95 protein-coding genes and 1 tRNA gene (1 of these 96 only partly in view) are annotated in these 88,826 nt (G+C 69.7%); 64 read left to right on the top strand and 32 right to left on the bottom strand.

The window, feature by feature from the left end; all coding sequences use genetic code 11:
• Positions 1-820 precede the first annotated feature (820 nt).
• The gene (locus MTBUT4_RS10075) at positions 821-1,057 is read left to right on the top strand and encodes a helix-turn-helix domain-containing protein (RefSeq protein ID WP_173979557.1); all 237 of its coding nucleotides are present in this window, start codon (positions 821-823) and stop codon (positions 1,055-1,057) included.
• Positions 1,058-1,172: 115 nt separating this feature from the next.
• Here MTBUT4_RS10075 and MTBUT4_RS10070 read toward each other — a convergent pair.
• A tRNA-Gly gene (locus tag MTBUT4_RS10070) sits at positions 1,173-1,247 on the bottom strand.
• Positions 1,248-1,421: 174 nt separating this feature from the next.
• Between MTBUT4_RS10070 and trxA the strand changes: the two genes are divergently transcribed.
• The 5 genes from trxA to nth are packed head-to-tail and all read left to right on the top strand — an operon-like array spanning position 1,422 to position 4,316.
• Positions 1,422-2,348 carry a thioredoxin gene (gene trxA / locus MTBUT4_RS10065; RefSeq protein ID WP_173979556.1) on the top strand — a complete coding sequence of 309 codons (927 nt, stop codon included), beginning with the start codon at positions 1,422-1,424 and terminating at the stop codon, positions 2,346-2,348.
• A gap of 4 nt (positions 2,349-2,352) precedes the next feature.
• A complete protein-coding gene (locus MTBUT4_RS10060) occupies positions 2,353-3,003 on the top strand; it encodes an LON peptidase substrate-binding domain-containing protein (RefSeq protein WP_173979555.1) in 651 nt (216 codons plus the stop codon).
• Positions 3,004-3,019: 16 nt separating this feature from the next.
• The gene (locus MTBUT4_RS10055) at positions 3,020-3,223 is read left to right on the top strand and encodes a Trm112 family protein (protein WP_173979554.1); all 204 of its coding nucleotides are present in this window, start codon (positions 3,020-3,022) and stop codon (positions 3,221-3,223) included.
• The gene (locus MTBUT4_RS10050; RefSeq protein ID WP_173979553.1) at positions 3,220-3,687 is read left to right on the top strand and encodes a gamma-butyrobetaine hydroxylase-like domain-containing protein; all 468 of its coding nucleotides are present in this window, start codon (positions 3,220-3,222) and stop codon (positions 3,685-3,687) included. The genes MTBUT4_RS10055 and MTBUT4_RS10050 overlap by 4 nt, the downstream gene beginning before the upstream one ends.
• The gene (gene nth / locus MTBUT4_RS10045) at positions 3,684-4,316 is read left to right on the top strand and encodes an endonuclease III (RefSeq protein ID WP_173979552.1); all 633 of its coding nucleotides are present in this window, start codon (positions 3,684-3,686) and stop codon (positions 4,314-4,316) included. Before MTBUT4_RS10050 ends, nth begins: the two co-directional genes overlap by 4 nt.
• A 304-nt stretch (positions 4,317-4,620) precedes the next feature.
• Here the strand turns inward: nth and MTBUT4_RS10040 are convergent, their stop codons facing one another.
• Together MTBUT4_RS10040 and MTBUT4_RS10035 are read right to left on the bottom strand one after the other, a co-directional pair.
• The gene (locus MTBUT4_RS10040) at positions 4,621-5,049 is read right to left on the bottom strand and encodes a hypothetical protein (RefSeq protein WP_173979551.1); all 429 of its coding nucleotides are present in this window, start codon (positions 5,047-5,049) and stop codon (positions 4,621-4,623) included.
• A 31-nt stretch (positions 5,050-5,080) separates the two neighbouring features.
• Positions 5,081-5,761 carry an EI24 domain-containing protein gene (locus tag MTBUT4_RS10035; RefSeq protein ID WP_173979550.1) on the bottom strand — a complete coding sequence of 227 codons (681 nt, stop codon included), beginning with the start codon at positions 5,759-5,761 and terminating at the stop codon, positions 5,081-5,083.
• A 174-nt stretch (positions 5,762-5,935) separates the two neighbouring features.
• Here MTBUT4_RS10035 and MTBUT4_RS10030 point away from each other — a divergent pair, with 174 nt between their 5' ends.
• The gene (locus tag MTBUT4_RS10030; protein WP_173979549.1) at positions 5,936-6,952 is read left to right on the top strand and encodes an adenosine kinase; all 1,017 of its coding nucleotides are present in this window, start codon (positions 5,936-5,938) and stop codon (positions 6,950-6,952) included.
• Positions 6,953-6,962: 10 nt separating this feature from the next.
• A complete protein-coding gene (gene typA / locus MTBUT4_RS10025; protein WP_173979548.1) occupies positions 6,963-8,780 on the top strand; it encodes a translational GTPase TypA in 1,818 nt (605 codons plus the stop codon).
• Positions 8,781-8,861: 81 nt separating this feature from the next.
• On the opposite strand, the gene MTBUT4_RS10020 is transcribed toward typA, so the two are convergent.
• Genes MTBUT4_RS10020 through MTBUT4_RS10010 form a run of 3 tightly spaced genes read right to left on the bottom strand, consistent with a single transcriptional unit; the run spans position 8,862 to position 11,560 of the window.
• The gene (locus MTBUT4_RS10020; protein WP_254434807.1) at positions 8,862-10,067 is read right to left on the bottom strand and encodes a glycosyltransferase family 9 protein; all 1,206 of its coding nucleotides are present in this window, start codon (positions 10,065-10,067) and stop codon (positions 8,862-8,864) included.
• The gene (locus MTBUT4_RS10015) at positions 10,064-11,164 is read right to left on the bottom strand and encodes a glycosyltransferase family 9 protein (protein ID WP_173979547.1); all 1,101 of its coding nucleotides are present in this window, start codon (positions 11,162-11,164) and stop codon (positions 10,064-10,066) included. The genes MTBUT4_RS10020 and MTBUT4_RS10015 overlap by 4 nt, the downstream gene beginning before the upstream one ends.
• Before the next feature lie 9 nt (positions 11,165-11,173).
• On the bottom strand, positions 11,174-11,560 hold the full coding sequence (locus MTBUT4_RS10010; RefSeq protein ID WP_173979546.1) for a DUF6165 family protein: 387 nt from the start codon (positions 11,558-11,560) through the stop codon (positions 11,174-11,176).
• Positions 11,561-11,696: 136 nt separating this feature from the next.
• On the opposite strand from MTBUT4_RS10010, the gene MTBUT4_RS10005 reads away from it, so the two are divergent.
• The 5 genes from MTBUT4_RS10005 (at position 11,697) to MTBUT4_RS09985 (ending at position 15,101) form a co-directional block, all read left to right on the top strand.
• Complete coding sequence (locus tag MTBUT4_RS10005; RefSeq protein ID WP_173979545.1) at positions 11,697-12,161, top strand: CreA family protein; 465 nt, start codon at positions 11,697-11,699, stop codon at positions 12,159-12,161.
• The gene (locus tag MTBUT4_RS10000; RefSeq protein ID WP_173979544.1) at positions 12,158-13,819 is read left to right on the top strand and encodes a hypothetical protein; all 1,662 of its coding nucleotides are present in this window, start codon (positions 12,158-12,160) and stop codon (positions 13,817-13,819) included. The genes MTBUT4_RS10005 and MTBUT4_RS10000 overlap by 4 nt, the downstream gene beginning before the upstream one ends.
• A gap of 142 nt (positions 13,820-13,961) precedes the next feature.
• Positions 13,962-14,168 carry a hypothetical protein gene (locus MTBUT4_RS09995; RefSeq protein WP_173979543.1) on the top strand — a complete coding sequence of 69 codons (207 nt, stop codon included), beginning with the start codon at positions 13,962-13,964 and terminating at the stop codon, positions 14,166-14,168.
• A 13-nt stretch (positions 14,169-14,181) separates the two neighbouring features.
• Positions 14,182-14,379: a hypothetical protein gene (locus MTBUT4_RS09990; protein ID WP_173979542.1), complete on the top strand. Its 198-nt coding sequence runs from the start codon at positions 14,182-14,184 to the stop codon at positions 14,377-14,379.
• A gap of 59 nt (positions 14,380-14,438) precedes the next feature.
• Entirely contained in the window at positions 14,439-15,101 is a 663-nt protein-coding gene (locus MTBUT4_RS09985; protein ID WP_173979541.1) for a hypothetical protein, read from the top strand.
• 150 nt (positions 15,102-15,251) lie between these two features.
• Here MTBUT4_RS09985 and MTBUT4_RS09980 read toward each other — a convergent pair whose 3' ends face one another.
• From MTBUT4_RS09980 to MTBUT4_RS09940, 9 genes are all read right to left on the bottom strand, one after another.
• Positions 15,252-15,731 (bottom strand): YchJ family protein, encoded by a 480-nt coding sequence (locus MTBUT4_RS09980; RefSeq protein ID WP_173979540.1) that lies wholly within the window; start codon positions 15,729-15,731, stop codon positions 15,252-15,254.
• Between the two features lie 14 nt (positions 15,732-15,745).
• A complete protein-coding gene (locus MTBUT4_RS09975; RefSeq protein WP_173979539.1) occupies positions 15,746-16,096 on the bottom strand; it encodes a hypothetical protein in 351 nt (116 codons plus the stop codon).
• Positions 16,097-16,175: 79 nt separating this feature from the next.
• Entirely contained in the window at positions 16,176-17,081 is a 906-nt protein-coding gene (locus tag MTBUT4_RS09970) for a ParB/RepB/Spo0J family partition protein (RefSeq protein WP_254434806.1), read from the bottom strand.
• A 5-nt stretch (positions 17,082-17,086) separates the two neighbouring features.
• Complete coding sequence (locus tag MTBUT4_RS09965) at positions 17,087-17,929, bottom strand: ParA family protein (RefSeq protein WP_254434805.1); 843 nt, start codon at positions 17,927-17,929, stop codon at positions 17,087-17,089.
• Complete coding sequence (gene rsmG / locus MTBUT4_RS09960) at positions 17,916-18,527, bottom strand: 16S rRNA (guanine(527)-N(7))-methyltransferase RsmG (RefSeq protein WP_173979536.1); 612 nt, start codon at positions 18,525-18,527, stop codon at positions 17,916-17,918. Before rsmG ends, MTBUT4_RS09965 begins: the two co-directional genes overlap by 14 nt.
• A 55-nt stretch (positions 18,528-18,582) precedes the next feature.
• The gene (gene mnmG, locus MTBUT4_RS09955) at positions 18,583-20,451 is read right to left on the bottom strand and encodes a tRNA uridine-5-carboxymethylaminomethyl(34) synthesis enzyme MnmG (protein WP_254434804.1); all 1,869 of its coding nucleotides are present in this window, start codon (positions 20,449-20,451) and stop codon (positions 18,583-18,585) included.
• Between the two features lie 6 nt (positions 20,452-20,457).
• Positions 20,458-21,771: a tRNA uridine-5-carboxymethylaminomethyl(34) synthesis GTPase MnmE gene (gene mnmE / locus MTBUT4_RS09950; RefSeq protein WP_173979535.1), complete on the bottom strand. Its 1,314-nt coding sequence runs from the start codon at positions 21,769-21,771 to the stop codon at positions 20,458-20,460.
• Position 21,772: 1 nt separating this feature from the next.
• Positions 21,773-22,138, bottom strand: a complete 366-nt coding sequence (locus MTBUT4_RS09945; protein WP_173979534.1) for a ferredoxin — start codon at positions 22,136-22,138, stop codon at positions 21,773-21,775.
• Complete coding sequence (locus tag MTBUT4_RS09940; protein ID WP_173979533.1) at positions 22,135-22,392, bottom strand: DUF6489 family protein; 258 nt, start codon at positions 22,390-22,392, stop codon at positions 22,135-22,137. The genes MTBUT4_RS09945 and MTBUT4_RS09940 overlap by 4 nt, the downstream gene beginning before the upstream one ends.
• Positions 22,393-22,481: 89 nt before the next feature.
• On the opposite strand from MTBUT4_RS09940, the gene MTBUT4_RS09935 reads away from it, so the two are divergent.
• From MTBUT4_RS09935 to MTBUT4_RS09920, 4 genes are read left to right on the top strand one after another with little or no spacing between them, the layout of a single operon-like run.
• Positions 22,482-24,437: a thioredoxin domain-containing protein gene (locus tag MTBUT4_RS09935; protein WP_173979532.1), complete on the top strand. Its 1,956-nt coding sequence runs from the start codon at positions 22,482-22,484 to the stop codon at positions 24,435-24,437.
• A 9-nt stretch (positions 24,438-24,446) separates the two neighbouring features.
• The gene (locus tag MTBUT4_RS09930; RefSeq protein WP_173979531.1) at positions 24,447-24,902 is read left to right on the top strand and encodes a methylated-DNA--[protein]-cysteine S-methyltransferase; all 456 of its coding nucleotides are present in this window, start codon (positions 24,447-24,449) and stop codon (positions 24,900-24,902) included.
• A 12-nt stretch (positions 24,903-24,914) separates the two neighbouring features.
• Positions 24,915-25,889: a quinone oxidoreductase gene (locus MTBUT4_RS09925; protein ID WP_173979530.1), complete on the top strand. Its 975-nt coding sequence runs from the start codon at positions 24,915-24,917 to the stop codon at positions 25,887-25,889.
• Positions 25,890-25,942: 53 nt separating this feature from the next.
• Positions 25,943-26,509 carry a hypothetical protein gene (locus tag MTBUT4_RS09920; RefSeq protein WP_173979529.1) on the top strand — a complete coding sequence of 189 codons (567 nt, stop codon included), beginning with the start codon at positions 25,943-25,945 and terminating at the stop codon, positions 26,507-26,509.
• Between the two features lie 118 nt (positions 26,510-26,627).
• On the opposite strand, the gene rho is transcribed toward MTBUT4_RS09920, so the two are convergent.
• The 4 genes from rho to hemE all read right to left on the bottom strand — a co-directional run bounded on the left by rho (position 26,628) and on the right by hemE (position 30,652).
• Positions 26,628-27,884, bottom strand: coding sequence for a transcription termination factor Rho (gene rho / locus MTBUT4_RS09915; protein WP_173979528.1), 1,257 nt, complete (start codon positions 27,882-27,884; stop codon positions 26,628-26,630).
• A 174-nt stretch (positions 27,885-28,058) separates the two neighbouring features.
• Complete coding sequence (gene hemJ / locus MTBUT4_RS09910; protein WP_173979527.1) at positions 28,059-28,493, bottom strand: protoporphyrinogen oxidase HemJ; 435 nt, start codon at positions 28,491-28,493, stop codon at positions 28,059-28,061.
• Positions 28,490-29,497, bottom strand: a complete 1,008-nt coding sequence (hemH, locus tag MTBUT4_RS09905; protein ID WP_173979526.1) for a ferrochelatase — start codon at positions 29,495-29,497, stop codon at positions 28,490-28,492. Before hemH ends, hemJ begins: the two co-directional genes overlap by 4 nt.
• Positions 29,498-29,611: 114 nt before the next feature.
• Positions 29,612-30,652: a uroporphyrinogen decarboxylase gene (gene hemE / locus MTBUT4_RS09900; protein WP_173979525.1), complete on the bottom strand. Its 1,041-nt coding sequence runs from the start codon at positions 30,650-30,652 to the stop codon at positions 29,612-29,614.
• Positions 30,653-31,176: 524 nt separating this feature from the next.
• Here hemE and MTBUT4_RS09895 point away from each other — a divergent pair.
• Genes MTBUT4_RS09895 through dnaQ form a run of 5 tightly spaced genes read left to right on the top strand, consistent with a single transcriptional unit; the run spans position 31,177 to position 34,723 of the window.
• Entirely contained in the window at positions 31,177-32,004 is an 828-nt protein-coding gene (locus MTBUT4_RS09895) for a pyruvate, water dikinase regulatory protein (protein WP_173979524.1), read from the top strand.
• Positions 32,001-32,591: a nucleoside triphosphate pyrophosphatase gene (locus tag MTBUT4_RS09890; RefSeq protein ID WP_173979523.1), complete on the top strand. Its 591-nt coding sequence runs from the start codon at positions 32,001-32,003 to the stop codon at positions 32,589-32,591. Before MTBUT4_RS09895 ends, MTBUT4_RS09890 begins: the two co-directional genes overlap by 4 nt.
• Positions 32,588-33,427: a shikimate dehydrogenase gene (locus MTBUT4_RS09885; RefSeq protein WP_173979522.1), complete on the top strand. Its 840-nt coding sequence runs from the start codon at positions 32,588-32,590 to the stop codon at positions 33,425-33,427. The genes MTBUT4_RS09890 and MTBUT4_RS09885 overlap by 4 nt, the downstream gene beginning before the upstream one ends.
• Complete coding sequence (coaE, locus tag MTBUT4_RS09880) at positions 33,424-34,023, top strand: dephospho-CoA kinase (RefSeq protein WP_173979521.1); 600 nt, start codon at positions 33,424-33,426, stop codon at positions 34,021-34,023. The genes MTBUT4_RS09885 and coaE overlap by 4 nt, the downstream gene beginning before the upstream one ends.
• A 4-nt stretch (positions 34,024-34,027) precedes the next feature.
• Complete coding sequence (dnaQ, locus tag MTBUT4_RS09875; protein ID WP_173979520.1) at positions 34,028-34,723, top strand: DNA polymerase III subunit epsilon; 696 nt, start codon at positions 34,028-34,030, stop codon at positions 34,721-34,723.
• 177 nt (positions 34,724-34,900) lie between these two features.
• Here the strand turns inward: dnaQ and secB are convergent, their stop codons facing one another.
• Positions 34,901-35,380: a protein-export chaperone SecB gene (secB, locus tag MTBUT4_RS09870; protein WP_173979519.1), complete on the bottom strand. Its 480-nt coding sequence runs from the start codon at positions 35,378-35,380 to the stop codon at positions 34,901-34,903.
• 85 nt (positions 35,381-35,465) lie between these two features.
• A complete protein-coding gene (locus MTBUT4_RS09865; protein ID WP_173979518.1) occupies positions 35,466-35,912 on the bottom strand; it encodes an FxsA family protein in 447 nt (148 codons plus the stop codon).
• Between the two features lie 103 nt (positions 35,913-36,015).
• On the opposite strand from MTBUT4_RS09865, the gene MTBUT4_RS09860 reads away from it, so the two are divergent.
• The 8 genes from MTBUT4_RS09860 to MTBUT4_RS09825 all read left to right on the top strand — a co-directional run bounded on the left by MTBUT4_RS09860 (position 36,016) and on the right by MTBUT4_RS09825 (position 42,228).
• Positions 36,016-36,699 carry a Tim44/TimA family putative adaptor protein gene (locus tag MTBUT4_RS09860; RefSeq protein ID WP_173979517.1) on the top strand — a complete coding sequence of 228 codons (684 nt, stop codon included), beginning with the start codon at positions 36,016-36,018 and terminating at the stop codon, positions 36,697-36,699.
• A 7-nt stretch (positions 36,700-36,706) separates the two neighbouring features.
• Positions 36,707-37,876, top strand: coding sequence for a murein transglycosylase A (locus tag MTBUT4_RS09855; RefSeq protein WP_173979516.1), 1,170 nt, complete (start codon positions 36,707-36,709; stop codon positions 37,874-37,876).
• A 68-nt stretch (positions 37,877-37,944) separates the two neighbouring features.
• Entirely contained in the window at positions 37,945-38,706 is a 762-nt protein-coding gene (locus tag MTBUT4_RS09850; protein WP_173979515.1) for a (Fe-S)-binding protein, read from the top strand.
• A gap of 5 nt (positions 38,707-38,711) precedes the next feature.
• Entirely contained in the window at positions 38,712-40,130 is a 1,419-nt protein-coding gene (locus MTBUT4_RS09845; protein ID WP_173979514.1) for a LutB/LldF family L-lactate oxidation iron-sulfur protein, read from the top strand.
• Complete coding sequence (locus MTBUT4_RS09840) at positions 40,127-40,663, top strand: hypothetical protein (protein WP_173979513.1); 537 nt, start codon at positions 40,127-40,129, stop codon at positions 40,661-40,663. The genes MTBUT4_RS09845 and MTBUT4_RS09840 overlap by 4 nt, the downstream gene beginning before the upstream one ends.
• Entirely contained in the window at positions 40,660-41,322 is a 663-nt protein-coding gene (locus MTBUT4_RS09835) for an LUD domain-containing protein (protein WP_173979512.1), read from the top strand. The genes MTBUT4_RS09840 and MTBUT4_RS09835 overlap by 4 nt, the downstream gene beginning before the upstream one ends.
• Positions 41,312-41,878 carry a Smr/MutS family protein gene (locus MTBUT4_RS09830; protein WP_173979511.1) on the top strand — a complete coding sequence of 189 codons (567 nt, stop codon included), beginning with the start codon at positions 41,312-41,314 and terminating at the stop codon, positions 41,876-41,878. The genes MTBUT4_RS09835 and MTBUT4_RS09830 overlap by 11 nt, the downstream gene beginning before the upstream one ends.
• Positions 41,875-42,228 carry a helix-turn-helix domain-containing protein gene (locus MTBUT4_RS09825; RefSeq protein WP_173979510.1) on the top strand — a complete coding sequence of 118 codons (354 nt, stop codon included), beginning with the start codon at positions 41,875-41,877 and terminating at the stop codon, positions 42,226-42,228. Before MTBUT4_RS09830 ends, MTBUT4_RS09825 begins: the two co-directional genes overlap by 4 nt.
• 101 nt (positions 42,229-42,329) lie before the next feature.
• On the opposite strand, the gene cysQ is transcribed toward MTBUT4_RS09825, so the two are convergent.
• From cysQ to MTBUT4_RS09800, 5 genes are all read right to left on the bottom strand, one after another.
• Positions 42,330-43,103, bottom strand: a complete 774-nt coding sequence (gene cysQ / locus MTBUT4_RS09820) for a 3'(2'),5'-bisphosphate nucleotidase CysQ (protein WP_173979509.1) — start codon at positions 43,101-43,103, stop codon at positions 42,330-42,332.
• An 11-nt stretch (positions 43,104-43,114) separates the two neighbouring features.
• Positions 43,115-43,693: a Crp/Fnr family transcriptional regulator gene (locus MTBUT4_RS09815; protein ID WP_173979508.1), complete on the bottom strand. Its 579-nt coding sequence runs from the start codon at positions 43,691-43,693 to the stop codon at positions 43,115-43,117.
• Positions 43,694-43,784: 91 nt separating this feature from the next.
• Positions 43,785-45,113, bottom strand: coding sequence for an ATP-dependent protease ATPase subunit HslU (hslU, locus tag MTBUT4_RS09810; RefSeq protein WP_173979507.1), 1,329 nt, complete (start codon positions 45,111-45,113; stop codon positions 43,785-43,787).
• A gap of 3 nt (positions 45,114-45,116) precedes the next feature.
• On the bottom strand, positions 45,117-45,656 hold the full coding sequence (gene hslV, locus MTBUT4_RS09805; RefSeq protein WP_173979506.1) for an ATP-dependent protease subunit HslV: 540 nt from the start codon (positions 45,654-45,656) through the stop codon (positions 45,117-45,119).
• Positions 45,653-46,807: an SGNH/GDSL hydrolase family protein gene (locus MTBUT4_RS09800; protein ID WP_173979505.1), complete on the bottom strand. Its 1,155-nt coding sequence runs from the start codon at positions 46,805-46,807 to the stop codon at positions 45,653-45,655. The genes hslV and MTBUT4_RS09800 overlap by 4 nt, the downstream gene beginning before the upstream one ends.
• A 117-nt stretch (positions 46,808-46,924) precedes the next feature.
• On the opposite strand from MTBUT4_RS09800, the gene hisB reads away from it, so the two are divergent.
• The 7 genes from hisB to MTBUT4_RS09765 are packed head-to-tail and all read left to right on the top strand — an operon-like array spanning position 46,925 to position 50,906.
• Positions 46,925-47,512 carry an imidazoleglycerol-phosphate dehydratase HisB gene (hisB, locus tag MTBUT4_RS09795; protein ID WP_173979504.1) on the top strand — a complete coding sequence of 196 codons (588 nt, stop codon included), beginning with the start codon at positions 46,925-46,927 and terminating at the stop codon, positions 47,510-47,512.
• A 4-nt stretch (positions 47,513-47,516) separates the two neighbouring features.
• Entirely contained in the window at positions 47,517-48,161 is a 645-nt protein-coding gene (gene hisH / locus MTBUT4_RS09790; RefSeq protein ID WP_173979503.1) for an imidazole glycerol phosphate synthase subunit HisH, read from the top strand.
• On the top strand, positions 48,158-48,712 hold the full coding sequence (locus MTBUT4_RS09785; RefSeq protein ID WP_173979502.1) for a hypothetical protein: 555 nt from the start codon (positions 48,158-48,160) through the stop codon (positions 48,710-48,712). Before hisH ends, MTBUT4_RS09785 begins: the two co-directional genes overlap by 4 nt.
• Positions 48,709-49,434 (top strand): 1-(5-phosphoribosyl)-5-[(5-phosphoribosylamino)methylideneamino]imidazole-4-carboxamide isomerase, encoded by a 726-nt coding sequence (gene hisA / locus MTBUT4_RS09780; protein ID WP_173979501.1) that lies wholly within the window; start codon positions 48,709-48,711, stop codon positions 49,432-49,434. Before MTBUT4_RS09785 ends, hisA begins: the two co-directional genes overlap by 4 nt.
• A 4-nt stretch (positions 49,435-49,438) precedes the next feature.
• Positions 49,439-50,206, top strand: a complete 768-nt coding sequence (hisF, locus tag MTBUT4_RS09775; protein WP_173979500.1) for an imidazole glycerol phosphate synthase subunit HisF — start codon at positions 49,439-49,441, stop codon at positions 50,204-50,206.
• Positions 50,207-50,213: 7 nt separating this feature from the next.
• Positions 50,214-50,531, top strand: coding sequence for a phosphoribosyl-ATP diphosphatase (locus tag MTBUT4_RS09770; RefSeq protein ID WP_173979499.1), 318 nt, complete (start codon positions 50,214-50,216; stop codon positions 50,529-50,531).
• A gap of 12 nt (positions 50,532-50,543) precedes the next feature.
• Positions 50,544-50,906, top strand: a complete 363-nt coding sequence (locus tag MTBUT4_RS09765) for a histidine triad nucleotide-binding protein (protein ID WP_173979498.1) — start codon at positions 50,544-50,546, stop codon at positions 50,904-50,906.
• A 178-nt stretch (positions 50,907-51,084) separates the two neighbouring features.
• Here MTBUT4_RS09765 and MTBUT4_RS09760 read toward each other — a convergent pair whose 3' ends face one another.
• Positions 51,085-51,456 (bottom strand): thermonuclease family protein, encoded by a 372-nt coding sequence (locus MTBUT4_RS09760; RefSeq protein WP_254434803.1) that lies wholly within the window; start codon positions 51,454-51,456, stop codon positions 51,085-51,087.
• A gap of 167 nt (positions 51,457-51,623) precedes the next feature.
• Complete coding sequence (locus tag MTBUT4_RS09755) at positions 51,624-52,181, bottom strand: response regulator transcription factor (protein ID WP_173979496.1); 558 nt, start codon at positions 52,179-52,181, stop codon at positions 51,624-51,626.
• 144 nt (positions 52,182-52,325) lie between these two features.
• Here MTBUT4_RS09755 and ribA point away from each other — a divergent pair, with 144 nt between their 5' ends.
• The gene (gene ribA, locus MTBUT4_RS09750) at positions 52,326-53,456 is read left to right on the top strand and encodes a GTP cyclohydrolase II (protein ID WP_173979495.1); all 1,131 of its coding nucleotides are present in this window, start codon (positions 52,326-52,328) and stop codon (positions 53,454-53,456) included.
• A 121-nt stretch (positions 53,457-53,577) separates the two neighbouring features.
• Entirely contained in the window at positions 53,578-54,525 is a 948-nt protein-coding gene (locus MTBUT4_RS09745; protein WP_173979494.1) for a hypothetical protein, read from the top strand.
• 8 nt (positions 54,526-54,533) lie between these two features.
• Here the strand turns inward: MTBUT4_RS09745 and MTBUT4_RS09740 are convergent, their stop codons facing one another.
• On the bottom strand, positions 54,534-55,208 hold the full coding sequence (locus MTBUT4_RS09740; RefSeq protein ID WP_173979493.1) for a YggS family pyridoxal phosphate-dependent enzyme: 675 nt from the start codon (positions 55,206-55,208) through the stop codon (positions 54,534-54,536).
• A gap of 29 nt (positions 55,209-55,237) precedes the next feature.
• Between MTBUT4_RS09740 and MTBUT4_RS09735 the strand changes: the two genes are divergently transcribed.
• Positions 55,238-55,864: a thiamine phosphate synthase gene (locus tag MTBUT4_RS09735; RefSeq protein ID WP_173979492.1), complete on the top strand. Its 627-nt coding sequence runs from the start codon at positions 55,238-55,240 to the stop codon at positions 55,862-55,864.
• A gap of 19 nt (positions 55,865-55,883) precedes the next feature.
• On the opposite strand, the gene MTBUT4_RS09730 is transcribed toward MTBUT4_RS09735, so the two are convergent.
• The gene (locus tag MTBUT4_RS09730) at positions 55,884-57,017 is read right to left on the bottom strand and encodes a porin (protein ID WP_173979491.1); all 1,134 of its coding nucleotides are present in this window, start codon (positions 57,015-57,017) and stop codon (positions 55,884-55,886) included.
• Positions 57,018-57,311: 294 nt separating this feature from the next.
• Positions 57,312-58,460, bottom strand: a complete 1,149-nt coding sequence (locus tag MTBUT4_RS09725; protein WP_173979490.1) for a porin — start codon at positions 58,458-58,460, stop codon at positions 57,312-57,314.
• Between the two features lie 188 nt (positions 58,461-58,648).
• Here MTBUT4_RS09725 and MTBUT4_RS09720 point away from each other — a divergent pair, with 188 nt between their 5' ends.
• From MTBUT4_RS09720 to MTBUT4_RS09630, 19 genes are all read left to right on the top strand, one after another.
• On the top strand, positions 58,649-59,335 hold the full coding sequence (locus tag MTBUT4_RS09720) for a glycosyltransferase (RefSeq protein ID WP_173979489.1): 687 nt from the start codon (positions 58,649-58,651) through the stop codon (positions 59,333-59,335).
• Between the two features lie 8 nt (positions 59,336-59,343).
• Positions 59,344-61,296 (top strand): hypothetical protein, encoded by a 1,953-nt coding sequence (locus tag MTBUT4_RS09715; protein ID WP_173979488.1) that lies wholly within the window; start codon positions 59,344-59,346, stop codon positions 61,294-61,296.
• Positions 61,297-61,378: 82 nt separating this feature from the next.
• Positions 61,379-61,906, top strand: a complete 528-nt coding sequence (locus MTBUT4_RS09710) for a DUF3576 domain-containing protein (RefSeq protein ID WP_173979487.1) — start codon at positions 61,379-61,381, stop codon at positions 61,904-61,906.
• Positions 61,907-61,980: 74 nt separating this feature from the next.
• Positions 61,981-64,557 (top strand): leucine--tRNA ligase, encoded by a 2,577-nt coding sequence (gene leuS, locus MTBUT4_RS09705; protein ID WP_173979486.1) that lies wholly within the window; start codon positions 61,981-61,983, stop codon positions 64,555-64,557.
• On the top strand, positions 64,544-65,095 hold the full coding sequence (locus tag MTBUT4_RS09700; RefSeq protein ID WP_173979485.1) for a hypothetical protein: 552 nt from the start codon (positions 64,544-64,546) through the stop codon (positions 65,093-65,095). Before leuS ends, MTBUT4_RS09700 begins: the two co-directional genes overlap by 14 nt.
• A complete protein-coding gene (gene holA / locus MTBUT4_RS09695; RefSeq protein WP_173979484.1) occupies positions 65,092-66,117 on the top strand; it encodes a DNA polymerase III subunit delta in 1,026 nt (341 codons plus the stop codon). The genes MTBUT4_RS09700 and holA overlap by 4 nt, the downstream gene beginning before the upstream one ends.
• Before the next feature lie 30 nt (positions 66,118-66,147).
• Positions 66,148-70,947: an NAD-glutamate dehydrogenase gene (locus tag MTBUT4_RS09690; RefSeq protein ID WP_173979483.1), complete on the top strand. Its 4,800-nt coding sequence runs from the start codon at positions 66,148-66,150 to the stop codon at positions 70,945-70,947.
• 62 nt (positions 70,948-71,009) lie between these two features.
• Positions 71,010-71,597: a D-sedoheptulose 7-phosphate isomerase gene (locus MTBUT4_RS09685; RefSeq protein WP_173979482.1), complete on the top strand. Its 588-nt coding sequence runs from the start codon at positions 71,010-71,012 to the stop codon at positions 71,595-71,597.
• A 36-nt stretch (positions 71,598-71,633) separates the two neighbouring features.
• Positions 71,634-72,074 carry an SxtJ family membrane protein gene (locus MTBUT4_RS09680; RefSeq protein WP_217424144.1) on the top strand — a complete coding sequence of 147 codons (441 nt, stop codon included), beginning with the start codon at positions 71,634-71,636 and terminating at the stop codon, positions 72,072-72,074.
• A gap of 11 nt (positions 72,075-72,085) precedes the next feature.
• Complete coding sequence (locus MTBUT4_RS09675; protein ID WP_173979481.1) at positions 72,086-72,235, top strand: DUF5989 family protein; 150 nt, start codon at positions 72,086-72,088, stop codon at positions 72,233-72,235.
• A 14-nt stretch (positions 72,236-72,249) separates the two neighbouring features.
• A complete protein-coding gene (locus MTBUT4_RS09670; protein ID WP_173979480.1) occupies positions 72,250-74,091 on the top strand; it encodes a carbamoyltransferase in 1,842 nt (613 codons plus the stop codon).
• Positions 74,092-74,136: 45 nt separating this feature from the next.
• On the top strand, positions 74,137-74,952 hold the full coding sequence (locus tag MTBUT4_RS09665) for a sugar phosphate isomerase/epimerase (RefSeq protein WP_173979479.1): 816 nt from the start codon (positions 74,137-74,139) through the stop codon (positions 74,950-74,952).
• Between the two features lie 108 nt (positions 74,953-75,060).
• Positions 75,061-76,062 (top strand): NAD(P)-dependent oxidoreductase, encoded by a 1,002-nt coding sequence (locus MTBUT4_RS09660; RefSeq protein WP_173979478.1) that lies wholly within the window; start codon positions 75,061-75,063, stop codon positions 76,060-76,062.
• A gap of 29 nt (positions 76,063-76,091) precedes the next feature.
• Complete coding sequence (locus MTBUT4_RS09655; RefSeq protein WP_371737753.1) at positions 76,092-76,844, top strand: glycosyltransferase family 2 protein; 753 nt, start codon at positions 76,092-76,094, stop codon at positions 76,842-76,844.
• On the top strand, positions 76,841-77,506 hold the full coding sequence (locus MTBUT4_RS09650; RefSeq protein ID WP_173979476.1) for a bifunctional 2-polyprenyl-6-hydroxyphenol methylase/3-demethylubiquinol 3-O-methyltransferase UbiG: 666 nt from the start codon (positions 76,841-76,843) through the stop codon (positions 77,504-77,506). The genes MTBUT4_RS09655 and MTBUT4_RS09650 overlap by 4 nt, the downstream gene beginning before the upstream one ends.
• Positions 77,503-79,323 (top strand): hypothetical protein, encoded by a 1,821-nt coding sequence (locus MTBUT4_RS09645; protein WP_173979475.1) that lies wholly within the window; start codon positions 77,503-77,505, stop codon positions 79,321-79,323. Before MTBUT4_RS09650 ends, MTBUT4_RS09645 begins: the two co-directional genes overlap by 4 nt.
• Entirely contained in the window at positions 79,320-79,979 is a 660-nt protein-coding gene (locus MTBUT4_RS09640; protein ID WP_173979474.1) for a bifunctional 2-polyprenyl-6-hydroxyphenol methylase/3-demethylubiquinol 3-O-methyltransferase UbiG, read from the top strand. The genes MTBUT4_RS09645 and MTBUT4_RS09640 overlap by 4 nt, the downstream gene beginning before the upstream one ends.
• A complete protein-coding gene (locus MTBUT4_RS09635) occupies positions 79,976-80,749 on the top strand; it encodes an SDR family NAD(P)-dependent oxidoreductase (RefSeq protein WP_173979473.1) in 774 nt (257 codons plus the stop codon). The genes MTBUT4_RS09640 and MTBUT4_RS09635 overlap by 4 nt, the downstream gene beginning before the upstream one ends.
• A 2-nt stretch (positions 80,750-80,751) precedes the next feature.
• Positions 80,752-82,074 (top strand): hypothetical protein, encoded by a 1,323-nt coding sequence (locus MTBUT4_RS09630; protein WP_173979472.1) that lies wholly within the window; start codon positions 80,752-80,754, stop codon positions 82,072-82,074.
• Here the strand turns inward: MTBUT4_RS09630 and MTBUT4_RS09625 are convergent.
• On the bottom strand, positions 82,058-83,008 hold the full coding sequence (locus MTBUT4_RS09625) for a class I SAM-dependent methyltransferase (protein ID WP_173979471.1): 951 nt from the start codon (positions 83,006-83,008) through the stop codon (positions 82,058-82,060). The two genes, MTBUT4_RS09630 and MTBUT4_RS09625, sit on opposite strands and share 17 nt — an antisense overlap.
• Before the next feature lie 91 nt (positions 83,009-83,099).
• Between MTBUT4_RS09625 and MTBUT4_RS09620 the strand changes: the two genes are divergently transcribed.
• The 5 genes in view from MTBUT4_RS09620 to MTBUT4_RS09600 are tightly spaced (at most 39 nt apart) and all read left to right on the top strand, a layout consistent with a single transcriptional unit that may run on beyond the window.
• Positions 83,100-84,716, top strand: coding sequence for a hypothetical protein (locus MTBUT4_RS09620; protein ID WP_173979470.1), 1,617 nt, complete (start codon positions 83,100-83,102; stop codon positions 84,714-84,716).
• Positions 84,717-84,726: 10 nt separating this feature from the next.
• The gene (locus MTBUT4_RS09615) at positions 84,727-85,842 is read left to right on the top strand and encodes a Gfo/Idh/MocA family protein (protein WP_254434802.1); all 1,116 of its coding nucleotides are present in this window, start codon (positions 84,727-84,729) and stop codon (positions 85,840-85,842) included.
• Positions 85,842-86,918 (top strand): Gfo/Idh/MocA family protein, encoded by a 1,077-nt coding sequence (locus tag MTBUT4_RS09610; protein ID WP_254434801.1) that lies wholly within the window; start codon positions 85,842-85,844, stop codon positions 86,916-86,918. Before MTBUT4_RS09615 ends, MTBUT4_RS09610 begins: the two co-directional genes overlap by 1 nt.
• 39 nt (positions 86,919-86,957) lie before the next feature.
• A complete protein-coding gene (locus tag MTBUT4_RS09605; RefSeq protein WP_173979468.1) occupies positions 86,958-88,085 on the top strand; it encodes a hypothetical protein in 1,128 nt (375 codons plus the stop codon).
• Positions 88,086-88,826, top strand: the 5' portion of a protein-coding gene (locus tag MTBUT4_RS09600; RefSeq protein WP_173979467.1) for a hypothetical protein. 615 nt of this gene lie beyond the right edge of the window; the window shows 741 of its 1,356 coding nt (coding positions 1-741); the start codon lies at positions 88,086-88,088; its stop codon lies beyond the right edge, outside the window.

Here is an 88,826-nt window from a genome sequence, read left to right as displayed (position 1 = left end):
AAGGACGGCCGTATCAGGTGCCTCTCGCCCAGCCAGGGCCGTAAGGCATTCCTGGAGCGGTTTCGCGAATTAAGCGGGCAGGGGTGAGCGGTTCGCTCACATGCGTATAACTGCGGAGATGTGGGCTAAATTGTCGGGATCATTTCTGGCCAAAAATAGGCCATTGGAGAGAGCCAATAGGTAGTTACATCCTGCTCGGAAGGAAGCCGATCCTTTGAAAGATCATGCTTCCATCTTCCTTCCATTCCTTCTCTTGCAGCGATGGCTGCAATTATAGCGTCTCGTTCGTGTTCTGGTCCGATATAGCTAAGGATTGGACGCTCTGGGCATAACTGTAGCCAGTTTATACCTGGAACATATAGAAGAGCCTTGGGGTGGACCTCAGTAATAGGTGTGCCCGGGAACTTCTTGCGGATGAGGTCTGCGAACAGTGCTCCTTGCACAAGAGCGGCTCCGCGGAGCGAGTTTGCTGTTGCAACCTGTCCGCCCGATAGCCCGTATGTTTTTCTGATTCTGCGATCGGCCATTCGGTCACTCGACCGGCCAGCGGACCACCACATGGGGGCATCAATACCGACTCCCCGTGGCGGCAACGAGATCAGTTCGACGGCTTCTTCGGCGCAGGAAACGCAATAGGAGCGGACGTTGTCATCCGCATCAATGGTGGCGACGCCGAAGGCGTCTTTCCCTCCAGGGTCTGCGCCAACCCACATAGGCTTAATCCGGGAAATTCCAGGGCCAGTGAGGGCTGTGTATCCCAAAATGGGATTATCCGATAGCGGGATTATTGACCAAGGGGCAAACCCGGCGGTCAGATTTTATGCCCAAGCCCATCTACAGCGAACGACACCAAAGGCTTCTGGCCTTGCTGGTTGCCGCTCGCAAATCCAGTGGGCTTACGCAGGCGCAAGTAGCCGCGAAGCTGGGACGACCCCAATCTTATGTGGCGAAGTATGAACGCGGCGAGCGGCGCTTGGATGTGCTTGAGTACCTGGACGTCGCTGAAGCTGTTGGGTTTGACCCATGCGATCTGCTGAGGTCTGTCGGCACCATGTAACCACGAGGTAACCGCGCCCGTCTGACTGGTCCCTAGGGCCGCGACCAGCAGTCCTGTCTTAAGCCCCAGAAACGCGAAAAGCCGCGGAAGACCGCGGCCTTTACGTCTGGCGACTTGGAGCGGGCGAAGGGATTCGAACCCTCGACCCCAACCTTGGCAAGGTTGTGCTCTACCCCTGAGCTACGCCCGCTCGGCGTCTGAACCGGATGCCTTGGCGCCCGGAGGCCCGGATAATACGAAAAGCGGCGCCCCGATCAAGCCCTTTTTTGTCCCTTCCCGCAATCGTCCGCTTTGCCCTTGCCAGGGTGGCGGGGACGGTCCATCTATTGCGGGTCGAACTCCACCTCGCCCGGACCTGATACCCATGGATCTCATCTTCGGTGCCGGCGGAAAGCCCGCCGCCCCCGGCGGCGCGGCCGCCGGCGAGCTGATCAAGGACGCCACCACCGCCACCTTCATGGCCGACGTCATCGAGGCGTCGCGCCATGTACCGGTCATCGTCGACTTCTGGGCCACCTGGTGCGGCCCGTGCAAGCAGCTGGGACCGACCCTGGAGAAGGTGGTCAAGGAATTCCGCGGCGCCGTGCGCATGGTCAAGGTCGACGTCGACCGCAACCAGGACCTCGCCGCCCAGCTGCGGGTGCAGTCGGTGCCCATGGTCTACGCCTTCAAGGATGGCCGCCCGGTGGACGCCTTCGTCGGCGCCCAGCCGGAAGGCCAGATCCGCAGCTTCATCGAGCGCCTGACCAAGGGCGGCGCCCAGTCCTCGCTGGCCGATCTGGTGGCCGAGGCCAAGGAGATCCTGGCCGGCGGCGACCCCGAGACCGCCGCCCAGCTGTTCCAGCAGGTGCTGGCCGAGGACCCCGCCAACGCCCCCGCCATCGCCGGCCTGCTGCGCTGCCTGATGGCGGTGGGCGACACCGCCTCGGTCAAGCAGATGCTGGCGCAGCTGCCCGAGGACGTCACCCGCCACGCCGACATCGCCGCCGTGCGCACCGCCCTGGAACTGGCCGAGACCGCCCCCGGCGCCGGCGCCACCGCCGAGCTGCGGCGCCGCCTGGCCCAGGACGCGGGCGACCATCAGGCCCGCTTCGACCTGGCCATGGCCTATTACGCCGCCGGCGAGACCGAGGCGGCGGTGGACGAGCTGCTGGAGCTGTTCCGCCGCGACCGCACCTGGAACGACGATGGCGCGCGCAAGCAGCTGGTCAAGCTGTTCGAGGCCCTGGGGCCGACCCATCCGGTCACGGTGGCGGGACGCCGGCGCCTGTCCAGCCTGCTGTTCTCGTAGCGCCATGGCCGGCCTGGCGGACTTCAGGGAACTTCCCGGCGTGCTGCCGGTCTTCGCCGTCGCCGGCGCCCTGCTGCTGCCCGGCGGCCGCCTGCCGCTGACCGTGTTCGAGCCGCGCTACCTGGCGCTGACCGACGACTGTCTGGGGACGGGGCGCCTGTTCGCCCTGGTCCAGCCCGGACCCGAGGACGGCAGCGTGCCGGTGCCGGGCCTGCAGCCGGTGGGCTGCTTGGCCCGCATCGTCGCCTTCGGCGAGACCGGCGACGGCCGCTACCTGATCACCGGGCTGGGCATCAACCGCTTCCGCCTGGTCGGCGAGGAGCCCGGCCGCTCGGGCTATCGCCGGGTGGTGGCCGATTATGCCCCCTTCGCCGGCGACCGCGAGGGCGAGGGCCGGATCGACATCGACCGCCGCCGGCTGATCGCCGCCGTCTCGGCCTATCTGTCGCACCAGGGCCTGACCGCCGACATGGCCAGGCTGGACGACAGCAACGACACCGAACTGGTCACCGCGCTGGCCATGGCCGCGCCGCTGTCGCCGGAAGAGAAGCAGGCGCTGCTGGAAGCCCCCTCCACCACCGAGCGCGCCCAGCTGATGACCGCCATGTTCGAAATGGCCCTGCTGACCGAAAGCGGCGATTTCGTCCGCCATTGACCCATCGGAGACGACCATGACCGACCGCCTGCCCGGCATCGACCCCAAGCTGATGGAGATTCTGGTCTGCCCGGTCTCCAAGGGGCCGCTGCGCTATGACCCCGACCGCCAGGAACTGGTCAGCGAGAGCGCCGGCCTGGCCTATCCCATCCGCGACGGCATCCCGATCATGCTGCCGGACGAAGCCCGGTCCCTCGACACCCAGGGAGCATCCAAATGAACAGCACCTACGGCAGCCAGCACACGCCCGAAGAGATCAAGGTCAAGAAGGCGGAAAAGCGCCTGGAAATTCGTTTCGGGGACGGAAAGGCCTTCAGCCTGCCGGCCGAGCTGCTGCGGGTGGAAAGCCCCTCGGCCGAGGTCCAGGGCCACACCCCGGACGAGAAGAAGCTGGTTTCCGGCCGCAGCCATGTGGGCATCATCGCGGTGGAGCCGGTGGGCAATTACGCGGTCAAGATCGTCTTCGACGATCTGCACGATTCCGGCATCTACACCTGGGACTACCTGTACTGGCTGGGCGCCAACCAGGACCAGATCTGGCGGGAATACGAGGCGGCCCTGGCCGCCGCCGGCCTGAGCCGGCACCCGAACGCCACCGGGGCCAACGCCACCGGCGGGGGCGAGGCCGCGCCCAAGCATGCCGGCTGCGGCTGCGGCTCGGGCGGCAAGGGCGGCTGCGGATGAATCCTGAGGCGGCGGAGGCGTTCTACGCCCGCCTGCGGGCGGCCATGCCCGAGCCGAAGAGCGAACTCCACTACGTCAATCCCTATACCCTGCTGGTGGCGGTGGTGCTGTCGGCCCAGGCCACCGATGTCGGGGTCAACAAGGCGACCCGCCCGCTGTTCGAGCGCGTCGCCTCCCCGGCCGCCATGGTCGCCCTGGGCGAGGCGGCCCTGGCCGACGCCATCAGGACCATCGGCTTGTACCGCACCAAGGCGCGCAACGTCATCGCCCTGTCGCGCATCCTGCTGGCCGAGCACGGCGGCCAGGTGCCGCGCGACCGCGCCGCCCTCGAGGCGCTGCCGGGAGTGGGGCGCAAGACCGCCAACGTGGTCCTCAACGTCGCCTTCGGCGACCCCACCATCGCCGTCGATACCCATTGCTTCCGCGTCGCCAACCGCACCGGCCTGGCCCCCGGCCGGACGCCGCTGGAGGTGGAGCAGGGCCTGCTGCGGAACACCCCGGCCGCCTACCTGCACGACGCCCACCACTATTTGATCCTGCATGGCCGCTACGTCTGCAAGGCGAAGAAGCCGGACTGCCCGGTTTGCGTGGTGCGGGATTTGTGCGAGTGCGACGAGAAACCGTCCTGAATGCCGTCCTGGCCGGGCTCGACCCATGCCTGTCCGGGAAAACCGTCGGCAGCCGTCCATGGCAACACGGATGACGCGGATTCCGGCTTCGCCGGACGCGGATGAACACGGATTCCAGACCCTTGGCGCGCGAAGCGCGTCACCACCTCCATCCGTGCTATCCGTGTTCCCGCGCCAGCGGGCATCCGTGTCCATCCGTGTTGCCATGGATGACGGCCGACGGTTCAACCGGACACAAGTGGGCTGGACCCGGCCATCCACGCCGCCGAGGGGACGGATAAGGAGAGTGTTGGTCCGTGACGCTTCAGCTGGCCGGCACCGGCGGGCGGGTGCGGCCGAGCAATTCGTCGACGCAATCGCGGTCGCTCACCGGCTGGGCCGAGCGCACCGCGTAATGGGCCACGATCTGGCCGCCGCCGTCGTCATACAGGAACAGGTCGAGGGTGCAGCTGCGCCCGCGATACTGCCAGATCTCGGCCGGGGTGTCGCGCCGGGTGAACACCGGCGCGCCCAGCATGGAGCGCAGCTGGGTCGGGCTCAGGCCCTTGAGCGCGGTCGGCTCGAGGGGGACGCGACGGGCTTCGGCGATGGCGGGACGGGACGGCGCCGGGGCGGGCTCTCCCGCCCCGGCCGGCGTCACCGACGCGGCCGGTCCCTGGCCGGTCTGGGGATTGCCGGCACAGGCGGCAAGCAGCAGGGCGGAACCGAGAACGGCACTGGCGTGGGGGCGCATGGGGAGAACCGGGAGGCGAAGACAGCGCGGATTATAGGGTTTCCGCTTGAATTCGCAACGACTGGAACACGTGCACCATGAAGGCGGTGGCAAGCACCGGTGTCGCCAGGTTGAGCAGCGGCACGCCGAACAGGATTGCGATGACGATGCCGGCCAGCCACAGCCGCCCGAGATGGTGGCGGAACACCCGCCGGGCCTCGGCCGGGGGCAGGCGGCGCAGCGCCACCAGGTCGAAATATTCGCGCCCGAGCAGGTAGCCGTTGATCACCGCCGCCAGCAGCACCGTCAGCCCGGTCAGCAGCAGCACCAGATAGACGGGAAGCGCCGCCAGGTTGACGGCGATGGTGAGCGCCAGGAACCGCAGCGTGGTCGCCAGCACTTCCCCCAGCCCCTGCGGCCGCGGCCAGTTGAGGCCGGGATAGTGGCGGTCCTCCACCGCATCGGCGACCCGCTCCAGCATGGTGCCCATCACGGTGGTGGACAGGGCGGGGAAGAACAGCACCGGCAGCACCAGCGCCGCCAGGCCGATGGCGAGGTCGCTGCCCAGGTCCAGCCAGCCGGACTGGAACAGCGAGACGTTGGCCAGGGTGGTCCACACCGCCGCCACCAGCACCACATAGGCGGCGATGGCGACCAGGATGCCCAGCGCCAGCACGCGGCGCAGGCGGGGATCGGGCAGTTGGGCGAAGGCCTTGAACAGGGCGGCGATCATGCCCCATTCAACCACGCCCGGGGCGTGTCGGCAAAGGGGCGGGCGGAGGTGACGCGGTGGTTTTTGATTGTCCCGTCCGCTTGCGCCGCTATACTGCGCCGCCGGCCGGGCGACCCGTTTCGGCCTAACGACCCGTTTCGGCCGGCCCGCGCAAGCAGCGAGAGATCAGGTTCCATGGTGGATACCCGCTACCACGTCGCCGCCATCGGCAACGCGATCGTCGATGTGCTGGTTCACGCCGACGACGGCATGCTCGAACGCCTGGGCGTCGCCAAGGGGATGATGACCCTCATCGGCGCCGAGGATGCCGAGCGCATCTATGCCGGCCTGCCGCCGGGCATCGAATGCTCGGGCGGCTCGGCCGCCAACACGGTGGTCGGTGTCGCCTCGCTGGGCGGCCGCGCCGCCTATGTCGGCAAGGTCAAGGACGACCAGCTGGGCGCCGTGTTCGGGCACGACCTCCGCAGCGCCGGCGTCGCCTTCGCCACCAGGGCTGCGGCCGACGGCCCCTCCACCGCCCGCTGCTTCGTGCTGGTCACTCCCGACGCCCAGCGCACCATGCTGACCTATCTGGGGGCCTGCATCGAGCTTACCCCCGATGATGTCGAGGAGGCGGTGATCGCCGCCGCCGCCGTCACCTATATGGAAGGCTATCTCTACGACCCGCCGCTGGCCAAGCGGGCCTTCCTCAAGGCGGCCGAGATCGCCCACAAGGCCGGCCGCATGGTTTCGCTGTCGCTGTCCGACCCGTTCTGCGTCGATCGCCATCGCGACGCCTTCCTCGACCTGGTGGCCAACCACGTCGATATCCTGTTCGCCAACGAGGCCGAGCTGACCGCCCTGTTCCGCGCCGCCGACTTCGACGAGGCCCTGCGCGCCGTCCGCGGCCATTGCCGGGTCGCCGCAATCACCCGCGGCGCCCAGGGTTCGGTGGTGGTGGCCGGCGACGACGTCATCGTGGTCGGCGCCGATCCGGTGCCGGCGGTGGTCGACACCACCGGTGCCGGCGACCTCTATGCCGCCGGCTTCCTCTACGGTTTCACCCACGGGCGCGATCTGGCCACCTCGGCCATGCTGGGCGGCATCGCCGCCGGCGAGGTCATCGGCCATTTCGGCGCCCGCCCCGACCGCAACCTCGCCGAGCTGGCCCTGGCCCGCCTCGGTCCCTCCCCCTTCGCTCCGGTAGCGTAACGATATTCCCATGGAACTCCGCAACATCGCCATCATCGCCCACGTCGACCACGGCAAGACCACCCTGGTAGACGCCATGCTCAAGCAGTCCGGCACCTTCCGCGAGAACCAGCAGGTCGCGGAACGGGTCATGGATTCCAACGACCTGGAAAAGGAGCGCGGCATCACCATTCTCGCCAAGTGCACCTCGGTGGAATGGAAGGGCCTGCGCATCAACATCGTCGATACCCCCGGCCACGCCGATTTCGGCGGCGAGGTCGAGCGCATCCTGTCCATGGTGGACGGCGTGGTGGTGCTGGTGGACGCCGCCGAAGGGCCGATGCCGCAGACCAAGTTCGTCACCGGCAAGGCCCTCGGCCTGGGTCTTAGGCCCATCGTGGTGATCAACAAGGTCGACCGCGGCGACGCCCGGCCGCATCAGGTCCACGACGAGTGCTTCGACCTGTTCGCCGCGCTGGACGCCGATGACGACCAGCTCGACTTCCCCACCCTGTTCGCGGTCGGTCGCGACGGCTGGGCCGACGAATCGCTGGACGGTCCGCGCCAGGACCTCTCGGCCCTGTTCGACCTGATCGTCCGTCACGTGCCGCCGCCGGTGCGCGATCTCGACAAGCCCTTCTCCATGCTGGCCACCACCCTCGAGGCCGATCCCTATCTGGGCCGCATCCTGACGGGGCGCATCCATACCGGCACCATCAAGACCAACATGGCGGTCAAGGGCCTGGACCGCGAGGGCAACCTTCTCGAGCAGTTCCGCGCCGCCAAGATCCTGGCCTTCCGCGGCATCGAGCGGGTACCGGTGGACTCGGCCGAGGCCGGCGACATCGTCTGCATCTCGGGCATGACCAAGCCGACGGTGGCCGACACCATCTGCGCCCCGGAAGTCACCGTGCCGCTGAAGGCGCAGCCCATCGACCCGCCGACCCTGGCCATGATCTTCTCGGTCAACGATTCGCCGCTGGCCGGCACCGAGGGCGACAAGGTGACCAGCCGCGTCATCGGCGCCCGCCTGGCCCGCGAGGCCGAGTCCAACGTCGCCATCCGCATCCGCGAGATGGACAGCAAGGACGCCTTCGAGGTCGCCGGGCGCGGCGAGCTGCAGCTGGGCGTGCTGATCGAGACCATGCGCCGCGAGGGCTTCGAGCTCAGCGTGTCGCGCCCGCGGGTGCTGTTCCAGACCGACGAGGCCGGCCAGAGGCTGGAGCCCATCGAGGAGGTCTTCATCGACGTCGATGACGAGTTCACCGGCGCCGTGGTCGAGAAGATGACCCTGCGCAAGGCCGAGCTGACCGGCATGCGGCCCTCGGGCGGCGGCAAGACCCGTATCACCTTCTACGCCCCCAGCCGCGGCCTGATCGGCTATCACGGCGAGTTCCTCACCGACACCCGCGGCACCGGCCTGATGAACCGCGTCTTCCACGGCTACGCCCCCTACAAGGGTGCCATCGAGGGCCGCCGCAACGGCGTGCTGATCTCCAATGCCGGCGGCGAGGCGGTCACCTACGCCCTGTGGAACCTGGAAGACCGCGGCCCGATGTTCATCACCGGCGGCGTCAAGGTCTACGAGGGCATGATCATCGGCGAGCATTCCCGCGGCAACGACCTCGAGGTCAACTGCCTCAAGGCCAAGCAGCTGACCAACATCCGCGCCGCCGGCAAGGACGAGGCGGTGCGCCTGACCCCGCCGCGCAAGATGAGCCTGGAGCAGGCCATCGCCTACATCCAGGACGACGAGCTGGTGGAAGTGACGCCCAAGTCCATCCGCCTGCGCAAGCGCCTGCGCGACCCCAACGACCGCAAGAAGGCGCAGCGGGCGGCGGAGGAATAGGAACAAGGTTTTCACCACAAAGACACGAAGGGCACGAAGGTTTATTTCTCCTTGGTGTTCTTTGTGTCTTTGTGGTGAAACCTATCCCTTCAGCACACCGTCGATGGCCTCCCACGCCTGCTCCACGCTCACCCCGGCGACGCAGGGGAAGGCGTCCTGGCGACTGGCCCGCTTGGGGCACACCCACAGGCAGTGGTAGCAGTCCATGGCGTGGTTGAGGAACACCGCGCCGGCCGGGCGGATTTGTTCCGGATACGGCACGAAACAGCCGAAATGCCCGCCGCCGGCGATCAGCACGGTGGCGGTGCCGAGTCCCAGCGCCAGATGGCCGGGGCCGGTGTCGTTGGTCAGCACGGCGGCCGCGCCCTTCAGGACGTCCACCAATTGGCCCAGCTTCAACGCCCCGATGGTGTCGATGGCGCCGGGGTGGTTCAGCGCCGCGATGGCCGGCCTGGCGAAGGCCTCCTGGGCGGCGCCGACGAACACCACCCGGTATCCAGCCTCCAGACAGAGGCGCGCCACCGCCAGGAAATTGTCGAAAGGCCAGCGCCGGCCCGGCTCGTTGGAGCCGAAATTCATCACCACATAGGGCGCGCCTTCGGCCAGCGGCAGAGGACGTTGCGGCCACGGAATGGCCGGCACCTCGGGCGGATGCGGCCGGCCGGTGAGGGCCGACAGGAAGGCGAAATGGCGCAGGCCCTCGTGGGTGGGATAGGGACCGGTGTCGATCACCCGCGTCGCCCCCGCCAAATACCAGGCATATTCGGCGCGGGTGCGCTCGGTGACGAAGGGGGCGCAGACGATGCGCTCGGGCGCCCCGGACAGCCGCACCAGGGAATCGGCGGTCAGCACCTTGCGCATGAACATGTCGCAGACCGCCACCGCGAAGCCCTGGCGCGCCACCCAGGCCGAGATCCTCAGGCGGTAGAACCATTTCTTCTCGAAGGCGTGCTCGTCGATGGCCACCACCCGGAATCCGGGGAACACTTCGGCGGCCAGGCCCTTCCATGAAGTACAGCCGAGCACGGTGATGTCGGATTTCGCCACCCCGAAGGCTTCGGGATAGTGCTCCAGCGCCCGCCGCACCATCACCATGTCGCCGATGCCGTCCATGCGCACCACCAGCACGCCGGAGCGCGGCCGGCGGGCCGGGATCAGCGCGCACAGGGCGTCGATGGGGCGGAACAGCCACCACCGCCGGCGCATGCCGGCAGGAAACAAAATCCGGCGCATGCCGGCAGGAAACAAAATCCGCCGCATGCCGGCGTGAAAGAGCCGGCGGATCACGCGATCATCCCCCGCATCGCGGCCACCGCCTCGTCGGCATCCAGGGCAGCGACGCATGGATACATGCCGTCCACCGGCGCAAAGCGGCAGGCCCCCAGGCAGCCCTGGCACTCCATGGGGCGGTGGAGGACCCGCAGGTTGGCCGGCGTCACCTCGGGGGCGTAGGGCACGATCTCGCCCACATAGGCGGCCGAGGCCAGGCACAAGGTGGGGGTGCCGAGGGCGGCGGCCAGGTGCATGCAGGCGGTATCGACGCTGACCACCAGCCGGCAGGCGCGGATGATCGCGGCCAGTTCGGCGAAGGGGGCGCCCTCGAAGGCCACGCCGGGCAGCTCCAGTAGCGCCCGGTACTCGGGATTGCGTTCGAGATCCGAGGGATGGCCGGCCATGCGCACCTGCCAGCCGGCCGGAGCGGCCTCGATCAGGCGGCGCCACAGGGCCACAGGGCTGTGCTTCAGCGCCACCGCCGAGAACGGCTGCAGCAGCAGGGTGGGCGCCGGCAAGGCCGCCGGGGCCGGCGGATCGGGCAGCGCCACCACCGGCGGCGGCTCGTCGCGGGCTGTCAATGCGTTGGCGAAACGAGTCCAGCGGACCACCTTGTCGGTGAGTGGCGGGCCGCTGTCCACCAGGCGGGAATAGAGCCGGCGATTGGCCGCCAGCCGCGCCCCGTGCTTGCCCGAGGGCCGCGGTTCCATGGCCGCCGTCGCGGGCGCCCGGCAGGCGGCCACCAGTGGCTCGTCCAGGTCGGGATGGCGCAGGTAGTCGGTATGGACCACCAGGCGGAAATTGGCCCGGTACAGTTCGGCGAACACCCGGCGGCGATAGCCGATCTGGCGCAGATGGCCGAAATCCAGCTTCAGCACCCGCACGCCCGGGGGAAAGGTGAAGGCCATGCGGGCGGCGTCGTTGCGCAGCAGCACCGTCACCGTCTCGCCCGGTTCGGCGAGGGCGAGGAAGCGCGGCAGCACCACCGCGAACAGCACGGTGTCGCCCAGCCCGCCGGCGCTGACCAGCAGCACGCCCGAGGGCCGCCCGGGGCGGCCGGTCAAGCCGATCAGCGGGTCGAGGACGGGATCGAGCAGGCGATGCAGGCGCACGGGCGGCCCTCAATACGGGGCATACGACTTCTCTTCGACCAGGGCCGAGCCCAGCAGGTCGTTGATGCGGCGCTTCACGGCGGCGCGCTCGTCATTGGTGAAATAGACGGCGCGGGCCAGTTCGACGAACGTCGTCCCGAAATCCTTGGCCCGCTCGCAATCGCGGATGTCGTCCTCGATCACCCACAGCTTCTCGTTGATGGCCTTCAGCTCGGCGGCCAGGGCGGCGAGACCGGCGTGACCGGGGAATTCCCGCTCGCGCACCGCCGCCAGCTCGGCCAGTTCCTTGTTGACGTTGGCCAGCTTGGCGGCGTCGGTCAGCCGCTCGGCCTTGATCTCCAGGATGGTGATCTTGTCGATCACCTCGCCCCACGACACCGGAACCATCACCGACATGGCGCTCGCAACCCCGATTTCTTCACGTTGCGCCGGGTTCTAGCAGATTTCCGCCGGCTTGGGAAACGGAAGGCCCGTTTGCGCCCGGTGCGGCGGGTGCCTATATTGACGGCACAGCAGATGGGGGGCCGTTCCGATGATCAAGAGTTTGGCCGCTTTGGCCGTTCTCGCCGCCGCCGCACCGGCGGCCGCCGAGGAGATCGGCAGCGTCTCCACCGTGTTCAAGATGCTGGGTCCCAACGACAAGGTCGTGGTCGAGGCCTTCGACGACCCCAAGATCGACGGCGTCACCTGCTATCTGTCGCGGGCGAAGAAGGGCGGCATCTCGGGCGCGGTGGGGGTGGCCGAGGATACCTCGGACGCCGCCATCGCCTGCCGCCAGGTCGGGCCGATCGCCATCCGCAAGGCGTTCAAGGCCGGCGAGACGGTGTTCCAGAAGGACACCTCGCTGCTGTTCAAGACCATGCAGGTGGTGCGCTTCCACGACACCAGGCGCAACGTGCTGGTCTATCTGGTCTATTCCGATCGCATCATCGAGGGCTCGCCCAAGAATTCCATCTCGGTGGTGCCCATCCCGCCCGGCCAGGGCCAGGCGCCGTGACCGACCGGCGCGACCAGGTCCTGCTGTATCGTGATCTGACGTCGCGTCTCGACGGCATCGAGGGCAGCGAGGCCCTGATCGCCTTCATGGCCGGGGTGCTGCAATCGTTGCTGCGCCGCCGCGGCGACGACGAGTTCCGCCGCGCCGTCCAGGATTCCTTCACCACCGGGCTGGCCGGGCTGTCGCCGGACGAGCAGCGCCATCTCGCCCGCGAGGTGATCGCCCTGGTCATCGCCAAGCGCCCCGAGATCGCGCTGGCCTGGCAGCAGCTCCATCCCGAGGACGCCCCCCACCGCCGCCGCGCCGTCGATCAGGCATCGGCGGACGATCTGCCCGATCTCGATCTGGCTCCGTTCGACCTGCCCGCCGACGACCTCGCCCGCGACGCCGACGCGGCCGCGCCCGGTCCTGCCGCCTATGCCCATGCCCGCGCCGAGGCGGCGGTGGCGGCCCATGTGGGCGGCGTGCTGGAACGCCGCCTGGCCATCTTCACCGCGCCCGAGCCGCGCTTTCCCTCGGTCGCCTATGTCCACGAACAGCCGTTCTTCCTGTTCTCGCCGGCCTTTCCCCGGGTGGTGCGCCGCTTCTTCGCCGAGGTGGCGGTGCCGCTGTGCCGCGACGGGCTGGAACGCCACCTCTACCGCCATCTGGACGAGGCCACCCTGGCCGGACCGGCCCGCCTCGACCTGTTCCTGTCGGAAAAGCGGCCCGAGCTGTGGCGCATCCTGACCGAGCGCCTGGGCAAGCTGGGCGGTCATCATAACGCTGCCGCAACCAAGCTGGTGAGGGCAGGCGCGCCAGGTGGCGGTCCGGAATTCCAGAGCGTCGACGTGCCGGTCAGCCGGCCCCGGGTGATCCGGGTGCTGGGGGTGGCCTTCCGCCTGGGCAGCCGCACCCGCATGGAACGGATGCAGGTGCGCCTGCGCCCGTCCACCGAGCTGGAGGCCGAGGAGCGCCTGGCCCTCGACCTGGTCGGCCGCCTGCGCGACATGGCCGGGCAGGAGGGCCTCGACCTGCCCGCCGCCTGCGATCTGCATTTCCTGCGCCAGCTGCTGGAGTTCGACGCCAAGCATTTCGCCCAGGCGACGCGGGAATTCGCCGCGCTGGTCGAGCACAAGGCGACCAGCCGCGACTATCTGCGCGACCGGCTGAAGGCCATCGACCAGACCTACGCCAACACCCTGGCCGACGCGCTGCTGATCCTGCTGTTCAACAGCGGCGGCCACCTGCGCTTCGCCGACCTGCACGAAATCTGGATGGGCGCCGCCCAGGACGACGGCGCCCGCGCCGCGCTGCGTCCCTTCCTCAAGGGCGAATTGGGGCGCCGGCCGCGCGACCTCGCCTTCCAGCTGCGCGAGGTGCTGCGCCGGCGCTATGACGAGGACACGTTGGGCGCCGCCCTGGACGCCCTGTTCGAAGTCTGGTCGGTGCTCGGGCGCACCCGTTTCAGCAACGAAATGAACGCCGCCCTGACCGTGTTCTCGGCCTTTCCCATCGTCTTCGCCGGCGATCCCGAGGAAGGCCTGTTCACCGCCATCGGCCGCGGCCTGCGCGATGCCCTGATGGCGGAAAAGCCGGATTTCGCCGCCGCCCGTGCGGCGGCCATGGCTCTCTACCGCCCGCTGGCGGAGCGCCTGCGCGCCCAGTCCCGCGCCTGAGGCCGGAAAAATTCCTGCAATTTTACGCGTTTCCACATGAGTTGTGCGCAGCGGTGGGACTCATCCTTTCGCATAAGTCGTCCCCATTCCTTGGCGGTATGATTTTCCCCAGGTCATCACCAGCCCCAGGGGAGTTATCCCCATGTTTCTGGTCAAGCTCGAACCCAACCGCGATCGGCTGTATCAGCCCCTGACGGTGAACGCATCGGAATACCTGTACGGCTTCGCCTCCGCCATCGCCCGGGCGATCCCGGATGCCGAGGTGCATGCCACCCTGGGCAGCCAGCGCGGCGACGAGGTGGTGTTCCACGGCTCCGCCCTGGACGACGAGTCCATCGACCTGTTCTGAGCGAGGTCTCCCCATGTACGACGTCGATCTCGATGCCGACCGCCGCTATCCCCCGCTGGACGCCATGTCGCCCGGGGAATTGTTCGATTTCGCCGCCCGGCTGGCCCGCTCCATGCGCCACATCCGGGTCCGTACACGGGTGGGAGAGCCCGGCGAGACCGTCGAACTCGACGGCCGCCTGCTGAACCGCAAGGGGGTGGAAGTCTATTAGCAACCGCTTGCCGGCGTGCTTATATAAGGGCTTCCTGCGACCAGGGGACTTTGCACGCCATGGACCGTTTCGCCGTCAACGAAGCCCGCATGCTGTATTTCCACCGCGTGCTGGTGGATCAGGCGCGCCGCACCCCGAACCTGGTGGCGCGCGCGGTGGAGGCGCTGCCGGGGCTGCGCCAGCGCTCCCCCGCGCAGGAAGCGCTATGGGACCGCTGGGAGGTGCTGCTGGCCGCCGGCCTGGATGTGGTGGCGAAGGCGGTGCTGGCCGACAGCGTCGAGGCCGGCAGCCTGCGCGCCACCTCGCCGCTGGCTGAAATCCTGGAGCCCGAGGAACGCAACGCGCTGTGGCAGCGGGTCGGGCTGCAGCAATTCGCCGCCTATTACCTGGCCGCCATCGAGGATCTGGGCCTCAGCCTGGAAGAGGAATCGGCCATCGTCGGCATCGGCATCGAGGAACTGTCGGGCTGGAGCGACGCGCCGCCGCTGGCCATGACCCAGGGCACGCTGGATGCGCTGAAGATGGTGATCGCCATCCAGCGGGCGCTGGCCACCATCCTGCCCGAGCCCGACGAGCGGCGCGCCTGGCTGCGCGGCCACGTGGACGCCTTCGCCGCCAGCCCGGTCGCCGTGCTGACCAACGGCGGCGGCGCCATCGTCCAGGCCTGGCTGACCGCCCAGGTGCAGCCCCTGCTGGGCGCCGAGGACCGGCCGAGTCACTAGATGCGGCGACAACGAGTCAATGGAACATAGTTGAACACAGGCGCCTGACGGCGCACACGGATGAATATGGACTAGTTTTCAATATCTGTGTTTATCGGTGTTCATCTTTTATATCTGTGTTCCCATTGAAGACTGCCAGCCGCCAAGCACTCAAGCCCCGCAGCACTTCTTGTATTTCTTGCCGGAACCGCAGGGGCACGGGTCGTTGCGGCCGACCTTTTCCACTACCCGCTGCTCCGGGCGCGGGTTGATGGTGCCATCGACGTAGACCCAGTGGCCGTCCAGGCGGCGGAAGCTGGACAATTCGTGGTGGGCGTAGGGCTTGCCCTTCAGGGTGTAGCGGGCGACGAATTCGACGGTTCCCTGCTCGTCCCCCTCGCCGCCGGTGGCGCGGCGGATTTCCAGGCCCTGCCAGCGCGCTTCCTTGACCCAGGTCTCGGTCTCGCCGCGGTCGTAATCCTCGCGCGCCTCGGGCGCCAGCGAGCGCTCCAGGTAGTCCAGGTTGGCGAAGGTGAAGGCGGTGTAGCGCGAGCGCATCAAGGCTTCGGCGGTGGGCGCCGGGGCGCCGGCGATGATGGGGCCGCAGCACTGGTCGAGCGCGTGGCCCGAGCCGCAGGGGCAGGAGGTCATGGCGATGGATCCGGTCAGAATTCGATGAGGTTGGAGAACATGAAGATGCCGAGCACGGCGGCGGCGTAGAAGGCGCCGCCCACCCCCAGCAGGAACAGGATGTTGCCGGCGGTGCGGAAGGGAAACATCCGTTTCTCGCGGTTCAGGCGGTCGCCCGAGCGCTTCTCGGCCCCGCCCACCAGCACCACGAAATAGCGTTCGGAAAACAGCGGGAACGACAGGCGGATGTTGATGGGATGGCGGCGCCACGAGGCCGGCTTGATGGCCTGCCACAGGGCCGCGCGCTGGGCCTCGCTGAAGGACCCGGCGACGTCCGGCGGCAGCCGGTCGAGCAGCATTTCCAGTGCGCCGTCGTTGATCGACATTCCCTCTCGCCCCCCTTCCCGCCGGTGAGCCGAAAAACCGCGCCATTCTAACGGCATGCGGCCGCGCGAGTCGAGACGCCTACTTGCGTTCGCCGGTCAGCCGCGACAACAGGTCGTCCAGCTGCTCCAGGCTGGAATAATGCAGCACCAGTTCGCCGCCGCGACCCTGCGGCCGGATGTCGACCTTGAGCCCCAGCATTTCGGCCATGTCACGTTCCAGCTGGGCGGTGTCGGCATCGCGCGCCGCCGCCTTGGCCGGACGCCCGCCGGCCTTGGGCTTGCCGCCCGCCGCCGCCAGCTTTTCGGTCTGGCGCACGTTGAGCTGCTTTTCCGCCACCTGGCGGGCCAGCCCCACCGGATCGGCGGCGGTCAGCAGGGCGCGGGCGTGGCCGGCCGACAGGGTGCCCTGGTCCAGCATGCCCTTGACCGGATCGGGCAGGGCCAGCAGGCGCATCATGTTGGCGACGTGGCTGCGCGACTTGCCCACGGCGCGCGCCAGCTCCTCCTGGGTGTGGCTGAATTCCTCGACCAGGCGGCGATAGCCCTCGGCCTCCTCCAGCGCGGTCAGGTCCTGGCGCTGCAGGTTCTCGACCAGGGCGACCTCCAGGGCCTCCTTGTCGGTCAGCTCGCGGACGATGACCGGCACTTCGTGCAGCTGGGCGCGCTGGGCGGCGCGCCAGCGCCGTTCGCCGGCGATGATCTCGTAGCCGCCGTCATGGGGGCGGACCAGGATGGGCTGCAGCACGCCCTTGGTGCGCACCGATTCCGCCAGATCGGCGATGGCCTCCTCGGAGAACTGGCGGCGCGGCTGGAACTTGCCCGGCTTCAGCTGGCCGATGGGCAGGGTGCGCAGGCCGGCCGGCTTCGGCCCGGCGGCGGCGGCGCGGGATTCGGTGTCCATCACCACGGCGGCGGCGGCCACGCCGGAATCGCCCAGCAGGGCGGACAGGCCGCGGCCCAGATTGCGTCGCTTTTCCTCGGCCACCGGTCTCAGGCCCCCGCCCGCATGTCGCGCTCGCGCTTCAGCACTTCCGAGGCGAGGTGGATATAGGCCTCGGCGCCCGAGCATTTATGGTCGTAGATCAGCACCGGCTTGCCGTGGGACGGCGCCTCGGAGACGCGGACGTTGCGCGGGATCACCGTCTTGTAGACCTTGTCGCCGAAGAACTCGCGCACGTCGGCGGCAACCTGGTCCGAGAGGTTGTTGCGCTTGTCGAACATGGTCAGCACGATGCCCTGCAGATCGAGGCCGGGATTGAAGCCCTTGCGCACCGCCTCGATGGTCTTGATCAGGTGGCTGATGCCCTCCAGGGCCAGGAACTCGCATTGCAGCGGCACCATCACCGAATCGGCGGCGACCAGGGCGTTGAGGGTGAGCAGGGTCAGCGACGGCGGGCAGTCGATCAGCACGTAGTCGAAGGCGCCCACCGCCCCGGCCAGGGCTTCCTTCAGCCGGGTCTCGCGCCGCGCCATGTCCACCAGCTCGATATCGGCGCCGTAGAGGTTGGAATCGGCCGGCACCAGCGCCAGACCGGGAATGCCGGTTTCCTGCACCGCCTCGCCCAGCGACACCTCGCCGAGCAGCACATGGTACGAGGTGACCGCCCGCTGCGCCGCCTCCAGCCCCAGGCTGGTGCTGGCATTGCCCTGGGGATCGAGATCGAGGATCAGCACCGACTTCTTGGTGGCGGCCATGGCGGTGGCCAGGTTGATGGTGGTGGTGGTCTTGCCCACCCCGCCCTTCTGGTTGGCCACGGCGATGACGCGTGTTGATGTCGCGGCGGCGCCGCGATGGGCGTTCGCGGGGGCTGTGCTGGCGCTACGCTCGACCACGTCGGACCTCTCGGCAGTGAAGAATGGTTGCGGCCGCATCCGTCCGGGAGGGAATGCGGCCCAGCGCGATATTCCATTCTTTGCCGGCCTCGGTCAATTCGTCTTCCACCGCGCGGCCCTTCAGGAACAGGGCGTGTCCGCCCGGCAACAGGTGGCGTTCGGCCCACCCGAACAGCCTATGGAGCGGCGCCAGGGCGCGGGCGGTGACCACGTCGGCGCCCAAGGGCTCCACCGCCTCGATGCGGGAATTGTGGACCGTCACCGTCACCGCCATCACCCGCGCCGCCTCGCGCAGGAAGGCGCATTTGCGGGAATCGCTCTCGATCAGGTGGACGTCGGGCACCCCCATGGCGGCCAGGACCAGGCCGGGGAAGCCGGCGCCGGAGCCCATGTCCACAAGTCTGTGGACGGTTTGTGGAAGCAGGGGGATAAGCTGGGCCGAGTCGAAAAAATGGCGGTGCCACAGATCGGGCAGCGTGTCGGGCCCGACCAGGTTGATGCGGGCCTGCCAGCGCCGCAGCAGCTCGGCATAGGCGGACAGGCGGGCCATGGTCGCGGCATCGGCGCCGGTCTCGGCCTGGAAGTCGTCCGGACTCATCCCCCTCCCCTGTTTCACGTGAAACAATATCTTGTGGTCCGAACGCGCCGACCCACTAGGCGGCGCTTTCCCGTTTCACATACCCCAGCAGCGCCGTCAGCGCCGCCGGGGTGATCCCCGGAATGCGCCCGGCCGAAGCCAGGCTGTCGGGCCGCACCGCCTTCAGCTTCTGGCGCACCTCGGCCGACAGCGAGCCGATGCGGTCATAATCCAGGTCGGCCGGCAGGGCCAGCCCCTCCTCGCGGCGATAGGCGCGGATGTCGGCCTCCTGGCGTTCCAGATAGCCGCGGTACCTGCCCTCGATCTCCAGCTGCTCGGCTACCGCCGCCGGCAGCCCGGCCAGCTCGGGCCAGACTGTGGCCAGGCGGGCGAGGTCGATGCCGGGATAGGCCAGCAGCTCGAACCCCGAGCGCACCACCCCGTCCAGGTTCACCTCCAGCCCCTGTTTCCGAAGCTGGGTCGGCGAGGCGCGGCAGCCCTCCAGCTGCGCCCTGCCCTGCGCCAGCGCCTCGGCCTTGGCGGCGAAGGCCCGTGCCCGCTCGGCCCCGACGCAGCCCGAAGCCAGCCCCTTGGGGGTCAGGCGCAGATCGGCGTTGTCGGCGCGCAGGACCAGTCGGTATTCGGCGCGCGAGGTGAACATGCGATAGGGTTCCGAGGTGCCCAGGGTGACCAGGTCATCGACCATGACGCCGAGATAGCCGTCGGCGCGGTCCACCGTCACCGGCTCGGACCCGGCGACCCGGCGGGCGGCGTTGAGCCCGGCCAGCAGCCCCTGGGCGCCGGCCTCCTCGTAGCCGGTGGTGCCATTGATCTGGCCGGCCAGGAACAGCCCCTCCAGGTGCCGGCTGGCCAGCCCCCGGGTGAGGTCGCGGGGATCGGCGAAATCGTATTCGATGGCGTAGCCGGGGCGCAGGATGGTCACCCGCTCCAGCCCCGGGATGGTGCGGATCATCGCCTCCTGCACCTCGGCCGGCAGGCTGGTGGAGATGCCGTTGGGATAGACGGTGGGATCGTCCAGCCCCTCGGGCTCGAGGAAGATCTGGTGGCGCTCCTTGTCGGCGAAGCGCACCACCTTGTCCTCGATGGAGGGGCAATAGCGCGGCCCGACGCTCTGGATCTGGCCGGAATACATGGGGGCGCGGTGCAGGTTGGCGCGGATCACCGCATGGGTGGCGGCATTGGTGTGGGTGATGCCGCAGGCCACCTGCGGCACGGTGATGCGGTCGGTGAGGGTCGAGAACGGCACCGGCGGATCATCGCCCGGCTGCATCTCCAGCGAGGCCCAGTCGATGGTGCGGCCGTCCAGGCGCGCCGGGGTGCCGGTCTTGAGCCGCTCCAGGCGCAGCCCCGCCCGCGCCAGCGCCGCCGACAGGCCATAGGCCGGGGCGTCGCCCATGCGGCCGGCCGGCCAGCTCTTCTCGCCGCAATGAATCAGCCCGCGCAGGAAGGTGCCGGTGGTGACCACCGCGGCGCCGCATCCGATGCGCCGGCCGTCGGCCAGAACCAGCCCGACCAGGCGACCACCCTCGACCACCAGGTCCTCGACCGAACCGGCCAGCAGGGACAGGTTGGCGGTGGCGTCCAGCAGCGCCCGCATGGCGGCGCGATAGAGCTTGCGGTCGGCCTGGGCCCGCGGCCCCTGCACCGCCGGCCCCTTGCTGCGGTTGAGGATGCGGAACTGGATGCCGGCCTTGTCGATGGCCCGGCCCATCAGCCCGTCCAGGGCATCGATCTCGCGCACCAGCTGGCCCTTGGCCAATCCGCCGATGGCCGGGTTGCAGCTCATCTCGCCGATGGTCTCGAGCCGCTGGGTGACCAGCAGGGTGGCCGCCCCGGTCCGCGCCGCCGCCGCCGCCGCTTCCGCCCCGGCATGGCCGGCGCCGATCACCACCACGTCGGCCGAGAGATCCCAATCCCGTTTCACGTGAAACTATTTCCCAATGCAAAAGGATCCGAACACCACGTCCAGCACCTCGTCAACCTCGACCCGGCCGGTAAGGCGGCCGATGGCATGGGCGGCGCGGCGCAATTCTTCGGCCGCCAGTTCGATGCCGCTCGCGGGGTCGAAGCGCCCCAGCGCCGCCGCCGCCTCGGCCGCCGCCGCCCGGTGCCGCGCCCGGGTCAGGGCCGGCGCCGCGTTCACTTCGAAGCGGGACGCCACCGCGGCGGTCAGCGCCGTCAGCAGACCGTCCAGCCCCTCGCCGGTGCGGGCCGAGACCATCAGGGCCGGCGGGTCGGCCGGACTGGGCGCCAGGTCGCTCTTGTTGACCACCACCAGGGTGTCGCCGTCAAGGATCGCCCGCGTGGCGGCGTCCATCTCCGGCAGCCGGGTGCCGTCGAACACCGCCAGCTTGAGGTCGGCGGCCTCGGCCCGAGCCAGGGCGCGCCGTATCCCTTCGGCCTCCACCGCCTCGGCGGCCTCGCGCAGGCCGGCGGTGTCGGCCAGCACCACCGGCCAGCCGCCCAGGTCGAGATGGACCTCGATGACGTCGCGGGTGGTGCCGGCGGTCTCGGAGACGATGGCCACGTCGCGGCCGGCGATGGCGTTGAGCAGGCTGGACTTGCCGGCGTTGGGCGCCCCCAGGATGGCGACGTCGATGCCGTCGCGCAGCCGTTCGGCGCGGTGATCGGCCGACAGGTGGGCCGTCAGCTCGGCGGCCAGGGCGGCGGCCAGGGTGGCGGCCTCGTCGATCACGCCGTCGGGAATACCCTCGTCGGAGAAGTCGATGGCCGCCTCGGTCAGGGCGATGGCGCGGATCAGGCGCTCGCGCCATCCGTCCGCCAGCCGCATCAGGCCGCCGTCCAGCTGGCGCAGGGCCTGGCGCCGCTGCGCCGCGGTCTCGGCCTCGACCAGGTCGGCGATGGCCTCGGCGCGGGTGAGGTCGAGCTTGCCGGCGAGGAAGGCCCGGCGCGAGAACTCCCCCGCCTCGGCCGGGCGCAGGCCGAGATCGAGCAGCGCCTCGGCCAGTGCTGCCGCCACCGCGCGGCCGCCGTGCACATGCAGCTCGGCGACGTCCTCGCCGGTGAAGCTGGCCGGGCCGGGAAACCACAGGGCGATGCCGTCGTCGATGGCCTCGCCGCCATGGCCGAGGCGCACGAGCCGCGCCTTACGTGGCTCGGGCAGCGGCTTGCCGCTCAGGGTGGCGAGCGCCGGTCCCGCCGCCGGCCCGGACAGGCGGAACACGGCGATGCCGGCCCGCCCCCTGGCGCTGGCCAATGCGAAGACGGTGTCCCGGCTGTCCACGTCAGGACGCGTCGGCGGGCTGGGCGTCGGCTGGTTGGGCGTCGGGCTGCAGCAGCAGGCGGGCGACGCGGCCGCCCTTGATCAGGTGGACATCCAGGATCTCGTCCAGGTCGGCGTGGGTGCGGTAGGCGTACCAGACCCCCTCGGGGTAGATCACCATCACCGGCCCCAGCTCGCAGCGGTCGAGGCAGCCGGCGGAATTGACCCGCACGTCCTTCAGCCCCAGTTCCTTGGCCCGCGCCTTGAGGTAGTCGCGCAACCCCTCGGCTCCCCGGGCGCCGCACGAGCCCCTGGGATGGCCCTCGGGGCGGCGATTGGTGCAGGCGAACAGGTGGATGCGGTAATAGGGCTTGGGGTCGGCGATCATCCCGGATCCTTCCTGTCGCGTCGGCCGCCGCCGGCGAACTGGGACCAGAACATCTTCTGCAGCTGTTCCATCCCCTGCACCCCGGCCGGCAGCCAGGTCTTGATCATGGCCTCGGGCTCCATGGCATGCAGGGTGGCGGTCATGCGTTCCTCGACCTGCTTCAGCAGGGCGTCCTGCATGGGCTTGACGTCGGGCAGGCCCAGGAAGGCGCGGGCTTCCTCGGGGGTGCAATCCACGTCCACGGTGATCTTCATCGCGTTACCTCGCCTTGCGAAACCCGACCGGCGACCCAAACTAAGCCTTCGACCCCGCCTGCGCAACGCCGACTCATAAGGTACATCCCATGACCAACCGCCTCGCCGGGGAGACCAGCCCCTATCTTCTGCAACATGCCGCCAACCCGGTGGCGTGGCGGCCCTGGGGTCCCGAGGCCCTGGCCGAGGCCAAGGCGGAGAGCCGGCCGATCCTGCTGTCCATCGGCTACGCCGCGTGCCACTGGTGCCACGTGATGGCCCATGAATGCTTCGAGGACGAGGCCATCGCCGCCGAGATGAACCGGCTGTTCGTCAACATCAAGATCGACCGCGAGGAACGGCCCGACCTCGACGCCATCTACCAGCAGGCGCTGGCCATGATGGGTCAGCACGGCGGCTGGCCGCTGACCATGTTCTGCACCCCCGACGGCGAGCCGTTCTGGGGCGGCACCTATTTCCCGCCGGTGCCGCGCTACGGCCGGCCGTCCTTCCCCGAGGTGATGCGGGCGGTGGACGATTCGTGGCGCCGGGCGCCGGACCGGGTGAAGGACAATGTGGAGGCGCTGAAGGCCGGGCTGGAGCGCGAGGGCCGCTCGCCCGGCGCCGGCCACCTCGACATGGCCCTGCTCGACGAGGGGGCACGGCGGCTGCTGGGGGCGGTCGACACCCACCATGGCGGCCTGCAGGGGGCACCCAAATTCCCCCAGCCGGGCATCTTCGACTTCCTGTGGCGGGCCTACCTGCGCACCGGCGACAAGGCGCTGCGCGACGCGGTGACGCTGACCCTCGAGCACCTCTGCCACGGCGGCATCTACGACCACCTGGGCGGCGGCTTCATGCGCTATTCCACCGACGAGGTCTGGCTGGCGCCGCATTTCGAGAAGATGCTCTATGACAACGCCCAGCTGATCGAGCTGCTCACCCTGGCCTGGCAGGAGACCAGCACTCCGCTTTATGCCGAGCGGGTCGCCGAGACCGTGGGCTGGGTCCTGCGCGAGATGATCGCCGAGCACGGCGCCTTCGCCGCCACCCTGGACGCCGATTCCGAGGGACACGAGGGCCGCTTCTACACCTGGACCGCCGAGCAGGTGGAAAGCCTGCTGGACCCCGAGGCGGCGCGCTGGTTCGCCATGGCCTACGACGTCCGGCCCGGCGGCAACTGGGAGGGGGTCAGCATCCTCCACCGCAACCACCAGCCACAACCGCAAGGGATTGAGGATGTGCTCGCCACCGCCCGCCAGATATTGTGGCGGGAACGGGAGACGCGGCCGCGCCCCGGTCGCGACGACAAGGTGCTGGCCGACTGGAACGGCATGATGATCGCCGCCCTGGCCCAGGCCGCCTTCGTCTTCGACCGCCCCGACTGGCTGGACGCCGCCCGCACCGCCTTCGACGCGGTGGCGTTGCGCATGGCCCTGCCCGGCGGCCGCCTCGCCCATTCCATGCGGCTGGGGCGGGTGTCGGCGACCGGGCTGCTGGACGACCTCGCCCACATGGCCCGCGCCGCCCTCGCCCTTCATCAGGCGACCGGTGACGGCGCCTATCTGGAGAAGGCCGGGATCTGGGTGGCGGCGGCCGATCACCATCATTGGGACGCGGCCGAGGGCGGCTATTTCATGGGCGCCGACGATGCCTCGGACCTGGTGGCGCGGACCAAGGCGTTCCATGACCACGCGGTGCCCTCGGGCAACGGAATCATGGCGCAGGTGCTGGCCCGGCTGGGCCAGGTCACCGGCGAGGATGCCCATCTGCGCCGGGCCGAGGCGGTGGTGGCCTCCTTCTCGGCGGCGGTGCGCGACCATTTCGCCAACATGACCGCGATGCTGGCCGCCTTCGAGCAGCTGGCGGCGCCGGTGGAGATCGCCGTGGGCGGCGACGGCGCGGCCAAGGCGGCGCTGCTGCGGGCGGTGGCGGCGGTGGCGTTGCCGACGGCGGTGCTCCAGCATGCGGTCGGACCGGCCCAGGCGGTGGTGTGCCGCCAGTCCGCCTGCCTGCCGCCCATCGCCGATGCCGAGACGTTGCGGGCGACCTTGACGGCGGGTTAAGCTTCCGCCATGAGCCTGATCGCCTATAACAGCCCGGTGGGGCCGCTGACCCTGTTCGAGGAGAACGGCGCCATCGTCGCCGTCGAATGGGGCTGGCCGCCGGAAAGCCCGGAGCCGCCGGCGCCGGTGCTGGAGGAGGCCTGCCGCCAGCTCGAAGCCTATTTCAACGGCAGCCGCAGGGATTTCGACCTGCCGCTGGCGCCCCTGGGCACCGCCTTCCAGCGCAAGGTATGGGCGGCCCTGGCCGCCATCCCCTACGGCGCGGTGCGCAGCTACGGCGCGCTGGCGCAGGAGCTGGGAACCGCCCCGCGCGCCCTCGGCGGCGCCTGCGGCCGCAACCCCATACCGATCATCGTCCCCTGCCACCGGGTGCTGGGCGCCGATGGCCGCCTGGGCGGCTATTCCGGCATGGACGGCATCGACACCAAGCGCTTCCTGCTCAGGCTGGAGGGGGTATTGGATTAAGGGAGTCCCGAAATGACCAAGGCGATCCGCATCCACCGCACCGGCGGACCCGAAGCGATGGTCTGGGAAGGGGTGGAGGTCCCCGCTCCCGGCCCCGGCGAGGTGCTGATCCGCCACACCGCGGTGGGTGTCAACTTCATCGACATCTACCACCGCACCGGCCTCTATCCGACGCCGCTGCCCACCGTGCTGGGCCTGGAAGGGGCCGGAACGGTGGAGGCGGTGGGGCCGGAGGTGAGCGAATTCCGGCCGGGCGACCGCGTCGCCTATGCCAACCCGCCCATGGGCGCCTATGCCGAGCGCCGGGTGATGCCGGCCCACCGGCTGGTGGCCATTCCATCCGACATCGCCGACGACACCGCCGCCGCCATGATGCTGAAGGGCATGACCGCCCAATACCTGCTGCGTCGCACCTATGCGGTCAAGCCGGGCGATGCCGTGCTGATCCATGCCGCCGCCGGTGGGGTCGGGCTGATCCTGTGCCAGTGGGCCAAACATCTGGGCGCCACGGTGATCGGCACCGTCGGCTCCGATGCCAAGGCCGAGCTGGCCCGCGCCCATGGCTGCGACCATGCCATCGTCTACAGCCGCGAGGATTTCACCGCCCGCACCCGCGAGCTTACCGGCGGCGCCGGCGTGGCGGTGGTCTACGATTCGGTGGGGGCCGAGACCTTCATGGGGTCGCTGGACTGCCTGCGGCCGCTGGGCATGATGGTCAGCTTCGGCAACAGCTCGGGCAAGGTGCCGCCCTTCGACATCGGCATGCTGTCGGCCAAGGGCTCGCTGATGCTGGCGCGGCCGACCCTGATGACCTACACCGCCCGGCGCGAGGACCTGGTGGCCAGCGCCGCCGAGCTGTTCGAGGTGGTGGAACGGGGCATCGTCCGCATCGAGGTCGCCGACCGCTACCCCCTGGCCCAGGCCGCCCGCGCCCATGCCGACCTGGAATCACGCAAGACCACCGGGTCTCTGGTCCTGATGCCCTGACAATCGTATAATCCGTCCGGTCGGGAGCGATCACGCCCGCCGGAGGGAGAGTTATGACCAAGGCTCAACGTTCGACGCTGGTGTCCCTGGTGACCGCCGCATGCCTGGCCTGGATGGCCGGCATCGGCTGGCTGATGTGGACCACCCTGCCCGAAAGCGCCGTCGCCCATCACAGCAGCTCGTCGGTCAAGGACCGCATGGAAGCCGAGTGCCAGGGCACCTTCAAGCAGCGCTACCAATGCAAGGAGGAGATCATCGTCGAAAGCGGGCGCGACACCTTCTGGAACCTGTCGTCGCGCTTCCTGCTGGTGATCGTGCCGCCGATCATCGCCACGGTGTGGCTGTCCAGCTTTCTCGGCCGCCATCCGGTGCCGCTCAACCCGGGGCACCACCAGGAGGCGGGCGGCGACTGGAAACAGCGCGCCTTCAAGCACACCCAGACGCAAAGCCCGGAAGAGGCCGCCCGCGACCTGCACCTCGACAAGACGGAGCTGCCCGGCGCCCGGCGCGGCCCGGGCAAGGCCGCCCATCACACGCTGGACGACATCGCCCCGGTCGATGACTGGAAAAGCAAGGCCAAGGCCCACACCACCCGGCCGCGGATGCCGGAGGACCGGTAGGGCGGCGCTCCCCCTCCCCTTCCATGGGGAGGGGCCGGGGGTGGGGTCGGTGGCCGCAAGACCGGACGGCAGCAGCCCCCCACCCCAACCCTCCCCACCAGGGGGAGGGAGTATCGGCCTAGGAATTCATGGCGTCGAAGAAGTCGGAGTTGGTCTTCGACTGCTTCAGCTTGTCCACCAGGAATTCCATGGCGTCCATGACGCCCATGGGCATCAGGATGCGGCGCAGCACCCACATCTTGGACAGCACGCCCTTGTCGACCAGCAGCTCTTCCTTGCGGGTGCCCGACTTGGTGATGTCGATGGCCGGGAAGGTGCGCTTGTCCGACAGCTTGCGGTCCAGGATGATCTCGGAATTGCCGGTGCCCTTGAACTCCTCGAAGATCACCTCGTCCATGCGGCTGCCGGTGTCGATCAGCGCGGTGGCGACGATGGACAGCGAGCCGCCCTCCTCGATGTTGCGGGCGGCGCCGAAGAAGCGCTTGGGCCGCTGCAGGGCGTTGGCATCGACGCCGCCGGTCAGCACCTTGCCCGAGCTGGGCACCACGGTGTTGTAGGCGCGCGCCAGGCGGGTGATGGAATCCAGCAGGATGACCACGTCGCGCTTGTGCTCGACCAGGCGCTTGGCCTTCTCCAGCACCATCTCGGTGACCTGGACGTGGCGGCTGGCCGGCTCGTCGAAGGTGGAGCTGATGACCTCGCCCTTGACCGAGCGGGCCATGTCGGTGACCTCCTCGGGGCGCTCGTCGATGAGCAGGACGATCAGGTAGACCTCGGGGTGGTTGAGGCTGATGGCGTGGGCGATGTTCTGCAGCATCACCGTCTTGCCGGTGCGGGGCGGCGCCACGATCAGGGCGCGCTGGCCCTTGCCCACCGGAGCCACCAGGTCGATCACCCGGGTGGTGAGATCCTTGCGGGTGGGATCCTCGATCTCCAGCTTCAGCTTCTCGTCGGGATAGAGCGGGGTCAGGTTGTCGAAGTTGATGCGGTGACGCACGTTCTCCGGCGGCTCGAAATTGATGGCGTTGACCTTGAGCAGGGCGAAGTAGCGCTCGCCGTCCTTGGGCGCCCGGATCTGGCCCTCCACCGTGTCGCCGGTGCGCAGGCTGAAGCGGCGGACCTGGCTGGGGCTGACGTAGATGTCGTCGGGGCCGGGCAGGTAGTTGGCCTCGGGGCTGCGCAGGAAGCCGAAGCCGTCCTGCAGGATCTCGAGCACGCCGTCGCCGTAGATGGGGGTGTCGTTGTCCGCCAGCTGCTTCAGGATGGCGAACATCATGTCCTGCTTCCTGAGGGTGCTGGCGTTCTCGATCTGCAGCTCCTCGGCAAAGGCGAGCAGTTCGGCCGGCGACTTCTTCTTGAGTTCCTGAAGGTGCATGGGGGCGGGTCCGGTTGGATGACGCGCCGCCCATCGCAGAAATGGGGATTCCGAGGTCATTCTCGGAACGGATGGCGCTTTCGGGGGAATGGGGCTTGGTCCGGCCCCTCGGAGTCAGGCCCAGGATTAGCCAAACCGCCCCGGCCTGTCAAACGTGAATTAGGCCGCGCGCCTTTAGAACGGCTTCAGAACCACCAGGACGACGATGACGATCATCAGCAAGGTCGGAACCTCGTTGGCGATGCGGAAGAAGCGCTGCGGCCGGGTATTGCGGTCGGCGGCGAAGTCGGCGCGCCAGCGACCCATCATGTAGTGGGAGACCGTCATCAGGATGACCAGGGATAGTTTCACGTGAAACCATCCATCGGCGAACAGGCCGCCCACCACCGCCAGGGTCAGGCCCGCCCCCCAGGCCACCGCCGCCGCCGGCAGCATGATCGCCTTCATCAGGCGCCGCTCCATCACCTTGAACAATTCCGAGGTCTCGGAGCCGGCCTTGGCCTCGGCGTGGTAGACGAACAGCCGGGGCAGGTACAGCAATCCGGCCATCCACGAGATGATGGCGATGACGTGCAGGGCCTTCAGCCACAGATAGCCCTCGCCGCTCATCCCTGCCCTCCGCCGAGGCAGATCCGGCCCGCCGCCTTGCAGGCCAAACCCCGGCTGGCGCCGGGATCGCGGGCCAGCCGCTCCAGGCTGTCGATGAAGGCGGCATGGCAGCCCAGCGCCGGCACCCGCACATAGGCCGGCACCCCGGCCTCCTCGGCGCGGTGGCGGTATTCGATGTCCAGCTCCACCAGGGTCTCGGAATGCTCCGAGACGAAGGCGACCGGCACCACCACCAGCGGCACCCGCTCCTCGCCGGCGCGGTCCAGCTCGTCCTCGGTGGCCGGGCCGATCCATTTCAGCGGTCCGACCCGGCTCTGGTAGCACACCCGCCAGTCCAGATCGGCGATGCCGGTGGCCGCCGCCACCGCCCGCGCGGTGCGCTCCACGTGCAAGGGATAGGGATCGCCGCGATCGACCACCCGCTGCGGCAGGCCGTGGGCCGAGAACAGCACCCTGGGCCGGCCCGATGCCGCCGCTTCCGCCCATCCCGTGCGCACCAGATCGGCCATGGCGGCGACCAGGCCCGGTTCCTCGGGATAGCAGCACACCGTTTCGGTCGGCCGCTCGAATCCGGCCGCCTTGGCCGCCCGCATCCATTCCCGCACCGACGAGGCGGTGGTGGTGGTGGAATATTGCGGATAGAGCGGCAGCAGCACCACCCGTTCGGCGCCCCAGGCCTTGGCCGCCGCCACCGCCTCGGTGGTGAAGGGATGCCAGTAGCGCATGGCCACCAGCACCTTGAAATCGTCGCCCAGCCGCTCCTGCAACGCCGCCGCCTGGGCCTCGGTCTGCTCCAGCAGCGGCGACTTGCCGCCGAGATGGGCATAGATGCCGCGGGCCACGGGTGCCCGCTTGGCCGAGACGTATCTGGCGATCAGCCAGCGTATAGGCGCCGGCGCGCCGATGATGGCGGGATCGTTGAACAGGTTGAACAGGAACGGCTCGACCGCCTCAGGCGAATCGGGACCACCCAGGTTGAACAGAACAATAGCCGTTTTAGTCATTTGTTTGCCCTCAGGCGCCGGGCGCGCGCTCCCGCGCGCTTGGCTTCCGCTCGCATAAGCTCGCGAGGCCTCAATGGCCTAGTCGCTCGCTTCGCTCGCTCCGAATCCATATGGCTACCCTCGCCAGGTCTTCACCCGTTCGGCCAGACGCGCCACGTTTTCCGGCGGTGTCGGCGGCACGATGCCGTGGCCCAGGTTGAACACGAACGGCCCCTTGCCGAGCGCCTTGAGGATGCGGTCGATGCCGGCATCCAGCGCCTCGCCGCCGGCCACCAGCAGGATGGGATCGAGATTGCCCTGCACCGTGCAGCGGGTCTGCAGCTTGTCCGCCGCCCAATCCAGCGGCACCGCGGTGTCGAGGCCGACCGCGTCGATCCCGGTCTCGGCCACATAGGCCTCGTAGAGGATGCCGGCGCCGCGCGGGAAGCCGATCACCGGCACCCCCGGGCGCTCGGCGTGGATGCGTTCAGCCAGGGCGCGGGCCGGGCCGATCACCCAGCGGCGGAATTCGGTCTCCGGCAGGGCCCCGGCCCAGGTGTCGAAGATCTGGATGGCCTCGGCGCCGTTGTCGATCTGACGGATCAGGTATTGCCCGGTGGCCTCGACCAGCAGCTCCATCAGCCGGGCGAAGGTCTCCGGCTCGCTCCACATCAGGCGCTTGGCGTGGGAGAAGTCCTTGGAGCCGCCGCCCTCGATCATGTAGGTGGCCACCGTCCACGGCGCCCCCGAGAAGCCGATCAGCGCGGTGGAGGCGGGGATGGCCTTGGACAGGCCGGCGACGGTGGCATAGACCGGCGCCAGGTGTTGGTGCAGGCCCGAGATGTCGAGACCCTCCAGATCCCTTGCCGAGCGAATGGGCGGCAGGACCGGACCTTCGCCCTCCTTGAAGGCGACCCGTTGCCCCAGCGCGTCGGGGATCACCAGGATGTCCGAGAACAGGATGGCGGCGTCGAAGCCGTAGCGCCTGAGCGGCTGCAGGGTGACCTCGACCGCCAGCTCGGGATTGTAGCACAGGTCGAGGAAGCTGCCGGCCTGGGTGCGGGTGGCGCGGTATTCCGGCAGGTAGCGCCCGGCCTGGCGCATCAGCCAGAACGGCGGCGGGGTCAGGGTCTCGCCGGCCAGGGCGCGCAGGAAGGGCTTTCGGGATGCGGTCACGGGACGGGGGATTCCGGTGGCTGTTCGGCCCTAGAGCCGGATGTTTTCAGGTTGGTTCGCGAGGCGATCCAACCTGAAAGCTGAATCCGCCTCTAGATCATAAAATTAGAGTGCGATTCAGACAACCGCTCGGCGCACACGGTGCGGCGAGCGGGTGTCATCGCGCTCTAGGTCATACAAGGTTTAGGTCGAAGAGAAAAGGTGGCTGAGTGTTGTTGGGCCTGTGGAAGACGGGGATGCGACTCGCTCCCCCTTCTGTCCACAGATTTCCCCCGATTCGCCCCGCGCGGTGCCGGCGCCGGTGGAAAAGACGGCCGGCGCTTTGGGCACGGCCGGACCCGAAAGTGGTGGATAGCGGGGAAAGCGGATGCCGGCCGCGCCGATTCACGCTATTCTCGGCACCGGCCGGCGTGCCGCCCACAGGCGGGCGCCAAGGCGGACGGAACCGGGAGGACGGGGACCGAATCCGCGCCCCGCCGCCCGACCCCCCGGTTATCCCCGCAATTGGCAGTGATCCACAGCCCATGACCACCTTCCACCTGCACCTGGTTTCCGACGCCACCGGTGAGACCGTCACCGCGGTGGCCCGCGCCTGCATGGTCCAGTTCGAGGAAATCCAGGCGGTCCAGCACAATTGGTGGCTGGTGCGCAGCCAGGGCCAGGTGGAGCGGGTGGTGGCCGGCATCGAGGAGAATCCCGGCATCGTCCTGTTCACCCTGGTCGATCCCGGGGTGCGGGTGCTGCTCGAGGAAGCCTGCCGGCGGCTGAAGATTCCCTGCATCCCGGTGCTCGATCCGGTGCTGGCGGTGCTGGCCGGCCATCTCGGGGCGACCATGCAGGCGCTGCCCGGCCGCCAGTACCAGCTGGACGCCGAGTATTTCGCCCGCATCGACGCCATGCAGTTCACCCTCGCCCATGACGACGGCCAGCTGCTCGACGACCTCGACGAGGCCGACATCGTGGTGGTGGGGGTGTCGCGCACCTCGAAGACGCCGACCTGCATGTACCTGGCCAATCGCGGCTTCAAATGCGCCAACTACCCGCTGGTCCCCGGCGTGCCGCTGCCGCCCGAGCTGGAGGCGGCGCGCCGGCCGCTGGTGGTCGGCCTGACCAAGGACCCCAAGAGCCTGTCCGACATCCGCCGCGCCCGGCTGCGCTTCCTCAACCACGACGAGGACGCCGATTACGCCCAGTTCGAGAAGGTGCGCGAGGAGGTGGCGTCGGCGCGCAAGCTGTTCTCGCGCCATGGCTGGGCGGTGGTCGACGTCACCCGGCGCTCCATCGAGGAGGCCTCGGCCACCATCATCCAGCTGCACGCCCAGCATCACGCCAAGCGGGAGGGCGGCGGATGATGGTGCTCGCCTCGGCCTCGGCGGCGCGGCGGCAGATGCTGGAACGCGCCGGGGTGGCGTTCACGGTCGATACCGCCGCCATCGACGAGGCGGCGATGAAGGAGTCGCTGAAGGCCGAGGGCGCCGATTGCGCCCGCGTCGCCGGGGCGCTGGCCGAGCTGAAGGCGCAGCGGGTGTCGGCCCGCCATCCCGGCGCCCTGGTGGTCGGCGCCGACCAGATGCTGGATTGCCACGGCCAGTGGTTCGACAAGCCGGCCGATCGCGCCGCCGCCCGCGCCCAGCTGGTGAGCTTGCGCGGCCGCTCCCACACCCTGGTCAGCGCCGTGGTGGCGGTGCGCGACGGCATGGCGGTGTGGCACGCCGTGGATCGCGCCGCCATGACCATGCGGGCCTTCACCGATTCGTTCCTCGATTCCTATCTCGACCAGGCCGGGCCCGAGGTGCTGGGCTGCGTCGGGGTCTATCAGGTGGAAGGGCTGGGGGCGCAGCTGTTCAGCCGTATCGAGGGCGACCATTCCACCATCATGGGCATGCCGCTGCTGCCGCTGCTGGGGTACTTGCGCGATTGCGGGGAGCTGCCGGCATGATCGTCACCGGCAAGGCCCGGCTGGCCGGGGTGATGGGCTGGCCGGTGGGCCATTCGCGCTCGCCCCGGCTGCACGGCTTCTGGCTGGAGCGCCTGGGGCTGGACGGCGCCTATGTGCCGCTGGCGGTGGCGCCAGACGATTTCGCCCTGGCGGTCAAGGCGCTGCCGAAGCTGGGCTTCGCCGGCGCCAACGTCACCGTGCCGCACAAGGAAGCGGCGCTGGCCCTGGCCGACGAGGTCGAGCCGCTGGCGGCGCGCATCGGCGCCGTCAACACCCTGGTCTTCCGCCCCGACGGCAGCGTGCTGGGGCGCAACACCGATGCCTTCGGCTTCCTCGAGAACCTGCGGCGCGGCGCTCCCGCCGGCTGGCGCCCGGCGCTGGGGCCGGCGGTGGTGCTGGGGGCGGGCGGCGCCGCCCGCGCGGTGGCCGCCGCCCTGGTCGATGCCGGCGTTCCACAGGTGCGGGTGGTCAACCGCTCCCTCGACCGCGCCGCCCGGCTGGCCGCCGAGATCGGCGGGCCGGTGGCGCCCATGGCCTGGGACCGCGTCGCCCATGCCCTGGAGGGCGCTGCGCTGCTGGTCAACACCACCACCCTGGGGATGACCGGCCAGCCGCCGCTGGAGATCGACCTGGCGCCGCTGCCCACGGACGCGGTGGTCAACGACATCGTCTATGCGCCGCTGCAGACCGGGCTTCTGAAGGAAGCGGCGGCGCGCGGCAACCCGGTGGTGGACGGCATCGGCATGCTGCTGTGGCAGGCGGTGCCCGGCTTCGAGGCGTGGTTCGGGGTACGGCCGGAGGTGACGCCCGAACTTCGGGACTTCGTCCTGGCATGAGGGTGCTCGGCCTCACCGGCTCCATCGGCATGGGCAAGTCGTGGGCGGCGGCCGAATTGCGGCGCATGCGCATTCCCGTCCACGATTCCGACGCGGTGGTGCATGCCCTGCTCGGTCCCGGCGGCGCCGCGGTGGCGCCGGTCGCGGCGGCGTTTCCCGGCAGCGTGCGGGACGGCGCGGTGGATCGCGCCGCGCTGGGCCGGCTGGTGTTCGGCGACGCGGCGGCGCTGCGGCGGCTGGAAGCCATCGTCCATCCCCTGGTACGGGCGGCCGAGGCCGCCTTTCGCCGCCGCCAGCGCCGCCGCCGCGCCCGGCTGGTGGCTCTCGACGTGCCGCTGCTGTTCGAGACCGGGGGCGAGCGCCGCTGCCACCGGGTGGCGGTGGTGAGCTGCCCCGCCTTCCTGCAGGCCGAGCGGGTGCTGAAGCGCCCGGGCATGACCATGGAACGATTGCGGGCCATCCGCGCCAAGCAGATGCCTGATGCCGAGAAGCGCCGCCGCGCCGACTTCGTCGTCGCCACCGGCCTGGGACGGGCTTTCGCCTTGCGGGCGCTGAAGCGGGCCGTCAGACTGACCCGAGATTCAGCCGGGAGGTAAGGATTTGCGCGAGATCGTCCTCGATACCGAGACCACCGGCTTCGATCCGCTGTCCGGCCACCGGATCGTGGAAATCGGCTGCGTCGAGCTGATCAACCACCTGCCCACCGGCAAGGTCTATCACCAATACCTCAATCCCGAGCGGGACGTGCCGGAGGAAGCCTTCCGCGTCCACGGCCTGTCCCAGCAATTCCTCTCCGACAAGCCGGTCTTCGCCGAGGTGGTGGCCGAATTCCTGGAGTTCCTGGGCGAGTCGCGCCTGGTCATCCACAACGCCGAATTCGACATGAAGTTCATCAACGCCGAACTGGCGCGGCTGGGCTTTCCCGCTTTGCCCATGAGCCGGGCCACCGACACCGTGGCCATGGCGCGCAAGCGCTTCCCCGGCGCCCAGGCCAACCTGGACGCCCTGTGCCGCCGCTTCGAGATCGACAACACCCACCGCACCCATCACGGCGCACTGCTGGATTCCGAGCTGCTGGCCGAGGTCTACCTGCAGCTGATCGGCGGCCGCCAGCCGGGTTTCGAGCTGGGCCTCAACGCCCGCTCCAACACCGGCACCACCACCACCCTCGACCGCGCGGCGCGCCCCCCCCGGCCGCACGCGCCGACCCCCGAGGAGGCCGAGGCCCACGCGGCCTTCGTCGCCAAGCTGAAGACGCCGATCTGGCTGCGGGAACCGGAGGGGGCTGCCGGGTAGCGATTCACCGTCGTTCCCGCCCTTGGTGGATTCCCTATCCGTAGCCTCGTCCTGAGGAGAGCGCGCAGCGCTCGTCTCGAAGGATGGGGCAGCCCGTCTGTGACGGACCTCGCCCTTCGAGATGCCGCCTGCGGCGGCTCCTCAGGGTGAGGCCCGAATGAGGCGTTACGCGCGGTTCTACGCCGTGCCCTGGGCCTCGCCCTGGGCGGCTTCCATGCGCGAGCGGAACAGCTGCACGAAGTCGATGGGCTGGATCATCAGCGGCGGGAAGCCGCCGTCGCGGGTGGCGTCGGCGATGATGGTGCGGGCGAAGGGGAACAGCAGGCGCGGGCACTCGATCAGCAGCATGGGCTGCACATGCTCGGGCGCCACGTTGAGGGTGAAGATGCCGCCGTAGGCCAGCTCCACCAGGAACACCGGGCGGTTGTCCTCGAACTGGGCATCGACCTTGAGATGCAGCACCACCTCGAAGGTGTTGCCCTGCAGGCTGCGGGCGTTGATGTCGACGTGGATCGGGATGGACGGGTTCTGGCCCTGCATCTCGGAATAGATCTCGGGCGCGCCGGGCACCTCGAAGGACAGGTCCTTGACGTACTGGCCGTTGATGACCAGCGGCGGCTGGTTGGGATCGGGCTGGGCGGGAGCTGCGTCGGTCATGGCAAATCCTCGGGAAAAGGCGACAGGGGGCTTGGCCGATGGCTAGCACGGATCGATGTGCGGCACAACCGCTCCGGCGGTGGTCTCAGGGCTTGGGACCTTTGTCGTCGACCACCCGGTACTCGCCCTCGATCACAGGCGGGTCCGGCGCCCGCTGGGGCGTGCCGCCGGCCTGGACGGTGACCAGGCGCGACCCCAGCCATTGCCGCAGCAGCAGGCGCACCGGCGGCAGCAGCAGGGCCAGGGCGACCACGTCCGAGAGGAAGCCGGGCAGCAGCAGCAGGCCGCCGGCCAGCGCCAGGCAGACCGCGTCGAACACCTCGGCCATGGGCAGCTCGCCGCGATCCAGCTGGGAGCGGGTGCGCCACAGCAGCCCCAGGCCCTGCAGCCGCACCAGGGCGATGCCGGCGATGCCGGCTCCGACCGCCAGCAGCACGGTGGGCAGCACGCCGATCAGCTGCGCCGACTTGACGAACAGGGCGATTTCGATCACCGGCACGGCGATCACCGCCAACAACACCATCCATGCCATGCTTGCTCTTTGCCCCCTGGCGGCTTATGTGTGTGAGACGGGCTCGCGCCCCGGTCCATAGAGCGCGCCTTCCCGAAACGCCGCGTCTCCGAAACGTAGGTCCATGAACGACGGTTTTCACGCCCTCGACATCGTCTTCTTCGCCGCAGTCGCGGTTTTCCTGGTGCTGCGCCTGCGCAGCGTGCTGGGCCGGCGCACCGGTCACGAGCGCGAGGCGCCCCGCGACTGGGGCGCGCCGCAGCCGGCCAAGGATGCCGCCACGGACAACGTGATCGATCTGACCCGGGCGCGCAAGCCCGCGCCCACGCCGCTGCCGGACGGCCCGGTGGGGGCCGGCCTGGCGGCGGTGGTCGCCGCCGATCCCGATTTCACCGTCGAGGGCTTCCTGTCGGGGGGGCGCATGGCGTTCGAGATCATCCTCGGCGCCTATGCCAGGGGCGACCTCAAGGCCCTGCGGCCGCTGCTCGCCGACGAGGTATACCGTCCGTTTGCCGACGCCGTGATGGCGCGCGACCGGGCCGGCGAGACCCTGGACAGCGAACTGGTGGGCATCCGCTCGGCCGAGATCGTCGAGGCCCGCATGGTCGGCAGCGCGGCGCTGGTCACCGTCCGCTTCGTCACCGAACAGACCAACGTGGTGAAGGATTCCGAGGGCCGCATCGTCGATGGCGACCCGGCCCACATCGCCGAGGTCACCGACGAATGGACCTTCCGCCGCGACACCCAGTCGCGCGATCCCAACTGGCAGCTGGCGGCGACCCGCGCGCCCGAGGATGACGGGGCTTAAGCGCCCGATGCGACGGCTCGCCCCGCTCGTCCTGCTCGCGGCCCTGACCGCCTGCGCCCCGCGTGTCTACGGACCGCCTCCCGCCCCGCCGCCGCCCTCCGCACCGCCCACCGGCATCGAGCGGCTGACTTTGCTGCCGGGCTCGTTCGACCAGCTTCCGGGCTGGGGCGAGGACGGCGCCGGCGCCGTGCTGCCGGCGCTGCTGCGCTCGTGCGAGCGCATGGCGAAGCTGCCCTGGGACCGCAGCATCGGCGCCGACGGCATGGGCGGCACCGTGGCCGACTGGCACACCCCCTGCGCCACCGCCCGGCGCATCTCGGCCGGCGAGCACGACATCGCGCGGGCCTTCTTCGAGGCGTGGTTCGTGCCCTACCTGGCCACCAATGACGGCCGCGCCGAGGGGACCTTCACCGGCTATTTCGAGCCCGAGCTGGAGGGCTCGCTGGCCCGTTCGCCCAGGTACCGGGTGCCGCTGCTGGCCAAGCCGAAGGATCTGGTGACCCGCGGCGACCAGGTCGGGCGCATGGTCGGCGGCGAATTCCGCCCCTATCCCAGCCGCGCCGAGATCGAGGCCGGCACCCTGGGCAGCCTGGCCCAGGCGGTGGCGTGGGTGGCCGATCCGGTCGATGCCCACATCATGCACATCCAGGGTTCGGGCCGGGTGCGCCTGCCCGACGGGCGGGTGCTGCGGCTCGGGGTGGCGGGGACCAACGGCCACCGATTCGTCGGCATCGGCAAGCTGATGCGCGAGCGCGGTCTTCTCGACGACATCTCCATGCCGGCCATCCGCGCCTGGCTGAAGGACAATCCCACCCGGGCGCAGGCGCTGATGGCCGAGAATCCGCGCTACGTGTTCTACAAGGTGGTCACCGGCGACGGCCCCCTCGGCTCGGAGGGGGTGGCGCTGACCCCGGAACGCTCGCTGGCGGTGGACAACCGCTACATCCCGCTGGGGGTGCCGCTGTTCCTCGACACCGTCGATCCCGCCGGGCGGCCGCTGCGCCGCCTGGTCATGGCCCAGGACACTGGCGGCGCCATCAAGGGGCCGGTGCGCGGCGATTTCTTCTGGGGCGCCGGCGAGGCCGCCTTCGAGAAGGCCGGCCGCATGAAGAGCCCCGGCCGCTACTGGCTGCTGCTGCCGCGCCAGCGCTCGCCCAGGGTGGCGCTGGCCGAGTAGCCTTCCAATCTTGCACTGGGCCGGTTCCGGCCTCATTGTGTTCCAAATCCCAGGGAGAGGCTGCGACCATGAGCGCTGCGCCACGGGTGGGCCTGTTCGTCACCTGCCTGGCCGACCTGTTCCGCCCCGAGACCGGCTTCGCCGCCGTCAAGCTGCTCGAGGAGGCCGGCTGCACCGTCGAGGTGCCGCCGGACCAGACCTGCTGCGGCCAGCCCGCCTACAATTCCGGCGACCGCGCCAGCGCCCGGACCCTGGCCCTGGCGGTGCTAAGGGCCTTCTCCGGCTACGATTACGTGGTGGTGCCGTCGGGCAGCTGCGCCGCCATGATCCGCCACCACTACCCGGCCCTGTTCGCCGACGATCCCGATCTGCTGCCGCGAATCGGCGCGCTGGCCGAACGGACCTGGGAACTGGTCTCGTTCCTCACCGACGTGATGGGGGTGGACCGGGTCGCCGCCCAATACCCCGACCGGGTCACCTATCACGATTCCTGCTCGGGCCTGCGCGAGATGGGGGTGCGCGAGCAGCCGCGCCGCCTGCTCGCCGGCATCGCCGGGCTGGAGCTGGCGGAACTGGCCAATCCCGAGGAATGCTGCGGCTTCGGCGGCACCTTCTGCGTCAAGTACGCCGAGATCTCGGAGCGCATGGTCGATGACAAGGTCGCCGCCATCGCCGCCACCGGCGCCGGCACCGTGCTGGCCGGAGATCTCGGCTGCCTGTTGAACATCGCCGGCCGGCTCAAGCGCAAGGGCTCGCCGGTGCGGGTCCGCCACGTCGCCGAGGTGCTGGCCGGCATGGCCGACGGCCCGGCCATCGGCGAGGGGGATTGACGCCCATGCACCCGACCTCGCGCCGCTTCGCCGCCAATGCCCGCGCCGCCATGGCCGATCCGGTGCTGCAGGACGCGCTGGCCCGCCTGAAGGCCGGGTTCCGGGTCAAGCGCGCCGCGGCGGTGGCCCGCCTGCCCGAATTCGAGGCGCTGAAGGCCGAGGCGCGGGCGCTGAAGGACCACACCCTGGCCCATCTCGACCATTACCTGGAAGCCTTCGAGGCCAAGGTGGTCGAGACCGGCGGAACCGTGCATTGGTGCCGCGACGGCGCCGAGGCCAAGGCGGCGGTGCTGGCCATCTGCCGCGCCGCCGGGGCGCGCACCGCCACCAAGGGCAAGTCCATGGTGGCCGAGGAGATCGGCCTCAACGATTTCCTGGAGAAGAACGGGGTGATTCCGGTCGAGACCGATCTGGGCGAGTACATCATCCAGCTGCGGCGCGAGCCGCCCAGCCATATCGTCGCCCCGGCCATCCACCTCAACCGCGGCCAGGTCGCCGACGCCTTCCGCACCGCCCATGGCGGCCGCCCGCCGGACCGCGACCTCGAGGAGCCGCGGGTGCTGCTGGACGAGGCGCGCGAGGAGATGCGGGCCCGCTTCCTCGCCGCCGATGTGGGCATCACCGGCGCCAACCTGCTGATCGCCGAGACCGGCTCGACGGTGATCGTCACCAACGAGGGCAACGGCGACCTCACCCAGACCCTGCCCCGGGTGCACATCGTGCTGGCCACCATCGACAAGGTGGTGCCGACCCTGGACGACGCCGCCACCATCCTGCGCCTGCTGGCCCGCTCCGCCACCGGGCAGGAGCTGTCGGTCTACACCACCTTCTCCACCGGCCCGCGGCGGCCGGACGACCTCGACGGACCCGAGCAGTTCCACGTGGTGCTGCTGGACAACGGCCGCTCCGCCATGCTGGGCGGCCAGTTCCGCGACATGCTGCGCTGCATCCGCTGCGGCGCCTGCATCAACCATTGCCCGGTCTACGGCGCGGTCGGCGGCCATGCCTACGGCTGGGTCTATCCCGGCCCCATGGGCTCGGTGCTGAGTCCGGCGCTGGTGGGGCTGGAGCAGACCGCCAAGCTGCCCGACGCCTCCACCCTGTGCGGCCGCTGCGAAGAGGTCTGCCCCATGTCCATCCCGCTGCCGGCGCTGCTGCGCCACTGGCGGGAGCACGCCTTCGAGCGCCACCTCAAGCCGGCGCGGGAACGCCTGGGACTGGCGCTGTGGAGCTTTGCCGCCAGCCGCCCGTGGCTGTATCGTGCCGTCACCCGCCTGGCCTCGTGGGGATTGCGCCGGCTGGCGCGGGGAACCGGGCGGCTGGCCCGGGTGCCGCTGGCCGGCGGCTGGACCGCCGCCCGCGATCTGCCGGCGCCCAGCGGGCCGGGTTTCCTCGATCAGTGGCGGCAGGGAAAGCGGCGATGAGCGACACCCAAAGCTACCGCGACTGGCGGGAGAAGAAGGCGCAGGAGGAGATCGACCTGCACGAGCGCCTGCGCGCGGCGGTGCTGACCCGCCAGGTGGAGATCTACACCGACCAGCGCATGCTGGATTTCCAGGGTTCGCCGGTGCACAGCGCGTGGGACCACGTCATGCCGCTGATGATCGCCATGGTGCTGGCCCTGGTGGTGCTGCTGGCCACCGGCGTGGCGGTGGGCATCGTCGCCATGACCGTCGGCGCGCTGGCCCACATGCTGGGGATCAAGCATTTCATCGCCTGGCGCATCCGCGCCCGCGCCAACGAATACGTGGTGCAGAGCGCCGCCCACCTGAACCAGCTGTGGACCATCGGCGGCCTCGCCCTCTACATCCCCGGCGGCACCGAGCCGCCCTGCATCGCCCCGCGCGGCGACTGGCGCCGCTACGTCCGGCGCAACCTGTACGACGGCTCTCATCCCGCCCCCCCCGAGGAGGAGGACGACGGCGAGGCGCGGGACGGCGAGGTCTTGCCGCCATGAGTGACGCCCGCGCCACCATCCTGGACTCGGTCCGCCGCGCGCTGCGGCGCGGCCCGCCGCCGGAAACGCTGCGCGCCGAGCTGGACCGCCGCATGGCCGAGCCCCGGCCCAACGTGATACCGGCTCGCGGCAAGGGCGAACCGGCCGAGCTGATCGAGCGCTTCGCCGCCATGGCAACCGAGATGAGCGCCATAATCGAGCGCATTCCCACCGCCGCCGCCGCTCCGGCCGCGGTGGCGCGGCTGCTGGCGGAATCGGGCTTGCCGCCGCAGGTGGCCGCCGCCCCGGCGCTGTCGGGCCTCGACTGGACCGGTGCCGGCCTGTCCGCGCGCTTCGGCGCCGCCGGGCGGGGCGATGCGGTGTCGGTGGTTCCGGCCTTCCGGGCGGTGGCCGAAACCGGCACCTGCATCGTCCGCAGCGGGCCGGACGCCCCGACCACGCTCAACTTCCTGCCCGATCTGCATGTGGTGCTGGTGCGGACGGCCGACGTGGTGGGCGCCTACGAAGACGCCTGGAAGGCGCTGCGCAAGGCGGGGGCATGGCCGCGCACGGTCACCTGGATCACCGGCCCGTCGCGCACCGCCGACATCGAGCAGACCCTGCTGCTGGGAGCGCACGGTCCCCGCCGCCTGCATGTGCTGCTGGCCGATGGTCCATGATCCCGGCCACCGGCCCCGCCGCCGCACCGTCACCCCGGACGAGGCCCGTGTCTGGCGGGCGGTGATCGCCGACGTGGCCCCCTTGCCCGGCCGCGCCGCCGACCTGCCGCCCGAGCCGCCCCCGCCCGCCGCCGAACCGGCGGACCCGGCGCCGCCTCCGGCCGCGCCGCCTTCCCTCCGCCCGCCGCCGGTGCGCGGCGTGCTGCCCGAACTCGGCCATGGCGCCGCGCCGGGGCTCGACCGCCAGTCGGCGCGGCGGATGAAGCGGGGCGAGCTGGCCATCGACGGCCGCCTCGACCTGCACGGCCTGACCCAGGACCTGGCCCATGGGGCGCTGACCGCCTTCATCACCCGCGCCTACGAGTCCGGCCGCCGCTGCGTGCTGGTCATCACCGGCAAGGGCATGCGCGAGGGGTCCGGCATCCTGCGCGCCAATGTGCCGCGCTGGCTCAACCAGCCTCCCTTGCGCGAACGCATCATCGGCTTCTCCCACGCCCAGGGCAGGGACGGCGGCGAGGGTGCGCTTTATGTGCTGATCCGGCGGAAGCGCCAATGACCCCGTTCGGGGCAAAGGTGCGGGCCCTGCGCGAGGCCCGTGGCATCCAGCTGAAGGCCATGGCCGCCGATCTGCACCTGTCCGCGGCCTATCTGTCGGCGCTGGAGCACGGCCATCGCGGCCGCCCGGCGCCCGGCCTGGTGATGCAGATCGCCGGCTATTTCGGCCTGATCTGGGACGCGGCGGAGGAGCTGAAGCGCCTGGCCGAGCTGTCCCACCCCCGCATCGTCATCGACACCGCCGGCCTGTCGCCGTCCCGCACCGAACTGGCCAACCGGCTGGCCGAACGCATCGCCACCCTGCCCGAGGAGAAAGTGGCGGAGCTACTGCGGGCGCTGGGAGAAGATTGACGACCCCACCCCCGTCGTTCCCGCGCAGGCGGGAACCCAGGAGTCGCGGAGAAGGTGTCGGTGCACCCCCTGGATCCCCGCCTGCGCGGGGATGACGGTGATTACCCGATGCCTCGAACCGCCCGCGCCAGAAATCCGGGATTGAGGAACGTCGGGGCCTTGCCGTAGGCGAAGGGGCTGCCGTCCAGATTGACCACCTCGCCGCCGGCGGCGTGCAGCACGGCGTGGGCGGCGGCGGTGTCCCACTCGCAGGTGGGGCCGAAGCGGGGATAGAAATCGGCGCTGCCCTCGGCGACGCGGCAGAATTTCAGCGACGAGCCGGAATTCTCCACCACCGGATCGCTCAGCCCGGCCAGGAACGCCGCCATGTCGCCGGCGCTGCCGTGGGAGCGGCTGCCCAGCACCACCGCGCCGGAGTCCGGCGGCCGCCGGCAGGCCGCGGGCCGTCGCCCGGCGGCATCGACCCGGGTGGTTCCGGCGCCGTCGGCGCCCGACCACAGCACCGCCAGGGCCGGGGCGAAGACCACGCCGGCCCGCGGCAGGCCGCCATCGACCAGCCCGATATTGACGGTGAACTCGCCGTTGCGCTTGAGGAATTCCTTGGTGCCGTCCAGCGGATCGACCAGCCAGAAGCGGCCGCCGATGGCCGGAACGTGGCCGGCGGCGACGCTTTCCTCGGCGATCACCGGGATGTCGGGGGTCAGGCGCGCCAGCTCGGGCAGGATCAGCGCCTCGGCGCGCTGGTCGGCTTCGGTGACCGGCGAGCCGTCGCCCTTGGTATCGGCGGCGAAGTCGCCGGCATAGACCTCGAGGATGGCGGCGCCGGCCAGGCGGGCGATGCGCTCGAGCGCGGGAAGAAGGGCGGCATAATCCATGGGCTGCGACCCTACAGCGCCCCTGGGCCGAGGCGCAAGCGGCGGCGGCCCTCGCGGATCACCAATCCGTCGGCGACCAGCCTGCGCAGGGTGCGGTAGAAGGCCTCGTGGGTCATGCCCAGCTCGCGCGCCACGCCGATCAGCGGCGGCAGCTCGATGGCCGCCTCGGCGGCGCCCGACTGGCGCAGGAAGGCGAGGATGCGGTCGCCGGCCGAGCGGATGCGGGCCAGCTCCAGCCGGGCGCGGGTGCCGTTGAGGCGGCGCGCCACGAAGGCGGCGAACGCCAGGGCGAGGTCGGGATGGGCCTTGAGGTGCAGCAGCACCGGCCCGGCGCCGTAGCACTCCACCGCCGCCGCGCCCTCGGCCACCGCATCCACCTTGTGCGCCGGATCGAACAGCGCACTTTCGCCGAAGAAGTTCCCCGCCTCGGCCACATGCACCCGGGCGCCGGCGCGTGCCAGCACGATCCGGCCGGCCGCCACCCGGTACAGCCCGGCCGGCGCCTCGCCGGCGCGGAACAGCGTCTCGCCGGCGGCGAGGTCGCGGCGGACCGGGCGGATGCCGGCCAGGAACGGAAGTTCGGCTGCCATGGGTTCTCCTATGATTGGAATCATAGCAGGCCCCATGGGCTCCGTCATGCCCGGGCTTGACCCGGGCATGACGGTTGATGGCAGAGGCAGTCTACAGGATGAACTTGGCCAGGTCGGCCTTGCGCGCCAGTTCGCCGACCCGTTCATTGACCATCGCGGCGGTGATGGTGATGGCGGTGCCGGGGGGCTGGTCGGGGGCGGTGAAGCTGATCTCCTCCAGCAGGCGTTCCATCACCGTCTGCAGGCGCCGGGCGCCGATGTTCTCCACCGCCCGGTTGATCTCGGCGGCCAGATCGGCGATGGCGGCGATGGCCTCGTCGGGAAAGTCCAGCTCGACCTGTTCGGTGGCCAGCAGCGCCTTGTACTGCTTGATCAGGCTGGCCTCGGGCTCGGTCAGGATGCGCACGAAATCGTCGCGGGTCAGCGCCTTCAGCTCGACCCGGATGGGCAGGCGCCCCTGCAGCTCGGGCAGCAGGTCGCTGGGCTTGGCCAGGTGGAAGGCGCCCGAGGCGATGAACAGGATGTGGTCGGTCTTCACCTGGCCGTGCTTGGTGGCCACGGTGGTGCCCTCGATCAGCGGCAGCAGGTCGCGCTGCACGCCTTCGCGGCTGACATCGCCGCCGACGTGATGCTCGGACGAGCGGGCGCAGATTTTGTCGATTTCATCCAGGAAGACGATGCCGTGGTTCTCCACCGCCCAGATGGCGTCCCGGGTCACCGAATCCTGGTCCAGCAGCTTGTCGGATTCCTCGGACAGCAGCAGCGACTGGGCGTCCCGCACCGACAGGCGCCGCGGCTTGGTGCGCCCGGAGCCGAACGCCTTGCCCAGCATGTCCGAGAGATTGAGCATGCCCATCTGCGCCCCCGGCATGCCGGGGATGTCGAAGGTGGGCATGCCGGCGGCGGGCGATTCGGCGACGTGGATTTCCACCTCCTTGTCGTCGAGGGTGCCTTCGCGCAGCATCTTGCGGAATTTCTGGCGGGTCTCCTGGCTGGCGGTCTCGCCCACCAGGGCATCGAGCAGGCGCTCCTCGGCGGCGATCTCGGCCTTGGCCGCCACCTGCTTCTTCAGCCGCTCGCGGGTCATGCCGATGCTGATCTCGACCAGGTCGCGCACGATCTGCTCGACGTCGCGCCCCACATAGCCGACCTCGGTGAACTTGGTCGCCTCCACCTTCAGGAACGGCGCCTGGGCCAGCCTGGCCAGCCGGCGGGCGATCTCGGTCTTGCCCACCCCGGTGGGGCCGATCATCAGGATGTTCTTGGGCAGCACCTCCTCGCGCAGGGAATCGGGCAGCTGCTGGCGCCGCCAGCGGTTCCTGAGGGCGACGGCGACGGCGCGCTTGGCGTCGTCCTGGCCGACGATGTAGCGGTCCAGCTCGGAGACGATCTCGCGCGGGGAGAAGGCGGTGGCACTCATGGCTTACAGGCTCTCCACCACGATGTTGGTGTTGGTGTAGACGCAGATGTCGGCGGCTATCGCCATCGCCTTGCGGGCAATGGCCTCGGCGTCGAGGTCGGTGTCGATCAGGGCGCGGGCGGCGGCGAGGGCGTAATTGCCGCCCGAACCGATGGCGATCAGGCCGTCCTCGGGCTCGAGCACGTCACCCTGGCCGGTCAGCACCAGCGACACGTCGGCATCGGCCACCGCCATCATCGCCTCCAGCCGGCGCAGGTAGCGGTCGGTGCGCCAGTCCTTGGCCAGCTCGACGCAGGCCCGCATCAGCTGGCCGGGATGCTTCTCCAGCTTGCCCTCCAGGCGCTCCAGCAGGGTGAAGGCGTCGGCGGTGGCCCCGGCGAAGCCGACCAGGATGGAGCCGTTGCCGACGCGGCGGACCTTGCGGGCATTGGCCTTGATCACCGTCTGGCCAAGGCTGACCTGACCGTCGCCGGCCACCACCACGCGGCCCCCTTTGCGGACCGAGAGGATGGTGGTGCCGTGCCAGGAGGGAAGGTCGCTCATTGCATCGCATCCTGCTTGAAGCCGCGGCGCAGGATTTCCGCGGCGATGGTCTTGCCGATCAGGTCGTTGAAGGCCGGGCTGTAATGGACCATGTCGACATAGGCGTTCTGCTCGGGCTCCAGCTCGGCCAGCCAGAGCAGGTTGCGGGTGGTGATGGTGCCGTCGTCGCGCATCTTCGCCATCAGGGGATAGCCGCGGCGGGCATTGCCGTGCCCGATCATCTCGTCGGTGGCCGTGATCGGCCGCTTCGTGTTGTCATAATGATAGGTAGGCACCGGCTGCTGTACCAGGATCGCCTCGAAGCCCAGTTGGTCGGCCATGCCGTCGATGATGCGCCGATTGGTGTCGAGGCGGTGGATGATCCTGGCGACGTCCTCGTCGGAATCGCATTTCTTGGTCCAGGACCGGTTGATGACGGTGTCGTCGCCGCCGAGCGTGCGGGCCAGCTGCACCACGTTGGAGCGGTTGGCCAGCTCGAGGAACAGGGGCTGGCGCTTGCGCGCCGAGGTCAGCTGCACCAGCCGCTCGTTCCACGAGCTTTCGTCGGGGATCGAGCAGAAGTGGAAGTCGTTGAGGCCATCGACGAACACCGCGACATCGGGCTTCATCCCGGCGGTGAGCAGGCGTTCGAAGGCGATGCGCTCCTGGGTCGAGAAATAGGCGACGGCGCCGAAGTTGAACACCTGCACGTCGGTGTGACCGGCGCCGTGCAGGGCGCGCTCGATGCCGGCGGGGATGGTTTCGTGATCGGGCACGCCCGAGCCCATGGTGGTCGAGCCGCCGAACACGAACACCTTGCGGCCCGGCCGGCCGAGATCCTGCGGCGACAGCCGGTTGGGGCGATAGCCGTCCTCGGTGATGTTGAAGTGGGTCCCCTGGTAGGGGGTCATGCGGTACTCGACGAAGGGGCTGTAGACGGTGTCGCCCATGCGCCAGCCTTCGCTGCTGATGGCGAGGTAGCGGTCGGGATCGTCGGTGTTGTAGAGCGCCGCGTACAGCGCCTTGGTCAGGCCGGGCATGGTGTTGGGGCGGGTGTCGCGGATGTGGCGGATCGCCGCCTTGGCGCCCCATTCGGCCAGGGCGACCAGGATCACCACGTTGAGCAGCAGGATGGCCACGAAGACGAAGCCCTTCTTGACGGCCTGGACCATGATCACCTCGGATGCGTTGCGGCTTCTGGGTAAACCGTTGGCGCGCCGCTGTCCACCCGGTCCTTTCCCCGCCGGGCGGTTCCTGCTAAACCGTCATGATCAGCAAGGAGAAGCGCCATGCGCCAGGCCGCCGTCGCGCGCAAGACCAACGAGACCAGCATCAAGGTCGCCGTCGATCTCGACGGGACCGGGTCCTATTCCGTCGATACCGGGATCGGCTTCCTCGACCACATGCTGGAGCAGCTGTCGCGCCACGCGCTGATGGACCTGGAGGTCAACGCCGAGGGCGACCTGCACATCGACGCCCACCACACCACCGAGGATTCCGGCATCGCCATCGGCACGGCGGTTGCCCAGGCCCTGGGCGAGCGCAAGGGCATCCGCCGCTACGGCTCGGCCCTGGTGCCCATGGACGAGACCCTGACCCGGGTCGCCATCGACCTGTCCAACCGCCCCTACCTGGTGTGGCGGGTGGAGTTCGTGCGCGACAAGGTCGGCGACATGGATACCGAGCTGTTCAAGGAATGGTTCCAGGCCTTCGCCCAGGCCGCCGGCGCCACCCTGCACGTCGAGACCCTGTACGGCGAGAACAACCACCACATCGTCGAGAGCTGCTTCAAGGCGCTGGCGCGGGCCCTGCGCGAGGCCATGGAGATCGACCCCCGGAAGGCCGACGCGGTGCCTTCCACCAAGGGCGTGCTGTAGGGCCATGCGCATCGCCATCGTCGATTACGGCTCCGGCAATTTGCGCTCCGCCGCCAAGGCGTTCGAGCGGGTGGTGGCCGAGGACGGGCTGGCCGCCGAGGTGACGGTGACCGCCGATGCCGAAGCGGTGGCGCGGGCCGACCGCATCGTGCTGCCCGGCGTCGGCGCCTTCGCCGATTGCAAGGCCGGGCTGACCGCCCTGCCCGGCATGGTGGCGGCGCTGGAACAGGCGGTGCTGGCCAAGGGCCGGCCGTTCCTCGGCATCTGCGTCGGCATGCAATTGCTGGCGACCACGGGGCGCGAGCATGGCGAGCATGCCGGCCTGGGCTGGATCAAGGGCGAGGTGGTGCCGGTCAGCCCGGCCGATCCGGCGCTGAAGGTGCCGCATATGGGCTGGAACGAGCTGGCCTTCGCCGCCGATGCCCACCCCGTCCTGGCCGGATTGCCGCCGGCCGCCCACGCCTATTTCGTCCATTCCTACCGCTTCGCCTGCGCCGACGGCGCCGACCAGCTGGCGACGGTGGAATATGGTGGCGCCATCGCCGCCATGGTGGGGCGGGGCAACATCGTCGGCACCCAGTTCCATCCCGAGAAAAGCCAGGCCACCGGCCTCAAGGTCATCTCCAACTTCCTCAGGTGGGCGCCATGACCGGGGCGGTGATCACCGAGGAATACCGGCGCGTGCAGCGCGAGCTGCATGAGAGCAACCCCGATTACGGTGTCGCCTCGGTGGGTTTCGCACCGCTGCTGGCCGATCTTCTGGCGAAGATCGGGGCACGAACGCTGCTGGATTACGGTGCCGGGAAGGGCCGGCTCGGCCAGGAACTGGCGCGGCTGCTGCCCGGTCGAATCGCCGTCGATCACTACGATCCCGCGCGCCCGCAATGGGCCAAGGTCCCGGTGCCCAACGATTTCGTCGCCTGCATCGACGTGCTGGAACATATCGAGCCTGACCTGCTCGACAATGTGCTGGACGACCTCGCCAGGGTGACCCGCCGGCATGGCTTCTTCACGGTGCACACCGGAGCGGCGATGAAAGTGCTGCCCGACGGCCGCAACGCCCACCTGATCCAGCAGCCTGCCCGCTGGTGGCTGTCGAAGCTGCTCGACCGCTTCGACCTGCTGGTCTTCAATCGCACCGAATCCGGCTTCTGGGTCCTGGTCGCGCCCCTGGACCCCAGCAACAAGGGTACGCCATGATCCTGTTTCCCGCCATCGACCTCAAGGACGGCGCCTGCGTCCGCCTCAAGCTCGGATTGATGGACCAGGCGACGGTGTTCAACACCGATCCCGGCGCCCAGGCCGCGTCCTTCGCCGCCGCCGGGGCGGAATGGATCCACGTGGTCGACCTCAACGGCGCCTTCGCCGGCCGGCCGGTCAACGGCGCCGCGGTGGAGCGCATCCTGGCATCGGTAAGCGTGCCGGTGCAGCTGGGCGGCGGTATCCGCGACATGGACACCATCGAGATGTGGCTGGGCAAGGGCGTCTCGCGCGTCATCCTCGGCACCGTGGCCCTGCGCAATCCCGAGCTGGTCAAGGACGCCTGCCGGCGGTTTCCCGGCCGCGTCGCGGTGGGCATCGACGCCAAGGGCGGCAAGGTGGCGGTGGAGGGTTGGGCCGAGACCTCGAACCTCACCGTGCTCGAGCTGGCCCTGAAGTTCGAGGATGCCGGGGTGGCCGCCATCATCTACACCGACATCGACCGCGACGGCGTGCTCACCGGGCCCAACCTGGCGGCCACGGCGGCGCTGGCCCGGGCGATCTCGACGCCGGTGATCGCCTCGGGCGGGGTGTCGTCGCTGTACGACCTCAAGGCCCTGAAGGCCGAGGCGGACTCGGGCATCGCCGGAGTGATCTCGGGCCGCGCCATCTACGACGGCCGCATCGACGTGGCCGAGGCGATCCGGCTGCTCAAGGACTGACGCGATGCTCAAGATGCGCATCATCCCCTGCCTGGACGTCAAGGACGGCCGCGTCGTCAAGGGGGTCAACTTCGTCGATCTGGTGGATGCCGGCGACCCCGTCGCGCAGGCCAAGATCTACGATCAGGCCGGTGCCGACGAGCTGACCTTCCTCGACATCACCGCCTCCTCCGACAACCGCGACACCATCTACGACGTGGTCGGCCGCACCGCCGAGGCCTGCTTCATGCCGCTGACCGTGGGCGGCGGCGTCCGCGTGGTCGAGGACATCCGCAAGCTGCTGCTGGCCGGGGCCGACAAGGTCTCCATCAACACCGCCGCCGTGCACCGCCCCGAATTCGTGCGGGAGGCGGCCGAGAAGTTCGGCAGCCAGTGCATCGTGGTGGCCATCGACGCCAAGCAGACGGCGCCCGGCAAGTTCGAGATCTTCACCCATGGCGGCCGCAACCCCACCGGCATCGACGCGGTGGAATGGGCGCGGCGCATGATGGAATACGGCGCCGGCGAGATCCTGCTGACCTCCATGGACCGCGACGGCACCAAGCAGGGCTTCAACATCCCGCTCACCCGCGCGGTGGCCGATGCGGTGACCATTCCGGTGATCGCCTCGGGCGGGGTCGGCACCCTCGATCATCTGGTCGAGGGCATCCGCGACGGCCACGCCACCGCGGTGCTGGCCGCCTCCATCTTCCATTTCGGCACCTACACCATCGCCCAGGCCAAGGCCCACATGGCGGCGGCGGGAATCCCGGTGCGCCCGGTCCAGGGGTGAAGACGCCATGAGCCACGCCATCGAACGCCTGTTCGCGGTGATCGAAAGCCGCAAGGGCGCCGATCCCGACACCAGCTATACCGCCAAGCTGTTCACCAAGGGCCGCAAGAAAATCGCCCAGAAGGTGGGCGAGGAGGGGCTGGAGACGGCCCTGGCCGCGGTGGGCGAAGGCCCCGAGGCGGTGGCGGCCGAAAGCGCCGACCTGCTCTACCACCTGCTGGTGCTGTGGGCCGAGACCGGGGTGTCGCCGGACGACGTGTGGGCCGAACTGGACCGCCGCGCCGGGGTGTCGGGCATCGCGGAAAAGAACAGCAGAGTGAAATAGGGGGCGACCGTCATGGCCTACGATCCCAACAACATCTTCGCCAAGATCCTGCGCGGAGAGATTCCGTGCAAGAAGGTGCACGAGGACGACCACACCCTGGCCTTCCACGACATCAACCCGCAGGCGCCGGTGCATGTGCTGGTGATCCCCAAGGGGGCCTATGTCTCCATGGAGGATTTCACCGCCAGGGCCTCGGACGGCGAGATCGCCGCCCTGTTCCGCGCCGTCGCCCAGGTCGCCGAGATGGTGGGGGTGACCGCCGAGGGCTGGCGCATGCTGGCCAATGTGGGCGCCAATGGCGGCCAGGAAGTGCCCCACCTGCACATCCACGTCTTCGGTGGCCGCCGCCTGGGGCCGATGCTGGTCAAAGGCTAGAGCGGCGCGTCTGAAATCTGCAATAAACTCCGTCGTCATGGCCGGGCTTGACCCGGCCATCCACCTGGGTCCGCCTGAAATCCTTTTAAAACAGTGTGTTAGGCTCCGCCACATGGATGCCCGGGTCAAGCCCGGGCATGACGAGAATGGGGCAGGTTCAGATTGATCGCTCGGTGCTTTAACCAGGGCACCAGCCGGTCTTGGTGGCGCCGCCATAGGCCCGGGCCAGCCCGGCCGAGATCAGTCCGGCGCCGATATCCTCGCCGCCGCCGGTGACGACACGGGCCACCACCCGCTTGCCGTATTTGTCGTGGGTCACGTCGTTGAGGGTGATCACGTCGTCCACCACCAGCCGCGCGGTGACGAAATCCTTGGCCTGGCGCGCCAGGTCGCGTTCCCGCTCGCAGCGTCCGCGGGTCTCGGGGGTGTCGATGCCGAGGATGCGGACATTGGTCTCCACGTCCTGGCCCAGCCAGATGCGCGCCCGCACCGCCACGGTGTCACCATCCACCACCTTGACCACGCGAGCCAGGACGGGTCCGGGCAGCACCTCGTCAGCGGCATGGGCAGGCCCATAGCACGCCAATAACAATATGAATGTTAACTTCGGCAGTATTAAGTTGTGTCGCATCACAAAATATCACGCAGGAACTTCAGGCGGATCGCGTTTCTAGCGTGACTTTATCAGGGCCATGCAAACGTTTCAAGAACAAAGCATCAGGAGCCAAGTCGGTAGCCGCCCGCCTCGGTGACCAGCAGGCAGACATTGGACGGATCCGCCTCGATTTTGCGCCGCAGGCGGTAGATATGGGTCTCCAGGGTATGGGTATCGACATGGGCGGAGTAGCCCCACACCTCGGCCAGCAGCGTCTCGCGCGCGACCACGCCGCCGGCCCGGTGCAGGTGCTCGAGGATGGCCGCTTCCTTGTCGGTCAGGCGCACCCTGCGCCCGGTGGGGTCGGCGAGCAGGCGGGCCGCCAAGTCGACCCGCCAGGGGCCAAGGGCGAATCCATCGGGCCGCGCGGCCAGGCAGCGCCCGATCTCGCCCAGCAGGGTGCGCGGCCGCACCGGCTTGGCCAGCGCCAGCACCGGCACCTCTCCGGAATCCACGGGGCCGCCGACCAACAGGTCGAAGCCGCCCAAGTCGAAACCAGTGGAATCCGCCGGGCCGGCGACGGCGGCCACGTCATAGCCGGCGCCCTCCAGCAGCTCGGCCAGGGTCTGGCGCAGGACCGGGTCGTCGTCGATCAGGAGAAGGCGGTGGCGGGGCGCCATGGTGTCCCATTGGGAACGAGTCGTCGCGGCGCCAGATATAATACAGAATGCCGATGGCGGGAATGGCGGGACGCCCCCTTTTGCCGCGCGGCGAAAACCGCTATGGTGCCCCCCCTTGACCCCAGGCATGGCCGTTTTTTCCCCATGACGAGGCCGCTCGACCTCACCCCCGGCCCGGCCCAGCCGGCCCCGCCCCCCTTGATCGCCGTCGACCGCGCCGTCGCCGAGTTGCGCCGCGGCGGCATCGTCGCCGTGCGCGGCGACGACCAGCGCATCGCCTATGCCCTGGCGGCCGAGGCGGCGACCGCCGATTCCCTGGCCACCCTCACCACCCTGGCCGGCGCCCGCCCGGGCCTGGCGGTGACCGGACGCCGCGCCGCCGTGCTGGGGCTGGCCGAGGCGCCCGACGGTGTGGTCCGCGTCGATATGGCCGAGGGGCTCACCGCCGAGGTGGTGGCCTGGCTGGCCGACCCGGTGGCACGCGAGGTGCCCGAGCCCGATCTCGCCGCCCTGTCGGTGCGGGCCGCCGATGCAGGCTCGGGCATCGCCGCCTCGGTGGCGCTGGCCAAGGTCGCCCGCCTGCTGCCGGCGACCCTGGTGGCGGTGCCGCCCTCGGGGGCGCTGCTGCTCTCCGGCCTGCTGGTGGTGGATGCCGCCGACATCGCCGCCCACCAGCAGATCGCCGCCCGCAGCCTGTGCATGGTGTCCGAGGCGCGGGTGCCGCTGAAGGATGCCGAGAACGCCCGCATCGTCGCCTTCCGCCCCGCCGACGGCGGCATCGAGCATCTGGCCATCGTCATCGGCGAGCCCGATGGCGACCGCCCGGTGCTGGCCCGGCTGCATTCCGAATGCTTCACCGGCGACCTTTTGGGGTCCCTGCGCTGCGATTGCGGCGACCAGTTGCGCGGCGCCATCGCCGAGATCGCCCAGGCCGGCAGCGGCGTGCTGCTCTATCTCAGCCAGGAGGGCCGCGGCATCGGCCTGGTCAACAAGCTGCGCGCCTACCGCCTGCAGGACGAGGGCTTCGACACCCTGGACGCCAATCTGCAGCTGGGCTTCGACGACGACGAGCGCATCTACCAGCCGGCTGCCCAGATGCTGCGCCTGCTGGGCATCGGCAGCGTCCGGCTGTTGACCAACAATCCGCGCAAGGTCGATTCCCTGGCCGCCCACGGCATCCAGGTGGCGGAGCGGGTGCCGCACGTGTTCCCGTCCAACGACCACAACCAAGGCTATTTGCGCACCAAGGCCACCCGCAGCGGCCATCTTTTCTAGGCGGGCGGCAGTTTCTGCCGGGACGGACCGTCCGGGGCACCAAAGAAACTCAATGAATTGAACGACTTGCCATCTGGCACCGTGATTGCAACGGTGGAACCGGACCCCACAGAGGTGAGTCATGAGCATTTCCGCCGCCGAACTGCCCGCCTACAGCGATCCCGACCGGCTGGTGCCGTTCCTGCCCAGCGAGCGCGCCGACACCGCCCGCGCCGAACGCCGCGGCAAGGACCTGTCCATGTTCGGCGACGGCGACGAGCCCAGCTTCTGGGACGTCCTCGACGTCATCAATCCGCTGCAGCACATCCCCATCGTCAGCGACATCTATCAGGAGCTGACCGGCGACAAGATCGGAGTCGGGGCCCGCGTCGCCGGCGGCGCCCTGTTCGGCGGACCCATCGGCCTGGCGGGAGCGCTGATCGGCGTCGCCGTCGAGGCGGAAACCGGCAAGGACCTGGGCGGCCACATGCTGGCCATGATCCGCGGCGAGGACGACCCCTCCGACGCCCCGGTGCAGACCGCCGCCGAAAAAACGCCCGAGCCGGTCAAGCTGGCCGCCGCCGCGGCCGGGACCGAAACCAATTCCGCCCCGGTCATTGCCATCCCGGCCGCCACCTCCCAGACGGGGGGCGCCCGGCCGGCGATGTTCACCATCGACGGCATGGTGACCTCCGCCGGGGCGAACGCCGAACCGGTGAAGCTGGCCTCGGCCTCGCCGCTGCTGCCGCCCATGCCGGCCCCGCCGGCCGCGCTGGCGCCGCCGGCCCGGTTCTTCGCGGTGCCGCCGCGCAACCCCAACCTCAACCCCGACAATGGCCCGCCGCCGGTTTCGGTGCCGGTGTCCAACAGCGGCAACCGCTCCAACGTGCCGATCACCGGCCGCGATCCGGTCGCCCATGGCAGCGCATCGGCCATCGCCGCCCAGGAGGTGAGCCCGACCGCGCCGGCCAAGCCGGGCGGCAACGTCGATTGGCTGAACGCCATGGCCCAGGCGCTGGACAAGTACGAGCGCGCCAACGGCATGGTGGCGAAGCCGGTGCCGGCACCGACGCCGCTGACGGTGCAATAGAGAGCGCCTCAGGCGGGATAGGGCCGGCTGCCGAAGATGGCCGAGCCGACCCGCACATGGGTAGCCCCTTCGGCAATCGCCGCCTCGAAATCGCCGCTCATGCCCATGCTCACCACCTCCAACCCATTGCGCCGGGCGATCTCGGCCAGCAGGCGGAAATACGGCGCCGGGTCCTGGTCGGCCGGCGGGATGGCCATCACCCCGCACAGCGGCAGCCGGTATTCGTTCCGGCACAGCGCGATCAGGGCGTCGGCCTGGTCGGGATCAATGCCGGCCTTCTGCGCCTCGCGGCCGATATTGACCTGCACCAGGCAGCGGGGAAAGCGGCCGGCGCGCGCCATCTCGTCGGCCAGGGCGCGGGCCAGCTTGGGGCGGTCCACCGTCTCGATGACGTCGAAGAGGGCGACGGCGTCGCGCACCTTGTTGGTCTGCAGGGGGCCGATCAGGTGCAGCGCGAGGTCCGGCCACGCCGCCCTGAGATCGGGGAACTTGGCCTTGGCTTCCTGCACCCGGTTCTCGCCGAACACGCGCTGGCCGGCCGCCAGGGCCTGACCCACCGCCTCGGCCGGGTGGGTCTTGCTCACCGCCACCAGGGTGATTGCGGCCGCGTCGCGCCCGGCGGCGGCGCAGGCGGCGGCGATGCGGGACCGCAGGGCGGCAAGGTTGGCGGCGACGTCGGACACGGTGCCGGGACTCCTGTAGGATGGCGGCCATGACCCTAGCAAAGCCGGCACGGCAAGACAAACGGCGGCGGATTCCGACCCGCATCCTGGTCGGCGACACGGTGCGCCTGCCCGATGTCGCGGCGGCGGCGGCGCGTCTGCCGGCCGGCACGGGGGTGCTGCTGCGTCCCTACGGTGCCCCCGACCGGCTGGCCGTGGGATTGGCGGCGGTGGCGGTGGCGCGTCGGCGCCGCCTGGTGCTGCTGGTCGCCGCCGACTGGCGGCTGGCCGCCCGGCTCGGCGCCGCCGGCCTGCACCTGCCCGAGGGGCTGGCCCGCCATGGCGTGCTGTCACCGGCGCTGGGCTGGGTGCGACGCCGGCGCCTGCTGCTGACCGTGGCGGCGCATTCACCGGCCGCCCTGGCGCGGGCACGGTGTCTGAAAGCGCATGCGGCGCTGCTGTCGCCGGTCTTTCCCACCGCCAGCCATCCGGGTGCCGCCACCCTGGGTGAAACCCGTTTCGGCCTGTGGGCGCGCCGGGCCGGGCTGCCGGTGCTCGCCCTGGGCGGAATCAATGATCGGACCTGGCGGCGCCTGGCCGGACGGGCCGCCGGGGCGGCCGCCATCGGGGCGTTCAGGCAAAACAAAACCCCGCGGGCCGAAGCCCGCGGGGTCTGAAACAAAGCCCTCGTCCGACTTAGAAGGTCAGGGCGAGACCGGTCATGACAGCCCAACCCTTGTTGTGGTTGGCGTCGCCGGTGGCGACCGCGGCGGTCTCGTCGTCGTATTCGGCATGGCCGACGGTGGCCAGCAGATCGACGCCGGCGCCCAGATTGTAGGCACCCGAGACCTGGTAGACCTCGAACACGTCGTCGCCCTCGGTGGCGATGGTGTCCGGGGACTTGGACTTGAAGTAATAGGCACCAACGGTGTAGGGGCCGGTGGCGTAGGTCAGGCCGACGTCGAAGGCCTGGGTGTCAGAAGAATTGGCCAGATTGTTGGCGTTGCCGGCATTCAGCGCCAGGCCACCCCGTTCGTTCTGGTTGATGTTGCGGTAGGAGGCGCCCAGGGTGAAGCCGGAATAGGCCACCTGGAAGCCGGTGCTGTACTCGTTGGACCTCTCGGTGCCCGTGGACAGGTCGTAGGTGACCCAGCCGGCGGAAACCTTCAGGCCCACGGGGCCGAACTCACGGGCATACAGGGCGCCGATGCCGTAGATCTCCTGGGCGCGCTCGGCGGCCCGCGAGTCTTCGGTGGCCGACGGCTTGTAGGAGCCGCCGATGGTCAGGCCGTAGAAGGTCGGGGCGACGTAGGTGATGCCCTCGGCCTCGGCATCGGTGTCGATGACGGTGGCGACGACGCGGCTGACGTTGGCCGGGCGCGAGATGGCCCAACCACCGGTCAGCACGCCATCGGCGTCGTTGTTGGCGGCCGCTTCCGGCGCCATCACATGCAGCAGGGCAGTGCCGTTTGCCTCGGAGCCGAGGATGACCTTACCGAAGCCGCCGGAGACGTAGACGTAGCTCTTGTCGATACGGTCGTTGCCGACGGCGTCGCCACCGGCTTCCAGCTCGACCTGGACGCCGACCATCATGCCGTTGTCCAGCTTGGTGTCGCCGGCGAAGAAGATCTCGTTGTCGCCCTTGATGTCGACGTTGGCGTATTCGACACCGGTGCCGGCCTCGTAGGAGCCTTCCTGCCAGGCGCCGACCATCCACCACTTGGAATAGCCGCCCAGGTTGAGCTTGATCTTCTCGGAAGCCGCAGCCGGGCCGGCGGTCATCAGACCGGCGGCGACCAGGGCGGTGCTGGCAATCAGGATCTTCTTCATGGTAGGTCCCTCGTCTTCAGTGCTTAAAAGCAAGGCATCAGCAACCGTGCTTAATCTGGGGGCATCCTAGGGAATGCGCGAACGGGGGTCAATGCTGCGAATCAGTCTTAACTCGCGTTTTCTCTTGCTGTTGCAAAAACATCACAAATTGGGATCGGCCGGTCGCTTCCCGGGGCACGCGATTCGCCCGGAAAGAAAGGTCGCTCGCGAGCAGTTCCCGTTCCTCCGCGACGCCACAAACAGAAAAAGGGCGGCCGAAGCCGCCCTCTCCCTCAAGCGAAATGTCGAGGCCGATTAGAAGGCCAGCGACAGACCGGTCATGACGGTCCAACCCTCGTTGTGGTCGGCGTCGCCGGTGGCGGTGACGGCAACCTCGTCCACATACTCGACGTGGCCGATGGAGGCGAGGACATCGACGCCAGCGCCGAGGTTGTACTTGCCCGACAGCTGGTAGGCGGTGACTTCGTCCGAGTCGCTGGTGGCGATGGCGCCGTCAACTTCGGAGGTGATGTAGGCCAGGCTGATGGCATACGGGCCGGTGGCGTACATCAGGCCGATATCCCACACGTAGCCGTCCAGCGACGCCGTGGCGTTGTTGGCGTTCGTCAGAGTGGCCGAGGTGCCCTTCTGGTTCTCGATCACCTGACGGTACGAACCGCCCAGGGTGAAGCCGGCATAGGACAGCTGAGCGCCAGCGACCCACTCGTAGTTGGTCTCGGTGCTCTTCGAGGTGTCAGCCCAGGCGAAGCCGGCATCGACCTTGACGCCGACGCCACCGAAGGTGTTGGCGTACAGGGCGGCGACACCGAACATGTCGACGGCGGCGGTCGGGGCGCGGTCGTCTTCGCTGGTGGCGTTCGGCACGTAGGAACCGCCGACGGTCAGACCGTAGAAGGTCGGAGCGACGTAGGTCAGCTTCTCGGTGTCGTTCGAGGTCACCGGGGCGGTGGTCAGGCCGGCATTGGCCAGGCCCGGCAGGGTGACATTGGTCGGCTTGGCGATGGCGTTGCCGCCGGTCATCACGCCGCCTTCGTTCCAGTTGCCAGCGGCGTCCGGAGCGGTGTTGTGCAGCAGGTAGATGCCGTTGTTCTCGGAACCGACGATGAACTTACCGAAACCGGTGCCGATCCACACATACGACTCGTCGATCTGGTCGCCGGTGTCGCCACCGCCGGCTTCCATCTCGACCTGGATGCCGACTTCGATGCCGTTGTCGAGCTTGGTCGAACCCGAGAAGTAGATCTCGTTGTCGCCCTTGATATCGACGTTCGAGTACTCGGTGCCGGTGCCGGCCTCGTAGACGCCGTCCTGCCAGGCGCCGACGACCCACCACTTGGAGAAGCCGCCCAGGTTGAGCTTGATCTTCTCGGAAGCGGCGGCCGGGCCGGCGGTCATCAGGCCGGCAGCGACCAGCGCGGTGCTGGCGATAAGAACCTTCTTCATGGTATCTCCTCTCTATTGACACAGGGATGCGAAAGCGCACCCGCAATCCAAATGAACGAACGCCGCTGATCCAGCCACGCCAGAAGGGGCAAGTCAAGCAACGGACGGAGTAGGATGTGTCGAACGCCGCTCACTGTGGCGAATGTGCAACAGGACGATCGGCCGGGTTGTCCAGGGGGAATACCATCATGAATCGCGTCTTCATCGGCTACGACCCGCGCGAGGCGGTCGCCTACAATGTATTGCAGCATTCGATCCTGCGGCGGGCGTCGACGCCGACGGCGGTGGTGCCGCTCGCCCTCGGGCAGCTGGGCGGCCTGATGGTCCGTGAGCGCAACCCGCTGCAATCCACCGACTTTTCCTTCTCGCGGTTCCTGACGCCCAGCCTGTCCGGCTTCGAGGGCTGGTCGCTGTTCATCGACTGCGACATGCTGGTGCTCGACGACATCGCCAAGCTGTTCGCCCTTGCCGACGACCGCTATGCGCTGATGGTGGTCAAGCACGACCACCGGCCGCAGGAGGAGGTCAAGTTCCTGGGCGCGGTCCAGACCAAATACGAAAAGAAGAACTGGTCCAGCGTCATGCTGTTCAACAACGCCCGCTGCCGGGCCTTGACCCCCGACTACGTCAACACCGCCAGCGGCCTCGACCTTCACCAGTTCAAGTGGCTGGGTGACGACGGCCTGATCGGCGAGTTGCCCCATCGCTGGGGCCACCTGGTTGACTACGATCCGCAAGCGCCCGTAGAGGACCTGTCGTTGATCCACTACACCATCGGCGGCCCGTATTTCGACGATTACCGCGACTGCGGCTATGCCGACGTCTGGTTCGCCGAACGCGACGCCATGCTGGCCTGCGCCCAGCGTAGCCGGTAGCCGCCCGGATGGTCCCGAGGACGGGGGCGCCGGCGCCCGCCCCGGTGGCGGCCCTGGTTGCGGCGGGACGATGGCGCGAGGCCGAAGCGGCATGCCGCCGCCTGGGCAAGGCCGACGCCATCGCTGCCGCCCGCCAGGCGGCGGGGCTCGCCCAGGTCATGATCGCCAGGGGATTGGCCGCCGAGGCCGAGGCCCTGCTGCGCCGGGCCGTCCGCGACCATCGCCGCCGGCCCGAGCCGGCGGTGGTGCTGGCCCATCTCCTGCGCACCACCGGGCGCTCCGCCGAAGCCCTGGAATGGCAGGCCTGGGCGGCCGGCCGGGCGGGCGGCGATATCGGCATCCGGTTCAATCTCGCCGCCATGCTGGGCGAGGCGGGGCGCCCGCGCGACGCCCTCGGGGTTCTCCGCGACATCCTGGCCCTCGACGGTGACAGCCTCCAAGCCAGGGAGGGCATGGCCGCCCTGCATGCCGCCCTGGGTGAACTGGACGCGGCCATCGACGCCCGGGCCGAGGTGGCGCGGTTGCGCGGCAGCCCAGGGGATTGGTGGGACCTCGGCCGGCTGCAGCTCCAGTTGCAGCGCCCCGAGGCGGCCGACAGCCTGGAACGGGCGGTTGCCCCCGACTGCGCCGACCCTGGCCAGTGGTCGGCGCTGGGCCGTGCCCAGGCCATCGCCGGGCGCAGCGCGGACGCCCTTGCCAGTCACCAGCGGGCCCTGGCTCTGGGTCGGGGGGCGGCGGAGCACCGCCTGGCGCTGGCCGGCACCCTCGCCCTTCTCGGCGACGCCGGGGCGGCCCGCGCGGCTTACGCCGAAATCGCTGCCGATCCGGCGCTGGCAGCGCCGTCGCGGGCCATCGCCGAATACGAGCACGGCGCCCTCGACCTGGCGGATGGCAGGGCGGACGCGGCCATCGAGCGGCTGCGGGCCGCCGTCGCCCTCGATTCCGGCAATGGGGCCCTGCACCTTCACCTGGGCCAGGCGCTGCTGCTGGCGGGAAACCTGCGGGATGGATGGCCGGAATTCGCCCATCGCTTCACCGCCGGCATCGCCGCCGGCGGCATCCTGGCGCAGCCGCTGCCGCAGGCGGCTTGGACGGGCGAGGACCTGAGGGGGCGCGCCATCGTCGTCTGGGGCGAGCAGGGCATCGGCGACGACATCCTTCAGGCCTCGGTGCTGCCGGAGCTGGCGACCCGGGCGGCGCGCGTCCTGGTTCACACCGATCCCAGGCTGGTGCCGGTGCTGGCACGATCCCTGCCCGACAACGTCGCGGTGTTCCCGCGCGGCGAATCCTTCCAGCCGGCCCTGCTGGATTCCCGCATCGCCTTCCAGTGCGCCAGTGGCGAAGCGGTGCGCCACTTGCGCCCGGATTGGCCGGCTTTTCCGGCCGCCCCGGGGGCCTATCTCGCCGCCGACCCGATCCGTCTCGCGGCGGCCCGCGAGCGGTATTCGGCGCTTCCCGGGCGGCGCATCGGGCTAGCCTGGCGCTCCAAGAACCTGGTGAACGGCCGGCGCAAATCCTGCGGCCTGGAATACTGGGACCCGATCCTGGCGTTGCCCGGCCACTCGTTCGTCTGCCTGCAATACGGCGACGTGGCCGAGGAGATCGAAGCCGCATACCGGCGGACCGGGACCCGCATTCATGTCGACCCCGAGATCGACCAGATGTCCGACATGGAGGCGTTCCTGGCGCAGATCGCCGCCCTGGACGGCGTCGTCACCATCAGCAACGCCACCGTTCACGCGGCCGGCGCCCTGGGGGTGCCGACCCTGCTGCTGCTGGCGGCATCGCCGTTGTGGACCTGGTTCCTCGGGCGCGAGGACAGCCCGTGGTACGGCTCGCTGCGCCTGATCCGGCAGTCCGTCAACGGCGCGTGGGGAGACGTGATCGCCCGTGCCGCAGCCCAATTGCAGGACCGCCAAGGGTGGTGGGACAAATCAATTGCCCGCCGGGCGGTGCCGTAGCATTCTGCCCAGCGCCCTTTTTGTGCCAGAATGCCCGACTATGCCGAAGGCAGTGTCCGGTGGATATCAAGGTGGACGTACGATGAAGATCAGGTTTGCGGGGGTTTGCGTGGTGGCCGGCCTGGCCCTGTCGGCGGTGGCGTTGTCGGCCTGCGACCACGCCCAGGCGGTCTATCCCACCAGGGACAAGGGTGCCAGCGCGCCGCGCATGCCGGGCGAGAAGCGCGAGACGGTGTTCGGGCCCGAGGGCCTGTTCGGCGACAACAAGAAGGACAAGGGCGAGGCCGCCGGCATCGGCGTCAACTCGTTCCTGTGGCGGGCGTCGCTGGACACCCTGGGCTTCATGCCCATCGCCTCGGCCGACCCGTTCGGCGGCACCATCATCACCGACTGGTACCAGCTGCCGGAATCGCCGGCCGAGCGCTTCAAGGTCAACGTCTTCATCCTCGATCGCGCGCTGCGCGCCGACGGGGTCAAGGTCTCGGTGTTCAAGCAGGGCCGCGATTCCACCGGCCAGTGGATGGACATGAAGGTCGAGACCAGGATGGCCACCGATCTCGAGAACTCCATCCTCACCCGCGCCCGCCAGCTGCGCATCGTTTCGGAATAAACTCGCCGGGAATCGCCAGGCGCCGCCGCCGGACCCGCCGTCCGGGGCGGCGCGCTTCAGTGACGGGGACCATTATGTCGCGCATCGACGACCGCTACAACGTCAAGGACACCGAAGCCCGCTGGCAGCAGGCCTGGGAACAGGGCGGCGCCTTCGTCGCCGGCCGCCATCCCGCCCGTCCCAAATACTATGTGCTCGAGATGTTTCCCTATCCGTCGGGGCGCATCCACATGGGCCACGTGCGCAACTACACCCTGGGCGACGTGGTGGCGCGCTACAAGCGGGCCAAGGGCTTCGACGTGCTGCATCCCATGGGCTGGGACGCCTTCGGCCTGCCGGCCGAGAACGCCGCCATCGAGCGCGGGGTGCACCCGGCCAAGTGGACGCGCGAGAACATCGCCGCCATGCGCGAGCAGCTGAAATCCATGGGCCTGTCCTACGATTGGGGGCGCGAGGTCGCCACCTGCGAGCCCGACTACTACCGCCACGAACAGAAGATGTTCCTGGATTTCCTGAAGGCCGGACTGGTCTACCGCAAGGAATCCTGGGTCAACTGGGACCCGGTCGAGAACACCGTGCTGGCCAACGAGCAGGTCATCGACGGCCGCGGCTGGCGCTCCGGCGCGCTGGTGGAAAAGCGCCTGCTGGCCCAGTGGTTCCTCAAGATCACCGATTTCGCCGAGGACCTGCTGGCGGCGCTGGGGTCGCTGGAGCGCTGGCCCGACCGGGTGCGGCTGATGCAGGAGAACTGGATCGGGCGGTCCGAGGGGGCGCGCCTGGTGTGGGACCTGGCCGGCAGACCAGAGACGCTGGAAATCTTCACCACCCGCCCCGACACCCTGTTCGGCGCCGCCTTCCTGGCCATCTCGCCCAACCACCCGCTGGCCGCCGAGCTGGCGGAGGCGAACCCGGCACTGGCCGAGTTCATCGCCGAGTGCAACCGCATGGGCACCTCGGAAGCGGCGCTGGAGACCGCCGAGAAGAAGGGCGTCGATACCGGGCTGAAGGCCCTGCATCCCTTCGTGCCGGGCTGGGAGCTGCCGGTCTACGTGGCCAATTTCGTGCTGATGGAATACGGCTCGGGCGCCATCTTCGGCTGCCCCGCCCACGACCAGCGCGACCTCGACTTCGCCCGCAAGTACGGGCTGCCGGTCAAGCCGGTGGTGCTGCCGCCGGGCGAAAATCCCGCCACCTTCCAGGTCGGGGCCGAGGCCTACAGCGAGGGCGGCACCCTGTTCAACTCGGGCTTCATGGACGGCATGGGGGTCGATGACGCCAAGGCCGCCGCCATCGCCCGCATCGAGGCCGACGGGCGCGGCGCCCGCACCGTCAACTGGCGCCTCCGGGACTGGGGCGTGTCGCGGCAGCGCTATTGGGGCTGCCCGATCCCCATCATCCATTGCGAGTCCTGCGGCGTGGTGCCGGTGCCGGCGGCCGATCTGCCGGTCCGCCTGCCCGAGGACGTCGGCTTCGACAAGCCGGGCAACCCGCTCGACCATCACCCGACCTGGAAGCACGTCGCCTGCCCGGCCTGCGGCAAGCCGGCCCGGCGCGAGACCGACACCTTCGACACCTTCTTCGAATCGTCGTGGTATTTCGCCCGCTTCTGCTCGCCCACCCGCGACGACGTCGCCTTCGACCGCGCCGAGGCCGATCGCTGGCTGCCCGTCGATCAGTATATCGGCGGCATCGAGCACGCGGTGCTGCACCTGCTCTATTCGCGCTTCTTCACCCGCGCGCTGAAGACCTGCGGCTATCTCGGCGTGGACGAGCCCTTCGCCGGCCTGCTGACGCAAGGCATGGTCTGCCACGAGACCTACAAGGACCAGGCCGGCGCCTGGCTCTATCCCGACGAGGTGACCCGGGGCGAGGGCGGCAGGCCGGTCCATGCCTCCACCGGCGCCCCGGTGACGCTGGGCCGCTCCGAGAAGATGAGCAAGTCCAAACGCAACGTGGTCGATCCCGCCCACATCATCGCCACCTACGGTGCCGATACCGCGCGGCTGTTCATGCTGTCCGACTCGCCGCCCGAACGTGACCTGGAATGGACCGAGGCCGGCATCGACGGCGCCTGGCGCTACGTCAACCGGCTGTGGCGCATGGTGGCGGGAACGGCCGACACGCTGCCGGCCCCCGGTTCGGCCATGCCGGAGCTGGGCGACGAGGCGCTGAAGCTGCGCCGGCTGGTGCACAAGACCGTCGCCGCAATCACCGACGACCTGGAAAAATTCCACTTCAACAAGGCGGTGGCGCGCCTGCGCGAGATGACCAATGCCCTGGGCGAGGTTTCCGCCGATGCCCCCGACCGCGCCTGGGTGCTGCGCGAAGGTCTGGAGGCGGCGGCACTGCTGGCGGCGCCGATGATGCCGCATCTGGCCGAGGAGATGTGGGCGGCCCTGGGCCACGCGGTTCCGGTGGTCCATACCCCCTGGCCGGTGGCCGAGGCGGCGCTGCTGGTGGAGGATTCGGTCACCGTCGCGGTCCAGGTCAACGGCAAGCTGCGCGCCACCATCGAGCTGCCCAAGGACGCCGATCCCAAGCTCGCCGAAGAAACGGCGCTTGCGCAGCCCCCGGTGATCGCGGCAATGTCGGGGAAGCCGCCGCGCAAGGTGGTGGTGGTGCCGAACCGGATCGTCAATGTGGTGGTCTAGAGCCCTTCTCGTCCTCGTCCTCGCCGCCCTCGGTCCGGCCGGCTGCGGGTTCCAGCCGCTGCACGCGCGCTCGCAGCAGCCCGACGGGCTGGCCGCCGAACTGGCCGGCGTGCGGGTGTTGCCCATCAAGGACAGGCTGGGCCAGCAATTGCGCAACGACTTGGTCCACCGCCTCACCCCCAAGGGCGAGCCGGCCGATCCGCGTTTCACCCTGGACGTTCGCCTGGCCCAGTCCTTCGAGGGTCTGGCGGAGCGCCGGGACGGCAAGGCCTCCATCGGCAATTCGGTGCTGTTCGCCCACGTCAACCTTCAGGATGCCGAGAGCGGCGCCGCGCTGGCATCATACAGCATGCGGTCGTCGGTGACGTTCCGCTTCCTCGGTCCCGGCTACGGCAGCGTCGCCATGGAGCGCGACGCCGAAGCCAAGGCCGTCTCGGACCTGGCCGAGCGGGTCGCCGCCCAGGCGGCGGCGGTCATCGCCGGCCACAAGGCGGGGCCGGGAACCACCTCCTTCGCCCCGCACGTCGACGAGCGGTGAAGCTGTCGGGCCAAAAAGGTGAAGCCTTCCTCAAGGCCCCCGATGCGGCGGCCCGGGCGATCCTGGTCTATGGTCCCGACAGCGGCCTGGTGCGCGAGCGGGTCGACCGTCTGGTGCGTTCGGTGGTGCCCGATCCCCACGACCCCTTCCGCGTCGCCGAGCTGTCGCCGGCCGCCCTCAAGGACGATCCCGCCCGCCTGGCCGACGAGGCCGCCGCCATCGCGCTGACCGGCGGACGGCGCGCGGTGGTGGTGCGCGATGCCGGCGACGGCCTGACCGGCGTGGCGCAGTCCTTCCTCGCCCATCCCGCCGGCGACGCGCTGGTGGTGCTGGAGGGCGGCGAGCTGGGTCCGCGCTCATCCCTGCGCAAGCTGTTCGAGGCGGCCGACAACGCCGCGGCGCTGGCCTGCTACGCCGACGAGGGCCAGAGCCTGCAGCAGGTGATCGCCGAGGAACTCAAGGCCGGCGGCCTGTCGGCCGAGCCCGACGCGCTGGCCTATCTGGCCGGCCATCTCGGCGGCGACCGCCGCCTCACCCGCGCCGAACTGCAGAAGCTGGCCCTCTACATGGGCGGGCCGGGCCGGGTGACGTTGGAGGATGCCGCCGCCTGCATCGGCGATTCCGCCGCCCTGTCCATGGACGACCTCGCCCTGGCCGCCGCCGACGGCGACCACGCCACCGCCCAGCGGGCGCTGGAGCGGCTGTTCCGCGAGGGCACCGCGGCGGTCACCGTGCTGCGCGCCGTGTCGCGCCACATCCAGCGCCTGCACCTGGCGGCAGGGCTGGTGGCCCATGGCAAGTCCGCCGATGTGGCGATGAAAAGCCTGAAGCCGCCGGTCATCTTCAAGGCCGAGGACCGCTTCCGCCGCCAGCTCGGACGCTGGTCCACCGACCGGCTGGGCCGCGCCCTCGAATTGCTGCTGGAGGCCGAGCTGGAGTGCAAGACCACCGGCATGCCGGCCGAGGAAATCTGTTCGCGCGCGCTGATGCAGGTGGCGCGGGCGGCGGGAAGGCCCAAATGAGGGCATAGCGGTCGGGGAGGCGCCACGCCCATGGAAGACGCGCATGACGGATTGGCCCGCGGGGTGTCGGCCCTCGCCCGGGCGGCGCTGGAACCGATGCGGGCGGCGCGGATCGAGCGTCTGGCGCGGCTGATGGTGGCGGCCGGCGGCGAGCCGGCCGGCCTGACGGCGGACCAGCTCCACGGCGCCGCCCTTGGCCTCGCAGGCCTCCTCGACCACCGCCCGGCCGGTACCGCGCTGGTGCGCCTGCATGACGCCGATGAGGGCGGAGCACCGCGCACCGTGGTGGAGATCGTCAACGACGACATGCCGTTCCTGGTGGATTCGGTGGCCATGGCCTTCGAGCGCCTGGGCATCGCCATCCATCGCCTGCTGCACCCGGTGCTGTTCGTGCGCCGCGACGGTGCCGGCCGCCTGGATATTCTGGCCGAGCGCGACGGCGACGGCCTGAGCGCCGAATCCGCCATGCATCTGGTGGTCGACCGCCTCGACCCGGACTCCGCCGGGCAGCTGCGCACACGCCTGGACGGCGTGCTGGCCGACCTTCGCCGCGCCGTCGCCGACTGGCGGTCGATGGCCGACCGGCTGGGCGAGGCGGCGCGGGAGCTGGCGGACTCGGGCCCCGGCACCGGCATCGCCGAGGCGGTGGCCTTTCTCGACTGGCTCGGCCGCGACCATTTCACCTTTCTCGGATACCGCTCGTTTCGCTTCGCCGACGGCGAGGACGGGTTGAAGGTGGTGGTGGATGCCGGGGCCGGCCTCGGCCTGCTGGCCGATCCCGCCGCGCGGGTGTTCGACGATGCGGTGCCGCTGGCCGAGATGCCGGCCGAGGTGCGGGCCTTCCTGCGCCGCGGCCGGCCGCTGCTGGTCACCAAGTCGGCGCAGCTGTCGGCCATCCACCGGCCGGTGCGCATGGACGTCATCGGGGCGAAGCGCCTGGGCGCCGATGGCGAGGCGGTGGGCATGCACGCCTTCCTCGGGCTGTTCACCGCCGCCGCCTATACCCGCGACCCGGCCGGCATCCCGCTGCTGCGCGCCAAGGTGGCGGCGGTGCAGGCCCGCGCCGGCTTCCCGCCCTCGGGCCACGATGCCAAGGCGCTGGCCAACATCCTGGAGACCTTTCCCCGCGACGAACTGTTCCAGATGTCCGAGGACGCGCTGTACGCGGTGGCCATCGGCATCCTGCGGCTGCGCCGGCGGCCCCGGCCGGCGCTGTTCGTCCGCGCCGACGAGTTCGGCCGCTTCGTCTCGTGCCTGGTGTTCCTGCCGCGCGACCATTACGACACGCCGCTGCGCCTGACGGTCCAGGCGCTGCTGGAGCGGGCCTGGGACGGCACCGTCGATTCCTATCACGCCCAGGTCGGCGATTCCCCCCTGGCCCTGCTGCAGGTGCTGGTGCGCACCCGGCCCGGGAGGACTCTGGCGGCGGTGGACCTGGCGGCGCTCGAGGCGCGCATCGCCCTGGCGGCGCGGTCGTGGCCGGACCGGCTGCAGGACGCGCTGGTCCGCCGTCACGGCGAGGCCGAGGGCCTGCGGCTGGCGCGGCTGTGGCGGGACGGCTTCGCCGCCGGCTACCGCGATGCCCACGCCCCCGAGGCCGCCTTGGCCGACCTGGCCCGGGCGGAAGCGGTGGTGGCCGGGCGCCCCCTGGCCGCCAGCCTGTGCCGGCCCGGTGACCAGTCCGTTCGTGCCGGGCAGTCCGGGCGCGCCGAGCTGCGGCTGCTGCGTCCGGGCACGCCGGTGCCGCTGTCCGACATCCTGCCCATGCTGGAAACCATGGGGGTGCGGGTGATCTCCGAGGTCCCGCATCCGCTGCGCCGGGCCGACCGCGCCGAGCCGGTGTGGCTGCAGGTGCTGACTGTGGAGGGCGCCGATGGCGGACCCCTCGACGTGGAGGGGCGCGCCGGGCCGTTCGAGGAGACCCTGGCGCGGGTCTGGGCCGGCGATGCCGAGTGCGACGGCTTCAACCGCCTGGTGCTGGCGGCCGGGCTGGACTGGCGGCAGGTGGCGGTGCTGCGCGCCTATGGCCGCTTCCTGCGCCAGGCCGGCATCGCCTTCGGCCAGGCCTACATGGAGCGCGCCCTGGCCGACAACCCGCAGGCGGCCTCGGCCATCCTCGACCTGTTCCTGGCCCGCTTCGATCCTGCCAATGGTGGCGATGCCGATCATGCCGACGCGGCCGCCGCCGCCGCCCTGGAGACGGTGGAGAAGGCCGACGACGACCGCATCCTGCGCCGCGTCCTGGCGGCGGTGCGGGCGACCCTGCGCACCAACTTCTTCCAGCCCGCCGCCGATGGCGGGCCGAAACCCTATCTGTCCATCAAGATCGCGTCGCGCGCCCTCGACGAGCTGCCGCTGCCCCGGCCCATGGCCGAGATCTTCGTCTGCTCGCCCCGGGTCGAGGCCATCCATCTGCGCGGCGGCAAGGTGGCGCGCGGCGGCATCCGCTGGTCCGACCGGCCCGAGGATTTCCGCACCGAGATCCTGGGCCTGATGAAGGCGCAGATGGTCAAGAACGCGGTGATCGTGCCGGTGGGCGCCAAGGGCGGCTTCGTGCTCAAGCGCCCGCCGCCGGGAGCCGACCGTGCCGGGCTGCTGGCGGAAGCGGTGGAGTGTTACCGCACCATGATGCGCGGGCTGCTCGACCTCACCGACAATCTGGTGGACGCGGCGGTGGTGCCGCCGCCCGCCGTGGTGCGGCTGGACGGCGACGATCCCTATCTGGTGGTGGCGGCCGACAAGGGCACCGCCAGCTTCTCCGACATCGCCAACGGGATTTCCGCCGAATACGGCTTCTGGCTGGGCGACGCCTTCGCCAGCGGCGGCTCCAAGGGCTACGACCACAAGGCCATGGGCATCACCGCGCGCGGCGCCTGGGAGGCGGTCAAACGCCATTTCCGCGAGATGGGCCGCGACACCCAGGCCGAGGACTTCACCGTGGTGGGGGTCGGCGACATGTCCGGCGACGTGTTCGGCAACGCCATGCTGCTGAGCCCGCGCATCCGCCTGGTCGGCGCCTTCAATCACAGCCACGTCTTCATCGATCCCGATCCCGATCCGGCGGTCGCGCTGGCGGAACGGCGGCGGCTGTTCGGCGAGGCCAGGGCCTGGCCCGATTACGACCGGGCGGCGCTGTCGCCGGGCGGCGGGGTGTTCGCCCGCACGGCCAAGTCGATCCCGGTCAGCCCCGAGATGGCGGCGCGCTTCGGCATCACGGCCGCCACCGTCACCCCGGCCGAGCTGATCCGCATCCTGCTCACCGCCGAGGTGGACCTGCTGTTCTTCGGCGGCATCGGCACCTACGTGAAATCGGCCCGCCAGGGCCATGCCGAGGCCGGCGACCGCGCCAACGACGCCCTGCGGGTCGACGCCCACCGGCTGCGCGCCAGGGTGGTGGGCGAGGGCGCCAATCTGGCCCTGACCCAGGCGGCGCGCATCGACTACGCCCTGGCCGGCGGCCGGATCAACACCGACGCCATCGACAATTCGGCCGGCGTCGACACCTCGGACCACGAGGTCAACATCAAGATCCTGCTGGACGGGGTGGTCCGCGCCGGCGACCTCGACGGGCCGGGGCGCGACCGGCTGCTGGCGGCCATGACCGACGAGGTGGCGGCTTTGGTGCTGCGCCACAACACCCTGCAGACCCAGGCCCTCAGCGTCATGGAGGCGGCGGCCGCCGATCAGCTGGAGGCGGCGGCGCGCTTCATGCGCCTGCTGGAGAAGCAGGGGCGGCTGGACCGCGTGGTGGAGGTGCTGCCCGACGACGAGGCGCTGCTGGAGCGGGCCACCCGGCACCAGGGCCTGGTGCGGCCCGAACTGGCGGTGCTGCTGGCCTATGCCAAGGTCTGGCTGCACGACCACCTGCTGGCCTCGGCCCTGCCCGACGACCCGTTCCTGGCCAGCGACCTGGCGCTCTACTTCCCGACGCCGCTGCGGCAGCGTTTCGCCGCCGCCATCGCCGGCCACCGCCTGCGCCGCGAGATCGTCGCCACGTCGGTGGTCAACAGCATGATCAACCGGGTCGGCATCGCCTTCGTGTCCGAGATCGCCGAGCGCACCGGCGCCGCGCCGGCCGAGGTGGCGCGCGCCTATATCGTGGTGCGCGAGGCCTTCGGCCTGCGCCGGGTGTGGGCCGGGATCGAGGCCCTCGACGGAACGGTGCCGGCGGCGGCGCAGATCGCCATGCTGGCCGAGGCCAACCGCCTGCTCGACCGTGCCGCCGCCTGGGCGGTGCGCTGCCTGCCGGCCGGCGAGGGTATGGGCCAGGGCATCGGCGACGCCCTGGCCGCCCTCGCCCCCGGAATCGCCGCGCTGGAGGCGGCGCTGCCCGCCATCCTGCCGCCCGACCAGGCCGAGGCGGTGGCGGCGCGCGCCGCCGATTACCGCGGCCGCGGCGTGCCCGACGAGCTGGCGCGGCAGGTCGCCGACCTTATCGTGCTGGCCTCGGCGCCCGAAATCATCCGCATCGCCGCCGGCAACGGGCTGGGCGTCGAGCAGGCCGGCGCGCTCTATTACGCCGTCGGCGCCCGCTTCGGGCTGGGCTGGTTGCGGGCGACGGCACAGGGCCTGGCGATCCAGGGCCACTGGCAGAAGCTGGCGGCGGCCGCCGCCATCGAGGACCTGCATGCCCACCAGCGCGACTTCGCCGCCGCCGCCGCCGCGTCGGCCCTGCCGCCGGCCGAGGCGCTGGCGGCCTGGGCGGCGGGCCGGCGGGCCGAAATCGAGCGCGCCGATGCCCTGCTGGCCGAACTGCGGGCGGCGCCCCAGATCGACCTCGCCATGCTGGCGGTGGCCAACCGGGCCCTGCGCGCCCTGAACGGGCCGTGAATGGTTGCGGTGGCGTCTGCCATCGGGTAGGAAGACCACCAAGCCACCCGTGGAGGGGTCCCTTGTCCGCCGCCCGATTCCTGTCAGAGCAGTTCGACGAGCACGCGGCGACCGCCGCCCGCACCCGCGACGCGGTGGCGGAACCCTTCGCCCGGCTGGTCGAGGCATGCGCCACCGCCCTGGACGGGGGCGGCAAGGTCCTGTTCTTCGGCAATGGCGGCTCCGCCGCCGACGCCCAGCACCTGGCCGCCGAGCTGGTGGTGCGCTATCGCGCCGAGCGCCGGGCGCTGGCGGCCATTGCGCTGACCACCGACACCTCGATCCTGACCGCCTGCGCCAATGACTATTCCTTCGACCATGTGTTCGCCCGCCAGATCGAGGCGCTGGCCCGGCCCGGCGACGTCGCCATCGGCATCAGCACGTCAGGCAACAGCCCCAACGTGCTGAGGGCGCTCGAGGCGGCCCGTGCCCTGGGCTGCGTTGCCGCCGGCCTGTCGGGCCGCGACGGCGGCGCCATGGTCGGCCTGTGCGACCCCCTGGTGGTGGTGCCATCGCCGGTCACCGCCCGCATCCAGGAAATGCACATCCTGATCGGCCATGCCCTGTGCGATCTGCTGGAGCAGCGGGTGGCATCGCCAATCCGGACGTGATATCACCTGCGGCAGTTTCGGCTAGTCAAACGGACCATGGCAGATACATCCAAGGCAGCGACCCACGATACCGGCGCCCATGCCGCGCCGGTCCAGATGGGCTCGGAGCGCTCGTTCGGCATCGTCTTCGCCGTCGTCTTCACGGTGATCGGGCTGTGGCCGCTGACCGGCGACGGCGAGATGCGGCTGTGGGCGCTGGGCGCCGCGGCCGGCTTCCTGGCGGTGGCGCTGGTGCTGCCGCGGGCCCTGAAGCCCCTCAACATCCTGTGGTTCAAGTTCGGCCTGGTGCTGCACCACGTGGTGACGCCGCTGGTGATGGGGCTGCTGTTCTTCGTCACCGTGACCCCGATCGGCCTGCTGATGCGGGCCACCGGCAAGGACCCGATGCGCCTGGAGCGGGACCCGGCGGCGCCCTCCTATTGGATCGAGCGCGCTCCGCCCGGCCCGGCCCCCGAGACCATGACCCGTCAATTCTGAAGGACCACGACATGTCGTTCCTGCTCGAACTCTGGCATTTCATGCGCGTCCGCAAGAAGTTCTGGCTGCTGCCGATCCTGGTGATGATGGTGGTGTTCGGCGGCCTGATCGTGCTGAGCCAGGGCTCGGCGGTGGCGCCCTTCATCTACACCCTGTTCTAGGGAGCGCGCGGCCCTTGCGGATCCTCGGCATCTCCGCCCTCTATCACGACAGCGCCGCGGCCCTGGTCGAGGACGGTCGCGTCGTCGCGGCGGCGCAGGAGGAGCGCTTCTCGCGCCGGAAGCACGACGCCCGCTTCCCCCGGCACGCCATCGGCTATTGCCTGGAGCAGGCCGGCTGCACCCTGGACCAGATCGACCACGTGGTGTTCTACGACAAGCCGTTCCTCAAGTTCGAGCGGCTGCTGGAGACCTACCTGTCCTTCGCGCCCCGGGGCTTCGCCTCGTTCAGGACCGCCATCCCGGTGTGGCTGAAGGAGAAGCTGTTCCAGAAGGACCTGCTGGCCAGGGAGTTCAAGACCTTCGCCAAGGACTTCGACCACATGGGCCGGCTGCTGTTCGCCGAGCACCATCTGTCCCATGCCGCCTCGGCGTTCTTCCCCTCGCCGTTCGAAGAGGCGGCGGTGCTGACCATGGACGGCGTCGGCGAGTGGACCACCACCTCGCTGGCCATGGGCTCGGGCAACCGGCTCGAAATCCACAAGGAGCTGCACTTCCCCCATTCCCTGGGGCTGCTCTATTCCGCCTTCACCTACTACACCGGGTTCAAGGTCAATTCGGGCGAGTACAAGGTGATGGGCCTGGCCCCCTATGGCGAGCCCAAATACGCCCCGCTGATCCTGGACAAGGTCATCGACGTCAAGGAGGACGGGTCGTTCTGGCTGGACCAGTCGTATTTCGACTATTGCACCGGCCTGACCATGACCAACCAGAAATTCGCCGATCTGTTCGGCCAGCCGGTGCGCCGGGCCGACAAGGACCAGCTGACCCAGTTCCACATGGACATCGCCGCCTCGGTGCAGGCGGTGACCGAGCACGTGGTGCTGAAGCTGGCCCGCTCCATCCGCAAGGAGACCGGGGCGAAAAATTTGTGCCTGGCCGGCGGCGTGGCGCTCAACTGCGTCGCCAACGGCAAGGTGCTGAAGGAAGGCATCTTCGAGAACATCTGGATCCAGCCGGCGGCCGGCGATGCCGGCGGCGCCCTGGGTGCCGCCCTGGCCGGCTACCACATCCACAAGGGCCAGAACCGCACGGTGACGGGCGGCGGCAAGGACGCCATGGCCGGCTCGTATCTGGGGCCGGTGTTCGAGCAGGCCGACATCGAGGCCCGCCTCACAGCCGCCGGCGCCAAATTCACCGTGCTCAGCGACGACCAGCTGATCGAGCGGACCGCCCAGGCCCTGGCCGACGAGAAGGCGGTGGGCTGGATGCAGGGACGCATGGAATTCGGCCCCCGCGCCCTGGGCGGGCGCTCCATCCTCGGCGACCCGCGTTCGCCCTCCATGCAGAAGATGCTGAATCTGAAGGTCAAGTACCGCGAGAGCTTCCGCCCCTTCGCCCCCTCGGTGCTGCGCGAGGACGTGGCCGAGTGGTTCGAGCTGGACGGCGATTCGCCCTACATGCTGCTGGTCGCCCCGGTGCGGGAAAAGCACCGCCGCGCCATGACCGAGGACGAGAACAGGCTGTTCGGCATCGACAAGCTGAACGTGCCGCGCTCCAGCGTGCCGGCCATCACCCATGTGGATTATTCGGCCCGGGTCCAGACCGTCCATGCCGACACCAATCCGCGCTACCACGCGCTGATCTCGGCGTTCAAGGCCAGGACCGGCTGCGGCGTGGTGGTCAATACCAGCTTCAACGTCCGCGGCGAGCCCATCGTCTGCTCGCCCGAGGACGCCTTCCGCTGCTTCATGGGGTCCGAGATCGAGGTGCTGACGGTGGGCAACTGCTTCCTCAGGAAGGAAGACCAGGACCCGGCCCTGAAGCTGGACTACAAGAACGCCTTCGAGCTGGATTAGGGGCAATCCGGCCCCGGGGGCTGGGTATTCCTTGGGGACGTCGCGATGGACAGCATTGCTATTTCCAACATCGCCCTGCCGCCCGGCGATCACGCTGAGCTGCTGCCCGAGATCGCCGCAATGGGTGTCACGGGCTTGGAGGTGGCGCCCAGTCGGGTTTGGTCGGATACATGGGGGGGGCTCACCGCCGCGGCGGTAGAAACATACCGCAGCCAGGTCGAGGCCGCCGGCCTACAGGTGATCGGCCTGCATTCCCTGTTCTTCGACCATCCCGGGCTGGGCCTGTTCAAGGGCGAGGAGGCATTCGAGGCTACCATCGCCTTCCTGTCCCACCTGTCGGCGGTATGCCGCGATCTCGGCGGCCGCACCCTGATCTATGGCGGCGGCCGGCGCCGGGGTGAAATGGCGCCCACCGAGGCGGCTGCCGAGTGCGACCGCTTCCTCGCCCGAATGCTGCCGGTGATGGCGGCGCACGGCACCAAGCTGTGCTTCGAGCCGCTGGGGCCGAAGGATACCGACTTCCTGAACACCGCCGCCGAGTGCCTGGACCTGGCGCGCACCTGGAACCATCCCGGGCTGGGCCTTCAGTTGGATGCCAAGGCGCTGGTCGAGAACGGCGAGACCGCCAATGATACCTTCCGGGCCGTCGCCGGCAGCTTGGACCACTTCCACGCCAACGAGCCCGGCCTGGCAGTGATCGGCAGCTCGGGCACCGTGCCGCACGGCGATTTTGCCGCCGCCCTGGGCGCGATCGGATATGCCGGCTGGGTCTCGGTGGAGCAGCGGATGTTTGCACAGCCGGATTGGCGCCACGATGCCGCCGCCAGTATCGCCGCGGCCCGCCGATTCTACGGCTCATAGCCGTTGACAGCGGGCGAGGCGGTAGTTTATCGAAGCACGACCTTCGACTGGGTTCGAAGCTAGGCTGGGAACCAGCCAGAAAATTCACGCCAGCGCAGCAAGGACGGCATGAAGATCTTCATTTCCGGAGTGGCCGGTTTTCTCGGTTCTCATATTGCCGATGCCATGATCGCCGAAGGCCACCAGGTGATCGGCTGCGACAGCATGATTGGCGGCTTGCTCGACAACGTCCCCAGTACCGTCGAATTCCATCAGGTCGATTGCAATCAGTTCGACACCATGCTGCGCCTGACCAAGGGCTGCGACGTCGTCTATCACTGCGCCGCCACCGCCTATGAAGGCCTGTCGGTGTTCTCGCCGCATCTGGTGACCCAGAACATCTTCAGTGCCTCGGTGTCGCTGTTCGCCGCCGCCATCCAGAACCGGGTGCGCCGCATCGTGTTCTGCTCGTCCATGGCCCGCTACGGCACCAACGCGGTGCCGTTCCGCGAGGATTACCCGACCCGGCCGCAGGATCCCTACGGCATCGCCAAGGTCGCCGCCGAGGACGTGCTGCGCAACCTGTGCCAGGTGCATGGGGTCGAGTTCACCATCGCGGTGCCGCACAACATCATCGGGCCACGGCAGAAGTACGACGACCCCTACCGCAACGTCGCGGCCATCATGATGAACCTGATGCTGCAGAACCGTCAGCCCATCATCTACGGTGACGGCCAGCAGAAGCGGTGCTTCTCGTTCGTCGATGACTGCGTCTTCTGCCTGAAGGAGATGGCGTTCTCCAATAAGGTGCTGGGCGAGGTGATCAACATCGGCCCCGACGAGGAATTCGTCTCGGTTCTGCAACTGGCCGAGACCATCGCCAACCAGCTGCGCTTCAACCTCGATCCGATCTTCATGCCCGACCGCCCGCAGGAGGTGAAGCTGGCCACCTGTTCCGCCGACAAGGCGCGTCAGTTGCTGGGTTACCGGACAAGCATATCGCTGCGTGACGGCCTGCAGCAGATGATTGACTATATCAAGACCCGCGGCACCCTGCCGTTCAAGTACCACCTGGATCTTGAGATCATCAACGACATCACGCCGAAGACCTGGTCGGAGCGTTTGTTCTAAGGTTTTTTCGGGCAAGGGGGGTCGTAGCCGTGTGGAACTCGCAGAAAGTCAGCGTGGTCTTTCCGGCTTATAACGAGGAACCCAATATCGAAACCGCGATCCGCGATTTTAGGGCGGTGACCTTCGCCGGTCAGGCCCTGGTCGATGAGATCGTGGTGGTCGACAACAATTCCCGCGACCGCACCGGCGAACTGGCCGCCGCCGCCGGTGCGCGGGTGATCGTCGAACCCCGCCAAGGCTATGGCAACGCCCTGCAGCGCGGTCTGGCCGAGGCCGGCGGTGATCTGATCGTCCTGTGCGAGCCCGACGGCACCTTCGTCGCCCGCGACATCGTCAAGCTGCTGTCCTATGCCGAAGACTTCGCCATGGTTTGCGGCACCCGCACCACCCGCGAGCTGATCTGGGAAGAGGCCAACATGGGCTGGTTCCTGCGCTGGGGCAATTACGCCGTGGCGAAGATGCTGGAGGTGCTTTACGGAACCGCCTCCCTGACCGATTGCGGCTGCACCTTCCGCCTGGTGCGGCGCGAGGCGGCCGCCGCCATCCGCCCCGATCTCCATGTCGGCCGCAGCCATTTCCTGCCCAACATGGTGATCGCGGCGCGCATGAACGGCATCAGCATGATCGAGATCCCCTTGAGCTATCGCGGCCGTGTCGGCGAATCGAAGATCACCGGCAACCTGAAGGGCGTCTTCAACACCGGCTTCGCCATGATCGCGGTGATACTCGGCATGTGGCCGGACTTCATCCGCCGCCGCGCCGCCGCCAGGGGCGCCCCATGAGCAGTCCCGACCTCGAGGCGATGTACTCCCATCGTTTCGACGATGCCCACAAGGCGCAGATGAACGGTGTCTGGCGCGCCATCATCGACGTCACCCTGCAACGGTGGATCGGCCGCGACGCCGCCGTGCTCGATGTCGGTGCCGGCTACTGCACCTTCATCAACCAGGTCGCCGCAGGGCGCAAGGTGGCGGTGGACGCCAACCCGCACAATGCCCGCCACGCCGCCGCCGATGTCGAGTTCATCGCCGCCAGCAGCCTGCGCGACGCCGATCTGGGCGGCCGCTTCGATGTCGCTTTCATGAGCAATTTCCTTGAGCACCTGCCCGACAGCGATTCCGTGCTGGCCATGCTGGCCGATGTCCGCGCGGTGATGAAACCCGGCGGGCGCCTGATCGTGCTGCAGCCCAATTTCGCCCTGGTGGGGCCGGCCTATTTCGATTTCATCGACCACAAGACCATCCTCACCGACCGCTCGCTGGTCGAGGCGCTGGAGCTGAGCGGATTCCGCGTCGTCCATCTCAAGCGCCGGTTCATGCCCTACACCTCGGTCGGGTCGCGGCTGCCGTTCGCGTCCTGGCTGGTCCGACTGTACCTGCACCTGCCCTTCGCCCAGTTCCTGATGGGCAAGCAGACCCTGGCGGTGGCCGAGGTCGCCGGATGATCGGCCCCCTTCCCCTGGCCGGTGCCCGGTCGGGGTGGCCGGCCGGCCGGGTGATCGCCGCCCTGATCACGCTGTGCAGCATCGCCCTTGCCATCAAGTATTTCCCCGGCCTGGAAAGCAGCCAGTACTATGCCGGCCTGACCCTGCAGGCGATCATGCCGGACGCGCTGGCCAACGATCCCGTGCACGGTTTGGCACTGTCGGTATCCGGCACCCCCTACAAGCTTTCCGCCTTCTACCTGCTGCCCCGTCTGTTCGGCGAGCTGTGGCTCGACGACCGCTTCGTGCTGCCCTTCTACATCCTGATGGTGGCGGCCAGCTTCCTGGCGGTGGACCGCTTCGCCCGCCTGTTCGGGCTCGACGGACTGGCCGAGCGCGCCGTCTGCCAGCTGATGTTCATGCGCGACCACCAGATCGTCGCCAACAAGGTGATCTTCGCCCACGATCCCGACTTCCACCATTCCGCCCTGGCCCTGCCGCTGTCTCTGTGGCTGCTGTATTTCGGTCTGGCCGGGCGCGGTTGGGCCAAGGTGATGGTGATGGCCGCCGTGATGGCCGCGGTGTCGCTGCAGGTGACCCCGACCAGCGCCGCCATCGCCATCGCCGCCCTGACCATCGGGACCAGTCCGGGCCGCCAAAGGCTGGCCCTGGCGACCCTGGCCGCCGGGTTGGGCGCGGCCTATGTGGTGCTGTTCCATCTGGTGGCGCCGCCGCCGGCGGACCGGGCCGAATTGTGGCACCTGCTGACCACGCTGTGGTTCAAGAACATGGCCGATCCGTTCAACACCATTCGCGACGGATTGGTGGCGACGGTGATCGGCAACGTGCTGTTCGTGGCGCTGTGCCTGGCCACCCTGCTCTGGCGCGGCCCGGCCGAGGCCCCGATCCGCCGCCTGCGTCTGGTGGCGGCGGTATCCCTGGGCCTGTGGCTGGCGGCCGGGCTGTACGTCCATTTCGCTCCGCCCGGCCTGCAGCATCCCCAATTGCTGTTGTTTCCCTACGCCCGCCAGCTGCAGGGGCCGCAGGTGGTGATGTATGTCGGCCTGACCGCCCTGGTCTTGCGCTGGGCCCGCCGGACCGCGGCGCCCTGGCAGCAGGCCGTCGCCATCTTCGCCATCGGCGCCCTGTTCGTGGCCGGGCCGGGCAACCACCTGCAATGGGCCGGCCTCTATGCTGCCGGCGGGGCCGCCGCTGCCGCCCTGCTGTGGTGGCGGTCGCGGGCATCGGCCGCTGTCGATGGCGGACTATCGGTGCGCTGGGTGGCGGCCGGCGGGCTGGCCCTGGCCGCGCTGGTCGGTTCGTCGGTTTCCACCCTATCGCGGCTGCCCGACCTCGCCCATCTCGCCCAGACCGGCATCCACGGGCGCTCGGCTCAGGCCAAGTGGGTGGGGGTCGCGGCCTATCTTCGTGCCAATACGCCACCGGGCTCGGTGCTGCTGCCGCTTGAATATCGCGGCGAGACCACGCCGATTCCCGACTTTTCCACCTTGACGGTGCGGCGCGAGATCGCGTCGCGTTCCGGTCGGGCGGTCGCCTTGCCCTACCTGCTCGGTCACGGGCTGAAGCTCGACTATTTCCGGTGGGCTCTGCGCCAGCGCCAAACCGCCTTCGCCATCGGCGAGGACTGGATGCGGGGCGACAGCGCCGCGGTGATCGCCGGCCTTACCCTGCTGGAACCCAGTCCCGACTACATCGTGGTGCGCACGCCCGAGGCCGGCAAGATCGGCGGCCTCGATTTCCCCTTCCGCGCCGAAGCCGAGATCAATGGCTGGACGGTGCTGCGCCGGATCGCCGGCAAGGGAACCGTATTGCCATGAGTGTCGATGCTCGCGCCATGATGGAGCTGGCCCGACGGCTGTTCCCCGAGGGTTCGCCCCTGTACCGTGCGCTGCAGGTCTATCGCCCCCGCATCTGCCCCTTCCACGTCCTGGTCGAGGCGGTGCCGCCGGGGGCCACGGTGCTGGATGTCGGCTGCGGCGGCGGGCTGTTCCTGGCGCTGCTGGCGGGCAGCGGCCGCATCGCCCGCGGCGTCGGCTTCGATGCCGCCGCCGCCGCCATCGATCTGGCGCGCCGCGCCGCCGCGCGCCTGCCCGAAGGTATGCTGGAATTCCACCACCGCAATGTCGGCGAGAATTGGCCCGACGGCCTGTTCGACGTGGTTTCGGTAATCGACCTGCTTCACCATGTCCCGGAATCGGCGCGGCCCCAGGTGATCGCCGAGGCTGCCGCGCGGGTGCGGCCGGGCGGGATGCTGCTGGTCAAGGACATGGCCGAGGGGCCGTTTCCTTATGTCCTCGCCAGCCTGGTGCACGACCTCGTGCTCGCCCGCCAATGGGTCAGTTTTCCCAAACGCGCCGACATCCTGGCCTGGGCGGCGCAGGCCGGCGCCACCCTGGAGTCCGAGCGCATCGACACCATGCTGTGGTACCGGCATCATCTGTTCGTCTTTCGCAAACAGGAGCAGGCGCCGTGACCCCCTTCCGCCGCCCCGACTGGAGCCCCCGCCTGGAGCCCGGCACCCGCATCCTGGTCGCCGGCGCCACCGGCGGGCTGGGGCGCGCCCTGGTGGCCATGCTGCTGGAGGCCTCGCCCGGCATCACCATCGGCGCCCACGGCGCCAGCAAGCAATTCGACAGCGCCGATTCCCGGGTGATGCCGCTGGTCCGCCCCTTCGCCGGCGAGGCCGACTGCATCGGCCTGGTCGATGAGTTCGCCGCCCGCGCCGGCGGCATCGACGCCCTGGTCTGCCTGTCCGGGGCGATCCATTTCAGCGGCCACTGGAAGGACATGCCCGAGGCCGATTGGCGCCGCGACATGGCGGTCAACCTGGACCAGCCGTTCTTCCTGGCCCGGGCCGCCATGGCGCGGATGAAGGCGCAGGGAACCGGCGGGCGCATCCTGCTGAACGGCACCGAATCGGCGCTGCACGGCGGCAGCGCCATGAGCATGCCCTACGCCATCGCCAAGCGCGGTACCGAATGCATGGTCCAGGGCCTGGCCCGCGAGGGGGCGCCCCACGACATCCTGGTCAACGGGGTGCGGCTGGGATTCATCGCCTCGGGGTTCCACCAGCGCTGGCACGACAAGACCCCCGAGGACATGGAGCAGCGCGCCGCCCTGGTGCCCCTGAAGCGCGGCGGCGACCCGGCCGAGGCGGCGGCGCTGATGATCTGGATGCTGGGACCGTGGAGCCGGTTCGTCACCGGGCAGATGTTCGCCCTCACCGGCGGGGACTGGCTGTAGCCATGATCCGCCGGCGTCGCTCGCGCCCCTTCATCGCGGTGCTGCCGTCGCTGGCCCTGATCGGGCTGTGCGCCGCGGTGGCCTTGCGCGCCCTGGACCCGGCGCTGGCCGCCGGGACCCCGCCTTCGATCGTCCGCATCGCGGTTGCCGCCACCTGTGCCGCTTTCGCAGTGGCCGTCGCCGTGCTGGCGGCGCGGCCCGGCGGGCGCCGCTTGGTCAATGTGGCGCTGCTCAACCTGCTGCTGGCCGGTGCCGGCGTCGAGGGGGTGCTGCGGCTGTCCCAGACCTGGTTGCCCCATGCGGTGGTGGCATTGCTGCCGCCCGACGCCCGCCAGCGCCTGGCCGCCGAGCGCGGCATGTTGACCACCGCCTCCATCATCGGGTCGGGCCAATTGTATTCCTACATCCCCGGCAGCCGCTTTCCCGGCCAGCCGTGGCTGGTGCCCGATGCGCAGGGCTACCGCAACCCGCCCGAGGCCCTGGCCGGCTCGCCCGATGTGGTGCTGCTGGGCGATTCGGTGACCATCGCGGTCAACAGCCCGACCGATCTTGCGACCCTGTTCCGCCAGGACGGGATCCCCGCCCTCAATCTCGGCTTCAACGGCTACGGCCCGCCCCATTCCCGCGACGCCCTGGTGCGCCACGTGGTCGAGTCCGGCCGGTCGCCCAAGGTGGTGGTGTTTACGTTCTGCCTCTGCAACGACGTCACCGATTCCCAGGCCTATGCCCGGCTGCGGGCGGTGGGCGGCGACTGGCGCGACTATCTCGGCAGTGCGCCGGCCCGCGACGTGCCGCCGCCGCCGCTGGACCGCTCGTGGGTCGCCACCGTGGCGTGGAACCTGCCCTACGTGCTGGTCCAGGCGACGCGCCGGGGGGACGCCGGCGGCGAGGTCGCGGTGGCGCTGCCGCGGGGCACCGTCCGCCTGCCGTCCGGCAATCTCTCGCCCGCCGTGCCGCCCCGTCCGGACTGGGCGCTGGCGCTGCAGGCGCTGGACGACATGGCGGGGCGTAGCCGCGCCGCCGGCGCCGCCTTCGTGCTCGCCTACTATCCCAACGGGGGGCAGATCTACCGCCCCGGCATCACCGATCCGGCGCTCGCCAGCGCCATCGACGACGGCCGCGCCGCCGCGCTGGCCATCCTGGCGGAATGGGCGGCGGCGCAAGGCGTTCCAATGGTGGATTTCACCGCGGCGGTGCGCGACGCCAATGCCGGGACCATGGCGCTGGCGTCCGAGGGCGACTATCACCCCGGCGAGCCGGCCATCCGGCGCATGTACGAGGTGCTTGCCCCCGTCGTCCGGCCCTTCGTTACGAAAACGAAGTAAAGCGCCCCTCGGTCAGGCCGGCGGAATGCAGGTTGCGGTCGGGGAAGCGCGCCGCCATCTCGGCGGTGACGCCGGCCCTCAGGCGCTCCAGCAGCGGAGCGGGGTCGCTGCCCTCCAGCATCGCCTGGGCCAGGGCCAGGGCCTCGGGCGCCAGCTCGGCAAGGCGGTGGCGGTGCACCAGCCATTCGTTGACGTAGAGCAGGCGGGAGTCGGGCACCGGCGGCAGCATCTCGGGCAGGCTGCCCTCGGGGTCCTTGACCAGCACGTTGATGCCGTTGAGGAAGCCGTCCTCGAACTTGGCCAGGGTGGCCTTGTCCAGATTGGCCGGGTGGCCGGGGGAATAGGCCTCGAACACCATCCTGAACTCGGGGTGCGACAGCAGGAAGTCGCGGGTGCTCTGGCGCACGTCGGGATAGTTGGCGTCATCGACCACGATCACCGCGTTCTCGGCCAGATGCGGCTTGATCAGCAGCAGCGCCATCAGCTGCGAGCGGTAGTCGTGGGCGCCGTCGATCAGGAACACGCCGACCTTGCGACCATTCAGGCGCTGGGGCAGCGCCGCCAGCGCCGCCTCGAAATCCTCGTTGATCAGGGTGGCGTTGGCCAGACCCAGCCGGGCGGTGCGGTCCCTGACGATGCCCAGGTTCTCGCCCTTGGGGTCGAGCAGCGAGAAATTGTCGATGCCGAAGCAGGCGAGATCGGGGTTTTCCAGCGCCACCGACAACAGCGACAGGCCCTGGAACACGCCGATCTCCAGGTAGCAGACGTCGTTGCGGCCCCGGAACAAGCCCGCCATGCGCTGCAGCGCCCCCACCGTGGCGCGGCCCGACAGGCCGGTGAGCACCTCGGCGCCCTTGTCCGACATCAGGCCGGTCGCCGACGCCTCGCGCAGGCAGGCGATCACCTGCCGGAAGAAACCCTGCCTATCCGCCATCGTTCCCCGTTCTCCGAATCTGGCCCCGCCTTGCGCGGGGGCGCACACTATGCCACAACCACCCCCTGCTGCAAATCCGCCGAAACCCGCCATGCCGCTGACCTTGCGTACCTCGCGCGACCTGCCCGCCGCCGGCAGCTGGCGGCACTGGCTGGCGGTGACCGGCACCCCCGGTTTCAATGACGCGGCCACCCGCCTGCCCGATCTGGAGCGGCGGCTGGAGCGGGCCTTCGAGGATTCGTCGGAAACCTGGTGGCGGCTGGGCCGCGCCCACGCTGCCGATCCCGGCGGCGCGCTGTCCCATACCGTCGCCTGCGGCGCCTTCGGCTCGGATTTCGGGCTGATGCTGGCCTGGGTCCGGCTGGCCGGCGAGTTGGCCGCCGGCTCCGATCCGGTGCTGATGCTGTGTGACGATCCCTGGCTGTTCCGCCGCCTCGCGGCGCTGCCCGGGGTGCAGGCGGGGGCCGCGCCGCCGCTCGCTCTCACCGAACTCAAGCTGCGGCTGCGCGGTTTCGCCGCGCGCGGCCTGCTGGCGCTGCGGCTGGCCCGTTCGGCGGTGGCGGCGCGGCGCTGGCGCGGCGCCATCAAGGGTGGCGACCCGGTGCTGCTGGTCTACGGCCACCCGGCCAGCCGGGCCGACGGCTTCGACGCCTATTTCGGCACCCTGATGGCCGAGCTGCCGGAGACACGGCGCCTGCTGCACACCGATTGCCCGCCGCCGCGCGCCGCCCTTCTGGCCGCCGACGGCCGCACCGCCAGCCTGCACGGCTGGGGCAGCGCGCTGTTCGCCCTGACCATGCCGCTGTGGTCGTGGCGCCCGCGCCGCCGGGAAGGGGACGGCGCGGATTTCTGGCTGCTCCGCCGCGCCGCCATGCGCGAGAACGGCGGCGGCGGCCCGGCCATGAACCGCTGGCAGATGCATTGCCAGCGCCGGTTCCTGGCGGCGGTCCGGCCCCGCGTGGCGTGCTGGCCGTGGGAGAATCACGGCTGGGAGCGCGACCTTGCCCGCGCGGCGCGCACTCTCGGCATCCGCACGGTGGGCTATCAGCACACGGTGATCGGCCGCCACCAGATCAACTATGCCATCCACGCCAATGCCGACGGCGCCGCCGCGCTGCCCGACCTGATCGCCGCCGACGGCCCCGCCTACCTGGCGGAGCTGGCCGCCTGGGGCGTTCCAAAGGAGCGGCTGGGCGATGCCGGAGCGTGGCGGATCCAGCCCCTGGCGGGCCGCCCCTTCGATCCCGACGGCCCGGTCTTCGTGCCGCTGTCCGCCATCCCGGCGGTGGCCGAGCGGCAGGTGGAGGCGGCCGGGCGCATCGCCGCCACGGGACGCCAGGTGCTGGTCAAGGAGCATCCCATGTATCCCCTGGACTTCGCCGACCGGGGATGCTTGCGCCGGACGCAGACCGGCATCGGCGGCCATGCCAAGCTGTCGGCGGTGCTTTACGCCACCGGCGCCTCGGGCCTGGAGGCGCTGCTGCTGGGGCTGCCCGCCTTCCGCCTGCTGCTGGCGGACCGCATCTCCATCGACGTGCTGCCGGCCGGGATCGAGGCCGAGGCCGTCACCCTGGACGACCTGCCGCACGCCCTCGAGGCTGCCGGGGCACCGCCGCCGCTGCCGTATGGGCAGGTCCTCAGCCCGGTGGACATGGGAGTCTGGAAAAGACTGCTCAACGGTGATATGCACCCCTTCAGCCGAAGGTAGGGACCGCCACTTGCGCAGCAACACCATCAAGGTCGCCCTGATCGGATGCGGCCGCATCGCCGGACACCACGCCCGCAACGTCGTCGCCGCCGAGGGCGTGTCGCTGGCCGCCGTCTGCGACCTGGTGGCCGACAAGGCGGAAGCGTATTCGAAGGATTTCGGCTGCCCCGCCTATACCGACTACCGCCGCATGCTGACCGAGCATCCCGACATCGGCGTGGTGGCGGTGATCACCCCCTCGGGCATGCATTTCGAGCACGCCGCCGAGATGATCGAGCGCTGGGGCAAGCACGTCATCCTGGAGAAGCCGACGGTGATGCGGCCCGAGCAGCTGACGGCGCTGTGGCAATTGGCCGACGCCAAGGGCGTCTCGGTCTTCCCGGTGTTCCAGAACCGCCACAACAAGGCGGTGCGGCGGGTGCGCCAGGCGTTGGAGGCCGGCGAGCTGGGCGCCATCCGCATCGTCGGGGTGCGGGTGCGCTGGTGCCGGCCGCAACGCTATTACGACCTCGCGCCGTGGCGCGGCACCTTCAGCCATGACGGCGGCTGCCTGACCAACCAGGGCATCCACCACGTCGATCTGCTGCGCTACCTGGGCGGCGAGGTCGAGACGGTGAGCGCGACCATGCGCACCCTGGGCGCCGACATCGAGGTCGAGGACACCGTGGTCGCCACCCTGACCTATGCCTCGGGTGCGGTCGGCGTGCTGGAGGTGACCACCGCGGCGCGCCCCGACGATTTCGAGGCCTCCATCTCCTTCGTCGGCGAGAAGGGCCTGGCCCAGATCGGCGGCATCGCCGTCAACGAATTGCAGGTGTTCACCCCCGACGCGTCCGCCTGCGCCGCCAATTGCGAGGACTTCAAGGGCATCCAGGGCCAGGGCGCGGTCTACGGCTACGGCCACGCCGCCATGTACGACGACATCGCCGCGTCGTTGCGTCACGGCACCCCCTATCCGGTCAGCCGCGACGATTGCATGGCGACGCTGAAGCTGCTGCACGCCTTCTACCGCTCCGACGAGGCCGGCGGCGCCGCGGTGCGCGTCGATGCGCCCGAGCAGTCGGTGCGCCTGGGCCGCCCCGACCCGGTCCTGTCCGACCTTTACCGCACGCCGGAGGCCGGCTGATGGTACCGCACACCGGAGGCCGGCTGATGGCCGGGCGCCTCAAGGTGGGCATCGCCGGCTACGGCGTGGTCGGCCAGCGCCGCCGCCAGGTCATCGATTCCCGCGCCGACATGGTCACGGTGGCGGTGTGCGACCAGCGCCTGGACGGCGAGGGGGCGTTTGCCGACGGCGTGCGCCATTACGCCCACTACCAGCGCCTGCTCGACGAAGACCTGGACGTGCTGTTCGTCTGCCTGACCAACGACGTCGCCGCCGAGGTCACCATGGCCGGGCTGGAGCGCGGCCTGCACGTCTTCTGCGAGAAGCCGCCGGGCCGCGATCTCGCCGACATCGCGGCGGTGATCGCCTGCGAGAAGCGCCACCCGGGCCTCAAGCTGAAATACGGCTTCAACCACCGCTACCACGATTCGGTGCGCGACGCCCTGGCGCTGGTGCAGTCGGGCGAGCTGGGCCGTGTGCTCAACCTGCGCGGCATCTACGGCAAGTCCAAGATCATCGATTTCCGCTCGCCCACCCACTGGCGGACCAAGCGGGCCATCGCCGGCGGCGGCATCCTGCTCGACCAGGGCATCCACATGGTCGATCTGATCCGCCTGTTCGCCGGCGAGTTCGCCGACATCCACGCCTTCGTCAGCAACGATTTCTGGCACCACGACGTCGAGGACAACGCCTTTGCGCTGATGCGCTCGAATTCGGGCGTGGTCGCCATGCTGCATTCCTCGGCCACCCAGTGGCGGCATCGTTTCGGTCTCGATATCACCCTGTCGAAGGGCACCATCCAGCTGTCCGGCATCCTGTCGGGCTCGAAATCCTATGGCGCCGAGACCCTGACGGTGGCCTGGGCGTCGCCCGACGACGGCGGCGACCCCAAGGAGCAGACCACCCGCTACAACCGCGATCCCAGCTGGGAGGACGAGGTGGCCGAATTCGCCGACGCGGTGCTGAACGGCGGCGCCATCGCCTGCGGCTCGTCCGACGACGCGCTGAGGACCATGGAGCTGGTCTACCGCATCTATTGCGCCGATCCCGAGTGGAAGGCGCGCTGGGATCTGGACTCGAAAATCCCCGAACTCTAGGAGCAGGACGTGGAGTCAACGTCGCGTACTGGCGCTTTGATGGCCTTCATCATCGGCGTGGCGGTAGTGCTGGGGGTGGCGGAGGTGGCGCTACGCCTGTTTTCGCCGTTTCCCATCTTTGAAAAATCGGGGCATACACTGGCCCATCCGGTCCTGCTGAAGACAGTCGATCCCAGCTTTCCCGAGATCGATCGCGATGGCTTTCGCAATCCCGATCCGCCCGCCCGCCCTGAATTGGTGACACTGGGCGATTCCATGACGTACGGCTACAATGTCGGCTCGGCGCAATCATGGCCGCAGCAGCTCGGGCGCATGGCCGGGGTGTCGGTCTACAATTTCGGCATCGGCGGCTACGGACCGTTGCATTATTCCTGGCTGCTGGACAAGGCGCTGGAGAAGAAGCCGCGGGTGGTCCTGCTGGGCATCCATCTGCCCAACGATCTCAACGACGTCTGCAAGATGTTCGGCATCGTGTACTGGAAGGACTGGGCCGACCGGCGAGGTATCGACGTCGAGGCCTGCGTGCGCCGCGCCGGCGGCGTGACGACCGCGCCGAACGTCGAGGTGCAAGGCCCAACCCTGGGTCAACGCCTCAAGCTGGCGGTGCGCCGCACCGCTCTGGGCAGCGCCGTCGGCACCCTGGTGGTGGATCCGTTGAACTATGCGCTGTCGCGTAAGGCCGAACCCGGAACCGTGGTGTTCCGCGACGGCCGCAACGATACCTATATCAGCAAGGCCTTCAACGTCTTCACCGCCGGCAATTCCGATCCCGCAGCCGAGTGGATGCAAATCGCCGCGCCGCTCACCGAGGCGCTGTTCGTCGAGATGGCGGGACGGGCGAGGACCCAGGGCGTCGATTTCGGTATCGTCTTCATTCCGTCGAAGCAGAGCGTCTTCCAGACCTATCTGGAGGAGGCGGGACAGACCCTGCCGCCCGAGTTCCTGACGGTGGTCGAGCAGGAAGCGGCGCTTGAGGGGCGGTTCGCCAAGGTGTTGGACGGGGCCGGCATCGCCTGGGCCAACGCCCGCCCGGCGTTGGTGTCGCTGCTGCGCGAGCAGCGCGAGGTCTATCCGTTCCGCGACGACGACCACCCTCTGGCACCCGGCTACGAGGCCATCGCCCGCGTCGCCTTCGAGCGGTTCTTCGCCAGGACAGAGGGGCGCTAGGTGGCGGCCAGGGGCCTGCTCGCCCTTTTCGGCCTCGCGCTGCTGGCGGCGGCGGCAATGACCCTCAGGTATCTGGGTGCGGTTCCCCTGGCGGTCGGCTTGACCGGTCTCGTCGCGACGGCGGGTCTGGTGTTGGTTTCGGCCTGGTGGTGGCGCGGCGGCCAGGGTGTCGTCCTGGCGGCCCTGGTGGCTGCGGCGCTCGGGGTGTTTCTGGCCGACTTGGCGCTACGTGCCGGTCTGACCGGTCCCGCCGCGCCGCCGGCAGCGGGCGACATCGACCCGCGCACCCGGCGCGAGGTGGTCGCCGACTTGCGGGCCTCGGGCGTCCGGGCCTATCCGGCGCTGCTACCCAGCTTGGTGCTGCGGAACGACGGAAGCGGCGGTCCGCGCTCCCGCTTCAGCGACGCCGCCGGGCGGGAGATCATGCCATTGGCCGGCCTGCCAGAGGTGGAGACGGTATTCTGCCGAGAGGGGCGGGACTGGCTGGTCTACCGTTCCGATGAACGAGGATTCAACAATCCCCGCGGACTCTGGGAGCGGCCGCGATTGGCGGCGGTGGTGGTGGGGGATTCCTTCGTCCACGGCGCCTGCGTGCCCTCGGGTCGTTCCTTCGTGGACCGGCTACGCCGCGGAGCGGAGGGCGGTGTGCTGGCACTCGGCATGGCCGGGAACGGGCCGCTGACCGAACTGGCGACCCTGCGGGAGTACCTGCCGGGGCTGAAGACTGACCATGTGATCTGG

This window comes from Magnetospirillum sp. UT-4, from assembly GCF_902729435.1.
Taxonomy (GTDB): Bacteria; Pseudomonadota; Alphaproteobacteria; order Rhodospirillales; family Magnetospirillaceae; genus Magnetospirillum.
The sequence above is the reverse complement of the archived record's forward strand: the minus strand, read 5'-3'. Positions and strand labels throughout refer to the sequence as shown.

Bases quoted from the DNA above. Each gene is read 5' to 3' on its own strand.
- MTBUT4_RS10075 (WP_173979557.1), top strand. From the start codon at position 821: ATGCCCAAGCCCATCTACAGCGAACGACACCAAAGGCTTCTGGCCTTG.
- trxA (WP_173979556.1), top strand. From the start codon at position 1,422: ATGGATCTCATCTTCGGTGCCGGCGGAAAGCCCGCCGCCCCCGGCGGC.
- MTBUT4_RS10060 (WP_173979555.1), top strand. From the start codon at position 2,353: ATGGCCGGCCTGGCGGACTTCAGGGAACTTCCCGGCGTGCTGCCGGTC.
- MTBUT4_RS10055 (WP_173979554.1), top strand. From the start codon at position 3,020: ATGACCGACCGCCTGCCCGGCATCGACCCCAAGCTGATGGAGATTCTG.
- MTBUT4_RS10050 (WP_173979553.1), top strand. From the start codon at position 3,220: ATGAACAGCACCTACGGCAGCCAGCACACGCCCGAAGAGATCAAGGTC.
- nth (WP_173979552.1), top strand. From the start codon at position 3,684: ATGAATCCTGAGGCGGCGGAGGCGTTCTACGCCCGCCTGCGGGCGGCC.
- MTBUT4_RS10040 (WP_173979551.1), bottom strand. From the start codon at position 5,049: ATGCGCCCCCACGCCAGTGCCGTTCTCGGTTCCGCCCTGCTGCTTGCC.
- MTBUT4_RS10035 (WP_173979550.1), bottom strand. From the start codon at position 5,761: ATGATCGCCGCCCTGTTCAAGGCCTTCGCCCAACTGCCCGATCCCCGC.
- MTBUT4_RS10030 (WP_173979549.1), top strand. From the start codon at position 5,936: ATGGTGGATACCCGCTACCACGTCGCCGCCATCGGCAACGCGATCGTC.
- typA (WP_173979548.1), top strand. From the start codon at position 6,963: ATGGAACTCCGCAACATCGCCATCATCGCCCACGTCGACCACGGCAAG.
- MTBUT4_RS10010 (WP_173979546.1), bottom strand. From the start codon at position 11,560: ATGTCGGTGATGGTTCCGGTGTCGTGGGGCGAGGTGATCGACAAGATC.
- MTBUT4_RS10005 (WP_173979545.1), top strand. From the start codon at position 11,697: ATGATCAAGAGTTTGGCCGCTTTGGCCGTTCTCGCCGCCGCCGCACCG.
- MTBUT4_RS09995 (WP_173979543.1), top strand. From the start codon at position 13,962: ATGTTTCTGGTCAAGCTCGAACCCAACCGCGATCGGCTGTATCAGCCC.
- MTBUT4_RS09990 (WP_173979542.1), top strand. From the start codon at position 14,182: ATGTACGACGTCGATCTCGATGCCGACCGCCGCTATCCCCCGCTGGAC.
- MTBUT4_RS09985 (WP_173979541.1), top strand. From the start codon at position 14,439: ATGGACCGTTTCGCCGTCAACGAAGCCCGCATGCTGTATTTCCACCGC.
- MTBUT4_RS09980 (WP_173979540.1), bottom strand. From the start codon at position 15,731: ATGACCTCCTGCCCCTGCGGCTCGGGCCACGCGCTCGACCAGTGCTGC.
- MTBUT4_RS09975 (WP_173979539.1), bottom strand. From the start codon at position 16,096: ATGTCGATCAACGACGGCGCACTGGAAATGCTGCTCGACCGGCTGCCG.
- rsmG (WP_173979536.1), bottom strand. From the start codon at position 18,527: ATGAGTCCGGACGACTTCCAGGCCGAGACCGGCGCCGATGCCGCGACC.
- MTBUT4_RS09945 (WP_173979534.1), bottom strand. From the start codon at position 22,138: ATGATCGCCGACCCCAAGCCCTATTACCGCATCCACCTGTTCGCCTGC.
- MTBUT4_RS09940 (WP_173979533.1), bottom strand. From the start codon at position 22,392: ATGAAGATCACCGTGGACGTGGATTGCACCCCCGAGGAAGCCCGCGCC.
- MTBUT4_RS09935 (WP_173979532.1), top strand. From the start codon at position 22,482: ATGACCAACCGCCTCGCCGGGGAGACCAGCCCCTATCTTCTGCAACAT.
- MTBUT4_RS09930 (WP_173979531.1), top strand. From the start codon at position 24,447: ATGAGCCTGATCGCCTATAACAGCCCGGTGGGGCCGCTGACCCTGTTC.
- MTBUT4_RS09925 (WP_173979530.1), top strand. From the start codon at position 24,915: ATGACCAAGGCGATCCGCATCCACCGCACCGGCGGACCCGAAGCGATG.
- MTBUT4_RS09920 (WP_173979529.1), top strand. From the start codon at position 25,943: ATGACCAAGGCTCAACGTTCGACGCTGGTGTCCCTGGTGACCGCCGCA.
- rho (WP_173979528.1), bottom strand. From the start codon at position 27,884: ATGCACCTTCAGGAACTCAAGAAGAAGTCGCCGGCCGAACTGCTCGCC.
- hemJ (WP_173979527.1), bottom strand. From the start codon at position 28,493: ATGAGCGGCGAGGGCTATCTGTGGCTGAAGGCCCTGCACGTCATCGCC.
- hemH (WP_173979526.1), bottom strand. From the start codon at position 29,497: ATGACTAAAACGGCTATTGTTCTGTTCAACCTGGGTGGTCCCGATTCG.
- MTBUT4_RS09895 (WP_173979524.1), top strand. From the start codon at position 31,177: ATGACCACCTTCCACCTGCACCTGGTTTCCGACGCCACCGGTGAGACC.
- MTBUT4_RS09890 (WP_173979523.1), top strand. From the start codon at position 32,001: ATGATGGTGCTCGCCTCGGCCTCGGCGGCGCGGCGGCAGATGCTGGAA.
- MTBUT4_RS09885 (WP_173979522.1), top strand. From the start codon at position 32,588: ATGATCGTCACCGGCAAGGCCCGGCTGGCCGGGGTGATGGGCTGGCCG.
- coaE (WP_173979521.1), top strand. From the start codon at position 33,424: ATGAGGGTGCTCGGCCTCACCGGCTCCATCGGCATGGGCAAGTCGTGG.
- secB (WP_173979519.1), bottom strand. From the start codon at position 35,380: ATGACCGACGCAGCTCCCGCCCAGCCCGATCCCAACCAGCCGCCGCTG.
- MTBUT4_RS09865 (WP_173979518.1), bottom strand. From the start codon at position 35,912: ATGGCATGGATGGTGTTGTTGGCGGTGATCGCCGTGCCGGTGATCGAA.
- MTBUT4_RS09860 (WP_173979517.1), top strand. From the start codon at position 36,016: ATGAACGACGGTTTTCACGCCCTCGACATCGTCTTCTTCGCCGCAGTC.
- MTBUT4_RS09855 (WP_173979516.1), top strand. From the start codon at position 36,707: ATGCGACGGCTCGCCCCGCTCGTCCTGCTCGCGGCCCTGACCGCCTGC.
- MTBUT4_RS09850 (WP_173979515.1), top strand. From the start codon at position 37,945: ATGAGCGCTGCGCCACGGGTGGGCCTGTTCGTCACCTGCCTGGCCGAC.
- MTBUT4_RS09845 (WP_173979514.1), top strand. From the start codon at position 38,712: ATGCACCCGACCTCGCGCCGCTTCGCCGCCAATGCCCGCGCCGCCATG.
- MTBUT4_RS09840 (WP_173979513.1), top strand. From the start codon at position 40,127: ATGAGCGACACCCAAAGCTACCGCGACTGGCGGGAGAAGAAGGCGCAG.
- MTBUT4_RS09835 (WP_173979512.1), top strand. From the start codon at position 40,660: ATGAGTGACGCCCGCGCCACCATCCTGGACTCGGTCCGCCGCGCGCTG.
- MTBUT4_RS09830 (WP_173979511.1), top strand. From the start codon at position 41,312: ATGGTCCATGATCCCGGCCACCGGCCCCGCCGCCGCACCGTCACCCCG.
- MTBUT4_RS09825 (WP_173979510.1), top strand. From the start codon at position 41,875: ATGACCCCGTTCGGGGCAAAGGTGCGGGCCCTGCGCGAGGCCCGTGGC.
- cysQ (WP_173979509.1), bottom strand. From the start codon at position 43,103: ATGGATTATGCCGCCCTTCTTCCCGCGCTCGAGCGCATCGCCCGCCTG.
- MTBUT4_RS09815 (WP_173979508.1), bottom strand. From the start codon at position 43,693: ATGGCAGCCGAACTTCCGTTCCTGGCCGGCATCCGCCCGGTCCGCCGC.
- hslU (WP_173979507.1), bottom strand. From the start codon at position 45,113: ATGAGTGCCACCGCCTTCTCCCCGCGCGAGATCGTCTCCGAGCTGGAC.
- hslV (WP_173979506.1), bottom strand. From the start codon at position 45,656: ATGAGCGACCTTCCCTCCTGGCACGGCACCACCATCCTCTCGGTCCGC.
- MTBUT4_RS09800 (WP_173979505.1), bottom strand. From the start codon at position 46,807: ATGGTCCAGGCCGTCAAGAAGGGCTTCGTCTTCGTGGCCATCCTGCTG.
- hisB (WP_173979504.1), top strand. From the start codon at position 46,925: ATGCGCCAGGCCGCCGTCGCGCGCAAGACCAACGAGACCAGCATCAAG.
- hisH (WP_173979503.1), top strand. From the start codon at position 47,517: ATGCGCATCGCCATCGTCGATTACGGCTCCGGCAATTTGCGCTCCGCC.
- MTBUT4_RS09785 (WP_173979502.1), top strand. From the start codon at position 48,158: ATGACCGGGGCGGTGATCACCGAGGAATACCGGCGCGTGCAGCGCGAG.
- hisA (WP_173979501.1), top strand. From the start codon at position 48,709: ATGATCCTGTTTCCCGCCATCGACCTCAAGGACGGCGCCTGCGTCCGC.
- hisF (WP_173979500.1), top strand. From the start codon at position 49,439: ATGCTCAAGATGCGCATCATCCCCTGCCTGGACGTCAAGGACGGCCGC.
- MTBUT4_RS09770 (WP_173979499.1), top strand. From the start codon at position 50,214: ATGAGCCACGCCATCGAACGCCTGTTCGCGGTGATCGAAAGCCGCAAG.
- MTBUT4_RS09765 (WP_173979498.1), top strand. From the start codon at position 50,544: ATGGCCTACGATCCCAACAACATCTTCGCCAAGATCCTGCGCGGAGAG.
- MTBUT4_RS09755 (WP_173979496.1), bottom strand. From the start codon at position 52,181: ATGGCGCCCCGCCACCGCCTTCTCCTGATCGACGACGACCCGGTCCTG.
- ribA (WP_173979495.1), top strand. From the start codon at position 52,326: ATGACGAGGCCGCTCGACCTCACCCCCGGCCCGGCCCAGCCGGCCCCG.
- MTBUT4_RS09745 (WP_173979494.1), top strand. From the start codon at position 53,578: ATGAGCATTTCCGCCGCCGAACTGCCCGCCTACAGCGATCCCGACCGG.
- MTBUT4_RS09735 (WP_173979492.1), top strand. From the start codon at position 55,238: ATGACCCTAGCAAAGCCGGCACGGCAAGACAAACGGCGGCGGATTCCG.
- MTBUT4_RS09730 (WP_173979491.1), bottom strand. From the start codon at position 57,017: ATGAAGAAGATCCTGATTGCCAGCACCGCCCTGGTCGCCGCCGGTCTG.
- MTBUT4_RS09725 (WP_173979490.1), bottom strand. From the start codon at position 58,460: ATGAAGAAGGTTCTTATCGCCAGCACCGCGCTGGTCGCTGCCGGCCTG.
- MTBUT4_RS09720 (WP_173979489.1), top strand. From the start codon at position 58,649: ATGAATCGCGTCTTCATCGGCTACGACCCGCGCGAGGCGGTCGCCTAC.
- MTBUT4_RS09715 (WP_173979488.1), top strand. From the start codon at position 59,344: ATGGTCCCGAGGACGGGGGCGCCGGCGCCCGCCCCGGTGGCGGCCCTG.
- MTBUT4_RS09710 (WP_173979487.1), top strand. From the start codon at position 61,379: ATGAAGATCAGGTTTGCGGGGGTTTGCGTGGTGGCCGGCCTGGCCCTG.
- leuS (WP_173979486.1), top strand. From the start codon at position 61,981: ATGTCGCGCATCGACGACCGCTACAACGTCAAGGACACCGAAGCCCGC.
- MTBUT4_RS09700 (WP_173979485.1), top strand. From the start codon at position 64,544: ATGTGGTGGTCTAGAGCCCTTCTCGTCCTCGTCCTCGCCGCCCTCGGT.
- MTBUT4_RS09690 (WP_173979483.1), top strand. From the start codon at position 66,148: ATGGAAGACGCGCATGACGGATTGGCCCGCGGGGTGTCGGCCCTCGCC.
- MTBUT4_RS09680 (WP_217424144.1), top strand. From the start codon at position 71,634: ATGGCAGATACATCCAAGGCAGCGACCCACGATACCGGCGCCCATGCC.
- MTBUT4_RS09675 (WP_173979481.1), top strand. From the start codon at position 72,086: ATGTCGTTCCTGCTCGAACTCTGGCATTTCATGCGCGTCCGCAAGAAG.
- MTBUT4_RS09665 (WP_173979479.1), top strand. From the start codon at position 74,137: ATGGACAGCATTGCTATTTCCAACATCGCCCTGCCGCCCGGCGATCAC.
- MTBUT4_RS09660 (WP_173979478.1), top strand. From the start codon at position 75,061: ATGAAGATCTTCATTTCCGGAGTGGCCGGTTTTCTCGGTTCTCATATT.
- MTBUT4_RS09650 (WP_173979476.1), top strand. From the start codon at position 76,841: ATGAGCAGTCCCGACCTCGAGGCGATGTACTCCCATCGTTTCGACGAT.
- MTBUT4_RS09645 (WP_173979475.1), top strand. From the start codon at position 77,503: ATGATCGGCCCCCTTCCCCTGGCCGGTGCCCGGTCGGGGTGGCCGGCC.
- MTBUT4_RS09640 (WP_173979474.1), top strand. From the start codon at position 79,320: ATGAGTGTCGATGCTCGCGCCATGATGGAGCTGGCCCGACGGCTGTTC.
- MTBUT4_RS09630 (WP_173979472.1), top strand. From the start codon at position 80,752: ATGATCCGCCGGCGTCGCTCGCGCCCCTTCATCGCGGTGCTGCCGTCG.
- MTBUT4_RS09625 (WP_173979471.1), bottom strand. From the start codon at position 83,008: ATGGCGGATAGGCAGGGTTTCTTCCGGCAGGTGATCGCCTGCCTGCGC.
- MTBUT4_RS09620 (WP_173979470.1), top strand. From the start codon at position 83,100: ATGCCGCTGACCTTGCGTACCTCGCGCGACCTGCCCGCCGCCGGCAGC.
- MTBUT4_RS09610 (WP_254434801.1), top strand. From the start codon at position 85,842: ATGGTACCGCACACCGGAGGCCGGCTGATGGCCGGGCGCCTCAAGGTG.
- MTBUT4_RS09605 (WP_173979468.1), top strand. From the start codon at position 86,958: ATGGCCTTCATCATCGGCGTGGCGGTAGTGCTGGGGGTGGCGGAGGTG.